At 36.9% G+C, this 115,343-nt stretch carries 91 protein-coding genes, 5 tRNA genes, 2 rRNA genes and 1 pseudogene (2 of these 99 only partly in view); 39 read left to right on the top strand and 60 right to left on the bottom strand.

The features are described 5' to 3' along the window. The 6 genes from COCH_RS09885 to COCH_RS09860 form a co-directional block, all read right to left on the bottom strand. On the bottom strand, positions 1-201 hold the start of the coding sequence (locus tag COCH_RS09885) for a NifU family protein (RefSeq protein WP_015782963.1). Its footprint begins 699 nt before the window's first position; only the first 201 of its 900 coding nucleotides appear in the window; its start codon is at positions 199-201; the stop codon falls past the left edge of the window. 26 nt (positions 202-227) lie between these two features. Next, entirely contained in the window at positions 228-863 is a 636-nt protein-coding gene (locus tag COCH_RS09880; RefSeq protein ID WP_015782962.1) for a ribonuclease H1 domain-containing protein, read from the bottom strand. 88 nt (positions 864-951) lie between these two features. Continuing rightward, a complete protein-coding gene (gene prfA, locus COCH_RS09875; protein ID WP_002672024.1) occupies positions 952-2,025 on the bottom strand; it encodes a peptide chain release factor 1 in 1,074 nt (357 codons plus the stop codon). Between the two features lie 113 nt (positions 2,026-2,138). Beyond that, on the bottom strand, positions 2,139-3,722 hold the full coding sequence (gene pckA / locus COCH_RS09870) for a phosphoenolpyruvate carboxykinase (ATP) (RefSeq protein WP_009421640.1): 1,584 nt from the start codon (positions 3,720-3,722) through the stop codon (positions 2,139-2,141). A gap of 780 nt (positions 3,723-4,502) precedes the next feature. After that, positions 4,503-6,692, bottom strand: a complete 2,190-nt coding sequence (gene recQ / locus COCH_RS09865; RefSeq protein WP_009419726.1) for a DNA helicase RecQ — start codon at positions 6,690-6,692, stop codon at positions 4,503-4,505. A 214-nt stretch (positions 6,693-6,906) separates the two neighbouring features. Further along, a complete protein-coding gene (locus COCH_RS09860; RefSeq protein ID WP_015782961.1) occupies positions 6,907-7,515 on the bottom strand; it encodes a master DNA invertase Mpi family serine-type recombinase in 609 nt (202 codons plus the stop codon). A 133-nt stretch (positions 7,516-7,648) separates the two neighbouring features. Between COCH_RS09860 and COCH_RS12610 the strand changes: the two are divergent. Next, a pseudogene (locus tag COCH_RS12610) lies at positions 7,649-8,008 on the top strand (Eco57I restriction-modification methylase domain-containing protein); the annotation flags it as partial. An 87-nt stretch (positions 8,009-8,095) separates the two neighbouring features. Then, positions 8,096-8,854, top strand: a complete 759-nt coding sequence (locus COCH_RS12605; RefSeq protein ID WP_316899594.1) for a TaqI-like C-terminal specificity domain-containing protein — start codon at positions 8,096-8,098, stop codon at positions 8,852-8,854. A 20-nt stretch (positions 8,855-8,874) separates the two neighbouring features. On the opposite strand, the gene COCH_RS12550 is transcribed toward COCH_RS12605, so the two are convergent. Continuing rightward, the gene (locus COCH_RS12550; RefSeq protein ID WP_015782960.1) at positions 8,875-12,144 is read right to left on the bottom strand and encodes an Eco57I restriction-modification methylase domain-containing protein; all 3,270 of its coding nucleotides are present in this window, start codon (positions 12,142-12,144) and stop codon (positions 8,875-8,877) included. A gap of 1 nt (position 12,145) precedes the next feature. Then, positions 12,146-15,445 carry a helicase-related protein gene (locus COCH_RS09845; RefSeq protein ID WP_015782959.1) on the bottom strand — a complete coding sequence of 1,100 codons (3,300 nt, stop codon included), beginning with the start codon at positions 15,443-15,445 and terminating at the stop codon, positions 12,146-12,148. 617 nt (positions 15,446-16,062) lie between these two features. Between COCH_RS09845 and gldF the strand changes: the two genes are divergently transcribed. From gldF to COCH_RS09810, 7 genes are all read left to right on the top strand, one after another. Next, positions 16,063-16,782, top strand: a complete 720-nt coding sequence (gldF, locus tag COCH_RS09840; protein ID WP_015782958.1) for a gliding motility-associated ABC transporter permease subunit GldF — start codon at positions 16,063-16,065, stop codon at positions 16,780-16,782. Continuing rightward, positions 16,779-18,467, top strand: a complete 1,689-nt coding sequence (gene gldG / locus COCH_RS09835; protein ID WP_015782957.1) for a gliding motility-associated ABC transporter substrate-binding protein GldG — start codon at positions 16,779-16,781, stop codon at positions 18,465-18,467. Before gldF ends, gldG begins: the two co-directional genes overlap by 4 nt. A 2-nt stretch (positions 18,468-18,469) precedes the next feature. Next, positions 18,470-19,663: a tRNA 2-thiouridine(34) synthase MnmA gene (mnmA, locus tag COCH_RS09830; RefSeq protein ID WP_015782956.1), complete on the top strand. Its 1,194-nt coding sequence runs from the start codon at positions 18,470-18,472 to the stop codon at positions 19,661-19,663. A 66-nt stretch (positions 19,664-19,729) separates the two neighbouring features. Further along, complete coding sequence (locus tag COCH_RS09825) at positions 19,730-21,004, top strand: glycosyltransferase family 4 protein (RefSeq protein WP_015782955.1); 1,275 nt, start codon at positions 19,730-19,732, stop codon at positions 21,002-21,004. 356 nt (positions 21,005-21,360) lie between these two features. Continuing rightward, positions 21,361-21,672, top strand: coding sequence for a hypothetical protein (locus tag COCH_RS09820; protein WP_002672015.1), 312 nt, complete (start codon positions 21,361-21,363; stop codon positions 21,670-21,672). A gap of 133 nt (positions 21,673-21,805) precedes the next feature. Next, positions 21,806-23,104, top strand: a complete 1,299-nt coding sequence (locus COCH_RS09815; protein WP_015782954.1) for a TolC family protein — start codon at positions 21,806-21,808, stop codon at positions 23,102-23,104. A 190-nt stretch (positions 23,105-23,294) separates the two neighbouring features. Further along, positions 23,295-24,515 carry an alpha/beta hydrolase gene (locus COCH_RS09810; RefSeq protein ID WP_015782953.1) on the top strand — a complete coding sequence of 407 codons (1,221 nt, stop codon included), beginning with the start codon at positions 23,295-23,297 and terminating at the stop codon, positions 24,513-24,515. Between the two features lie 96 nt (positions 24,516-24,611). On the opposite strand, the gene COCH_RS09805 is transcribed toward COCH_RS09810, so the two are convergent. Continuing rightward, entirely contained in the window at positions 24,612-25,784 is a 1,173-nt protein-coding gene (locus COCH_RS09805) for an alanine dehydrogenase (RefSeq protein WP_015782952.1), read from the bottom strand. Continuing rightward, a complete protein-coding gene (dnaA, locus tag COCH_RS09800) occupies positions 25,784-27,205 on the bottom strand; it encodes a chromosomal replication initiator protein DnaA (protein ID WP_015782951.1) in 1,422 nt (473 codons plus the stop codon). Before dnaA ends, COCH_RS09805 begins: the two co-directional genes overlap by 1 nt. Positions 27,206-27,406: 201 nt before the next feature. On the opposite strand from dnaA, the gene COCH_RS09795 reads away from it, so the two are divergent. Continuing rightward, positions 27,407-27,823: an acyl-CoA thioesterase gene (locus COCH_RS09795; RefSeq protein WP_015782950.1), complete on the top strand. Its 417-nt coding sequence runs from the start codon at positions 27,407-27,409 to the stop codon at positions 27,821-27,823. A gap of 97 nt (positions 27,824-27,920) precedes the next feature. Here COCH_RS09795 and COCH_RS09790 read toward each other — a convergent pair whose 3' ends face one another. Both COCH_RS09790 and COCH_RS09785 read right to left on the bottom strand, forming a co-directional pair. Beyond that, a complete protein-coding gene (locus tag COCH_RS09790) occupies positions 27,921-28,748 on the bottom strand; it encodes a purine-nucleoside phosphorylase (RefSeq protein WP_009417762.1) in 828 nt (275 codons plus the stop codon). A gap of 117 nt (positions 28,749-28,865) precedes the next feature. Continuing rightward, on the bottom strand, positions 28,866-29,681 hold the full coding sequence (locus tag COCH_RS09785; RefSeq protein WP_015782949.1) for a M48 family metallopeptidase: 816 nt from the start codon (positions 29,679-29,681) through the stop codon (positions 28,866-28,868). Positions 29,682-30,422: 741 nt separating this feature from the next. Here COCH_RS09785 and COCH_RS09780 point away from each other — a divergent pair. Genes COCH_RS09780 through COCH_RS09770 form a run of 3 tightly spaced genes read left to right on the top strand, consistent with a single transcriptional unit; the run spans position 30,423 to position 33,094 of the window. Next, positions 30,423-31,682 carry a tetratricopeptide repeat protein gene (locus COCH_RS09780; RefSeq protein WP_034575722.1) on the top strand — a complete coding sequence of 420 codons (1,260 nt, stop codon included), beginning with the start codon at positions 30,423-30,425 and terminating at the stop codon, positions 31,680-31,682. 39 nt (positions 31,683-31,721) lie between these two features. Next, positions 31,722-32,510 (top strand): tRNA pseudouridine(38-40) synthase TruA, encoded by a 789-nt coding sequence (gene truA, locus COCH_RS09775; RefSeq protein WP_081432994.1) that lies wholly within the window; start codon positions 31,722-31,724, stop codon positions 32,508-32,510. A 59-nt stretch (positions 32,511-32,569) separates the two neighbouring features. Further along, on the top strand, positions 32,570-33,094 hold the full coding sequence (locus COCH_RS09770; RefSeq protein ID WP_015782947.1) for a tetratricopeptide repeat protein: 525 nt from the start codon (positions 32,570-32,572) through the stop codon (positions 33,092-33,094). Positions 33,095-33,150: 56 nt separating this feature from the next. Here the strand turns inward: COCH_RS09770 and rsmG are convergent, their stop codons facing one another. After that, positions 33,151-33,768, bottom strand: coding sequence for a 16S rRNA (guanine(527)-N(7))-methyltransferase RsmG (gene rsmG / locus COCH_RS09765; protein ID WP_015782946.1), 618 nt, complete (start codon positions 33,766-33,768; stop codon positions 33,151-33,153). A 46-nt stretch (positions 33,769-33,814) separates the two neighbouring features. Between rsmG and COCH_RS09760 the strand changes: the two genes are divergently transcribed. Next, positions 33,815-34,780, top strand: a complete 966-nt coding sequence (locus tag COCH_RS09760; RefSeq protein ID WP_015782945.1) for a DUF4421 family protein — start codon at positions 33,815-33,817, stop codon at positions 34,778-34,780. Here COCH_RS09760 and COCH_RS09755 read toward each other — a convergent pair. The 22 genes from COCH_RS09755 to COCH_RS09640 form a co-directional block, all read right to left on the bottom strand. Beyond that, positions 34,728-35,879 (bottom strand): class I SAM-dependent methyltransferase, encoded by a 1,152-nt coding sequence (locus COCH_RS09755; RefSeq protein WP_015782944.1) that lies wholly within the window; start codon positions 35,877-35,879, stop codon positions 34,728-34,730. The two genes, COCH_RS09760 and COCH_RS09755, sit on opposite strands and share 53 nt — an antisense overlap. A gap of 31 nt (positions 35,880-35,910) precedes the next feature. Next, the gene (corA, locus tag COCH_RS09750; protein WP_009419743.1) at positions 35,911-36,999 is read right to left on the bottom strand and encodes a magnesium/cobalt transporter CorA; all 1,089 of its coding nucleotides are present in this window, start codon (positions 36,997-36,999) and stop codon (positions 35,911-35,913) included. A 236-nt stretch (positions 37,000-37,235) separates the two neighbouring features. Next, on the bottom strand, positions 37,236-37,760 hold the full coding sequence (locus COCH_RS09745; protein ID WP_223375724.1) for a class I SAM-dependent methyltransferase: 525 nt from the start codon (positions 37,758-37,760) through the stop codon (positions 37,236-37,238). Between the two features lie 120 nt (positions 37,761-37,880). After that, entirely contained in the window at positions 37,881-38,168 is a 288-nt protein-coding gene (locus COCH_RS09740; RefSeq protein WP_015782942.1) for a YciI family protein, read from the bottom strand. A 33-nt stretch (positions 38,169-38,201) separates the two neighbouring features. Beyond that, on the bottom strand, positions 38,202-38,879 hold the full coding sequence (locus COCH_RS09735; RefSeq protein ID WP_015782941.1) for an SDR family NAD(P)-dependent oxidoreductase: 678 nt from the start codon (positions 38,877-38,879) through the stop codon (positions 38,202-38,204). 1 nt (position 38,880) lies between these two features. Beyond that, on the bottom strand, positions 38,881-40,356 hold the full coding sequence (locus COCH_RS09730) for an SLC13 family permease (RefSeq protein WP_015782940.1): 1,476 nt from the start codon (positions 40,354-40,356) through the stop codon (positions 38,881-38,883). 165 nt (positions 40,357-40,521) lie between these two features. Beyond that, positions 40,522-40,800, bottom strand: coding sequence for a SemiSWEET family transporter (locus COCH_RS09725; RefSeq protein WP_015782939.1), 279 nt, complete (start codon positions 40,798-40,800; stop codon positions 40,522-40,524). A 71-nt stretch (positions 40,801-40,871) separates the two neighbouring features. Then, positions 40,872-41,393, bottom strand: a complete 522-nt coding sequence (locus COCH_RS09720; protein WP_015782938.1) for a hypothetical protein — start codon at positions 41,391-41,393, stop codon at positions 40,872-40,874. Next, positions 41,390-41,833, bottom strand: coding sequence for a hypothetical protein (locus COCH_RS09715; protein WP_015782937.1), 444 nt, complete (start codon positions 41,831-41,833; stop codon positions 41,390-41,392). The genes COCH_RS09720 and COCH_RS09715 overlap by 4 nt, the downstream gene beginning before the upstream one ends. 305 nt (positions 41,834-42,138) lie before the next feature. Then, complete coding sequence (locus tag COCH_RS09710) at positions 42,139-43,593, bottom strand: lipopolysaccharide biosynthesis protein (RefSeq protein WP_015782936.1); 1,455 nt, start codon at positions 43,591-43,593, stop codon at positions 42,139-42,141. A 3-nt stretch (positions 43,594-43,596) separates the two neighbouring features. After that, a complete protein-coding gene (locus COCH_RS09705; RefSeq protein WP_015782935.1) occupies positions 43,597-44,946 on the bottom strand; it encodes a tetratricopeptide repeat protein in 1,350 nt (449 codons plus the stop codon). A 42-nt stretch (positions 44,947-44,988) separates the two neighbouring features. Continuing rightward, the gene (locus COCH_RS09700; protein ID WP_015782934.1) at positions 44,989-45,435 is read right to left on the bottom strand and encodes a GyrI-like domain-containing protein; all 447 of its coding nucleotides are present in this window, start codon (positions 45,433-45,435) and stop codon (positions 44,989-44,991) included. A 79-nt stretch (positions 45,436-45,514) separates the two neighbouring features. Next, positions 45,515-47,008 (bottom strand): type I restriction endonuclease subunit R, encoded by a 1,494-nt coding sequence (locus COCH_RS09695; RefSeq protein ID WP_015782933.1) that lies wholly within the window; start codon positions 47,006-47,008, stop codon positions 45,515-45,517. A 119-nt stretch (positions 47,009-47,127) separates the two neighbouring features. Further along, positions 47,128-48,747 carry an ABC-F family ATP-binding cassette domain-containing protein gene (locus COCH_RS09690; protein ID WP_015782931.1) on the bottom strand — a complete coding sequence of 540 codons (1,620 nt, stop codon included), beginning with the start codon at positions 48,745-48,747 and terminating at the stop codon, positions 47,128-47,130. Positions 48,748-48,777: 30 nt separating this feature from the next. After that, entirely contained in the window at positions 48,778-49,071 is a 294-nt protein-coding gene (locus tag COCH_RS09685) for a Txe/YoeB family addiction module toxin (RefSeq protein WP_002671928.1), read from the bottom strand. Then, positions 49,071-49,301 (bottom strand): hypothetical protein, encoded by a 231-nt coding sequence (locus tag COCH_RS09680; RefSeq protein ID WP_002671927.1) that lies wholly within the window; start codon positions 49,299-49,301, stop codon positions 49,071-49,073. Before COCH_RS09680 ends, COCH_RS09685 begins: the two co-directional genes overlap by 1 nt. 22 nt (positions 49,302-49,323) lie before the next feature. Beyond that, positions 49,324-49,815: a YfbM family protein gene (locus tag COCH_RS09675; RefSeq protein WP_015782930.1), complete on the bottom strand. Its 492-nt coding sequence runs from the start codon at positions 49,813-49,815 to the stop codon at positions 49,324-49,326. Positions 49,816-49,888: 73 nt separating this feature from the next. Further along, positions 49,889-50,584 (bottom strand): class I SAM-dependent methyltransferase, encoded by a 696-nt coding sequence (locus tag COCH_RS09670; RefSeq protein WP_015782929.1) that lies wholly within the window; start codon positions 50,582-50,584, stop codon positions 49,889-49,891. A 19-nt stretch (positions 50,585-50,603) separates the two neighbouring features. Beyond that, entirely contained in the window at positions 50,604-51,917 is a 1,314-nt protein-coding gene (locus COCH_RS09665; protein WP_015782928.1) for a 5-methylcytosine restriction system specificity protein McrC, read from the bottom strand. Next, positions 51,898-54,285 carry an McrB family protein gene (locus COCH_RS09660; RefSeq protein ID WP_015782927.1) on the bottom strand — a complete coding sequence of 796 codons (2,388 nt, stop codon included), beginning with the start codon at positions 54,283-54,285 and terminating at the stop codon, positions 51,898-51,900. Before COCH_RS09660 ends, COCH_RS09665 begins: the two co-directional genes overlap by 20 nt. Positions 54,286-54,381: 96 nt before the next feature. After that, positions 54,382-54,888: an Lrp/AsnC family transcriptional regulator gene (locus tag COCH_RS09655; RefSeq protein ID WP_015782926.1), complete on the bottom strand. Its 507-nt coding sequence runs from the start codon at positions 54,886-54,888 to the stop codon at positions 54,382-54,384. A 292-nt stretch (positions 54,889-55,180) separates the two neighbouring features. Then, entirely contained in the window at positions 55,181-56,236 is a 1,056-nt protein-coding gene (locus COCH_RS09640; RefSeq protein WP_015782925.1) for a M14 family metallopeptidase, read from the bottom strand. 388 nt (positions 56,237-56,624) lie between these two features. On the opposite strand from COCH_RS09640, the gene COCH_RS09635 reads away from it, so the two are divergent. Beyond that, positions 56,625-57,071: a helix-turn-helix domain-containing protein gene (locus COCH_RS09635; RefSeq protein WP_015782924.1), complete on the top strand. Its 447-nt coding sequence runs from the start codon at positions 56,625-56,627 to the stop codon at positions 57,069-57,071. Positions 57,072-57,127: 56 nt separating this feature from the next. Continuing rightward, complete coding sequence (gene mnmE, locus COCH_RS09630; protein ID WP_015782923.1) at positions 57,128-58,546, top strand: tRNA uridine-5-carboxymethylaminomethyl(34) synthesis GTPase MnmE; 1,419 nt, start codon at positions 57,128-57,130, stop codon at positions 58,544-58,546. Here the strand turns inward: mnmE and COCH_RS09625 are convergent. The 7 genes from COCH_RS09625 to pyrH all read right to left on the bottom strand — a co-directional run bounded on the left by COCH_RS09625 (position 58,508) and on the right by pyrH (position 64,630). Then, complete coding sequence (locus COCH_RS09625; protein ID WP_015782922.1) at positions 58,508-58,978, bottom strand: hypothetical protein; 471 nt, start codon at positions 58,976-58,978, stop codon at positions 58,508-58,510. The genes mnmE and COCH_RS09625 overlap by 39 nt on opposite strands. A gap of 4 nt (positions 58,979-58,982) precedes the next feature. After that, positions 58,983-59,543 carry a hypothetical protein gene (locus COCH_RS09620; protein ID WP_015782921.1) on the bottom strand — a complete coding sequence of 187 codons (561 nt, stop codon included), beginning with the start codon at positions 59,541-59,543 and terminating at the stop codon, positions 58,983-58,985. Positions 59,544-59,570: 27 nt separating this feature from the next. Continuing rightward, on the bottom strand, positions 59,571-60,329 hold the full coding sequence (locus COCH_RS09615) for a hypothetical protein (RefSeq protein ID WP_015782920.1): 759 nt from the start codon (positions 60,327-60,329) through the stop codon (positions 59,571-59,573). A 3-nt stretch (positions 60,330-60,332) separates the two neighbouring features. Next, positions 60,333-62,078 carry an alpha-amylase family glycosyl hydrolase gene (locus COCH_RS09610; protein ID WP_015782919.1) on the bottom strand — a complete coding sequence of 582 codons (1,746 nt, stop codon included), beginning with the start codon at positions 62,076-62,078 and terminating at the stop codon, positions 60,333-60,335. 40 nt (positions 62,079-62,118) lie between these two features. After that, a protein-coding gene (gene prfB, locus COCH_RS09605) for a peptide chain release factor 2 (RefSeq protein WP_015782918.1) occupies positions 62,119-63,223 on the bottom strand; the annotation gives its coding sequence in 2 pieces (ribosomal slippage) (positions 62,119-63,162 and positions 63,164-63,223; 1,104 coding nt in all). 68 nt (positions 63,224-63,291) lie between these two features. After that, positions 63,292-63,846: a ribosome recycling factor gene (gene frr / locus COCH_RS09600; RefSeq protein ID WP_009750469.1), complete on the bottom strand. Its 555-nt coding sequence runs from the start codon at positions 63,844-63,846 to the stop codon at positions 63,292-63,294. A 76-nt stretch (positions 63,847-63,922) separates the two neighbouring features. Then, a complete protein-coding gene (pyrH, locus tag COCH_RS09595) occupies positions 63,923-64,630 on the bottom strand; it encodes a UMP kinase (RefSeq protein ID WP_002671891.1) in 708 nt (235 codons plus the stop codon). Positions 64,631-65,737: 1,107 nt separating this feature from the next. On the opposite strand from pyrH, the gene COCH_RS09590 reads away from it, so the two are divergent. The 10 genes from COCH_RS09590 (at position 65,738) to COCH_RS09545 (ending at position 81,591) form a co-directional block, all read left to right on the top strand. Further along, positions 65,738-66,556 carry an endonuclease I family protein gene (locus COCH_RS09590; RefSeq protein ID WP_015782917.1) on the top strand — a complete coding sequence of 273 codons (819 nt, stop codon included), beginning with the start codon at positions 65,738-65,740 and terminating at the stop codon, positions 66,554-66,556. A 5-nt stretch (positions 66,557-66,561) separates the two neighbouring features. Next, the gene (locus COCH_RS09585) at positions 66,562-68,463 is read left to right on the top strand and encodes a RecQ family ATP-dependent DNA helicase (protein WP_015782916.1); all 1,902 of its coding nucleotides are present in this window, start codon (positions 66,562-66,564) and stop codon (positions 68,461-68,463) included. Positions 68,464-68,504: 41 nt separating this feature from the next. Beyond that, positions 68,505-71,834: a transcription-repair coupling factor gene (gene mfd, locus COCH_RS09580; protein ID WP_015782915.1), complete on the top strand. Its 3,330-nt coding sequence runs from the start codon at positions 68,505-68,507 to the stop codon at positions 71,832-71,834. A 66-nt stretch (positions 71,835-71,900) separates the two neighbouring features. After that, entirely contained in the window at positions 71,901-74,738 is a 2,838-nt protein-coding gene (uvrA, locus tag COCH_RS09575; protein ID WP_015782914.1) for an excinuclease ABC subunit UvrA, read from the top strand. Between the two features lie 249 nt (positions 74,739-74,987). Then, positions 74,988-77,876 (top strand): SusC/RagA family TonB-linked outer membrane protein, encoded by a 2,889-nt coding sequence (locus COCH_RS09570; RefSeq protein ID WP_015782913.1) that lies wholly within the window; start codon positions 74,988-74,990, stop codon positions 77,874-77,876. A gap of 12 nt (positions 77,877-77,888) precedes the next feature. After that, entirely contained in the window at positions 77,889-79,022 is a 1,134-nt protein-coding gene (locus COCH_RS09565) for a DUF1735 and LamG domain-containing protein (RefSeq protein WP_015782912.1), read from the top strand. Between the two features lie 147 nt (positions 79,023-79,169). Further along, positions 79,170-79,253: transfer RNA gene (locus COCH_RS09560), tRNA-Ser, on the top strand. A gap of 29 nt (positions 79,254-79,282) precedes the next feature. Beyond that, positions 79,283-79,357, top strand: a tRNA-Pro gene (locus COCH_RS09555). A gap of 67 nt (positions 79,358-79,424) precedes the next feature. After that, positions 79,425-79,498: transfer RNA gene (locus COCH_RS09550), tRNA-Arg, on the top strand. A 554-nt stretch (positions 79,499-80,052) separates the two neighbouring features. Continuing rightward, entirely contained in the window at positions 80,053-81,591 is a 1,539-nt protein-coding gene (locus COCH_RS09545; protein WP_015782911.1) for a YifB family Mg chelatase-like AAA ATPase, read from the top strand. Between the two features lie 52 nt (positions 81,592-81,643). On the opposite strand, the gene COCH_RS09540 is transcribed toward COCH_RS09545, so the two are convergent. The 3 genes from COCH_RS09540 to COCH_RS09530 all read right to left on the bottom strand — a co-directional run bounded on the left by COCH_RS09540 (position 81,644) and on the right by COCH_RS09530 (position 87,014). Then, entirely contained in the window at positions 81,644-83,686 is a 2,043-nt protein-coding gene (locus COCH_RS09540; RefSeq protein ID WP_015782910.1) for a M3 family metallopeptidase, read from the bottom strand. An 87-nt stretch (positions 83,687-83,773) separates the two neighbouring features. Continuing rightward, the gene (locus COCH_RS09535; RefSeq protein ID WP_015782909.1) at positions 83,774-86,533 is read right to left on the bottom strand and encodes a sodium-translocating pyrophosphatase; all 2,760 of its coding nucleotides are present in this window, start codon (positions 86,531-86,533) and stop codon (positions 83,774-83,776) included. A gap of 407 nt (positions 86,534-86,940) precedes the next feature. Beyond that, positions 86,941-87,014, bottom strand: a tRNA-Met gene (locus COCH_RS09530). A 93-nt stretch (positions 87,015-87,107) separates the two neighbouring features. On the opposite strand from COCH_RS09530, the gene COCH_RS09525 reads away from it, so the two are divergent. The 6 genes from COCH_RS09525 to COCH_RS09495 all read left to right on the top strand — a co-directional run bounded on the left by COCH_RS09525 (position 87,108) and on the right by COCH_RS09495 (position 94,457). Further along, positions 87,108-87,845 (top strand): biotin--[acetyl-CoA-carboxylase] ligase, encoded by a 738-nt coding sequence (locus COCH_RS09525; protein ID WP_015782908.1) that lies wholly within the window; start codon positions 87,108-87,110, stop codon positions 87,843-87,845. A 210-nt stretch (positions 87,846-88,055) separates the two neighbouring features. Continuing rightward, a tRNA-Gly gene (locus COCH_RS09520) sits at positions 88,056-88,128 on the top strand. A gap of 183 nt (positions 88,129-88,311) precedes the next feature. Next, positions 88,312-91,164, top strand: coding sequence for a carbamoyl-phosphate synthase large subunit (gene carB, locus COCH_RS09515; RefSeq protein ID WP_015782907.1), 2,853 nt, complete (start codon positions 88,312-88,314; stop codon positions 91,162-91,164). Between the two features lie 73 nt (positions 91,165-91,237). Further along, entirely contained in the window at positions 91,238-92,887 is a 1,650-nt protein-coding gene (locus tag COCH_RS11135) for a toll/interleukin-1 receptor domain-containing protein (protein ID WP_015782906.1), read from the top strand. A gap of 5 nt (positions 92,888-92,892) precedes the next feature. Beyond that, positions 92,893-93,408, top strand: a complete 516-nt coding sequence (locus COCH_RS09505) for a hypothetical protein (RefSeq protein WP_015782905.1) — start codon at positions 92,893-92,895, stop codon at positions 93,406-93,408. A 212-nt stretch (positions 93,409-93,620) separates the two neighbouring features. Further along, on the top strand, positions 93,621-94,457 hold the full coding sequence (locus tag COCH_RS09495) for a hypothetical protein (protein ID WP_015782904.1): 837 nt from the start codon (positions 93,621-93,623) through the stop codon (positions 94,455-94,457). Positions 94,458-94,631: 174 nt separating this feature from the next. Here the strand turns inward: COCH_RS09495 and COCH_RS09490 are convergent, their stop codons facing one another. The 9 genes from COCH_RS09490 to COCH_RS09450 form a co-directional block, all read right to left on the bottom strand. Then, entirely contained in the window at positions 94,632-95,507 is an 876-nt protein-coding gene (locus COCH_RS09490) for an outer membrane beta-barrel protein (RefSeq protein ID WP_015782903.1), read from the bottom strand. 4 nt (positions 95,508-95,511) lie between these two features. Next, positions 95,512-95,853, bottom strand: coding sequence for an arsenate reductase (glutaredoxin) (gene arsC, locus COCH_RS09485; RefSeq protein WP_009420279.1), 342 nt, complete (start codon positions 95,851-95,853; stop codon positions 95,512-95,514). A 27-nt stretch (positions 95,854-95,880) separates the two neighbouring features. Next, positions 95,881-96,645, bottom strand: a complete 765-nt coding sequence (locus tag COCH_RS09480) for a DeoR/GlpR family DNA-binding transcription regulator (protein ID WP_009418263.1) — start codon at positions 96,643-96,645, stop codon at positions 95,881-95,883. Positions 96,646-96,838: 193 nt separating this feature from the next. Continuing rightward, positions 96,839-97,444: a hypothetical protein gene (locus COCH_RS09475; protein ID WP_041546823.1), complete on the bottom strand. Its 606-nt coding sequence runs from the start codon at positions 97,442-97,444 to the stop codon at positions 96,839-96,841. Positions 97,445-97,455: 11 nt separating this feature from the next. Further along, a complete protein-coding gene (dnaX, locus tag COCH_RS09470; protein WP_041546821.1) occupies positions 97,456-98,547 on the bottom strand; it encodes a DNA polymerase III subunit gamma/tau in 1,092 nt (363 codons plus the stop codon). Between the two features lie 2 nt (positions 98,548-98,549). After that, entirely contained in the window at positions 98,550-99,068 is a 519-nt protein-coding gene (locus COCH_RS09465) for a hypothetical protein (protein WP_015782901.1), read from the bottom strand. A 42-nt stretch (positions 99,069-99,110) separates the two neighbouring features. Then, positions 99,111-99,587, bottom strand: coding sequence for a retropepsin-like aspartic protease (locus COCH_RS09460; protein ID WP_015782900.1), 477 nt, complete (start codon positions 99,585-99,587; stop codon positions 99,111-99,113). Next, positions 99,572-100,645: a mannose-1-phosphate guanylyltransferase gene (locus COCH_RS09455; RefSeq protein WP_002671844.1), complete on the bottom strand. Its 1,074-nt coding sequence runs from the start codon at positions 100,643-100,645 to the stop codon at positions 99,572-99,574. The genes COCH_RS09460 and COCH_RS09455 overlap by 16 nt, the downstream gene beginning before the upstream one ends. Before the next feature lie 27 nt (positions 100,646-100,672). After that, a complete protein-coding gene (locus tag COCH_RS09450; protein WP_015782899.1) occupies positions 100,673-101,272 on the bottom strand; it encodes a SprT-like domain-containing protein in 600 nt (199 codons plus the stop codon). A 100-nt stretch (positions 101,273-101,372) separates the two neighbouring features. On the opposite strand from COCH_RS09450, the gene COCH_RS09445 reads away from it, so the two are divergent. Continuing rightward, on the top strand, positions 101,373-101,894 hold the full coding sequence (locus COCH_RS09445; RefSeq protein ID WP_015782898.1) for a hypothetical protein: 522 nt from the start codon (positions 101,373-101,375) through the stop codon (positions 101,892-101,894). 140 nt (positions 101,895-102,034) lie between these two features. Here COCH_RS09445 and COCH_RS09440 read toward each other — a convergent pair whose 3' ends face one another. Further along, entirely contained in the window at positions 102,035-103,009 is a 975-nt protein-coding gene (locus COCH_RS09440) for a deoxyhypusine synthase family protein (RefSeq protein ID WP_002671829.1), read from the bottom strand. A gap of 459 nt (positions 103,010-103,468) precedes the next feature. Between COCH_RS09440 and COCH_RS09435 the strand changes: the two genes are divergently transcribed. From COCH_RS09435 to COCH_RS09410, 6 genes are all read left to right on the top strand, one after another. Then, on the top strand, positions 103,469-104,185 hold the full coding sequence (locus tag COCH_RS09435) for a PA3715 family protein (protein ID WP_015782897.1): 717 nt from the start codon (positions 103,469-103,471) through the stop codon (positions 104,183-104,185). A 111-nt stretch (positions 104,186-104,296) separates the two neighbouring features. Then, complete coding sequence (gene pta, locus COCH_RS09430; protein ID WP_015782896.1) at positions 104,297-106,372, top strand: phosphate acetyltransferase; 2,076 nt, start codon at positions 104,297-104,299, stop codon at positions 106,370-106,372. A gap of 62 nt (positions 106,373-106,434) precedes the next feature. Beyond that, entirely contained in the window at positions 106,435-107,640 is a 1,206-nt protein-coding gene (locus COCH_RS09425; protein ID WP_015782895.1) for an acetate/propionate family kinase, read from the top strand. An 89-nt stretch (positions 107,641-107,729) separates the two neighbouring features. Continuing rightward, positions 107,730-108,185: a DUF1569 domain-containing protein gene (locus tag COCH_RS09420; RefSeq protein ID WP_009750439.1), complete on the top strand. Its 456-nt coding sequence runs from the start codon at positions 107,730-107,732 to the stop codon at positions 108,183-108,185. Between the two features lie 432 nt (positions 108,186-108,617). Then, positions 108,618-110,009, top strand: coding sequence for a type III PLP-dependent enzyme domain-containing protein (locus COCH_RS09415; protein WP_009422080.1), 1,392 nt, complete (start codon positions 108,618-108,620; stop codon positions 110,007-110,009). A gap of 81 nt (positions 110,010-110,090) precedes the next feature. Continuing rightward, complete coding sequence (locus COCH_RS09410; RefSeq protein ID WP_015782894.1) at positions 110,091-111,038, top strand: DUF4421 family protein; 948 nt, start codon at positions 110,091-110,093, stop codon at positions 111,036-111,038. Between the two features lie 17 nt (positions 111,039-111,055). On the opposite strand, the gene COCH_RS09405 is transcribed toward COCH_RS09410, so the two are convergent. The 5 genes from COCH_RS09405 to COCH_RS09385 form a co-directional block, all read right to left on the bottom strand. Beyond that, on the bottom strand, positions 111,056-111,709 hold the full coding sequence (locus tag COCH_RS09405; protein WP_015782893.1) for a hypothetical protein: 654 nt from the start codon (positions 111,707-111,709) through the stop codon (positions 111,056-111,058). Then, positions 111,684-112,544 (bottom strand): DUF805 domain-containing protein, encoded by an 861-nt coding sequence (locus COCH_RS09400; RefSeq protein ID WP_015782892.1) that lies wholly within the window; start codon positions 112,542-112,544, stop codon positions 111,684-111,686. Before COCH_RS09400 ends, COCH_RS09405 begins: the two co-directional genes overlap by 26 nt. Before the next feature lie 52 nt (positions 112,545-112,596). Beyond that, on the bottom strand, positions 112,597-113,433 hold the full coding sequence (locus COCH_RS09395; protein WP_015782891.1) for a tetratricopeptide repeat protein: 837 nt from the start codon (positions 113,431-113,433) through the stop codon (positions 112,597-112,599). 586 nt (positions 113,434-114,019) lie between these two features. Then, a 5S ribosomal RNA gene (rrf, locus tag COCH_RS09390) occupies positions 114,020-114,129 on the bottom strand. 174 nt (positions 114,130-114,303) lie between these two features. Further along, positions 114,304-115,343: ribosomal RNA gene (locus COCH_RS09385) — 23S ribosomal RNA — on the bottom strand; it runs 1,803 nt beyond the window's last position.

The following is a 115,343-nucleotide window of genomic DNA, read 5'->3' as shown; positions in this document are numbered from 1 at the left end:
TCGTTTTAACGCAATAAAATTACTCGAGATATATACTGTCTTTACAAAAGGAAGGTAAAACAGCTCTTTTGCTAAGGGTGAGTTTTTAGCTTCATCAATATTTTTATACTCGTAACTACCTTTTACTAAGGCTTTATTCGCCTCCAATTTAATAATATCAGGACTCGAAGTAGGCTGTACAGATAGAGTAATATCAGTCATTTATTTTTTAGATTTAAGAAGAAAAGTTAAGAGTCTTTTCTACCAAAGTCCGCAGGATTTTCGCCCCACGCTTTGGTTTCCCATTTGAGAATACGATTAGGATAAGTATTTTCTTGTAGCCATTTTTCAGCACGAGTTATTAGTTCAAATATTTTTGCATTATCAGCTGTCTTTCCAAGCTTAGTTTTACATACTTTTTGTTGTACCCAGCGCATTGCTATTTCACTATCCGAATAGATAGGCATTGTAAGGTTGCGTTGTTTTAAGAAAGCCAAAGCGTGTACTATAGCCAAAAACTCCCCTATGTTATTGGTGCCATCTTTCATAGGTGAAAGCCTAAAAATCTCGGCTTGTGTTTCAGTATCTACCCCCCGATATTCCATTATACCAGGGTTACCGCTACAAGCAGCATCTACCGCAATAGAAGGCAAAATAGGCTTCCCAATAAGTTTTAATGCTTCTGATGAAAGTGCAGGCTCTTCTATCTTTTTACCTTTGTACGTTTCATAATTCCCTGCATAGGCTTTTTGTGCCATTTCTTCGGTAGAAAAACTTTTGTATTTAGCGTTTGGAAAATTATTAACAGCCTTCTTACATTCAGCCCACGAGGTAAAGACCCCCGTTTGGTGTCCCTCCCATACTACATAATACTTCTTTGCCATCTCACAAAATAAATAGGATTGCCAAAAAGAAAATAACAGCTACTATCGCTACAATAACAATATTGCTATTTTCTTTTTTAATAATAGTTTAAAAAACATCTCCTTCTTTTAGCTTCTCAGCATTTTCAGCCAATTGCAGTTCATCAATAAGACGTTGTACATCACCATTGATAACATTTTGCAAATCATAAAGGGTAAGACCTATGCGGTGGTCGGTTACACGCCCTTGCGGATAGTTATAAGTGCGTATTTTAGCTGAGCGGTCACCGCTGGAAACCATTGATTTTCTACGAGCAGAATCAGCTTCCATCTTCTTTGCCAGTTCCATTTCGTACAAACGTGAACGCAATACTTTAAGTGCCTTTTCAAGATTCTTGTGCTGCGATTTCTCATCTTGGCAACGCACCTCAATGCCTGTAGGAATATGTTGTAACTGAATAGCCGAATAGGTTGTATTCACCGACTGCCCTCCTGGTCCCGTAGAAGTAGTACGAATGATTTTCACATCAGCCATATCAAGTTCCACATCAAATTCTTCTGCTTCTGGCAATACAATTACAGTTGCTGCCGAAGTGTGAACACGCCCTTGTGTCTCTGTTTGAGGCACTCGTTGTACGCGATGTACTCCTGCTTCAAATTTTAAGGTACCATATACATTGTCTCCCGTTACTTCAAAAATAATTTCTTTATACCCGCCAGCAGTTCCTTCATTAAAGTCCATTACTGAGGTACTCCAGCCTTTACTTTGGCAGTATTTGGTGTACATACGGTATAGGTCGCCTGCAAAGATTGAAGCCTCATCTCCGCCTGTTCCTGCACGAATTTCCATTACGGCATTCTTAGCATCTTCAGGGTCTTTGGGGATAAGCATATACTTGATTTCTTCTTCTAACTGAGGCAAACGCTCTTTGCTTTCCTCTAATTGTAACTTTGCCATTTCCACCATTTCGGCATCGCTGCCATCAGCAATAATTTCTTCAGCTTCTTGCAAGTTTCCAGTTACGTTTATATACTCATCGCGCTTATCCATCAGTTCTTTAAGGTCTTTATATTCCTTATTGAGCTGGATATAGCGCTTTTGGTCTGCAATAATATCAGGTTGAATGATTAAGTCCGAAACTTCGTCGAAACGTTGTTTTACGATATTTAATTTGTCGAGCATTTTTTATCTTTAAATTCTATTTGGGGTGCAAAAATAGTAATAATATTAGTAAAAAACAAAAATAAAAGGCTGTTCTTAAATGAACAGCCTTTTGAATATGGTTTTCTAAATAATTACAATTTAGGAGCTCCAGCAAGGACGTCAGCACTTGCACCTTCAGCAAATTTTTTGTCTTTGAAGTTTTGTACAAATGATTCAGCCAATTCTTTGAGTTTAGCACTGAATTGTGCTTTGTCACTCCAAGTATTTTCTGGGTTCAAGATGCTTTGGTCTGATACACCTTCACAAGATTGAGGCACTTTGAAGCCAAAGATAGGCAATTCTTTGTACTCAACGTTGTTAAGTTTGCCGTTAAGGGCAGCAGTGATAAGAGCACGAGTATCTTTTAAGCTACATCTTTTCATTTTTCCGTTGTAACCAGTGTTTACCAACCATACGTTTACGCCAGTTTCTTTAATTTTTTCAGCCAAACGTTTTCCGTATTCAGCTGGGTGAAGTGGCATAAAGGCAGCACCAAAACAAGCAGAGAAAGTTTTTTGAGGGGTAGTGATACCTACCTCAGTACCGGCTACTTTTGAAGTATAACCAGATACAAATTGATAAGCAGCTTGTTCAGGAGTCAATTTAGAGATTGGAGGCAATACACCATAAGCATCGAAAGTAAGGAAGAAGATGTTCTTAGGATTGTGTCCTATAGAACCTGGCTGGATATTTGCGATGTGGTAAATAGGATAAGAAACACGAGTGTTTTCAGTGATATCAGTGCGAGAGAAATCAACTACACCTTTATCGTCCATAATTACGTTTTCAAGTATAGCACCTTTCTTAATAGCTCCAAAGATTTCAGGTTCTTTTTCAGCAGTAAGGTCTACTACTTTAGCATAGCAACCACCTTCAAAGTTAAATACCGTATTTTCAGGAGTCCAACCGTGTTCGTCGTCACCAATTAAATGACGGTTAGGGTCAGCTGAAAGAGTAGTTTTACCAGTACCTGATAAGCCGAAGAAGATAGCAGTATCACCACCTTTACCTACGTTAGCTGAACAGTGCATTGGCATAGTGTTGCGGAACACAGGCAATTCAAAGTTCATAGCTGAGAAGATACCTTTTTTAATTTCTCCGGTATAACCTGTACCACCAATCAAAGCAATTTTCTTAGTGAAGTTCAAGATAGCGAAGTTAGCTTGACGAGTACCATCTACAGCAGGGTCAGCTTCAAAACCGGGTGCATTTACTACCAACCAATCTTCTTTGAAAGAAGGAAGTTCGCTATCATCTATACGCAAGAACATATTGTAAGCGAAAAGGTTGCTCCAAGGAAGTTCAGTGATAGTACGAATGTTAGTACGGTATTTAGGGTCTGCACAAACATAACCATCGTGAACGTAGATTTCTTTGTTAGATAAGTAAGCTACTACTTTTTCATATAGTTTGTCAAATTTTGCAGGTTCAAAAGGAATGTTAATACTTCCCCACCATACGCGATCTTTGGTGATATCATCTTTTACGATGAAACGGTCTTTAGGAGAACGCCCTGTAAATTTACCTGTGTTGATAGCAATAGCTCCTGAAGAAGCTTCAACGCCTAATTTTTTATCCAAAGTTTCTTGTTGTAGTTCGTCAGCAGTTAACTGATAACGAACATTAGCGTTCTTAATTCCGTATTTATCAACGGAAAGTGTTTTTGGTTTACTCATAATGTCTTAAATTTGATATTAATTTAACAATTCTTTTTTATCTAATAGCAATATAAAATTGCCTCAATTTTTGAGAGGTCTCTCAAAAACCGGTGCAAATGTACAAATTAATTTTGATACTGAAAAATATTTTTTAATGTTTTTTTGAAGTTATTTTTACAAGTATTTATAATATTCTATATACTCCTTATTTACCTGTATTTTTAAGCTCTAATAAAAGATTTTTAGGTTTTATAATAATGCTCTAAATCATCTTATCTTTACTTTATTTCCATTTATCCTTCGTTCATTCTTTATTTGCCTCTGTGGCTCGCACTATCATTTATTTGTTCCTTATTCGTCATCTATTCGTCTTTTCTCTATCTTCCCGTGCGGTTCGCACCGTCATTTGTTCGTCATTTGTTCGTCATTTGTTCGTCATTTGTTCGTCATTTGTTCGTCATTTGTTCGTCATTTGTTCGTCATTTGTTCGTCATTTGTTCGTCATTTGTTCGTCATTTGTTCGTCATTTGTTCGTCATTTGTTCGTCATTTGTTCGTCATTTGTTCGTTCATTGTTCGTCTTTTCGCTATCTGCCCGTGCGGCTCGCACCGTCATTTGTTCGTTATTTGTTTATCTGCCTGTGCGGCTCGCACCTGCCCGTGTGGCTCACACCTGCTTGTGTGGCTCACACCGTTTTCACTAAAAAAAGTGTCTGAGAAATTATAGCTAACTCTCAGACACTTTTTTAATCTAATAACTTACTTATTTTAACATTGGTTAAATATAAGACCTCTTGTATTAATTTGCTACCTCACTAATAAATTTCAATCGGTAGATTCTTAATTCATCGTCTTCGTAATCACCGGCAAACTCTTTAGAGGCTAACGATATTTTATCACTTTCAGCTTCCATAAAGTATTCGTGAAGCTCTTCTTGTTGCTCTTCATCAAAGATTTCATTCACCCAATAATCGATATTCAGCTTGGTACCACTGTATACTATTTGCTCCATTTCTTTGAGGAACTCATCCATTTCCAATCCTTTGGCTTGTGCGATGTCAGGCAAAGGCAATTTGCGGTCTATATTCTGAATGATAAACAATTTCAAAGCTGAGTTAGACCCTGTAGTTTTTACTATTAAATCCTCAGCGCGCACAATGTCATTCTCTTCTACGTAACGCTCAATGAGCTTTACAAACTCACTACCATATTTCTTAGCCTTGCCTTCACCTATACCGTGTACATTAGTAAGCTCTTGAATAGTAATAGGGTATTTGAGAGCCATATCTTCTAGCGAAGGGTCTTGGAATACCACAAACGGAGGTACCCCTTTTTGTTTTGCTACTTTCTTACGCAAATCTTTGAGCATTTCAAGAAGTACAGGGTCGGCTGCTACGGCATTAGCACTGTTGATATCTTCGGGTTCTTCTTCATAACTGTGGTCTTCAGTCATCATAAATGAAGGTACATCTTTTAAAAACTCTTTTCCTTTGTCGGTGATAAACATCACTCCGTAAGTTTCTATATCTTTGCGTATGAGTCCGTTTACCATTACCTGACGGAGAAGTGCCATCCAGTAAGCATCGTCTTTTTCCTTACCAATACCAAAGAACTCTTGTTCGTCAATACGGTGTGCTTTGATAATAGCACTTACTTTTCCAATAAGCGTATTTACAATCTCTTTAGCTTTAAATTTCTGTTTGGTAGCAATAATTACGTTTAGCAATTTCACCACATCGTCTTTAGCTTCTTTCTTTTCTTTAGGAAAACGTACATTATCGTCCATATTAGCACCTTCGCCATTCACCTCGTCAAACTCTTCACCAAAGTAATGTAAGATAAATTTACGGCGCGAACTAGACGTTTCGGCATAGGCTACAATATCTTGCAAGAGTGCTTGTCCTATTTCTTGCTCAGCTATAGGTTTGCCTATCATAAATTTTTCCAGCTTCTCTACATCTTTATAGGAATAGAAAGCCAAGCAATGCCCTTCACCACCATCACGACCGGCACGTCCGGTTTCTTGATAGTAACTCTCTATACTTTTAGGAATATCGTGGTGAATTACAAAGCGCACATCGGGTTTGTCAATACCCATACCAAAAGCAATAGTTGCAACTACCACATCTACCTCTTCCATCAAGAACATATCTTGGTGTTTGGCGCGTGTTTTGGCATCTAATCCTGCGTGATAAGGCACTGCCGAAATGCCGTTTACTTGTAAGGTTTGTGCGAGGTCTTCCACCTTTTTACGGCTAAGACAGTATATAATCCCTGATTTTTTACTGTTCTGTTTCACAAAACGAATGATATCGGCATCTACATTTTTAGTTTTAGGGCGTACCTCGTAATACAAGTTTGGACGGTTGAACGACGACTTAAACACGTTAGCCTCCTGCATTCCTAAGTTCTTCAAAATATCTTCTTGTACCTTAGGAGTAGCCGTAGCAGTAAGCGCTACAATAGGTATATTACTGCCCAAACGCTCGATAATGGTTCTAATATTGCGGTACTCAGGACGGAAATCGTGTCCCCATTCCGAGATACAGTGCGCCTCATCTACCGCTACAAAGGAAATAGGTACTGTTTTGAGAAAGTTAGCATATTCCTCTTTGATAAGCGACTCGGGGGCAACGTATAGCAACTTAGTCTTGCCTGCACTGATGTCTTCCATTACCTCGCGAATTTCATTTTTAGTAAGCGAAGAGTTCAGCACGTGGGCAATACTATCAGTTGACGAAATACCACGCATAGCATCTACTTGGTTTTTCATCAAAGCGATAAGCGGAGAGATAACAATAGCAGTTCCCTCCAAGACTAAGGCAGGTAATTGGTAACACAATGATTTACCACCACCTGTAGGCATAATAACAAAGGTGTTCTCTTTATTAATTACACTGGTAATAATTTCTTCTTGATGCCCTTTAAACGCTTCAAACCCAAAGTAGTGTTTCAGGGCATTGTGTAAATCATCTTTTGTCATTTCCATATTAAAAATTCTTCTGTTTTAGTGTTGAGTTTTTCTGTTATTACATTCAGTTTACAAATATACGACATTTTTATAAACCACAAAAATTTTTGATAAAAAAAGTGTTTCCCGCCGACTCACTTACTCGACAATTGTCGACAATACCAAAGGGAAAGTGCCAGCAAGAGAGAGAATGTAGGATCTGCAAAAGTGAGTGTTTATGAGGTAGATTATTCTAATGCGAAATTAAGGGTAAACGTTCTTTCACAAAACTACTCACTGTTAGTCTATGTACCCCCAAAATGCGCCCAATAGCTGAATATGATACTCGCTTATCTAGCAACTCTTTAATCTTTTTTTCCTGTCCGGTGAGTTTTGTTTTAGCGGACTTACTACCTTTAGGGCGACCGAGAACTACTCCCTCTGCTTTCTTGCGTGCCAATGCCTCTTTGGTACGTTGACTGATAAGGTTACGTTCAATCTCAGCAGATAGCCCAAAGGCAAATGCTAATACTTTGCTATTAATATCGCTCCCCAAGCGATAATTATCTTTAATTGTCCACACCTGAATATCGCGGTTCATACACTCATTGAGCACCCCCATAATCATCAAGAGGTTACGCCCCAACCGCGAAAGCTCCGAACAAATAAGCACATCGCCTTTTTTCATTTTTTTTAGGAGTTTACCGAGTTTTCTATTCTCTACTCTTGTCATACCTGAAATAGTTTCTTCTACCCAAACATCAATAGTTAGGCTGTTTTTCTCACAGAAATTAGTAATTTCAAAACGCTGGTTTTCTACAGTTTGTTTATCGGAACTTACCCGAATATATCCATAAATCATTGTATAAGTAAATTTAATATTAGTCTTTTAATATACAAATTTTGTAGAGAATAATCGCATAAATTAAATAATATAGTCAATTTTAGTAGATAAAAAAAGTTAGGTATTTAGGGCAAATAATTTAGACAACTCTGGCTTTGATATTGTTATTGGTAATCCACCGTATGGAGCTGACATTGATAAGTTAGTCCCTATATTTAAAAAATTATATCCTCAAACTACTAAGAGTTTTAATGAGATATATAAACTCTTTTTTAACAGAGGTATTGATATTTTAAAGGAGAAAGGAATTTTAACTTATATCACTCCTAATACATATTTATTACAACCGAGGTATAAAGATTTACGTAAATTTTTATTACGATATGATTTGAATATAATCATCAATTTAGGTGAAAATGTGTTTAATAATGCAGTAGTTTCTACTGCTATTATACTTCTTGAAAAGAAAAAAGAAAGCAGTAAAATAAAAATAGCAGACCTTTCTACAAACTCAAAATTTTTAGGTTCATTTGATAAAATAGTTTTCTTAGAGATAGTACAAACAACTTTTAACGATACTGAGAGCAATATATTTGCTATGAACATTAGGAGAAAAGCAGAAAATGAGTATTCTTTAGGCGAGATAATGGAGCTAAAAGATGCAGGAATTAACTATCAAAGAGTAAATGTGGGATTATCTGATAAAGGGAAATCAGATTTATCAAAACGTCTTTTATATAAAGGAGAAAAAGAAACTGAAAGTGATAAGGAATTTTGGAAAGGAGAAGATATTAATGCCTATTATATCATAAAAAATACAAACCGTTTTGTAAGAAATGATATTAAACTCAATGAAAATGAAAGAGTCATTTTAAATAGAAAATATTTTAAAATAATTCCTAAACTTATTTGGAGACAGACAGCTCAATATCCTATTTGTACAATAGATTATATAGGCATTTGGTTTGGACGAAGTATTCAAGCAGGAATTATAAAAGATTCTTTTATTAATAGAGTGTCATATGAATATCTTTGTGGTTTATTAAATTCTAAATACTTAAGGTATCTATATGAAAATAATGTAAGAGAAACAGGAAAAGTATTCCCTCAAGTAAAATTAGAAAAACTAAGACCTTTATCTATTATTATCTCTGAGAATCAATCTCCTATTGTTAATTTAGTAAATGAGGCTATTAAGGCAAAAAGAGAGAATCCTAAAGCTGATATTACAAATATAGAAAACCAAATAGATATCTTAGTCTATAAACTTTATAACCTAACGTATGAAGAGGTAAAAGTAATAGACCCTAATATTGAAAGTATTATATCAAAAGAAGAATATGAAACAAAGAAGTGAGTCTTTAACTCACTTCTTTGTTAATCATTATCAGATAGTCTAAATTCAATTTCATAGTTTTTTATAAAGTCTGTTTCTTCTTGAGTAAGACCATACAAAGGGCAAATAAGATCATCTATTTGGTCTATGATATGTTTTGATTTTCTTGCAACAAATACATTTAAACCCGTAACAGTTTTTTTAGCATTCTTTTTTAAATCAGTAAGATAGATATTATAGAGCTTTGATATTTGTTCTAAAGTTTTATCATTAAAATTATTATATGGAATAGGAAAATTCTCTATTTCAGAAGTTCTCATATTGTGCCAATCAGAATGGATGAGCCAAAACCAATAAAAAAGATTACTTGATAATATAGCTCCTACAAGATCTAAATACCTATTTTCTATAATTATACTCCCTTCAGCACTTGATTCTGTTGAATCTTTCGTTATAATTTTATAGTATCGCCCTCCTGCTTTTCTATAGTAGATAGAACTACCTTTCTCAGTTTTTAAATCAGATAATAAGTTGCTATTTTTTAGTAATTTTTGAAGTATAATTTGTTCTGTATTTGTTCCTATTTTAGGAATTCTTCCATAAGATAAAAGTCCTATAGCATTAGAAAACTTGAGGTTATCTAATAATACCCATAAAGAATCGTCAGAATATCTTTTGTTAATTCCAGTCATTAAAATTTCTTTAGCTTCTGTTTGTGTTTTTAAAAATGATATAATAGAAACTTGCTGCTCTGCGCTTTCAAAAACTCTTTTAGGTCTGTCTCCATAAGAGCTTATTTTTATTACTTCACAGTTGTTAATTAACAAATTATGTAACCCTGATAGAGCGTCTGAAGAGGTTACACTTAAAGGCACTATAAAGCCTAAATAACCTTGTTTTTTTAATAGGTTATAGCCTAATTCAATAAAAAGTGTATATGTATCTAATGAACCTTTTTGTACTCCTTTAATAGTTTGAGCTGATATATACTTCTTCTTTAAAACCTCTTTATCTTCTTGTGAAAGTTTAGCTCCATACGGTGGATTACCAATAACAATATCAAAGCCAGAGTTGTCTAAATTATTTGCCCCTTTAATTACATCACCAAAATAAGTATGCCAAAGGAAATAAGGACGTTCTATTTTGGTTTGGAAACTGATAAGTTCTTTTTCTATGTGATCAAGCTCTAAGTGGCGGTTTTTATCAGCCATATAGGCTTTATACTCTTTCCCTTTTGAAGTAAGAATACCTTTTTGGAGTTTTTCTATTAGGTCTTCTTGAGAAGTAATACCAAATTTTTTTTCAAAACCTTCTATTTTTTTCTTTACTTGATTTTTCTCAAAGATAATTTTATAGTGTATTTGTCCTTCTATAAGATCATTGATTTCTTTGCGCTTAAGGTTTTTATCTTCTGTTGAGGAAAAGAAGTCTTTCATAAGTTGTTGTATCTTTTCCTTATGAGCTTTATTTAAAAGGGGTAGTTGTTGGGGGGAGATATATTCGTCTCCATAGTCAATTGCGGTATCTGTGGCTTCTTCTTCACTCCCTATAAGGCTCAAATCTACTCCCTGATAACTTTCTAACAAACTATTTCCTTGCATAATCTTAAAGTCTAAGTTAGGAAGAGGTTGTGGAAGATGTTCATCTACTACCAAACTTAACCAAAAGCGCAAACGGGCTATGTCTACTGCACCTGCATCAATATCAACTCCATAGATATTTTGCTCAATGATATGTTTTTTAATCTGAGCATCGGTCTGTTCTGTTGTTATTCCTAATTGTTGCAAGGTGATTTTGATATAGTATATTTCTTGCAAAAGTCCCATAGGGAAGGCCCCAGACCCAATAGCAGGATCACATATTTTTACATTTTCTAAAGAGGTAGTAATAACATCCCCTTTTTCTATCACATAGATTTTTTCGTCTTCATTAAGTGGTTGGTGCTCTATTATTTTTGTAATAACATCTTTGGCTTTTTCTGATTGATTATTATCTGGAACTATTTTAGAAAGTAAAAAGGTTTTTAGACTTTCTTTGCACATATAATGTACAATTTCTTTAGGGGTGTAGAAAGCTCCTTTATCCTTATTGTCTTCCAAAAGGTTTTCAAAGATATGCCCTAGCATCTCAGGGTCTACAGCTACAGTATGTTCATTAGGAGCATCTTCATAGACGGTAAAGTTGTAGGAGTTAAAGGTATCAAAAAGTTCAGTAAAAATAGAGTAAGGCAAATTTACCTTATCAAAGTGTTGGTCTTGTGTTTTATCAAATAACCCACCATTAAGATAAGGAAAACGCAAGTCATTTGTTTCACTCTCTGACTTTTTATCTGTAAAACATTCAAAAAATAATGGTACCAAACGTTTTTCATAAAAATAAGGTTGGTCTTCTTTAGGTGTTTCTTTGTACAATTGATATAGATAATCATAATTACCTTCTCCCCATTTTTTTCCCTTAGGCACGGCTAACCAACCTTTTTTCTGTATAAAGTACAAAAATACAATACGGCCCATCATTCGTTTTACAAAATCACGAACGGCTTTTTCATTTCCTCCAAAAAGATTTTGAAACTCTCTATTTTTGAAAGGCTTGGTTTCACTATCAGGATGTAGAATTGTAGAAAATCCTCTATAATCTTTGTAACCATCAAAGTTAGGATGAGGTTGATGTTTTTTATTTTCCTGATACTTGTTTCCCTTCTTCTCGTAACGAACCCCTGTAATATGTTGTACAAAATCTTCATAGATATCCTTATATCTATCAAAGAAATCATTATTAAGAGCCTCTACTGCGAAGGCATTTTTAAAATCTTCTAACGAAAGTTCTTTTCCTACTAAAAGTTGAAGTCTATCTGTAGCCGTTTTTGTTTTTTCTCCTTCTCCTAACAAGTAAGTAAAGCGTTTTTCATTGGTAATTTCCTTAATAATCTTACCTTTTTCATCTACTTCTTTTATGATTTCAGAAATATATGACAACCGCCATTTCTTTTCTTGTACAAAAACTACTAACACGCCATCTACATTGTATTTATAGATATTCTTCATCAATTGGCGAAGACCTACTTTGTTGCGATAAAGCAACATATCTTCACTAATATTTACTTGATAAATACCAATAAGCCTCCCTTCAGTAGTTTCATAATTACCTAATTCATAAGCTTCTTTTACTTTTTCACTTTTAGGAAGCTCTATTATTTGAGGTTTTTGCAATATAGCTCCTGTACCTGAACTATGAGCAAAAAGTTCTTTCAAGAAGCTAATCCAATCCTCCTGACGATAAGAAGATGAGAGTATTTGTCTTAAATCTTTCATACTATTTAATAAATGTTTCAGTGATTACTATTTCGGGTGATATATCCAATGCTTTTTCCTTATTATTTTTTATACTATCAAAAGATGATACTGCGTATTTATTAGCTAAATTTAGAATAAGTTGTTGTGCATTTCCAAATGTTATTTTTTGTTTATCTAACTGCTGTCTTATCTTCTTTACATCAGTAGGTATATTTGTAAAAGTACCTTTGTCAATAAGTTTGATAAGCTGATCGCAAGCTATTTTTAGTTCTTCGTTATTTAAAGTCCCTTTTATATCACGTAAGAATTTTTTAGCTTGCATTGTATTTCCATCTGCTTTATCAGTCGGAGTTACAGTTTCAATATTAGCTTGTATGGTATCATTTTCAAACTTACTTTGTGCCAAATTTACATCTTTATAATGAGATGCTGGCACCTCAAAACCTTTCTCCGAAACAGTAGCTTCAAAGCGTTCGGCTGCTTCTAAAAAGTCAATACTTTCTATTTCTTCTTTTCCATTCACTCTATAAAATTCACTTTTATAAGGTGATTTCATAAAAATGATAGAACCATTTTTTACATCATCAAATGGAGTTTTTTCGTTTTTACGAGCTGTACGAGCTTTGAAAGGAATGTTAGAAATACGTTTAAATTCCTTAGGGTTATTATCCTTAAATTCACGGATAAAGCGTAGATAGTGCAAACGTTTGTCTTCTTCTCCTTCACCTCCTTCTTTGAAAAGTTCAAATTGTTCTACTAATTCTTCTTTAGAGAATACTTGTGCATCTTCTCCAAAAGCAGAATGGAAACCTTGCAGTTTGATATAGGCTTTTTTGTATAATTTTATTTCTTCATCACCTTGTGCTGAAGGGTAGAAAATAAAGTTATACACAATCCCTGCTTCACTTCCTATTCGGTTGATACGTCCAAGTCGTTGCATTAACTTAGTAGCATTCCAAGGGGTATCATAATTTAACAATACATTAGCACGATGCAAGTTGATACCCTCTGCAAGCACGTCGGTAGTAATGAGTATTTGCAAATCATTTCTTCGCTCTTTTGTATAGTTAGCATCAAAGTTAGCTTGAATATCATCAAATATTTTACTTCTATTTTCTGAAGAAACTTTCAATATTTTGTTAGGAGCTATTTTAGTTGAAAGTTTTTCTGTTAAATAATCAGCTGTATCATTACTTTCAGTAAAAATAATTAACTGTTGTGAAGGATTCTTTTCTTTATCAAGTAAAGTACTATTTAAAATGCTAAATAACTTATCTATTTTAGGGTCATTCTTTATCTTTTGCCATTTTTCAAAAAGCGTTTTCAGTGAATTTGCATCTTTTTTTAAACCTTCTAAGAGTACAGGATCAAAATCATCTGCCGAAAAGATATTATTTCTTGCATTTTTTGCATTTTTCTGAAGGATTATTTCTTCTATTTCCTCTTCTGAAAAACCTTTTTCATATAAAGTGTTGATATTCAAGTCAGGCGCAATATAAACTCTATCATTTTCAAACATTTCAATCATCCGTTGAGTTGATTTTAATAAGTTCTCTAATGTTTTCTTAAACGCTACAAAACTACTTTCCAAACGCTTCACCATTAAAGTTTTCATAATACCCGCTAACGATTGAGATACTAATTCAGCTTTTTCATAGTATTCTTCTTGTATCTCTTTGTTCAAAAAGCGAATAGCCTGATAACGATAATAACTTATTTTATCATCATCTGTTAAGTTAAATATTGTTTCATAAAACAGCTTACCAAGAGAGGTGTCTAACTGATATTCTATGGTTTGTAAAGGTGCTATTTCAGGGAAAATAATACCCTGTTCTTTTAAATCATCTAAATATTTAGGATATTTCTTAAGGTCTTTCCGTGTTCTGCGCACTGTAATTTCAGCAATTACTTTTTCACGAATTTGCTTATAGATATTCCTTACTTTTCCCATATCAGGAGTGGTAGTATTCATAATATCTTTGTATTCACGAATCAATGGAGCAAAGAAGTTTTGCAAATTATTTACTTTTTCCAAAGTACTTGTACGAATATCTTGGAATAGTTGTACTTGATAATAAAGATCTTCCGGACGATTATTAAGAGGAGTTGCTGAAATAAGTATTACTTTTTTCTTATCTCCCTCTATAAGTCCTTCAGCTTTTCGTGGGGTTTTACAAATTCGTTGTAAGTAATCAAAGCCTTGCGATCTATGATTGCGATATTTATGCGCTTCATCTACTAAAATTAAATCATATTCATCTATTTCCCAATAGTTATCCAAATCCTTTTCATCTACTATTTTATTAAGACTACCATTGGTAATAAACTTAGTATTCTTATCTAACTTAAAAAGTTTAAAAGTTTGCTTCCAGTTCTTTTCTACTGCTGGAGGAGTAACTACTAATATTTTAGTTTGTGCAAAACCATTAGCTATACAAAAACGTTTGGCTATCATCGAGGCTATAACTGTTTTTCCTAATCCAACCACATCGGCTAAGAAAAAGCCATTGTGCTTTTGTAGCATTTCAAACCCTTGGTTTACAGCGTCTATTTGATAACTTAGCTTTTTATAAGTTGAAGGTAAATCGCCCACTGTATTAGGGTCGTAATCAATATTTTTTCCAAAATACTCTATAAGTAGTTTTATAAATATTTCGAAAGGAGTAAACGTTTGCCCAATATAAGTTTTCTTAATAAGTCCATCTACATCAGCAGGAAGTAATACATCAGAGTCTTCCCATAGTTTATCAAACTCTTTTTTTGCAAATTCTACATCATCAAAATCCTTTAAAGCTATATTCAATTCATAGTTAGGAGCTTTTTTACTACCAATACCTGCATCAGTAAGATTAGAAGAGCCCATAACAACCCAACCATCAGTGTATTCACTATGTTCTTTTGGCAAAATTATATAGAATTTAGCGTGAATAGATTGACTATTGTGTACCCTTACTTCAATACGCTTATCTACAATATCTTGAATAAACTGCAAGATACTTTCTTCTACTTCTTTAGAATATTGAGCTTCTTTTACATCCTCAATAAACCACTTTTCAAACTCTTCTTTAGTTTTATCCGAATTTTTAAAGTAAAGAATTCCTCTTTTTTGAGCATCAGCTATAAGAGTATCTACATTGATACCCACTAATATCTTAACTTCTTCTACTTCTTTTAGCATTTCACGCATTTTAAAGTAACCAGAAGAACGAAAATAAGCTGAAACAGCTTTGAAAGCAACCGGTTTCATTGCTTTAATAATACCCTCAAACTTCTTAAATAAGGTATTCCCTTCTGTATTAGTAAAAAACTTTGAACTCATATAATATGATTTTTACATCAATTTATTATATTTTCTGAAATCAGGCGCAAATATACCACAAAAAAACCTAACTACCTAAGAAAAAATACTTTTTTGTAGATAGTTCAGAACTACCTTTAGCCTCTTTGAAAAATATTTAACGAATAGGCTTTTTATTGAAAATCCTATAATGTCACAAGTATCTTCAAAACAGGCTTGAAAAGGGTAGGGGAGGGGAGTGCCCAAATAGAAAAAATACCTCACCGAACCTCCACCAAAAGGAGAGTGAAGGAAGAATGAATCATTTTTAGTATTAATAAAATTATAAAATAGTTATTTTATAGAAAAATTGACTAATACAATATGTTTTTATGAAATTTTTCATTTTTAGTTTTTACGGGACGTTATAAAGAATAAGAGAGCTAACTATAGAGTAAAACTAGCTAAATTTTACATTACATTTTCTGCAATAAAAACCAATACTCTTGAAAATATGATAATCGTTACTAACTTTTATTGCCCCTCTATAATGGTAATATCATATTATTTTCGTACTTTTGCACGCTGAAAAATCACTAAGAATAAAGGTAAGTAATCACAACTCTTTACTTCTTAACTCTTAACTCTTAACTATAAAAATGTACGCACTATTCAAAAAAGAAATCCGTTATTTCTTCACTTCTCCCATTGGTCTTACTATCATTGGGCTCTTTATTGTGCTTAACGGATTGTTCTTATGGGTCTTTAAAACAGATTACAACATTTTCAACGCTGGTTTTGCCGATTTGTTGCCCTTTTTCCGTCTTTCGTCTTGGTTTTTCGTCTTTTTAGTACCTGCCCTTACAATGAGAAGCATCTCCGAGGAGAAAAAAAGCGGTATGTTAGCCCTTTTGTTCACTAAGCCAGTCAGCACTCTGCAAATGGTGCTCGGCAAGTATTTGGGTATCCTCTTCTTGCTCCTTGTAATCCTCTTGCCATCAGTCTTATACGTATATATGGTATGGGTATTGGGCAACCCCGTAGGCAACTTAGATATAGCAGGCACCGTGGGTTCTTACATTGCCTTGTTTTTACTGGTAGCCACCTTTGCAGCAGTGGGCTTATGGGCGTCGTCCATAAGTAGTAATCAAATCATTTCCTTTGTGTTAGCTGCCTTTCTATGCTTCTTTTTCTTTTTTGGCATCGACCAGCTTATCGCTTTTGTAGCCCCCGATGATTTCGTTGGAGTGGGCTTTCAAACGCATTTCGACGCTATCAGTAGGGGAGTACTCGACACCCGAAATATCTTGTATTTCCTCTCTGTTATCTTATTTTTCATATACCTCACTACCTTATCACTCAAAGCTTACAAACGATGAAAAAACTCTTTCAAAACACTGTTATCAAGGTGCTTATAGCCTTGGTGTGCCTCCTTGCAGTCAATTATATTGCCAAGCAATGGCATACGCGGATAGACCTCACACAAGACAAACGTTATACGCTCTCTGAGGTGAGCAAGAAAACGCTTGCTAAAATACAGAATCCTATCGTGATTGATGTATTGCTAAAAGGCAATATCCCTACCGAATTTAAGAAATTACAGACTGAAACGATTCAGTTATTAGACGAGTATGCAGCTACCAATAACAATATTATCGTCAATTTTGTAAACCCATTAGAAGGGGAGGAGCACCCCGAAAGTGTGATTCAAGAACTGATAAACAATGGCTATCAACCCTTGCAAATCACTCAAAATGAAGCAGGAAAATCTTCTATTGAGTATATTTTCCCTTGGGCAGTAATTAGTGATGGCAAGAAGAGTGAGCGTGTACGCCTCTTTGTGAACAAACTCGGCTCTACTGACCAAGAACAGGTACAAAACTCGGTACAGAAATTGGAATACAATTTTACCGATGCGCTCTATAAGTTTACGTTGGACAAGAAGAAGAAAATTGCAGTGCTCAGAAGTAATGGTGCGCTGGAAGATATCTATATGGCCGACTTCCTCAAAACAGCGCGCGAATACTACTTTATAGCACCTTTCACTCTCGATTCAGTAGCAACCAATCCTGAAAAAACTCTACATGACCTCGAAAAGTTTGATTTACTACTTGTACCTAAGCCTACCGAGCCTTTTACTGATGCCCAAAAGCAGGTAGTAGACCAATATATAATGAATGGCGGTTGTGCCTTATGGCTGATTGACAATGTAGCAGTTTCCTTAGAAGATATGTATAAAACAGGCGGAATGACAATGGCTATGCCTATCAATCTGAACCTTACCGATATGTTTTTCCAATATGGGTTCCGCATTAATTACACCTTAGTAAACGATTTGTATTTTTCTGAAATCATAGTAGCTACTGGCGATGGCTCTCAAACCCGTTATATGCCTATCCCTTGGGTGTATAATCCATTGGTGCTTTCAGGTAATAATCACCTTATCAACAATCATCTAGATGCGGTGAGGTTTCAGTTTGCCAATAGCATCGACACGCTGAAAAACGGTGTGAAGAAAACAGTTCTTCTCACTAGTTCGCCTTTCTCAAAAGCTGATGGCACTCCACGTGAAATTAACTTACGTATTGACCCTAATAACCAGAATAAAGAAGCCTACAAACACGGAAATATTCCCTTAGCAGTACTTTTGGAAGGAGAGTTTAACTCAGTTTATAAAGATCGTATTCACCCCATAAACCTCAAAGAAAAATCCGATAGAAGCAAGCCTACTAAAATGCTTGTAGTAGCCGATGGCGATATTATCAAAAACGATATCGATAGCAAAAATAATATTCCCTTAGAACTTGGATTTGATAAATGGACAAACAAATATTATGACAATAAAGCTTTCTTGCAGAATGCTTTAAATTACCTCTTAGACGATACTGAGTTTTTGAGTTTGCGTAATAAGAAAGTACAATTGGCTTTCTTAGATAAGGAAAAAGTAGCCGAAAGTGCCAGCAGTTGGCAAGTAAAAGTATTTGTGTATCCATTATTGCTTTTGATATTGGTAATGCTTTCAATATTATATTTTTATAGGAAGAAGAACATAAAGAAAGAATAAAAATGAAAAGAGTAGTAGTAGGACTTAGCGGAGGGGTAGACAGTAGTGTAGCAGCCTATTTGTTAAAAGAACAAGGGTATGAAGTGATAGGACTTTTTATGAAGAATTGGCACGATGATTCGGTTACTATTTCAGATGAATGTCCTTGGTTAGAAGATAGTAACGATGCGCTTTTAGTAGCCGAAAAGCTCGGTATTCCATTTCAAACGGTGGATATGAGTGAACCCTACAAAGCCCGTATTGTCGATTATATGTTCAATGAATATGAACACGGCAGAACACCTAATCCCGATGTGTTGTGTAATCGCGAAATCAAGTTTGATGTCTTTATGAAGCTCGCCCTTAGTTTAGGCGCCGATTACGTAGCAACAGGACACTATTGTCGCAAAGAAGAAATAGAGATAAAAGGTGGAAAAATCTACCGATTACTATCGGGGAAAGATGAAAATAAAGACCAATCGTATTTCCTATGTCAGCTTTCACAAGACCAACTTAGTAAAGCACTTTTTCCTGTTGGAGAATTGCAGAAATCGGAAGTGAGAGCCATTGCTAAAGCCCAAGATTTGATAACCGCTGATAAAAAAGATTCTCAGGGACTTTGCTTTGTAGGAAAAGTACGTTTACCCGAGTTCCTACAACAAAAGCTACAACCCAAACAAGGCGATATTATTGAAATCCCCAATGATTGGAAAGGATATACTGACTTTGATATGCCACGCACTTTTGAAACTTATGAAGACGAATTGGAGTATTTGTCACAACGTTTTGTGTATCAACCCGAAAACGGTAAAAAAGTAGGTATCCATCAAGGGGCTCATTATTTTACTAAAGGGCAACGCAAAGGCTTAAATGTGGGAGGAACCAAAGAACCTTTGTTCATTATAGAAACTGATATCGAAAAGAATATCATCTATACAGGACAAGGACACACACATCGCGGATTGTTCCGCAGTGCTTTGTTTATAGCAACCCCTGATGAACATTGGATTCGAGAAGATTTGGCATTAAAAATATATGAATCGAAAGAGTTTATGGTACGTATACGCTATCGTCAGCCATTACAGAAAGCGGTTTTATACAAAGTCGAAAACGGTTTGTATATTCATTTTTCAGAACCCCAAAGTGCTATTACTGAGGGACAATTTGCTGCCTGGTATAGCGGAGATGAATTAGTGGGTAGCGGTGTTATTTCATAGAAAAAAACACCTATTGTAAAATGGTTATAATGTATATTATGTCAAATAACAGATAGGGAAAAAGATATGAGAAAGGTACTTATCATCACTTATTATTGGGCGCCTGCTGGCGGACCTGGTGTACAACGTTGGTTAAAATTCGTAAAATATTTACGAGATTTTAATATAGAACCTATTGTATATATTCCTGAAAACCCAACTTATCCTATCATCGACAATGAAATAGGAAACGATTTGCCTACTGATATACAAATTATTAAACATCCTATATGGGAACCTTATGCTTGGGCTTCGTTGTTCTCTAAAAAGAAAACCCAAAAGATTAGTTCGGGTATCATTCCGCGCAAAAAAGTTTCTATTTTAGATAAAGTATTACTTTGGATACGTGGTAATTTCTTTATTCCCGATGCTCGTAAATTCTGGGTCAAACCTTCTGTAAAGTATCTGAATAAGTTTATAAAAGAAAACCAGATAGAAACTATTATCACCACTTCGCCTCCTCACAGCGTACACCTTATAGGTTATGAGTTAAAGAAACAAATTCCCCACCTCAAATGGATTAGCGATTTCCGCGACCCGTGGACAACTATTGGTTATTACAAAGATTTACGCCTTACTAAATGGGCAGATAAACGTCAGCATTATTGGGAAAAAGAAGTGTTACAACAATCAGACTTGGTGATTACAACAAGTTTCAAGACGCAAAAAGACTTTCAGCAGCTTACCAATACTCCTATTGAGGTGATTACCAATGGTTACGACGAGGAAAAAACAATCACCCCTCCCCTATCCAATAAATTCCTTATTTCGCACATAGGTTCCTTATTATCAGATAGAAACCCCAAAATACTGTGGAAAATATTAGCCGAATTAGTACGCGAAGAACCTCATTTTGCCGAAGATTTCACACTTTGTTTTGCAGGCAAAGTAAGTGAAGAAATCGAAGAAGATATTCGCCATAACGGACTTACACCTTATTATATTAATAAAGGTTATATTAGCCATCAAGAAGCTATTGGTTTGCAAAAGCAATCGCAAGTATTGTTGCTCATCGAAATAGATTCCGAAGAAACACAAGGTATTATTCCGGGTAAACTGTTTGAATATATGATTTCAGGGCGACCTATTCTCGCCATAGGACCTCATAACTGGGATGTTACACCTATTCTCACTGAAACACAAACAGGTACTTTTGTAGGATATACCGATGCCTCTCAGATGAAAGCCAAAATAGTAGAGTTTTATCATCAATTCCAACATAAAACACTTAAAACCAACCCCAAAGAAGTAGAACAATACAGCCGTAAAGCCCTTACTCAGCGGTTGGCTCAACTGATATGAAAAGTTTTCTTATTTATCACATTTTTTTCTATTAATGAAAGATTTTCTACGATAAATAATCTTTTTCTTTTGTTTATTAAAAAATAATACATACCTTTGCAGAGAAATTTCAAAAAGTACTTTTTCTGCTTCTTATATAAAAGAAGAGAAAACTATCTGGGGAAAACAATTTCCTATATAGAGAATTAAAAAAACTATCTCAGTAAAACGTTTTCTCATATAGAAAACTAAATAAACTATCTCGGGAAAATGATTTCCTATGTTGGGAACTGAAAAAACTATCTCAGTAAAACGATTTCCTATATAGGAAACAAATAAAACAAGTAATTATCTCATAAAATTTAATTGACAATCTTATGGCAAAGAAAACTTATTCAACTAATCTAGTCGAATCACAAGTGATGATTGACGGGTTAAAAGGTCGTAATGACAAATTGCCTTTGGGCGTGAAAGCCGAAGACATTACCAAGCTTGAAGAACTCCGCAAGAAGATGGAAACACTCAACAGCGAGCAAGAAAAACTCAAAGCCGACCTCAAAACTAAGACTCAAGAGCTTAGTAAGACTATTACCGAAATAGAAAGTAAAGTATCTTTCATTAAAAAACTCATAAAAATTGATATTCCTCAAACACAATGGAAAGAATTTGGTATTGAGGACAAACGATAAGAAAAAATACCTTGTTAGGCAGTGCGTCCTAACAAGGTATTTTTTGTAATGATAAATAGTTAAGAACGAATTACTTTGTATGTATAATAATTCAGGAACTATATATAATATCAAACTTATTGAATAGAACAAAATGATGAAAAAGTTATTTTTTTTACTTTGTTTACTGCCTTTTTCAGTAGTAGCACAAAAACTGTGGACATTAAGCGACTGTATTCTGTATGCCAAAGAAAATAACCTATCTATTAAACAATCGGAAATAGATTTAAAAGCCACAGATATTGATAAAATGCAAGCCAAAGCAGGTTTCTTGCCCTCGGTGAATGGCAATGCATCTTATAACTTAAATGAGGGAAAAAATATCAATCCTGTAACCAATCAGTTTGAAAATGCTTTCTTTCAATCGGCATCAGGAGGAGTAAGCGTAGACCTTACTCTTTTTGCAGGACTACAAAATTGGCGCAAGTTACATCAGGCGGAACTTAATCGTATAGCTTCTCAATATCAGTTAGATAAAATGAAAGACGATATAGTACTGATGATTATCAATGCCTATGCTGAAGTGTTGAGCAATAAAGAACAAATCAAGAATTTGAAAGCACAGTTAGAAATTTCAAAGGAAAGTTTAACGCGCACCCGTGAACTTATTGGTGCAGGATCTTTACCCAAAGGAGATATTTATGAAGCCGAAGCACAACTGCTCACACAAGAACAGCAAATAATAGCAACCGAAAACGCTCTCTTTATTGCCAAAATGGGTTTGGCACAATTACTTTTGTTAAAAAACTATCGAGATTTTGATATTGCAGATAGTGCTTTTGAGCAACCTTCTGCTGATATTCTTAATAAAACTCCTGAAGAGATTTATGAGCGTGCCAAAGAGGTAATGAGCGATGTAAAATTAGCCGAAGCAAATATGCAAGTAGCTCAAAATAGTTTGCGTTTATCACAATCGGCTTATTCACCGCGTCTTTCTGCTCAATGGGGTTATAGTTCACGATGGAGTAAGAAGCAAGCGCAAGATTTTTGGCAACAACTTGATGCTAATAAAGGTATGTATGCAGGGTTATCGCTTAATATTCCTATTTTTAACGGATTTTCAACTTTAGGAACTGTAAAACGTCAGCGATTAAATTTTTTAAAAAGTCAATTTGCTAAAGAACAAGCAGAACTTACTTCTGAGAAGAACATTTATCAAGCCTATAATGATGCTTCGAATGCTAAAAAGCTATATGAAGCGAGTGAAAAGACGGTACAAGCAAAACAACAGGCGTTTAGTTATGCGCAAGAGCGTCATAATGTAGGTTTAATGAATACTTTTGATTTTAGTCAAGCTAAATATCAGTATGAGAATGCTCAAAACGATTTTGTTAAAGCCAAATATCAATATATTTTTAAGCTAAAAGTATTAGAATATTATTTTAGTCATTAATAAAGGTCGATGGTTTTTTGTCCAACTTTGGTACTTCCGAACAAGCCTTATTAAAGATTATTTCAGATAAAGTAGAACCTTTAGCTTTGTTGTTTTCCTAAATATCTGACAATTGGAAAGGTGTAATCAAAGATGCTCGCAACACTAAGTACAAAAGTCATAAAAAGTAAAATTACTAATTTATCTATATATGAAAAAATGCATACTATTCAGTGCTATAACCTTATTTGTTGTAGGGCTACAAGCACAAAACAAATTCAAAGTAACGCCTGATGAGGCACGTAATGGTTCGTATACTATTAGTCCTACTTTACCTAAGGACGGAATGGTAAAAGCAGGCACAGTTCTTACACTCAAAGCAACTCCTGCCACTGGCTATATTTTTGATAGTGGTTATTACTCCTTACCAGAACAGTGGGGGGCTATGTTTTATGAACAGTCTACACCTGAGTTCAAAGTGAAAGTAGACAAAGATATGAATGTAGGAGCTTGTTTTATACCTAGAAAAGCGGAAGCTAATCTGAAAGTAGTGCAAGATATTGTTTATGCTAAACCGGGAGTAAAACCGCTGAAATACGATGTATATAGTCCTAAAGGTAAGCAAAACCTACCTTGTATCGTAATTATTCACGGAGGTGGATGGAGCTCCAATACTGAATCGGTGATGAGAGGTTTGGCACGCGAACTAGCAAACAGTGGCAGATATGTGGTTTTCAACATTGATTATCGCTGGATAGACAAACTTGACGGAGATAGTACTCCTACTCAATTGCACCAAATTATAGAAGATGTGTATGGGGCTTTGTTACACATTGCTGAAAACGCTGCTAAATACGGAGGCGATAGCAGTAAGTTACTTCTTACGGGCGATAGTGCGGGAGGACATTTATCGGCTTCAGCAGCAAATTTTGTAGAACGCATAGGCGATAGAGGTTTTGGTAAAACGCAAGGTGTTTACGAATTTATGCCTACCTATATGCCTAAAGGGAAAACTGTGGCACAAGTGCGCAATGAGTTGGTTAAAGCTATCAAAGCTGCTGCACCCAGCTATGGAGTATTTCGCCCTGAAATGCTCACCCATCGCTTTAAAGACTATCCTTATTTAAACGAAATTGCACCTATCAACAGTATTCCAGAGGCTTCTAAAAGAACAGTACCCCAATTGTTGTTTAGAGGTTCAGAAGATGGACTTATAAAAGATGAAGAGGTTAAAGCTTACGAACGAGCCCTTTCCAAAGCCGGTCAGAGGGTGGAGTATATACAAGTAGGAGGTGCCAATCACGCTTTCTTCGATTGGAAACCCGATACTAAAACACAAGCAACTTTCAACAAATACGGCAAATACCACGCTCGCGAAATGTTGTTGTTCTTTGATTCAGTATTAGAAGGTCTTAACAAAACAGAAAATTGAAGTTAGAAACAATACAATAGCAAAATGTCCGAGAAGTTATAGAGGTAACTTCTCGGACATTTTATTATCAAAGTATTAAGAAAACTTATTCTGTGTCTATAAAAACAATAAATGTAAAGGTTTGTAAGGCAATCCGAACCACTTGGAGATGTTGTGATGAGTAAGGATTCCGTGATAAGAATAGAGTCCGTTTCTAAAACCTTTGTCTATTTGTAAAAGGTTTTCTACACCTCCCTCCTCTCCTATTTTTAGTAAGTAAGATAATAGGATATTGCTGAGCAAAGTTGAAGCTGTATGAGCATAACGGGAAGGTAAATTAGGCACTCCACAATGTACTACTTCGTATTTTGTAAAGGTAAGTTGTTCTAAAGTGGTAAGCTTACTGGTTTCTATACAGCCTCCTATGCCAATACTAGCATCTACTATCACAGCACCACGCTTCATTTGTTGTACCATCTCTTCGGTTACTACTATGGGCGAGCGACATTCTCCACTCATAGCCCCTATAAGCACGTGGCAATGTGTTAAGGCTTCTCGGAGTAACTGAGGTTGCAAAGTAGCGGTATATACTGAGGAGGGCAAATGTGTGCGTAGTTTTCTCAAATCGGTGAGAGAAGGAGCAAATATCTTTACATTGGCACCCAATCCTAAGGCAGTTTTGGCAGCAGCTTTGGTGAGTTCATTTGCTCCCAAAAGCACTACTTCAGTAGGCGGTATTCCAGTGATATTGCCGAGCAAGAGTCGGTTTTCTTCTGCAAGCAGTTCAGAGGCGGTGAGTACAGCTGCGATACCTGTGAGCTCATCAACCGACTGCTGTATAGGGTGATTTTCTGCTTCGTCCTTTATATATTCAAAAGCTAAGGCAGTGATTTGCTTTTGTGCAAGCGTCTCGAAGTAAGTTTTATCTTGCGTGTTAAGTTGTAAAGCCGACAACAATACAGATTGAGCATTAAAGTAAGCAAGTTCATCAGTAGTGGGCGGTTGAACTTTTAGCACAATAGGACACGCGAATACTTCTTGGGTATCGTATACTATTTCGGCACCTGCCTCACTATAGTCAGTATCGGAAAAATGAGCCTCCTCCCCTGCCCCAGCCTCTATTAGTATTTGATGTCCATTAGCTACTAATACCGCTACTTCATCGGGAGTTAAGCAAATGCGATGCTCCTGAAAGGTTTGCTCTTTTGGAAGTCCTATTTTCAGAGATTTTTGTTCATTGCTTACCGCTAATCGTTCTTCTTGTGGTAATAGTTGAGATAAGGATTCCATCAGTCAGAGAATTTAGTTTCCAAATCACTTACATATTTCTTGAATGCACGGTCGGTTTCTATTAGATTTTCCACCGTTTTACAAGCGTGTAGCACCGTAGCGTGGTCGCGTTGTCCTATTTGGCTTCCAATAGTATAAAGTGAATTTTTGGTGTATTTCTTCGAAAAAAACATCGCCAACTGTCGTGCTTGAACCACATTACGCTTTCTAGTTTTTGAATGCAAGGATTCTATATCTAAGCCAAAGTAATCGGCGATGATTTGCTGAATATGGTCAATCGTCAAATCGTTTCGATTATTCTTCACCGATTTATCAATAATGCTTTGTGCAAGTTCTATAGAGTACTCTTTGCGGTTGAAAGCTGCTTGTGCAATCAGTGAATTACTCACCCCTTCGAGTTCACGCACATTGGTACGAATATTTTCAGCTAAATAAGCGATGATATCCTCACCTATTTCAGCGCCATCATTATAGAATTTATTTTCTAATATTTTATAGCGCGTTTCATAGTCGGGCGTTTGTAGTTCGGCTGAAAGCCCCCATTTGAAGCGAGAGAGCAAGCGCTGTTCGATATCGAACAAATCAACTGGTGCTTTATCGGAAGTGAGAATTACCTGTTTTCCATTTTGGTGCAGGTGATTGAAGATGTGAAAGAAAGCATCTTGGGTTTTTACCTTCCCTGATAAGAACTGAATATCATCGACTATCAGCACATCGATGAGCTGATAGAAGTGAATAAAGTCGTTAAGTGTATTTTTATCTTTGTCTTTGGCTGTGGAAGCACTGATAAACTGTTGAGTGAACTTTTCGGCAGAGACGTATAGTACCTTCTTTTTAGGGTATTTTTCTTTGATATCTACCCCTATTGCGTGTGCCAAGTGGGTTTTACCTAAGCCTACTCCTCCGAAGATAAACAGCGGATTGAAAGCCGTACCCCCAGGTTTATTGGCAACTGCCATACCTGCAGAGCGGGCTAAACGATTGGAAGCCCCCTCCACAAAGTTGTCGAAGTTCTGATGTAAGTTCAGCTGAGGATCAACAGTTATTTCGCGAATACCCGGTATTACGAAAGGATTTTTAAGTCCAGGGTCTTTGGTTTCAGTAGCTAAAGTCAAAGTCTGTTTTGCTAATTCTGGCCGATTAGTACTAGGAAGTTGTTCTTTAGTAAGAGGAGTATCGACAATATATACGAGGCGAGAGTTTACACCTAAGGTAAAAGTCATAGCTGATTTGAGAAGAGAAATATAATTTTCTTCTAACCACTCGCAAAAGAATTTACTGGGCACTTTGATTTTTAGGGTATTGCCCTCTAATTCCACAGGTACGATAGGAGCGAACCAAGTGTTAAATGGTTGCTCAGTGATATTGTCTTTTATGAATTCAAGACACCTACTCCAGACTTTTTCAGCTGCTTCTTTCATCTTTTTTAGTGCTACTTTTTAGCTAAAAATTTGATTATTAGATTTTTTTACTAATTTTGCCGGTGATAAAACTGTTGTTTTTTCAGTGAGCAAAGTTGTGAATAATTTTTGAATAAAAAAAATATTTAACATTTGTTTTTGTACTTTTATTTTATATGGGAGCACTGTTAATGTTTTGTTAATATTTATATCTATCTAAATATGAAAGAATTATATTTTGATTATGTATTGCGTACACGCTATGCAGAAACTGACCAAATGGGGGTAGTGTACTACGGAAATTATCCTCAGTATCTTGAATTGGGAAGAGTGGAGTGGCTAAGGTCTATTGGCTTTACCTATAAGGCGATGGAAGAAGAAGGAATAATGATGCCTGTGGTATCCCTGCAAATTCAGTATAAAAAGCCTGCTTTGTATGACGAGCTCATTACTATTCGTACCAAATTAAAAGAATTACCCTCTACAAAAATAGAGTTTAACTATGAAATTCTCAATGAAAAAGGAGAATTACTCTCTACGGCTAATACTGTATTGGTGTTTGTAGATGCGAAGACTTTCAGACCGGTGCGTTGCCCCGAGAAGGTGCTAAAGCTTATAAAAGCAAAAAGTGAAGAGTAAGGAGTGAAAAGTGAATAATTTGGTAATTTAACTTTGCCAAAGGTTGTAGCACAACAAGCTATTGAAACTTTGGCAAAGTTTATACCACAACTAAAAACTATTGATAGCTTTTAATCAAATTCTTCACCAATAATATCACGTTTGGCATTGCAATATTAGCGGCGTTGAGTACTTCTTCGTGTGATACGTCGGGGGAGATGTCGGGACCACCTAAGTCGGTGATGACTGAAAGGGCACACACTTCCATATTCTGATGACGTGCTACAATTACTTCGGGCACGGTACTCATACCTACGGCATCACCTCCTAAAATACGCACCATACCATATTCGGCTGGGGTTTCAAAAGAAGGACCTTGCAAACCTACATACACTCCTTTTTGGAGCTTGATTTTATGTTTCTTGGCTATCTTTTCGAGCTCGGTTATCATAGCTTGGCTATAAGGCTTGCTCATATCGGGGAAGCGCGCACCAAATAGGTCTAAGTTCTTACCGCGTAGAGGGTGCTCAGGAAATAAATTGATATGGTCGCGAATAACCATTACATCACCTATTGAAAAGTTAGGGTTCACCCCTCCTGAAGCGTTAGAAACAATCAGACGTTTAATACCTAATTGCGCAAAAACGCGTATTGGGAAGGTTACTTCTTGCATTGTATATCCTTCGTAATAATGCACACGCCCTGCCATCATTAGCACATAGCGGTTTTCTATTTTGCCGTAAATCAGTTTACCTTTGTGTCCTTCTACAGTAGATTTAGGGAAGTTAGGGATATTGTTGTATTTAATCTCAGAAATTACTTCTACTTCATCTTCTAACTTATTGAGTCCAGAACCTAAAATAATAGCAAATTCAGGAGTGTGCTCTGTGATGTACGACTGTATGATGCGAGCCGTTTCATTAATTTTATCATAAACTTGTTGCATATCTTTATAATGTTTTATTTGTTACCTATATTGGTGTGAATAATACTAAAATGTTGACAACCTCTCCCTATACTCCTTCAAAAGAGGAATTGTAGCGATGCTTATCATATCTTTTAGCTATTGAAAATGGGTGACTCCAAACTTAGCAGCTTCAGCACGTGCTTTGGGTACTAAGGCTGTGAGGTTTTTGATACGAGAGGCATCAGAAGGGTGGGTACTTAAAATAGTAGGTGTAGATTTACCATTATTCTTGGCACTCATACGCTTCCATAGCTCAGGAGCCTCAGCGGGGTCATACCCAGCAATTGCCATAATCTGGATACCTATGGCATCGGCTTCTGTTTCGTTGGAACGACTGAAGGGCAACATTACTCCTAAGTTAGACCCTAAGCCGTAAGCGAGCATAAACTGGTCGGTATAAGCAGCGTATTTGCTAGTTTGCAAGGCTACTGAACCTGCAATAGCACCTATTTGTTGTAAGGTAGCAGCACTCATACGTTGTGCCCCGTGGTCGGCTAAAGCGTGAGCCACCTCGTGCCCCATTACCACTGCCAAACCTGTTTCGGATTGTGTAATAGGTAAAATTCCCGTATAAACCACAATCTTCCCCCCTGGCATACACCAAGCGTTCACCTCGGGACTATCTACCAAGTTATATTCCCAACGATAATCATCTAAATAGCCTTTATAACCATTGGTATCGAGCCATAGTTTGGCAGCTTTGGCTATGCGTTCGCCTACGCGTTTCACCATAGCGGCATCATTTGTGTTTTTCACTACCTTATTAGATTTTAAAAAGGTGGAATACTCACTAAAAGCCATCGGAAATACCTGACTATTAGGCATAAAGTTAAGGGTACTCTTTCCTGTAAAAGGGTTTGTCTTACAAGAAAAGACAATTAAAAGGAATGCGATTAAAGTTAATTTCTTCATAAGATTTTATTTGAGGGCAAAGATACAAATAATAATCGGAAATACAATAGTAATATCTTATAAATTTTATTGTTAATGAAAAACAATAATATAATAGGTGAAAAGTATTCTTTTTACAGTGAGACTACGTGCCAGAAATTGAACAAAATTGATTTTAAAATTAAAAGAGAATGAAGGTTGATTAATGCAAGCACTATATGACTTTGGAGAGGCTGAGAAAAAAATGCTAAAATTTCTAAAATAGAGCATATTTTTTTAAAATAAGACAACAAAATTCTTTTTCATCTTTTAGTGAATAGAAAATAATAATTGTTTATATATCAGTTAGATATAAAATATACCTATCTTACCTTTTAGATGTATCTTAACCGAAGGAAGAGCGAAGGAAAGACGAACCTAAGACGAAGGAAAGACGAAGGAAGGAGGTTACTAAGTTGAATCTCAATTAGTAGAAAGAGGTATTTACGTTATTGAGAAAAAAATCATAAAAACGTGATTTTGGCGAAAAAAATGCAATTTTTAGTGTGAGTAACTTTTGAGGAACGTTTATGAGAATTGAAAATAGAGAGATATAACTTTCGAGGAACTTCAACGGACTAATTGTCAGAAGTATGCGGTTGGCACAAGTTTTGTTGCTAAATAAAAAGTTGATAATATTTGGTGCTTTAAAAATAAAGTGCTACATTTGCGACTTCAAATTAGTATATAAAACAAAAAACTGCGTTAAAATTGCAAAACAATATGAGAAAACCATTATTAATGGCTGCTGCCTTACTGATTTCGGCAGTGGCGTTCGGACAAAAAAAAGAACTCAAAGAGATTGAAAAACAAATCCGTAAAGGAGATTTAACGACTGCCAAAAGCGGATTAAGCTCCATTAAAGGTTCTATTGAGGGTACAGAATTTGCACCTCAGTTCTATTTCTTGGAAGCACAAGTGAATGTGGAGGCTGCCAAGAAAAATGAAAATGTATTGGCTTCGTTGCAAGCGGCTTCTTCAGCTTTTGCCAAAGTAAGACAATTAGAAGGAGGTAAAGGTAAATACACAAACCAGTTGCAAACTTTGGCTGATGAGGCTATTAATATTGCAGCTAAGCAAGCACAAGACAATTACGAGCGTAAAAACTACAAGAATGCTTCGGTTGCTTTTGAACAAGTATACCGCCTCAGTCCGCGTGATACTGTATTTTTGTACAATGCGGCAGTAGTATCGGTTGAAAATAAAGATTATGACAACGCTGTGAAACTTTATAAAGAGTTGAAAGACTTAGGTTATGACGGTGCTGAAACACTTTATTTGGCTACTAATAAACAAACTAAAAAAGAGGAAACTTTCCCTGATAAAAATCAGCGTGATTTGATGGTAAAAGCAGGTACTCACGAAAAAGCTAGAAATGAAAAAACGCCTTCAAAACGTGCTGATATCGTGAAAAATATTGCCTTTATTTACGTAGAGCAAAACAAGACTGATGAGGCGCTAAAAGCTTTTGCTGAAGCAAGAAAAGCTTATCCTAAAGATGCTAACATCATTCTTGCTGAAGCGAATGTTTACTTGCAATTAGACAATAAAGAAAAATTTAAACAACTAATGCAAGAAGCTGCACAGCTTGACCCTAATAATGCTGACCTTCACTACAATATTGGGGTTATCAATATGCAACAAGGTAACAATATAGAGGCTCGTAAAGCTTTTGAACAAGCCCTTAAAATTAAACCTAAATATGCTGATGCTACTTTGAACCTTTCGACTACTTACATTAATGAAGGTAATGCTTTGGTTGAGCAAATGAATTCATTAGGCAATTCGGCTGCTGATACTAAGAAATTCAATGAACTTAGAGACCAAAAAGAAGCTTTGTTTAAAAAAGCTGCTGAAGTATTAGAAAGCTACGTGAAAGCTAATGGCAACGATAAAAATATCTTGGAACAACTAAAGAGCATTTATGGAGCTTTGAGCGACAGTGCTAACTTCCAACGTGTTAAAAAACTATTGGGTGAATAATAATTTAGTATAAGATGTTCGTTAAAAGGTAACAGAGTTATGCTCTGTTACCTTTTACTTTTTATAAAGATAAAAATGCGTTATTTTATAGAACTTTCTTTCTTTGGTAAAAACTATTACGGTTGGCAATTCCAGCCCAAAGCTATTTCAGTGCAAGAAGTTTTACAGAAGGCTCTTTCTACTCTTTTGCGAACGCCTATAGAAGTTGTGGGAGCAGGTCGCACTGATAGTGGTGTGCACGCTTTGCAGATGTATGCTCACTTTGATGTGACAGAAGCGTTGCCCGCTAATCTGGTTCACAAGTTAAATGCTTTTCTTCCAAAAGATATAGCTGTTCATCATATATATGAAGTACAGCCTAATGCCCACGCCCGTTTTGACGCTTTGAAACGCACTTATCAGTACCATATTAGTACTCAAAAAGATGCTTTTGCTTACGATTATGCGATGGCACTTACTCTTCCGTTAAATGTAGCGCTTATGAATGAAGCGGCTCAAATACTTTTTGATTATACTGATTTTCAGTGCTTCTCTAAAACACATACCGATGTAAAGACATATAATTGCAAAATATACGAAGCGCATTGGGATAAGGTGGAGAACCAACTCATTTTTACTATTACTGCCGACCGTTTCTTGCGCAATATGGTACGGGCGATTGTAGGAACACTTATAGATGTAGGCTTACAGAAACTTTCGCTTACAGATTTTGAAGATATTATCCTCAGTAAGAAACGCAGTAAAGCAGGAGCATCGGTTCCCGCTTGTGGGTTATATCTCACTCATATAGAATACCCCGAAAGTCTCTTTGTTGAAAAAAAGGATTAAATATTAGCATTATTCAAGAAGAATTACTACCTTTGCAAACTTTTAAAACAAAAACAGAAATGAAATATTTACAGAACAAATATTTAAAGATAGTTATAGCCGTGCTTATCATAGCGTGGGCGGTATATCAGTTCACACAGGGGAATATAGGAAATGGTATAGCGCTTATTTTGCTTTCTCTTATTCCTATTTTACTCTATTTTCGCAACGAATTTATACTTCTCACATTCTTACGTTTGCGCAAGCAAGACTTTGCTGGAATGGAAAAATGGATCGGCAAAATAGCAGACCCTCAGACAGCTTTACTCCGCAAACAACAAGGCTATTACAACTATATGTACGGTATTATCTACTCGCAAAAGAACCTTACTCAAGCAGAAAAATACTTTCGTAAAGCCCTACAATTGGGACTTACGATGAGTTATGACGTAGCGATGGCAAAATTGAGTTTGGCAGGTATTATGATGCAAAAGCGGAAAAAACGCGAAGCACAGGAGCTCCTTACTGAGGCTAAAAAGCTAGATAAACAAAACTTGATGAGCGACCAAATAAAGATGATGCAACAACAACTCAAGAAAATTTAAATCATAAAAAAGGCTGTCATTTTAGACAGCCTTTTTTATGATTTGGTTCTAATATTTTACCCCTTTAAATACACTATTTTCTTAGTCTCGAAGAAAGGTTCATCGTAATAACTACTGATATCAGTCAGTTCTGCCTTAGGAAAAGGTGCTAACTCCTCAGTAAGGTCACCGCCTTTTAAGTAAAGAATACCATTAGGGAGGTCGTTTTTAGAAGTCTTCTTGAACTTTCCTTTTACCCAAGGCACAAAGTCCTTCATTTGAGTAACGGCACGACTTACTACAAAGTCGTAAGTATCTTTTAGTTCTTCGGCTCTTATCTGCATAGCCGTTACATTGGTGAGCCTTAAAGCTTTTACTACTTCTTGTACTACTTTTATTTTCTTTCCGATAGAATCGACCAATGTAAACTGACAGTTAGGAAACATTATAGCCAAAGGTATGCCAGGAAAGCCTCCACCAGTACCGACATCTAATAGTACTGTGCCATCAACGAACTGAATGCGCTTAGCAATAGCTAAACTATGCAAAACGTGTCGTTCGTAGAAATCGTCTATATCTTTGCGCGAGATGACGTTTATTTGAGCATTCCACTTTTCGTATAGCGGTTTGAGCTCTGCAAATTGTTCTTGTTGCAACTCACTAAGTGAGGGAAAGTATTTGAGTATGATTTTCATAGTTGCTAAAAATGTATTACTTTTGCACCCGTTTTTATATATTATAATGAATTTACGAGCCTTATTATTGATTTTTTTGTGGGGAGGTTGCCTTTCGTTCTTTGCACAAGAGCGCGATACTACCTACATTCAACCTTATCCGCAAGAAATATGGCTCAGAGCATATACGCCTACTAAAATGCTCATACTTACGCAAGGGAAAGAGGCTTATTCACCCAACTACCCATTTAGTTTAGGAGTTGGAATAGGTTTGCGAAAGATATTAGGGCTTAACGTACTTTATGCACAGAACTTATTCCGACTAAAAAATGAAACAAATCTAAAAACTCGCAGTATTGATATACAAGCACATAAATACGGTAAACGCATACTTATAGATGCTTATTATCAAGACTATACAGGATTTTATATCGATAGAGGTAAAGGGAATTACACCCTCTTCCCTACCCTTTCTACCCAGCAAATAGGTGTAGAAAGCACTTACGTATGGCGTGCAGACAAGTTCTCGGCGCGAGCTGCCTTTGAGCAAAGCGAACGCCAAGTGAAATCAGCGGGGAGTTTGCTTTTTGGCAGTGGTTTCTATTGGCATCGCATAGAACCTGATGCTAAAACAGAGAATGTAAGTAGCGAGGCTTTTGAGAATTTCCAAATAGGTTTTCACGTGGGCTATGGCTATTCCTGGGTAGCTAGCAAACACTGGTTACTTACAGGGGCGTTTATTGGTGGATTGAATTTCGGTAACCAAATGGACATACTGCAACAGCTGAATATTAAGGTTTATCCTACTTCTGTGACGCGTTTTTCGTTTGTATATCTGAAAGATGATTGGACAGTATCGCTATCAGGAATCTTTAATAACAAGTCAGTTTATCCTACGGATAGCAAACCTATTCGCTTGATTACTCCCAGTGTACAACTATCGTTTACTAAGCATTTTTACCTCAAAAGAAAAAACTTTCTCACTCGATTACCTTCCCTAAAAGTACGACCAACCCCTCAACGGAACGGGTAAAGATAAGATATTCATTACCACCTTCCACGATACGGTATTTCTTTTTAATTTCTGCTACCGATAACGGATAGTTTTTAGAGAGAATACAATATTTACTACCTTTTTTTAACTCTTTAAGATTGATAGGAGTTACCTGCAAAACACGTCCGGCAAAGGGCTTTTTTAGCTGCTCGGAAGTGTATAGATGAGTATTTACGTCCAACTTCTCTACCTCAAAACGTTGCGTTATATAATTAAAAGCTCCTGATTTCAACAAAGCACTATTAGGAATATACAAGTACTTTTTAGGCGCACTATACACCACTTGACAACTATGCAACACTTCTTCTGCAAATTGCAAAATAGGCTCTTCAGTCTCCAAATTCACACAATGTATTTGTACTTGCGTTTCTTTTTTAGGTTCTTGTACTACCAATACCTCCTTTACTTCATTGCGTAAGGCTACCAAATGAATATGTGTTATCTTGGGTAGCGTATGCAACAGATAACTAATATCTATCATAGGTGATAGTTTGGTAAACACTTTATCTGTTTTTTGCAATAGTACAGACTGTAACTCTAAGATATTAGGTGAGAGGTCTTCTAAGAGAAACTTCTTTTGTTTGAGAGCGTCTCTACGAGCAGGATCGAGAAAAATAAGGTTGTAATGTGCTGTTGTAGCTTTCAAAAAAGCTTCTGTGCTTCCATTTATAAATGTGGCCTTGCGTCCTAGAACCTGCCAATTATGTTCTACTTTGCTGAGAAGTTCCTTATTTTGTTCTACCAACGTAACTTCTTTAAACTTCTCTGAAAGAAAAAATGCATCAATACCAAACCCACAAGTAAGATCTAAAAAACGTTCTCCGTGCAAGCCTTGAGCCTTGTATTGAGCGGTTGCCTCGGAGGAGGTTTGCTCTAAATTAAGTGTTGGAGGGAACAATATACTTTCCGTAGTAAGCAAAAAAGGAAGTTTTTTAGCTGCTGTGCGCCTACCTTCAATCTGTTGTGCTAACTCTTTGTTAGAAATACCATTGAACACAGGTTTCTTGAGGAGCAATGTTGTAGTTGTCCCCTCGTATTCCCTGATAAAGCGTTGTACATTCTCGTCTAACAAATTCATAGTGCGAAAAGATAGTGCATTTTTATGAAAGTCAAAGCCATTTTTTGCGTTTGAAGTAGAAAATCATTGTTACTGAAATACCTATCATCACCAACCATACTAACGGATATGCCCACCATACTTCTAATTCAGGCATATACTTGAAATTCATACCGTATACCCCCACAATAAAAGTGAGCGGAATAAAGATAGTAGAAATAAGGGTGAGCAAGCGCATAATGTTGTTCATCTTGTTACTCATTGCCCCCATATAAGTATCTGTAAGTCCCCAAAGGATATCGCGGTAAGTGCTGAGTGTTTCGACAATTTGCACCGTGTGGTCGTGGAGGTCACGGAAATAATGCTTAGTATCGGTGTCGATAAGATGATGAGGGGTTTTCTCTATCTTGTTTACTACCTCACGCGAGGGCGTAATTGATTTCTGTAAAAAGATAGCACTCTTTCTCAGCAACTGGATTTCGGAAATCATATCTTCACGAGGGTGAATAATAATATCATCTTCAATGGTCTCAATCTTATCGCTTACTTTATCCAAAATCACAAAATAGTTGTCTACAATAGCATCTAAGAGTCCGAATAGCAAATAGTCAGCGGGGCGTTTGCGCAGACTGCTATCGGCGTTTTGCAAACGTTTGCGTACGGGGTCAAACACGTCTTCGTCTTCACTTTCTTGAAAAGTGATGAGGTAATTTTTGCCCAATAATAATGCTAAGTGCTCTGAAATGAGTTGCTTATCTTTGCCGTAGTACAGCATTTTAATGATCACGAGAATATGTTCATCGAGGATTTCTACTTTAGGTCGGTGTTCGGTATCGAGTACGTCTTCCAAAAATAGGTTATCTAAATGAGTATAAGCACCTAACTTTTTTACTTCCTCGATATTGTTTAAGCCGTTTACATTCACCCACGTGATACGGCTATCGATTATAAATTTAAGGGCTTCCTCAGCCGAAGAGACTTTCTTTACCTCACAAGAATGCTCGTTATAGGCAAAGACTTCTATATTGAGAGGCTTCTCTTTATTACCGAAATACACCAGACTACCGGCAGGCAAACCTACCTTTTTGGAGCGATTTGCCTTGCGTTTCCTCTTGGTAGTAGAGACTATATTTTTACTCATATATAATTATTATATTAAAATATTGGTTATTAATATTTTATTAAAACATTTTAAAGCTAAAGTATAAGTATCACAACGAAAACGAAAGCATTAGTAAGCGTAATAAATGCTTGTTACTTTTGTTTAAATTGGTAGTTAATATACTGATTATTAGATTATTTTCATATTTATATACATACTAAACAGATACTTTATAGAATATATGTTAAATAAAAAGTTTATATTTTTATTATAAGTTACTTATATTCAGTTGTTATTAACTTGTAAAACACCCAACCTTGCATTCTTTCTTCTTGTATTAAGGATAGTCCTACTGAGTTTAAAAATTGACTAAAATCTTCTGTCCTTTTTAGCTTAGGAAGGTAATAACTAATCTTTGCATATTCACAAGCAATGAGAAAAATACCTTTGTCTGAGAGTATGCGTTTGACTTCCCAAAAAGCCTCTTTGAGGTCTTGCCAATGGAAGTGTGTTTGAAAAGCAGTTATCAAATCAAAAGTTTTATCACCAAATGAGTTATGCTGAATGTCCTCTAACTGAAAGATAGCCTTTGTATGAAGCTTCTTTGCTTCCTTAATAGCGATTTTGGATATTTCAATTCCCCAAACTTCACTATGAGGAAAATATTCAGTGAGCAGGACAGTTGATTTGCCATTTCCTACTCCTATATCTAATATTTTTCGGGGAGCTTCTGACGGTTTATAAAGTCCTAATGCCCATTGTACCATTGGTATATAAACACGATTAAAAAGTTTCATCATTATTACACCTACAAAACCCGAAGGCTTTTTAGACTGCTGAATTAGGTAATAAAGCAGGAGTATTAAGATTGAAAAAGTAAGGGCTGTTAGAAAAATAATTTTCACTTGTTAATTGTGGTTTTAAGAGACTACCTTACCGAACTCCTCAGAGAATTTGGTAGGAGTAAACTCAATGACCTGGTAGGTTGCTATTTTGTGCTGATAAAAAGGGTCTTGGGCAATGATAGTTTCTACCTCTCCCCTACTACCTGCCTTGCACAAAATTATACCACCTACACGGGGTACTTGTGCTCCTGAAGCGACAAAATGTCCTGAAGCATAATGCTTATCTAAATAAGCGCGATGTGCTTCTAAATGTTTTTCAACCTCTGAAAGGTCTTTTTGATACGTTAAAATAATGATGTACATATTTTAGTTATTAGTCGTTAGTTTTTAATTGTTTTATGGAGTTGTATTGGCTACTTGTAATACTTTTCCATTGAATACCTTACTACCATTAAGGGCAAAATCGGCAATGTAGCGTGCCATTTGCTGTGGGGTGATATTAGCTTTATAATCAGGGAAGGCTTCAGTGAGCATCTCGGTCTGTACCGCACCTAAGGCTAAGGTGTTGAAGATGATACCGCGCTCTTTGTATTCTTCGGCTAAAAGTTCCGATAGGGTAATAAGAGCACCTTTGGAGGAACTATACGCTGCCAAACCGCCAAACTTCAAACTCCCTTGTACCCCTCCCATACTGCTGATACTTACCACGTGCGAGCCATTCCTCATAAAAGGCAATACTTTCTGAGTGAGTTGTGCCACTCCGAATACATTTACCTTATACACTTCTAAAAAGTCAGTTTCAGTAAGTTGTTCAAAGGGTTTATTGATGAGTTTTCCTGCGTTATGAATGAGTATATCCACGCACTGCCATTGTTGCAAATAAGTGACTACCGTTTGTATGTCTTCTGTTTTTGTAATATCAAAAGGGAAACAATGCACATTAGGCAATTGCAGTGCCTCTATAGTAGCAGTATGCCGCGAAAGGGCTAAAATGTTATGCCCTTCCGCAGCCAACTGTTGTACTAGCGCAAAGCCTATACCTCTGCTGGTACCTGTTATGATAATGTTCTTCATATTAGCCTAAGAGATGTGTTTCTCCTACAATAAATAAAACAAGGTACCCTATCACCATACTGATAAGCCCTACGATAAGCCCCACTTTCAGCATATCGTTTTGTTTTACTAAGCCTGTAGAGTACGCAATGGCATTTGGAGGGGTAGAAATAGGCAAACACATCGCTGATGATGCTGCCAAAGCTATCCCAATAAGCACTGTAGAGGTACCTCCTATTGCGCTTAGGTTTTCTCCCATTCCTTGACAAATAGTTACCAAAATAGGAATTAACAAGGCTGCCGCAGCAGTATTGGAAATAAAGTTGCTGAGAAGATAACAAATAAGTCCTGAGGCAATCAATACTATTATAGGCGACCACGACCCAAATGGAATAGTATCAATAGCAAGTTCGGCTAAGCCCGATTCATTGATACCTAAACCTAAAGCGAAACCTCCTGCTACCATCCAAATAACACTCCAATTGATGGACTGTAGGTCTTTGGCGGTAATCACGCCTGTTGCTGCAAAAATACCCATAGGCACTAAGGCAACGGTATTGGCATCAATACCCGTTAGTTCACTGGGGAGTAGCCATAAAAGAATGGTAACGATAAAAGTGCCACTTACTACCCACATACGCCAACCTTGGTGTACTTTTCCTAGAATATGTAAGTTAATTGTTTTTTGAGTAAAAGGGAAGAATTTTAATATAAGTCGCCACGAGATGAAGAGTAACAAAAGTACCAATGGGAACATAAACGACATCCATTCGCCAAAATCAACGCCCATATTCAGTCCTTTTGGGTCATTAAGAGCTTGTAGAGCAATAGCGTTAGGGGGTGTACCAATAGGGGTAGCCATACCGCCCAAGTTAGCAGCAATCGGGATACTCATCGTGAGTGCGGTACGTCCTTTGCCACTTGCAGGCAATGCTGCAAAAACAGGTGTAAGGAAAGTGAGCATCATAGCTGCCGTAGCAGTATTGCTCACAAACATTGAGAAAATACCCGTAATGAGCAGGAAACCCAATAACACATTCTCGCTTTTATTCCCAAACGGACGTATCAAATTCTTGGCAAGCAAGACGTCTAACCCCGATTTGGTGGCGGCAATAGCCAAGAAAAAACCACCTAAAAAGAGTATAATTACAGGGTTGGCAAAGGTAGCCATAATCTCTTTACTGCTGAGTAGTTTTCCGAAAATCTCGTTCTCTTCTCCTTTAAAGAAGAACAGACTGTGGTTAGAAACCGTTAAACACATTAGGGTGATGATACCCAGCGAAGTAGCCCACGAAGGGATAGCCTCACTAATCCACATAAGAGTGGCAAACACAAAAATAGCGATAATTCGCTGATGTACCACCGTTAGTCCGCTAATATGAAACACCTCAGTAGGTAAATTCCACACTACAGCGGTTACAATCACTATACATATCAAAGCGATAAGGTGTTTTTTTTCAAAGTGATTGGTCATTACATTTTCTAATTCTTTAGACATAATATTTTGGTAAGTTTAAAAAGTTATTTGCTATTTAACAAACGAATGACAAAGGTATAAAAAAAGAATAATCCACCAAAGAAAAACGATAGTTTTTTATTGATGGATTTATTTATATTTTACTTTCTTTGTTTTAATTGAAATATATCCTATAACTCAATGTATTTAAAGAGAAGTAATAAAAGTTAAAAATCCTAAAACCACTCCTACAAAATTGGGAATAATGAGAATATAATCTGGCTTAGGTTCTTTTGTCCAGCCATACACCACCCAGATAAGACAAGACCCTGCTGCAAACAATGGTTGCCAAGGTTGTGCTTTGTGTCCTTCTAAGTTAGCCATAATTTGAGGAATATAAGCTACAAACACTGCTACCCCTATAAAGGCTCCAATCGAACCTATAAATAAATTAATTTTTTGTTTGGTATTTCTTTTTTCTTTCATAAAAAAATATTTTTTTGCAAAGATAATAATTTCACAAAGAAGTATCAAAAATAATTAGAAAAATTTTGGTTTTACACTCCCCATAATGAAGCCTGTAATCTTTTGATATAAGAATCCTCAATAACATCAATAATAGCCAAAGTATCTCTTGGAATAGAAATACATTTTTCCAAAAGGCTTTTCAGTAAGTTTTCCAATGCCAAAGTATATTCTTGATAAGTAATAAGCTCTTTTGTCTGTTCTATAAATGATAAAACTAGTGAATTGGTTGAGAAATCACTAGTAAGTTGCTTTATAAACAAGTTAGTTGTGTAAGAAAGTATACTGATAGGTTCGCAAATACTAATTCCTAATTTCTCTTGAATGAGAGCTTCTACTTCTTCTTTGGTTTTTTCCCATTCTTCTCCTTCTCCCATAAGCCGTAACTCATTGATAACCTCCCACAGCTCATTTGTGGTATTATAGTCTCTGAAGTCTTTGCATATAAAATTGGAAGTATAATCTCCTACTTTTTCTGCATTATAACCTTCTTTCCAAAGGACTTGTAAGCCTTGAATATAATACACAATGGCTTTTATTTCTTCTGAAGTCATTTTGTTATAGTTAGTTTTTCTGGGGCATTAATAGGAATTCTTAGTTGTAAGTTAAGTTCAGAACGAGCGATTATATGGTTTGTATCCTCAAAATAGGCTTCCTTAAAATACTCGCTATTATCCAAAAACAAAAACCATAAAAGTTTCCCTTTTTCTTTATTGATAATGTAAATAAAACCATCTCCTTCCCAACTACATTCACCTCCATAAATTTTATATTGGGCATTCTTTACCATAATTTTCGGATAGAGATTAGAGACATAATCCTCTTCGTTATAAGAAAAATAACTATCTAAGGTAGATTGGCACAAAATTCTTAGGTGATACTTCTCTTTAATCCATTGTCCTTCTAAAACAAGCATATCACCATTAGGGTAAGTAATAGATTTGATAATAGGATAAGTGTAATTTTCAAGAATGTTTTTTATACGTGGATGCATATTACATTTATTTTTTTAGTACATTTTATGGTTACTAAAATCCAATGACAAAGATACAGAAAAAAAGTATCATATACAAAGATATTTTGGGATATCTTTTATGATGAACAAATTCATAACAATTATACAAACATACTTAGCATAGAGTTTCACCGAATAATAAATGAAAGAAGAACGAACCTACAGTGGGTCTACAGTGGGTCTACAGTGGGTCTACAGTGGGTCTACAGTGGCTCTACAGTGGCTCTACAGTGGCTCTACAGTGGGTCTACTCTATACGAAAAGCGAATACAAGGACTAATTTACTAATTACTAAATCGGCGAATAAGCCTTATTAACTCGTCCGAAATTCCCAATTTAAGAAGAAAAAATACACTGACTCCCCCTACGAGTAATGATTTTAAGCTGATATTTACAAGAGGGTGAAACGGAAAGTCCCAAAAGAAGAAACCTCCTATGGCTACGATACCAAAGAGGGTGGTCTGTAACGTTTCTTTATAAAAAGGCTGCAAGTTGTATTTGCGATACACAAAAACAGACTTGAGTAGGTTATACGAACTAAAAGCGATTAGGGTTGCTAATCCCGCCCCATTGATGCCGTAAAGCGGTATGAGCCAAATATTCATTAAAACGGTGCCTATGACCAAAAAAACACCCAAAAACAATACGGTGCGATAGTAAGGTGAATTGAGTAATACCGCATTGCTGAAACCTACTAAGGCGTCCGATAGCTTTACTATCGATATGATGATAAGCACCGTGAGTCCTGTGCTGTAATCCTTATCAGGTAGAAGAGCATAACACTGCTGGGCGTTGACGATGATAAGCACACAAATCACCATACTCACAAAATAAGTATTCACGGTGCTACGCTTATACAGGTCGGATAGCTCTTTTGGCTTGCTTTGATTCATAAATTGTGCCGTCAGTGGACTCACAATCTGGTACATACTCCTATACGGAATAGCAATCACCGTAGCTGTAAAAATGGCTACATTATAAACGGCAATCTCACCGATAGGCAAGTATTGGTTGAGCATAAACTTATCAATATCCATCAATACAGAAGCTACCGACCCCGATAAAATCACAAAAAGGCTGTACAAAAAGACTTCTTTCTTGTTCTTAGGCAACCCCCAAGCAAATTGCGGTCGGCGTACATAGAAAGCGAAAACAAACATCAAGAGCATACGCAAGGCATAGACCCAAAATACGCCCCATATCAGTTGGTGAAAGTCGATGAGCTGCAAATAAATGGCTAATAGCAGGAGCATCACTCCTACCCTATGGAATACCTCTTTTAGGAAATTGCCAAAGACGGTTTTTAGCTGTACGCGCGTCCACGCATAAGCAATTTCAAAGTAAGCCATCGCTACGGAAGTGAGGAAGATGAGAAAAACGTAATCGCGTACTTCTTCGTTTTTAGCCGAAAGCCATTGCGCAATCTGTTCGTACCCAATTATCCCGACAAAGGTGGCAGGCACAATGATGAGCAAAGGCAAAAAGCAAAGCATCAGGTTGAATTGCGCTTGCTCTTTTTTATCTCGATAAGCGGTATAATAACGCACCAAGGTATTGTTCACTCCAAAGGCGATAAGAGGGGACAGAATGGTGGCAGTGGAAGTAACATAACTCACCAATCCGTACTGAGCTTTGGAGAGGAAGTAAGTAAACAAGAAAAGGGTGTTCAGTGCCCCTATGGCAAACCCTAAATAGGTAGCCACCACATTCTTAAACGATTGACGGAGCACTATCCCCATAAACTATTGTATTTTAAAGTTGAATTTGTGTTCAAAAAACGACTGCCATTCGGGTGCGTGTTGTAAGCCTAAGTGGTAATAATGAGTAGCTTCCTCTAAATCGTCTAATCCGTAATAAGCCAAAGCAATACGATAGTAATTCTCTAGCTCGTGCGGGTAGATTTGCACTATATCGGCAATGATAGATAAGGCTTCTCGGTATTTTTTAGAGAGCAACAGTAGGTCAATCCATTCGATGAGGGTAGTATAGGAATAATCGCCGTTTTGTACCGCTTTCCGATAGCCGTATTCTGCTTCTTTTAGGTTCTGAAAGTGATAATAATTCAGCTCGGCATAACGGCGCCAATAATAAGGCTCATTAGATTCAAAAGTAAGTACCTTTTTAATGTATTTTAGAGCCTTAGCGTGATTATGACGCAAGTAATGGAAGTCGGCTAAGGTAATCCACGCTTTGTCGAGCTGAGGATCTTCGTGAGTAGCCCTGAAATAATACTCTTCTGCCTTGGCATCGTTACGCATTTTCTCATAACAACGCCCAATGTGCAGATAAGCCAAAGCCGAAGGATCGTCTAAGGTAAGAGTAATCTTATAGTTTTCGATAGCTTTTTCGTAATCTTCCATCATTTCGAGCACGCGAGCTTTCTCGAAATAAGCCCCCGTGAAAGTATCGTCGCTGATGATAGCAAAATCAAAACAACGCAAGGCATTTTTATGGTCGGTAATGGATAAATACAGCTTACCGAGGTAATACCAAGCAACTTCACAATAAGGATTTTGGTCTAAGTAAGTGTTTAGAAAGTTGGTTGCCTCTTGCACTTCCCCCAACACCTCATAGCAGAACACCAACTGTTGGAGGGCGGTATAATCCTGAGGGTCTTCTTTCAAACATTTGGTAAAATACTTTTGGGCATTGGTATAATCCTCCGTATAGAGGTATTCCATTGCCATTAGGGCATAGATATTCGAAACGTCATCGGTAAGTGTGATGGCGTATTGTAGTAACTCAATAGCGCGATGATGTTTGTTCATTTTAGAGTACAGATTAGCCTGTTGCACGTGCACTTCGGCATTCATAGGTTCTATGAGCAACAGTTCATTGAGGAGTTCCGAAGCCTCTTCTAAGCGGTCTTCAAACACCAATTGTTCTGCATTTAGCAATTTAAGTGATGAAGCATCGGGGTGTTGTGACAAACCGATTTCCAAGGCACGTTTCGCTTTGCTAATGCGTCCGTATTCTAAGTAATATTCTACGATTTCTTCAAATTCATCAACGTCGAAAAAGAGAATGTTATTCTCTTTGAGCATTAATTCGAATTTGGTAACCGCGTAGTTTTCTTCTTCTGGTAACATCATTTTAGTTAAGAGGTATTTTGGCAATCCTCTATTTTAAGTTCGCTATTTGTTCTCTTTTACGCCTATAAAAATATCTACTTCGGAGGTATCCCCTTGCTGAGACTTCTCGGTGTAGCACTCATAGTCATATATATAAGTGCGATTGAGTGTGGCATCGTTGTCCCAGATATGTTGCCACATTGCCCCTACTGCTTGAGGCATTGCGCCTTTGGCTACAAACTTTTGAAAGGTTTGTTCAGGGAATTCCTTGCCCTCTAAGCCGTCGGGAATCGTGCTGAGCGTGGTAACTTCCACTCCTATGATGCAAGTATAAGGCTCGGTATAGTCCTTTTGGTAATCGGTGTAGATGCTGTAAATGGCATCGCTTACCTTATTGGGTATTTTTGCCAAAAGTTGCTCGCTAAAAAAGCGTTGCCAAAGGTTTCCGATGTCTTGCATCGCTTGTCCGTTCTGATTGGTAGTGCGTACACTAATTCCGATGATTTTCATTTTCTTATATGATTAATTCTTTGTCGTTTTCCCTCGTTTAGTTTTTTCTATAATTATAGACATTTTGGATTTTTAGAATTTATCTTATAAAATCTTTACCTATTTCCTTTTTAACGGTATTAAAAATTTCAGGATTATTCATTTCTTGCCAATTGTATTTTAAATACTTAGTTCGGTCAAAGTTATTGTTTTTCTTCATATAAATCCAAATGAAATCTTTATCGCATATAACTATCCTATTGGCATTTAATCTAAGAGCATACGATTGTGCTTGTTGAAAAGTTTCTTCTAGCTCTGCATTAGATTTGATATAAAACTTTGTTTCTAATATCATTTTGCCTCTCTCATAACCTTTTTTTGTTTCAGCAAAGAACACATAATCAGGAAAATTGCGCTCTCCTCGTCCCATTCTTACGGGAAGCTGTCGAACCCAATCATTTTCTAAATAATTAAGGTCTTTTAAAAAAGGTTCTACTATTTTTACTTCTACTTCTCGTTCGTTTTTGCAATCTTTATTAGGAGTAAAGTTGGCAGACGAGAGTTTAGGTAACCGAGAAATGTCCTCTCCCTTTTGTTCTAGTATTTCTAAAATACGAGTATAATCTTCATTATGAAGTCTTGTACCATTCACTCCTTGAAAGTTTTTGCGAACAATCGGAAGTTCTTTCAAATGCCCATCTGTTTTTATTTCAGCAAGAGTAATAGGTTTAATATGTTGGATATGCCCTATATGTGTTTCTCCATAATACCAGAAAAAAGGGTCACGAATACCATCGGTGACTGCTCTACAAACAAATTCTATACTACTTTTGGGAGAAAGACAATACATAAGGATAATATCACCTTTTACTGCATCTTCATTCCCTGACCAAAAACAATTACTATCAGATTTTGCTTCACTTAGAAATTTGTAATCCCCATTTTTTACTCCACCTCCTGTTATCCAAATATTAGTAGGTTCAGGTAAGTCCTCTTCTTTCTCTTTTCCGATAAACTTAGGAGCAAAATCATAAAGGAAAGCACATAGTTCAAATATGGTAAGGTTATTTTGTTTTCTAAATTCATTCCAAAGTTTACAAAATTCTAAGTAGTATAAAGCCCTTTCTCTTTTGTCTTTTCTTAGAGGAACTTTTGGTAGTTCAACATTAAAAGTATCTGCTATTTTTTGCAAGTCACCAAAGTTCATTTGAAAAAAATAAGGAATATAGAAACCTTCCTCTCCTTCTTCGCTTGAAGAGAATAGGCATAAAGAAAAAGGTTCTATAAAGGCTATAATCAAATCATATTCTTCTGGCTTAAAAATATCATATTCTTTTTCAGATTCATCCAATATCTTTAAACCATTATCCAAAATATATGAATAAATATCTTTATGCTTAATATTTTCTGGAAGAGGAGACGAATTTACAATATCATCAATAATAAATAAATATTGCTCTAAGTCCTTATTAGTACTATCTTTTACAAATTTAGAAAGAATATCATCTAAATACCCTTCCTCAAAAAGCTTAATCACTTCTTGCCCTTCTTTACTCTCTTTATAGTTGTTCCAAATGAATTGATTTAGTTCCATATGGTTTTATTTTTTGGTTTTTAGCTCAAAAACACTCTGGCAAAGTTCATTTTTATCACCTTTTTGTGCCATAAACTTTGCCAAAGTGCTGTGATTAACCATTCATCATTAATAATTAATCATTGTTTGTACATCTTTTCCCTCAATTCCTGAATATTCTTGTCGTCCATATACTCATCAAATGTCATATAGCGGTCGATAATGCCACTAGGGGTGAGCTCGATAATACGATTGGCGACAGTTTGCGAAAATTCGTGGTCGTGAGTGGTGAAAAGCACCGTACCTTTGAAGTTTTTCAGCGAGTTGTTGAAGGCGGTGATGCTCTCCAAATCCAAATGGTTGGTAGGTTCGTTGAGCATTAGCACATTGGCGCGCAACATCATCATACGGCTGAGCATACAGCGCACTTTCTCGCCTCCTGAGAGCACTTTGCAGTTTTTAAGAGCTTCCTCGCCACTGAAAAGCATCTTACCCAAGAACCCGCGCACATATACTTCCTCGCGCTCTTCCTCTGTTTTTGCCCATTGGCGCAACCAATCCACCAAAGAAAGGTCTTGAGTGAAGAAATCGGAGTTATCCACCGGCAGGTAAGACTGCGAGGTGGTGATTCCCCACGCAAAAGTGCCCGCATCGGGCTTGAGGTTGTTGTTCAGAATCTCATAAAAGGCAGTGGTGGCGCGTGAATCCTTAGAAATCACAGCTACTTTGTCGTCTTTGGCAAGATTGATATCCACATTTTGGAACAATACCTGTCCGTCGATAGATGCAGCGAGGTTTTCCACGTGTAGGATTTGGTCGCCCGCCTCGCGGTCGCGGTCAAAGATGATCGCAGGATAACGACGAGAGGATGGTTTGATTTCCTCGATATTGAGTTTCTCCAACATCTTCTTACGAGAGGTTGCCTGCTTTGATTTTGCCACATTGGCACTAAAGCGCGCGATAAACTCCTGTAACTCTTTGGCTTTCTCTTCCGCCTTTTTGTTCTGTTGCGCACGTTGACGGGCAGCTAACTGGCTACTTTCGTACCAGAAAGTGTAGTTACCCGAATAATGGTTGATTTTCCCGAAGTCAATATCGGAGATATGGGTACAAACAGCATCGAGGAAGTGACGGTCGTGGGAAACCACAATCACCGTATTGTCATAGTTTGCCAAAAAGTTCTCCAGCCAACCGATAGTCTCGAAGTCGAGGTCGTTGGTAGGCTCGTCCATTATGAGTACATCGGGGTTGCCAAAGAGGGCTTGCGCGAGAAGTACTCGCACCTTGAGCTTACCGTCCATTTCAGACATCATAGTGTAGTGCATATCTTCGGTAATGCCCAAATTGGAGAGCAGTGCAGCCGCATCACTCTCGGCATTCCAGCCGTTCATCTCATCAAACTGTATTTGTAGCTCACCAATGCGTTCGGCGTGCTCATCGGAATAGTCCGCATAGAGGTCGTCCATCTCTTTTTTGACTTTGGAGAGGACTTTATTGCCCATAATCACAGTGTCGAGCACAGTATAGTCGTCATAAGCGTAGTGGTCTTGTTCGAGCACCGACATACGCTTGCCCGGTTCCAGGATCACACGCCCCGAAGTAGGTTCTTGCTTGCCAGAAAGGATTTTGAGGAAGGTAGATTTGCCTGCTCCATTGGCACCGATGATGCCGTAGCAGTTGCCTTGTGTAAAGGTTACGTTTACCTCATCGAAGAGGACGCGCTTGCCGAATTGTACGGATAAATTGGATACTGATAACATTGTTAATGATTAATGTTTAATGATAAATGACTATTTGTTTTTGTAATGACCATAAGCAGTCGCTAAGACCACTAACTTTTTTTCTTCAAAGATTTCATAAACAAGCCTATGCTTGTCATTGATACGCCGAGAATATACAAGGCGTTCTCCCTTACCTTTGAGACGCTCCACCTTGCCCGTTCCTGTTGTCGGGTGTTGCTTTATTTCTTCGATAAGGTTAAGTATTCTCTCAACAATTTTTTTCTGTCCTGAACTTATATGCTTTGCCATATCTTCAGAAAAAACCTCTGTTTCTTCCAAAGAATACGTTTCTAATTCTTCCATTATTTCAAATATTTAGCTCTAAGTTCTTCTATAGTAACTTTAGTTCTTTTGCTTTTCATAGAGCGGTCTATTTTTGCAAAGAACTCTTTCTCCGCCATTTCTGTATCATCTTTTTTTTCTTCTTCTTCTTTGATGATTCTAATGTCTGTGGCTTTAAACTTTTTCAATATTTCCTCTATAATAGGAAAATCTATTGCTTTTACATTTGTTTGAAAAGTTATTGTTTCCATAAAATAATGTTTTAACGTTTTATTAAATATCTACGGTAAAGATAACATTGAGCTCTTTGTCTAAAGCGTTTTTATAGAACTCTAAAAGTCCTTCGCTCCAGTCTAAAAGAAATGTAAGATTATCCTCATCTTTTGGGAGAGTATATTCCTCTTCGGAGATTTTATCAAAATTGTTTTTAATAGTTTCTTGTAGGTTATTGGTTTCCAGATAAGCCACAATATCTTTGATAACTTCGGGCTTTTTGAGCGAAATAACATAGTCATTGTGGTCTAAAATGAGTTCCCCACCGAAAACAACATTGTAAGGTACTTTGTTTTCTTCATTCCACGTGCCTTTCCCAAGACAAAACTGGACTCCTTCCCACGCTTTGTTAATCTCAAAGCCTTCAGGAGTATTAAACAGTTCTTCTTCTATTTCTTCAAGCATATAGTCGTACATCTCGTCTATATCTTGCGCTTTTAATTGTTCTAACGCTTCATCAGTAATAGCGTAAAGCATTCCTAATCGTGCCATAATATATTGTTTTAAAGTGCAAAAGTACGGAATATTTGTGAGATATGAAAATAATAGCAATCGTATAGAGAAGTTATTTCTGAGCTATTACAATAAGCGCCATTGAAGTTTCAGGATTAAAAGGCTCTTTTTTGAAGTTGCCGTATAGTTTAAGGTCTTTAAAACCTATTTGAGAGAGCCATAGGGTGAGTTCTTCGGAAAGAATAGGCTGTAAAAGCTCTTCATTGGCAATAGTTTCGTCCAAAACTGTCTTAAAAACTACCTTCCCTTCGCGGTTTAAGTGATAAGAACGCTCAAACTTTACTTTTTCGTTCTCTATTAAAGGCAGGTTACCGAGAAAATTACCTTCTTTCTGGGCAAAATACTTCTCAAAGTTTACCATTTGCAAGATAAGTTTGCCTCCTTGCGTGAGTTGGTTATAAGCCTTTTTAAGAAAAGTCTGCACTTCGTCTTTATTATCCAAATGTGGGAGCGTGTTCCCAATGTTGATAATAGTATCGAGCATAGGTAAAGTATCGATAGCAAGCATATTGAGCTCTTGCACTTCAATATCCTTGGCAGTAGCCTGAGCAATGAGTGCCTTACTGAGGTCGATAGCCGTAACATCATAGCCCTGTGCGCGCAGATAGGCGGTAAGGTTGCCCGTACCTGCCCCTACATCAAGAACTGTCTTGCCGTACACTTCGGCATCGAAAAAGACTTTATGTGCAGGCGATAGCGGAAAGATAGCATCGTATTTCTCAGCGATACTATTGTAGAATTGTGACATATTTTTTAATGATAAATGATTAATTGTTAATGATTAATGGAACAGAAACACTTAATTTGTAAATATTTCTGTACTGATGTATCTCCTTTTTATTTGCGATGTTTAAATCGGTATTTTGTTCGAATGAGGGGTAGATGATAAGGCAATCTATCAACCTATTGTCGTCTATTTTTAGGGCTTTATAAACCCTCTCCAAACGCGCATAAGCACTCACCTGACGAATGTCGTCTATCACTCTACTATCTTCATAAACAGTTTTGTATTTGGCATCAATCACCATTTTGTATTCTGGAGTGTTGAGCAAGAAATCTAATTCGGTATAATCACCCGTAAAATGATAGTGTACCTCTCCCCTACTGCCGAACTGTTCTTGTAGTTTTTTGTATACATATAACTCAAAAAGTTTTGGCATATCTATCCAAAAAGGCGGAATAGCTACTTTTTGTTGGGTTGTTTCGGTGATATTATACGAAAAACGCTTCAAAATCTGCTTCCCGATGCGAATAGCTTCCTCATATTCTTTAAAAAAAGGATTAGTAGTGAGTTTTTTGAGGCTTTCTACGTCAAGTTCTTCTGAAATCAACTCAAAATGCGGACTACAATACGTAATCAGTTCTCGAATAGACTCGTCATTGCCTGCAAAGTAATTAGAGTGTGTATTCTTAAAGCTGATGATAAACTGCAAAACTTTCTTCAAAAAGCGATTTTCTAGGCTATCCATTCCAAACTCTTGATACCTACATACGTGGGCTGTGAGTTTGTTCTTAAAAACATTTTGTTTGAGATGCTTATCTAACTGTATCTTGCCTTTGATGCGGTTATTAAGATTCTCCTCCACCGTGTAGTACGATTTTTTAAGTCCTTTGCGCACAATACACTTCAGTAGCAATAGGAATTGTACCATTAGGAAAGGCGTGAGCGTGTCTTTTTGCTGTTCGATGGCAATTAGCGGTTCGTCCCAATAGATTTTGATAAGATTTTGTGTATGTTTGGGGTCGAGTGCCGTAATGCTGAGAAGCATTTTTAGGTAGTCGATTTCTGCCCATTCTTCCTCTTGGGTAGGTAAGCCTTCAACAATCTGTTTTTTATTCATTTTAGGCTCTATATATACGAATTTGTGATGTTTTACCAACCACAAAGCTCCCACGTAATAGCCTGCCTGCAAACACACTTCTTCCTCATTTGTACGACTAATTTCAAAAGGATATATAGGATTTCCCCATTTATCTTTCTTCAATACATACGGACAAATCTTAGGTATTGCTTCAAAGTAAATGCTCCCCTCCTCTTTTTTAATGCTATAGGGTTGATGTTCAAGAAGGGTTATTTTCATAGACTAATGTTTTAATTTCTTGCATTTGTTCTTCAATCTTTATATTATCTATGAGTATCCCATCTTTTATGTATTCCAATAGAATGGGCTTGATTTCGTATTCCCAACGAATAGACATAGGCACATCTTTTCCATCGCTATATTTTTTCTGAATAAAATACGACTGTCCAAGCCACACATCTTCTGGTTTAAATTCAGGTGATAAGGTTTGGGCACGTTTTAATTCAGTATCTGTATTGTTAATATATTCATCATAGTTCTCAATAAAGAGCTTACTTACTGCTTTAAACAAGTTTTTATCAAAATTCCCTTCTAACTCCTTAGGCAACACATTCACAAAGGCAAAGCGCCGACGAATGGCATAATCTATATGCCCTACCGAGCGGTCAGCCGTATTCATTGTACCGATGATGTAAAGGTTAGGTGGTAGAATAATTTTTCTACTTTCCTTAGTATCATCTAAAGCATACATACTTTCCACGGATTCCCCGCGATATTCCAAGGCATAAATAAGTTCCCCCAATACTGTTGAAAGGTTTGCACGGTTGATTTCGTCAATTATGAGGACGAAGGGTTTAGTACCTTTCTTTTTCTTTACAATGCTCTTACAAGATGTATAAGTTTTTACAATATCAGCCCATTGTATAAAATAATCAGTCATTATTTCCCAATATCCACCTTTGTTACGTTTTATATTCTCATAAAAACTTTTAAAATTATCATTTAGATTTTCTTGAGAAAAATCAAAAATTGATATACTACTTATTTTTCCCTTTGCTTTATAAAATAATCTACCATTTTCTATTTTATCAAACACAACTGTTCTTTCTATAGGATCAAAAAAGAACTCTTCTTTATTCTCTCTTTTTTTATTTAGAAATTTTTTAAATTCTTCTGTAATATCATAGACCTCGTTTACTACTATTTCTTCCTCCTCTTCAATACTTTCTGTATTGTAAACTTCCAATGCTTTCTCTGCAAACTTAGCTAACACTTTATTTTCAGCTGTATAGACAATGCCCCCTCCTGTTTCATTGGGTTGCGCTACAATGCCCCTTACAAAATCTTCGTAAGAGTAACTGGGGTGAAACTGAATCAGTTTAAACTGCTCATTACCCTCTAAGCTATCATTGTCATTCAAACCTAATAGCTGTTTGGCAATACGCTTGGCTTCACGGGTTTTACCTGTACCTGGAGGACCTTGTAAAATGATTTGGTGTTTGTAATGTAGTAGGTCGATAATCGTAGGCTTAATCGCTTGATTTGTCATATTACTTTCTATGGTTTCAAATTCTTCTTTGTATCTCTTTTCAAAAACATATTCCCTGAAATAGCTATTATCATAACTTTTAGGATAAGTTTCCTTATCAAGTGCTATCTCTTCTTTGACAGCATTTTTGATATCAGGGTAATATGTTTCAATATGTTGTGGGGTTCCCTGATAATAAAGAAAAGCATTGTTAGGTCTTTCAAACTCTTCCCTTCTCAGTTTTGGAATATCTACTTCCCTTCCCGCAATAAAAAGAAATTCTTTGGGACTTACACTCAAACAAATCCTCTTCCCTATGTGATAACGAAGTGATTTTTCATCTAATCTAACACTGAACACTTGATTTTCGGTATCTTCTAATGCTAAATCCTCTATAATATTTCCTAATTTGTAAAAGAAAACAGAAGCCCAATGCTTAGGAATCTTATCCAATACGTTTCTAAATGCTTTTTCTGAAGAAATTGTCATATTCTGGTACACAATATCCTGAGCCAATAGCAAAGGTTCATCAAAACCTTGTGGAATAAAGTTGCTCGTGAGTTGTTTTAACTCAGGATTGTTAAAATAAGTCGTGATTTCGGTAAGTAACTCAATAAAATGCTCGTATTTGCGCTCTTTTCGAGAAACTTCTCCTAAATACTCACATAACTTAGTATAAATATCCCTTTTATAAAAAGTATACTCATTAGGGAATTTCAGCGTTAGTAAAAAAGAAAGAGTGCGCTCATCAATTTTTGTACTAAAATTTATATTGCTTTTCTCTTTTAAGTCATCAATAACATTTTCAGTGAAAGTCCTGCATTTTCCCAATTTGGTATAGAAATCATCAGCCCCATAAACAATACCCAACAATTCCTTTAATTTCATTGGATAGTTTTCTCCTAACGCTTCCAATATACCAAAAGGACGGTAATCTACTAAATTATCCTTTTTCCGAAAAGCCTCTTTAAACATTTCGTAAAAATCAGGAGCATTAATATCCCAATGCTGCTCAAAATGTTCTATTGCCTGCCATTTGTACACTTCATCAGGATTAGAAGGTTTTTCTTGTAAGAAACGAATGTAATTGCTTATGAGTGCTTGTATTTTCTCATTCATAGTATTTCAGTTTTTGCGCAACAAAATTACTCAATTTTCTGTATAAACAAAAAGAGCTACCCGATTTTTCATTCAGATAGCCCTTTTAAAAAGTTCTTATTTAGTAGTTAAAAAATCATATAAATCCAATTCTCGGAAAGCCTTATGAAGCAAACGACTCTTATCGTTAAAAGCCTCTTCCATCGATATCATTGTCTCTGAGCGCGACACGCCTTGAATGTCGTCTATCATATAAATAACTTCCTTAGCGTGTTTCACCCCCTTTGTCCTAATTTTACAAAACAGATTGTATTTCCCTGAAGTAATGTGTGCCTCTGTTACAAACGGGATAGCCTCTAATTGTTCCAAAACATACTCAGCTTGATGATTGCGCTCCAAAAAGATACCCACATAAGCAATAAAAGTATATCCCATTCTCTCGTAATCTACTGAAATGGCAGAACTTTTTATAATTTCCAATTCTTCCATTTTTCTTATCCGTACATTCACTGTCCCCGACGATATATCAAGTGCCTTAGCAACATCTATATAGGGTTTTCGTGCATCTTCTATAAGAATATCCAATATCTTAAGATCCATTTCATCTAATCTATATTTTGCCATCTACATTAAGTTTACGAGTTCTTTTTTTAAAAGCGCAAAGTAACAATGTTTTTTTGTATATTCCAAATTGCAACATACTTTTTAAGTTGAAATCTACCCATAACCTTCTTTTTATCTCTGCCTTAGCTTCAACTTTCCTTCTACTTAGGTTCGTTATTCCTTCGTTCATCGTTCGTCTTTTGTTCGTTGTAGAGCCACTGTAGAGCCACTGTAGAGCCACTCATTGTTCGTCTATTCTATAAGTTTCCTATAATTCTCACCTAATTAACCATTAATCATTAACCATTCACCATTAATCTATTTTCAATGCCGATAAATCCAAGTGATTTTTAATATAATCTTTATCAATGGCTGAACTTATAAACTTCGATAAAACATCTTCTTTATGTCCGTATTTTTTAGATAAATCACCTATCTCAGCAATATAAGGCACAAACGAGATTTGTTCATTCTCCAAAACTTCCTTATAAAGAATACCTACATCATTACCACAATGAGTGTCGTCTCTTAAAATAATATCGTAAAAACATTTATCATTTTCAGGTATACTGAAGTAATCTTTATAATTCACATTTGTAACATCACAAGTGGCTACATATTGTAGAGCCCTAAATATAGCCATAGCAATATATACTCTCGTTTGTTCACGATTGTAATCGTTAGAAAAGTGCCCTGCTTCAAAAAGAATAGTGGGCGTACCTAATTGAGTATACTTATCTCCCGTACAATTGATATTAAAACTATCGTCAAAACGCGCTACCTGATTAGGTATATGGTGCTGTAAAGTGTTATTCATTACTACAATCACTTCCATTGCCTTCTGGCGTACTTCATTAATACTGCGCGCTTCATTATAAGCAGGAGCTAAGAAAGAAACTGTAGCTGGCAAAGGTGTCTGTCCTACACTGAAAATAGTGCGCTGGTCGTGCAGATTAAAGCAATAATCGGGCTGTACAAGTTCATAAGCTTTCCGTAAACACTTACTCTCAGGTTGTGTAAGTTCATCGGCATCGCGGTTAAGGTCTACGCCGTTGTGATTTACACGTGTAAACACCTCAGCACCGTCGGGATTAAGCATAGGAATGCAATAAACACTTAATTCCGATAAGAAATCAGCTGTTTTAAGCTCGTTTAAAACATCGAAAAGCGCTTTGGTAGTAGTTGATTCGTTACCGTGCATTTGCGACCACATAAGTATCTTTTTATTGCCTTTCCCTACTCTGTACAGGTCAATAGGTGTCCCTTTAGCTGAGGTACCTAAGGATATTACCTCCTCAAAAGGGTATTTATTTAAAAGTGGGGCTATCATCGGATAAGTGATATAACGCCCAAAAAGCTGTTTTTTCATCTGTATATTAATATTTAAAAGCAAAAGTAATAAATATTCACTAAAACACAACCTGTAATAACGTAAAAGTTTCCTTATATCTATGCGTTACATTTGTATTATTAAATATTTACAATTGTAAAACTATCAATAAGACTATAATATACTAATCAACGATTATTATGCACTGCAAAAAGACTTTTCCTTCTATTCTAAAATAGCATTTTCATAATGATTACACTTATAGATTATTCTTATAGTGGTTTTGTATAATCCTATATACGAATAATTTACATTACAATCATAAATAAACACTTTAATATGCTAAAAAATATCCTTGTTTATATTTGTATATCTCAGAATATTGATTTACATTTGTGCATTCTTAGAAAAATAAACAAACGTTACAATGTTAAACACATCAGACTTTGCCATTCGCTTACAACAAGTGATGGATTATTACGGTTTAAATGCTGCAGCCTTTGCTGATAGCTTAGAGATTCAGCGTTCAGGGATTTCTCATCTCTTATCAGAACGCAACAAACCGAGCTTGGATTTTATTCTAAAGCTCATCGAAAAATTTCCTGAAGTAGATATGTATTGGATTACACAAGGAAAAGGAAGTTTCCCTCGTAAGGAAGATAAAGAGCTTGCCAGTGCTAAAAAAACGGAACAACCTGACCTTTTCAGTGATATTCCTGAAATAGAAATGCAAGCCTCTACTCCTGCTCCACCTTCTGTTGCAATAAAAGAAAAGCAAGTAGAGCCAAAAGCCTTACCATTACTCACTAATAAGCATATTAAACGAATTATTTTCTTTTATGAAGATAATCGCTTTGAAGTTTTTGAAAATTAGTAGATTGATAGTAATGAAAAAATCACTACATTTGCACCAATTTTCAATAACATAGAATGAAGAGAGAGAATTCGTTATATATAAATGATACGATTGTAGCTTTGGCAACTGCTTCAGGGGTCGGTGCTATTGCTGTAATTCGCCTATCGGGAAAAGAAGCCATAACCATAGCCGACTCGGTGTTTAAGCCTCATAGTGGAAAATCTTTACTTGAAGCTCCGTCACATACAGTTCATTTAGGAACTCTCGAAAGTAAAGACCAAGTAATCGACGAGTGTTTGGCTACTATTTTCAAAGGAACTAAATCTTATACAGGTGAGCCCGTAGTTGAGTTTTCGTGTCACGGAAGTAATTATATCGTAGAAGAAGTTATCAAGCTGTGCTTGGCAAAAGGAGCTCGTTTAGCCGATGCTGGGGAGTTTACCAAACGTGCTTTTCTCAATGGCAAATTAGCACTCAATCAAGCGGAAGCCGTTGCCGATTTGATTGCCTCCGATAGTAAGGCTTCTCATCAGGTAGCATTACAGCAAATGCGAGGTGGGTTTACTTCTGAGATAGAAGGATTACGACAAGAATTATTGAACTTTACCTCATTAATAGAACTTGAATTAGACTTTTCGGAAGAAGATGTAGAGTTCGCCGATAGAACTCAGTTTAAAACACTTTTGAGCACTATTAAAACCATAGTTTTATCTCTCTTACAATCATTTTCAGTAGGTAATGTACTAAAAAATGGTATTCCTGTCGCTATTGTAGGCAAGCCTAATGCAGGCAAATCTACTTTATTAAATGCCCTTCTGAACGAAGAACGCGCTATTGTATCGGATATTGCAGGTACTACCCGCGATACTATTGAAGAAACGCTTCATATAGGAGGTATTGCTTTTCGTTTTATTGATACCGCAGGAATTCGTGATACTCAAGACCAAATCGAAGCTATAGGTGTACAAAAAGCTAAAGAAAAGATAGAAAAAGCCTCTATTGTGCTCTACTTATTCGATGTAAAAGATAGTTCTGCCCAAGAGATTATTTCTTTTGTAAAAGAAAATTACCGCGAAGGAACTAAATTTGTACTATTACACAACAAAACTGACTTATCAACAGAAAGTAATATAACTCCTTTTGATAATGAGATTTTACAATCCTTGCAAGGCTATACTGATACACTACTGAGAATATCAGCTAAAGAAGGAAACAATATTTTAGCCCTTAAAGATTTTCTCTCTCACTATGCTCAAAGTCTTAATAATACAGGTAAAGCAACTATTATTACTAATATCCGCCACTACGAAGCTCTACACAATACCTTACAAAGTATTGAAAGAATAGAACAAGGAATACAATTACAACTTTCAGGTGACCTATTAGCTATCGATATCCGCGAAGCTCTCTATCATTTAGGTTCTATCACAGGAACTGTAAGCAATGATGAGGTCTTAGGAAACATCTTTTCCCGCTTCTGTATCGGCAAATAAGATATCTTGCTGAATATTATCCTCTTTTTTCTTATTCTTGAACAACAAATAATAAAAACAAGTGATAAACCACCCTACCCAAAAGAGATAAAACCCTAAATGAAAGCTTAATCTCATCATTTTGTGTGAAGTAGTTGTGAAGTCAATATAGGTAAAGTAAGCTCCTATTCCCCCTAAAACAATAAGTAAAAAGGCTAATAATCTACTAAACGATACGCTTACTTTTGCTTTAAACAGTTGTAATACAGCAATAAGTACTAACTGTATTACCAATAATAAAAGAGCCGTTTTCCACCAAGTTTTGAAAATGGTATACTCACGGTACATTGTACTTATGCCTATTTTCCCTATAAACGACATTTTAGATATTAAAACCCCAGATATAAGGCTTAATAATGCTTGTACCAAACCAAGTATAGTTACGTTTTTCATAAGTTTATTTCTTTATAATCTTCCAGCCATTTTTCTCATTGTATTTCAACTTAAATTTCTGAGTAATAAAGGTTGTATTAGGATACGGGTCTTTACCAAAATTATAAAAAGGTGTTTTCTCTTTATCTAATACTACATTACAAATAACCACCTTTTCTGAGTTCTTCTCAATAGTAATCCCTTTATCATTTAATTTATAAATGATTGTTTTAACATTAGCACTGTTCTTGTTCTGTTTCACAAGGTAAGGGAGTGCTTCTTTAGTAAGAGTAGGAGAGATTATATATACGCTATCCTTTGAAAACCATCTTTTCCTACTTTTCTGATTATTAATATCAATAAGTCTTTCATCTGCTAATTCCTGTATAGTAATTAACAAATCTTTGTCTTTAGTACTGTCTAACTTCTGCTTATTGGTATTAAATTTTCCTGTCTCAAATAAAGGGTTCTTTTCTAAATAATCAGCAATAAGGTTAGATACCTCATCTTTACTTATTTGATTGCTCGAATTACAAGCTGTAAAAAAGCTTAAAGCTAAAACTATGAGTGAAAAATAAAACTTCATATATCTAAATTTTTAATTATTATCTTATTAAATACTTGCCATTGCCTCATAAAAGTCGGCTTCGTCTATGCCCATATTCTGGCATACCCATTTGGCTGCTTCTATATAGCTCAACTGTTCAGCATTTGTTTCACCCAAGGGCAATTCGCCTTCGGGGGTAATGAGGTAAGTCTCACCATTATGAGTTTCAAACGCAGGGGTACCATACTCCATCTTGCGAATAGGACTCTCATTATTCCCTATTAACTCATTTAATAGCAGGTCTTCTTCGTTGTAAATGAGTATTCCTCCTTTGGTTATCCCCTCTATAAATTGTTTATAAATATCTTTATTTTCTTCTATTATATCACTGATAAGAGCTACTGTGGGGTGCAACATAGCCTCCTCTTCATTGCCTTCTATAAGCACAAATTCAGTATCAGCAAAATGCACTTGCTTCCCTTCGATAGGACTTTCAAAGTAGTAGCTCACTGGTTGATTACAAAAATCCATAGTGTGAAGCACCCTTGCCAATACTTCTTTTCTTCCTTTGTTACCTGTAATCACTACACGAGTTTTGTGTTTAAAGTATTCGTATAGAAAAGAAGTAGGCGATAGAATATTAAGTCCTAAGTGTTGCGCTTGTAATAAGTCTGGGTGTGTATGAGAAAGATGCGGGTCTACCACCACGTAATCAATTGTAGCCGTCATCTCTTCGGGGAGTGTAGTGATATGATGTCTTTTGTGTAGCTCAGCCATTAACGGACGCAAATGCGTACTGGGAGCTACTATAAAATGAATGTTCATAATTTACGAATCTACTAATTTGCTAATTTTGAATATTAAAGACTCCAAAGGCGCTATATCTACTCGCAATCTTCCTTTGCCGTTTACAATCTGTAAGGTAGTGTGTTTTTCATTGTAAAGAGCATCGGTAAGCGTATAAGTACCATCGTTTAAAAACCAACTACCCAATAAGTAAGCTGGCAACTGCAAGTCAAAACCAAAGTAGTCGTGCTCACTAAAGTTGCTCACAATCACCCACTGTTCGTCCTCATTGCCTCTTGCAAAACTGTACACCCTATCGTTGTAATACTCTGTATGCTGCCGATTGTATTGGTGCAAATCAATATAAGCCCCATTCACTTTTAAGTTGAGCAATCGCTGGTAGAAATTGCGTAAAGAACGTTCTGCCTCTGATAACTGACCGCCGTCAAAGCACTTATTATTCACCCAGCGTTGGTGTGCAGGAACACCTATATAATCAAAAATAGACGTGCGCGACGGACTACCAAATCCTGCTACTTCTGCTGCTTTCTCCCCTACTTCTTGACCAAAATACAGCATCACCGGCGACTCGCTAATAAACGTAGAGACTGTCATCGCTGGTTTGGCTTTTTCAGCATATCCCGCAAACTCAGGCGAGGCTATGCGCTGTTCGTCGTGGTTCTCCAAGAAGTGTAACATACGATGTGCAATATCAGCAAGGTTGTGCTGTATAGGGGCAATGGCATCAGTGCTGTGTCCGTGAGTCACAATATTGCGCAAAGTGTCGTACAGTTGCACCTTGTCGTATAGATAGTCCATCTTGCCCAAATGCAGATAAGGACGATATTCATTAGGATTGTATACTTCAGCCAATAAAAATGCCTTTGGATTTTGGTGCTTGATAGCCGAATTGAGATAACTCCAGAACTCCACCGGCACCATTTCAGCCATATCATAACGGAAGCCGTCTACTCCTTTCCCGAGCCAATACAAGGCTATATCTTTAAATTTTCTCCAAGTGTCGGGTACTGTTTTATCAGCCCAAAAGTAGTAATGCGCTTCAGTATCTTCATTTTCAAAGCTTGCAGGTAGTTCAATAAAATCCTTAGTACCGTCGGGACGTACTCCGTAGTTGAGTTTTACCGTTTCATACCAGTCATTGCGGTCGGGTTTAGAAGCGCGTGCCCCATTGCCCGTCCATTTAGCAGGAAACTCGTGATACTCACCATAAATACCCTCAGGCAACTGAAAAGCTTCATTAGGATTGTAATAGAAATTGTTATTTACCGCATATTGTACAGTGGTATCATCGTCTTCACCAAAACCGCGTGTGCCTTCCGGCTTGGCTATACTCTCATAACGACGTGCCACGTGGTTAGGCACTATGTCCATTATTACTTTCAGTCCGCATTGGTGGGTACGGGCGATGAGAGCTTCCCATTCCTCCAAACGTTGTGTAGGGTCATCGGCAAGGTCGGGGTTTACAGTGTAGTAATCCTTAATGGCATAAGGCGAACCCGCACGACCTTTTACTACTGCGGGAAAGTCGTTGCTGATGCCATAAGCCGTATAGTCGGTAGTAAGGGCGTGGTGTAACACCCCGGTAAACCAAATATGTGTTACACCTAATGCTTTGAGTTCTTCAAGAGCTTTTGTAGTAAAGTCAGCAAACTTACCTACACCGTTCTCTTCTATCGTCCCCCAAGGTTTATTAGTGGTATTAGTATTGCCAAAAAGCCTTGTAAGCACCTGATAAACTACTATTTTATTATCATTCATTACCCCCATATTCCAAAAGTATTAACCACTAACCATTAATCATTAACTATTACAAATCGCCCGTACGGCTCGTACCCATAAGCATTAGGTAGGCTTTGAGAAACTCATCTAATTCACCGTTCATTACGCTATCTACATCAGTAGATTCGTAATTGGTGCGTACGTCTTTCACAAGTTTGTAGGGGTGCATTACATAGTTGCGTATTTGTGAGCCCCATTCTATCTTCATCTTTCCTGCCTCTATCTCATCGCGCTTGGCTTGACGCTTTTTGAGCTCTATCTCATACAACTGCGATTTGAGTAGTTGCAACGCCTTGTTCTTATTATCCAACTGACTGCGGGTTTCGGAATTCTCAATAATGATACCCGTAGGGTGGTGACGCAAACGTACAGCTGTCTCTACCTTGTTTACATTCTGCCCGCCAGCACCACTGGAGCGCATCGTCTCAAAGGTAATATCAGCGGGATTAATATCTATTTCAATAGTATCATCTACCAAAGGATACACGTATACCGAGGCAAAAGAGGTATGGCGTTTAGCATTACTATCAAAAGGTGAGATGCGTACCAATCGGTGTACGCCATTTTCACCTTTTAGGTAGCCAAAAGCGTATTCGCCTTCAATCTCTATGGTAACGGTTTTTACTCCTGCCACATCACCTTCTTGGAAGTTAAGTGTTTTTACCTTATATTTTTGGTTATTGCACCACATCGTGTACATACGTAGTAGCATCGATGCCCAGTCACAGCTTTCAGTACCACCTGCGCCTGCCGTAATTTGCAATACCGCACTCATCGTATCGCCCTCGTCCGAAAGCATATTGCGGAACTCCAATGCTTCAATAGCGTGTAAGGCTTGGGTGTATTGGTGGTCTACATCCTCCGCAGTAGCTTCGCCTTCTTTAAAAAAGTCAAGTAGTACTTCTATATCCGAGGTAAGATTTTCGGCTTCCTCATAGTCTTCCACCCATTTCTTTTTAGTGCGAAGCTCGCGCATCACTTTCTCAGCTTCTTTGGCATTGTCCCAAAAGTCAGGTGCAAAAGTCTTTTCTTCTTCGTTGCTTATTTCAATGCGTTTGGCATCTACGTCAAAGATACCTCCTTAACGCACCCAGGCGATTCACTAAATCCTTTACTTGTTCGTTGTTTGTCATTTCTTATTACTTATTGTATTACTATACCCTATACCCTCTTACCTCTTATCTCTTATCTCTTACCTAAACTAAACTTTTAGGATCTCAGCTTCTTTTACAGCTAATACTTCTTCTACTTTCTTGATGTATTTGTCGGTGAGCTTTTGCACACGCTCTTCAGCTTCTTTCTTCACATCGTCCGAGGCTTCTACCTTTTTAATCTCTTTATTAGCGTCTTGGCGGGCGTTGCGCACACTTATTTTAGCGTCTTCACCTTCACCTTTGGCTTGTTTCACGAGCTCTCTACGGCGTTCTTCGGTAAGTGGTGGTACGGTAATAATCACCATTTCGCCATTATTCATTGGGTTAAAGCCTAAGTTAGCTATTTGGATAGCTTTCTCAATAGGCTGAATCATTTTCTTTTCCCAAGGTTGAATAGAGATAGTACGTGAGTCGGGAGCTGATACATTGGCTACCTGACTAAGGGGGGTTTGCGCACCGTAGTAGTCCACCATTACACTACTTACCATTTGCGGACTCGCCTTGCCAGCGCGGATATTGGCTAAAGCCTTATCTAAGTGTTGCAATGCCTCTTGCATCGCTTCGCTTGTAGTTTCTAAGATAATATTAATTTCTTCGTTCATTGTATATTGTTTTTAATTATTTGTTAGTTGTTAGTCTTCAATTGTTAAAGAAGCATCGCAATATAACCATTGACCATTAATCATTGACCGTCGTTCCTACGTTTTCGCCTGCTACTACTTTAGCGAGGTTGCCTTTTTTGTTCATATCGAATACGATGATAGGCAAATGGTTTTCTTGGCTAAGGGTAAAAGCCGTCATATCCATTACTTTAAGGTTTTTATCAATACACTCATTAAAAGAGATATGGTCGAACTTCACCGCATTAGGGTCTTTTTCAGGGTCGGCATTGTAGATACCATCTACACGAGTACCTTTAAGGATTACATCGGCATTGATTTCGATAGCGCGAAGTACCGCTGCCGAATCGGTCGTAAAGTAAGGATTACCCGTTCCCGCTCCAAAAATCACTACGCGTCCTTTTTCTAAGTGCCGTACTGCACGGCGTTTGATAAAAGGTTCAGCTATAGCTTCCATCTTGATAGCTGTTTGCAAACGGCTAAAAAGTCCTTCGTCTTCTAAGGCACTTTGTAGGGCGAGCGAGTTGATAACGGTAGCCAGCATACCCATATAGTCGCCTTGCACTCTATCCATACCATTGCTAGCACCAGCTACCCCGCGGAAGATATTCCCCCCGCCAATTACTATGGCCACTTGCACGCCTTGGTTCACTACTTCCTTAATTTCGGCAGCGTATTCTTTTAAACGCGCGGGGTCAATGCCGTACTGGCGACTTCCCATAAGGGCTTCCCCGCTGAGTTTTAGTAAAATTCGTTTGTATTTCATATATGAAAAATGTATTTTATCTAAAGAGTCTGTTTTATAACAAATCGTATATACGTACTTATTTTGGGGGCAAAGATAATGATTAATTAACAATTAACAACATACCATTGAGAATTAAATTCGCAAAATGCGTTCTTTTTTTCTTTCATTTCCACTTTATTCTCCTCTTATTCTTAATTTTTCTTCGTCTTTTCCCTATCTACCCGTGCGGCTCGTACTGTCATTTGTATAAACTTTGCCAAAGTTTTAAATCTTTGGAAAAGTTGAAATCCACTAATAACCTTCTTTTTATCTCTCTCTTATAGATTTACCTTATCTTTGATTTAGTATTGCTCTTTCTTCGTTCATTCTTCATCTGTTCGTGTGACTCACACCGTCTTTTGTTTTTCTTAAGCTTGCTTTAACTTCCCTCTATCTTCGAATAAGTCTTGTTTTTCAGACTGATAGCCTTTACCTATTTCTCTTTAAGGCTTGTCCCCCTTCGGGGGTTCGGGGGCTTTTCACTTTTCTTTTCCCTATCTACCCGTGTGGCTTGCACCGTCATTTGTATAAACTTTGCCAAAGTTTCAAATCTTTGGAAAAGTTGAAATCCACTAATAACCTTCTTTTTATCTCTACCTTAGCTTCAACTTTCCTTCTACTTAGGTTCGTTGTTCCTTCATTCATTGTTCGTCTTTTGTTCGTTGTAGAGCCACTGTAGAGCCACTGTAGAGCCACTGTAGAGCCACTGTAGAGCCACTGTAGAGCCACTGTAGACCCACTGTAGACCCACTGTAGACCCACTGTAGACCCACTATAGACCCACTATAGACCCACTGTAGACCCACTCTCCCTTCGCCTGTTGTTCGTTTATCCTATAAGTCTTCTTAATTTCACCATTAATCATTAATCATTAACCATTAACCATTAATCAATATTTGCTTATTTAATAATTACTTTGTACCTTTGCACTATCATTTAATAAAAATAAGAAATAAAGAAGTATAATGCAACAGTCTGTTTTCAGTACTGATATTACACATCAAGATGAGAATGTACTATTGAAAAACGTTACTAATGCTAAAGTTAGCTTTTTCGTGTAAGCAAATAACTAAAAATTAAATACATATGAAAAGAATTTATGTTTTATTATTCGTAATGCTCTTGTTAGCTTGCAAGAATGATGACCAAGCACAACCTCTCCCTGCTGTACCTCCTGCTCCTAACCCTCCTACCACCACTACTCCCACTACTGAGGAGCCCATCCCTCCTGTAAAGATTACAGTACCCGAGGAGTTAAAAACTTACTATAAAGGGTTTGATTTCACTAAAACGGGGACAGCTTTGTATGATGATTTGGCAGCTCTTACTATCGCTAAGCATAAAAATCAATTAGGTTATGGTGAGCGCCATAAATATCTTTATAAAGCCGATGCAAGCCTTAAAAATCCACAAAATGTTGTACTGGTTTATACAGGAGAAGAACGTTTCTGGAAAGAGTACAATAGTGGAAGTAACACTTATAAACCCCAAACATTCAATACAGAACACATCTATCCACAATCAAAGTATAAGGGAGATGCTAAAGGTGATTTACATCATCTAAAAGCTTGTGATAGTAAACTAAATGGTAGTAGAGGAAATATTCCTTTTACTGATGGTAAAGGGAAAGCTGGTCGTACAAAAGGCGCTTGGTATCCAGGAGACGAATGGAAAGGAGATGTTGCACGAATGATTATGTATATCAACTTACGATATCACGACAGAATAGACGATGTTATTGTATTAGGAGGACTTCAAGTTCTCCTAAAATGGAATGACGAAGATCCTGTTTCTGACCTTGAACGTCAGCGTAACAATGTGATTGAAAAGGCACAAGGTAACCGTAATCCGTTTATTGATTTTCCTCAATTGGTGCGTCCAGCATACAAAGGTTATAAGCAGTAGTATTTATGGAGAATGAACCTCTGTACATACTCAAAAAGTATTGGGGGTACGATGGTTTTCGCAACTCTCAAGAAGCTGTTATCAACTCGGTATTATCCGGAAAAGATACCTTAGCCTTATTGCCTACGGGTGGAGGAAAGTCTATTACTTTTCAAGTGCCTGCTATGATGAAAGAAGGCATCTGTATAGTTGTTTCTCCCTTAGTAGCCCTAATGACAGACCAAGTAGAGGCGCTTAAAAATAGAGAAATACGTGCACTATCGTTAGCGGGAGGTCTCCCCTACTCTGAGTTGGAACGCTTGCTAGACAATGCTCTCTATGGGCAATATAAATTCTTATACCTGTCCCCTGAACGTCTGCAACAGGAATTGGTGCGCTCTTATCTCAAAGCAATGTCTATTAACTTAATAGTGATAGACGAAGCACATTGTGTATCACATTGGGGTAAAGATTTTCGTCCTGCTTATTTACAGTGTAAATGGCTGAAAGAAGAATTTCCTAACGTCCCATTATTGGCACTCACAGCTTCGGCAACGCATCAAGTACAGCAAGATATCTTACATCATTTAGGTATAGAAAATGCTACTGTTATCACTACTTCTTTAGCACGCCCTAATATCGCTTACAAAGTGTATAAGGTTTCCGATAAATGGCACGAGTTACTACAACTGTTAAGAAAGACCGAAGGAAGTGCTATCGTATACTTGCGCAGCAGAAATGGTTGCATACAATTGGCTGAACTATTGCAGAATCACGGTATCTCAGCAGCCTATTTTCACGGAGGTCTTCCTGCCGAAGAAAAGAATAAAAAGCTCAGTATGTGGTTGCTGAACGATGTGCGTGTAATGGCAGCTACCAATGCTTTCGGAATGGGGATAGACAAACCTGATGTGCGTTTCGTAATTCATTGGGATATACCTCAAACCTTAGAGGACTATTTTCAAGAGGCTGGACGTGCAGGTCGCGATGGTAACCCAGCCGAAGCTATCCTATTCTATGGTAAAATCGACGTTGAAAATGCTAATAAACTGCTAAAAGACTACTTGGTAGACATTCCTTTTCTCAAGCTACTTTATGCGAAACTTAATGCTTATTTTCAAATAGCAATAGGTGAAGGACAAGAAGGGGTTTTTAGTTTCTTTTTCCCCGACTTCTGGAAGCGTTATCAGCTATCGCCCATAAAGTCCTATAATGGTTTGCAGGTGTTAGACCGAATGTCTATTATTTCACTCAGCCAGCAATTTTACAAGAAGGTTACTTTGCATATTACAGCTCCTGCCCCTCAACTTATTACTTATTTACAAACGCATCGTTATCTAAAAAATCTTGTTATCTATCTCATAAGGTCTTACCCTCTTATCTACAGTCAGCCTATAGCTTTGGAGATGGAAAAAATCACTGAACTCACAGAACTCGACTATCGTGATATCATCAAAAATTTAGAACATTTGCACAACGATGGAATGGCTATCTTAAAAAACGAAGCTTCTGATATTCAAATTGTCTTTAATGTGCCTCGTGATGATGATCGCACTATCAATAGTATTTCTAAAAACTTAAAAGAGTACAATCACACCAAGCTAAGCTTGCAAGAAGCAGTATTCCGCTATCTTCAAAATGAGGATACTTGTCGCAACATTCAGCTCTTAGAATACTTCGGTGAAAAATCCGAGAAGCCTTGTGGAGTATGTTCAAATTGTATTGCCAAACTACCTCCTTCAAAAGTTGATAAAAAAGAGGTTAAAAAAGCGGTTTGGAGTTTATTGAAGTCTAAACCTATAACCCCCAATGAGCTCTTTATCGCATTGCCGTTCCCTGAAAAAGATATCAATAAGGTTTTGGAAGAACTTTTGTATATGCAAAAAATAGCTTACAACAACTGTAATGAATTAGTTGTTAATTCCTAATTTATGCGTACCTTTGCACTTTGTAATCATAATCCCTATTTGTGAAAGAGTTATTACAATTATTCGCAGAAAATAGTACTTATAAAAGTTTATTAACTGAAATTAAAGCACATCATAATACCGTTGCCAATGGTTTGGCAGGGGCTTCTCTGTCCTTACTCATAGCTAATGTTTATACTAATACCAAGCGTCCGCTATTGATACTCTTGCCCGACAAAGAAGAAAGTGCCTATTTGTTAAACGACTTAGAGACCTTAGTAGGCGAACAAGTACTCTTCTTTCCTGATAGCTATCGCCGTCCGTATCAAATTGAAGATACCGATAATGCCAACGTGTTACTGCGTGCTGAAGTGCTCAATCGGCTGAGCAATAGTGGGCAACCTCTGATAGTAGTCTCCTACCCCGAAGCGCTCTTCGAGAAAGTTATCACTCGTAAGCAATTGGAGCAAAATACCTTAAAGATTAGCAAAGGAGACCAACTAACCATTGAACTCTTGAACGAAGTGCTTTTCTCCTATAATTTCAATCGCACTGATTTTGTAACCGAACCTGGCGAGTTTTCAGTACGCGGAGGGATTGTTGATGTTTTTTCTTTCTCAAATAACGAACCTTACCGCATTGAATTCTTTGGCAATGAAGTAGAAAGTATTCGCACCTTCGATGTCGAAACACAGCTCTCAACAACACAGCTTTCTAAGATTACTATTATCCCTAACGTCGAAAACAAAGAAGGTAATGAGGTACGTCAGTCATTTTTAGAGTATATCAGCGAACAGACCCTTTTAATATCTAAGGAAACATCTACTTTTGGAGCAAAAATCGACAAGCTCTTCACTAAAGCTACTGACATTTACGAAAAGCTTCCTAATGAAGTAAAACACAGTACACCCGATGTGCTATATTGTCAATCAGAAGATTTATTAAACCAAATGGGGAGATTTCAGCAAATAAATATAAATCTTCCCTCATCTTTCTCCAAAGGCGAAAAAGAGATTGTTTTCCGCACTACACCACAGCCCTCATTTAACAAGCAATTCGAGCTACTTATCAGTTATTTAAACGATAAACACACTGAGGGATACCAAAACTATATCCTCTGTGGCAGTGAGCAACAAGCCAAACGCTTCCACGACATCTTTGAGGAGATGGAACAAAAAGTGCATTACCAAACACTATTGTTTTCTCTACACGCAGGCTTTATAGATAATGAGCACAAGCTGAATGTCTTTACTGACCATCAAATATTTGAGCGTTACTACAAATTCCAGCTGAAGAACGGATATGCTAAAAAACAAGCTATCACGCTCAAAGAGTTAATGCAATTAGAAGTAGGCGACTATGTAACCCACATCGACCACGGTATTGGTAAGTTTGCTGGATTACAGAAGATAGAGGTTGAAGGCAAGCAACAAGAGGCTATCAAACTGATTTACGGCGACCGCGATGTCCTATTCGTAAGCATTCACGCCCTACATAAAATCACTAAATACAACGGTAAGGACGGCAAGCCACCCAAGATATACAAATTAGGTTCTGGAGCCTGGAAGGCGCTCAAGCAGAAGACAAAAACAAGAGTGAAGGAAATAGCCTTCAACTTGATTCAGTTGTATGCTAAACGTAAGGAATCTAAAGGGTATGCATACTCTCACGACAGCTATATGCAGAACGAACTGGAAGCCTCTTTCCTATATGAAGATACACCCGACCAAAGCAAAGCTACTGCCGAAGTAAAAGCAGATATGGAGAGTCCAAAACCTATGGACAGATTGGTGTGTGGTGATGTTGGGTTTGGAAAAACCGAAGTAGCTATTCGCGCTGCCTTCAAAGCGGTAGACAACGGCAAGCAGGTAGCGGTATTAGTACCTACTACGGTACTCGCTTTTCAGCACTTTCAAACCTTTAGCCAGCGTATGAAAGACTTCCCTGTGCGCATTGATTATCTTAACCGATTCCGCACAGCTAAAGAAAAAAAAATCATCTTAGAAGAACTGGCAAATGGTCAGTTAGATATCATCATCGGAACTCATCAGATAGTAGGCGAAAAAGTAGCTTATAAAGATTTAGGTCTACTGATAGTAGACGAAGAGCAAAAGTTTGGTGTAGGCGTAAAGGATAAGCTCAAAACTCTCAAAGAAAACCTCGATGTGCTCACCCTCACTGCTACACCTATCCCCCGAACCTTACAGTTCAGCTTAATGGCAGCTCGCGACCTATCAGTAATCAATACACCACCCCCTAACCGCTACCCTATCGATTCTCAGGTAGTTCCTTTCAGCGAAGAGATAATACGCGATGGCATTCGTTATGAAATTCAGCGAGGCGGACAAGTGTTCTTTATGCACAACCGTGTAGAGAATATTCAGGAAGTAGCAGGTATGATTCAACGCCTATTACCCGATGCCCGTGTAGCCATTGGTCACGGACAAATGGACGGAAAAAAATTAGAAGAAACAATGTTAGCCTTTATGGACGGTGCTTACGATGTATTAGTAGCTACTACTATCATTGAAAATGGTTTAGATGTACCCAATGCTAATACCATCTTTATCAATAATGCACATAATTTTGGCTTATCCGATTTACATCAAATGCGTGGACGTGTAGGTAGAAGTAATAAAAAAGCTTTTTGTTATTTCATCACCCCTCCGTTGGTAGCGATGAGTGATGGTGCTCGAAAGCGTATTGAAGCTATAGCTCAGTTCTCTGATTTGGGAAGCGGGTTAAATATTGCTATGAAGGATTTAGAAATTCGTGGAGCTGGAGACCTCTTAGGCGGGGAACAAAGTGGATTTATCAATGAGTTAGGCTTCGAAACTTATCAGAAAATATTGCAAGAAGCTATAGTAGAGCTCAAAGAAAATGAGTTCTCAGAACTATATCACACTGCCGAAGAAGATAAAACTTACCTCACCGATACTCAAATAGACACCGATTTTGAATTGCTCTTTCCGGATACCTATGTCAATAGAGTGGCAGAACGACTCAATCTTTATAATGAACTGAGTAATTTACCCAATGAGGAAGCTTTACAGCAGTACCAACGGAATCTTACCGACCGTTTTGGCAAACTTCCTCCCCAAGCTATCGACTTGCTCAACAGTGTGCGAGTGAAATGGTTGGCTACTCGTATGGGAATTGAAAAGCTCGTGATGAAAAACGGTAAGATGACAGGCTATTTTATCTCCGACCAAAACAGTCCATTTTACCAAAGTGAGCGTTTTCAAAAGGTGCTACTCTTTGTACAACGTTACCCTAACAGGTGTCGTATGCAAGAGAAAGAAACCCGTAACGGGTTGCGTTTGCTCCTTATTTTTGAAGGAATCAATACTGTGTATCAAGCCTTAAAAGTAATGCAGTTATTAGATGCATAGAAAGATTAGTATCGCCTAATTATTTAATCATAGGCTACTTATGGTAGCCTCTATAATAGTCACTAAATGAAAAAGAAAACAAATAATGTAACTCCCACTGATGTACTTGAAGTTCAAGGCGCACGGGTGCATAACCTCAAAAATATAGACCTTACCATACCTCGCGAAAAGCTTGTCGTCTTTACAGGGCTTTCTGGTAGTGGCAAGTCCTCTTTGGCATTCGATACTATTTATGCCGAAGGACAACGCCGTTATATCGAGACTTTCTCGGCTTATGCTCGCCAGTTTCTCGGGGGATTAGAGCGCCCTGATGTAGATAAAATCGACGGATTATCACCTGTGATTGCTATCGAACAGAAAACTACCTCCAAATCACCGCGTTCTACGGTGGGTACTATCACCGAAATCTACGACTTCTTGCGCCTGCTATTTGCCCGTGCTTCCGATGCTTATAGCTATGCAACAGGCGAAAAGATGGTGAGTTATACCGATAGCCAAATTCAGGAACTCATTACCAAAGAATACAAAGGCAAACGCATTAACCTATTAGCGCCCGTGGTTCAATCTAGAAAAGGACATTACCGCGAGCTTTTTGAGCAGATTGCTAAACAAGGCTTTGTAAAGGTGCGTACCGATGGCGAAATTCGTGATATCGAAAAAGGTATGAAGCTCGACCGTTACAAAACACACGATATTGAAATCGTGATTGACCGTATGCAAATAGACGATACTGATGACACCCAAAAACGCCTGCAAGAAAGTATCAAAATTGCAATGAACTACGGCAACGATGTGTTAATGGTTTTAGAACACGACCAAAAAAAGGCTCACTATTTCAGCAGACATTTGATGTGTCCTTCTTCGGGCATTTCATATCCTCTTCCTGAACCTAATACTTTCTCATTCAATTCTCCTAAAGGAATGTGCCCGCACTGCAATGGGTTGGGTGAAGTGCAAGAAATCAACCTCTCCAAAATTATCCCTGATCCTTCTATCTCTATCAAGAACGGTGGAATTACAGCGGTAGGAGAGCAAAAGAACACTTGGATATTCAAACAATTAGCGCTCATTGTACAAAAGTTCGGTCATAAACTCTCCGACCCAATAAATAGTCTTCCAAAAGAAGCAATGGATATCATTCTATATGGAGGTAAAGATAAATACGCTATCAAATCGGAAGTCTTGGGCATTACACGTAATTTTGAAATTGATTTCGAAGGTATCATCAACTTCATCAAAAGTCAGCACGAAAATGCCGATATGGCAGCTATCAAGCGCTGGGCTGAAGAGTTTATGGATACCATTCCTTGTGAAGATTGCCACGGCACTCGCTTACGTAAAGAAGCGCTTTACTTTAAAATAGCTGATAAAAATATAGCTGAACTCTCGGCTTTAGATATCACTGATTTATTGGCGTGGTTCAAATCACTACCCAAACATCTCTCTACCAAACAACACAAAATAGCAGAAGAAATCATCAAAGAAATCACCACCCGACTTCAATTCCTCATAGATGTAGGACTTACTTATTTAGCCCTTAACCGAAGTTCTAAATCATTATCGGGAGGAGAAGCACAGCGCATCAGACTGGCAACACAGATAGGATCACAACTCACAGGGGTACTCTATATACTTGATGAACCTAGCATTGGTTTGCATCAGCGAGATAACAAAAGGCTTATCAACTCACTAAAATCACTTAGAGATATTGGTAACTCAGTAATCGTGGTAGAACACGATGAAGAAATGATACAAGAAGCCGATTATGTAGTAGATATAGGACCTAAAGCGGGCGTAAATGGAGGAGATATTATCTTTCAAGGAACGCCTAAAGAGTTGCTAAAAGCAAATACCATCACCGCTGACTATATGAGTGGGAGAAAACAAATTGAAATACCTACTCAAAGGCGCAAAGGCAACGGCAAAGAAATTATCCTAAAAGGCTGTACAGGCAACAATCTGAAGAACGTAACCGTAAAATTCCCCTTAGGGGTAATGATAGGGGTAACAGGCGTATCGGGAAGTGGAAAATCAACGCTTATTAACGAGACACTGTATCCTATCTTAAACGCTCACTTCTTTAATGGCATAAAAAAACCGATGCCTTACAAAAGTATTGAAGGCTTAGAACATATTGATAAGGTAATCGATATCGACCAATCACCTATTGGGCGCACGCCACGTTCAAATCCTGCTACCTACACAGGTGTTTTCAGTGAGATACGTAACCTTTTCACCCAAGTACCTGAAGCACAAATACGTGGCTATAAACCAGGTAGATTTAGTTTCAATGTAAAAGAGGGAAGATGTGAAAGTTGTGAGGGATCAGGCTTAAAAGTGATTGAGATGAATTTCCTACCCGATGTATATGTGCCTTGCGAGACCTGCAAAGGAAAACGTTTCAACCGCGAAACGCTTGAGGTGCGCTACAAAGGAAAATCTATTGCCGATGTGCTAGATATGACCATAAGTGAGGCCGTAAAATTCTTTGAACCCATTCCTAAAATATATCGCAAACTAAAAACTATTGAAGAGGTAGGTTTAGGATATATTACCCTCGGACAGCAATCTACTACTTTATCGGGAGGGGAAGCCCAAAGGGTAAAATTGGCTACTGAGCTATCGAAAATTGATACAGGAAATACCTTTTACATATTAGATGAACCTACTACAGGGCTACATTTTGACGATGTGAAGGTACTCCTCGAAGTACTCGATCGTTTGGTAGATAAAGGTAATACTGTTTTAGTGATAGAGCACAACCTCGATGTCATCAAAAAAGTAGATTATATCATAGATATAGGGTATGATGGAGGGAAAGCAGGTGGCGAAGTAATAGCCTTTGGTACTCCAGAAGAGGTAGCTAAAAACAAGAAGAGTTTCACTGCCGAGTATCTAAGATAATTAAACCTTAAAATCAGTATGTAAAATTAGGGCTAAGCCTTTTGAAGGATTAAACTCTTTTCACAAGTAATCATCATAATATAATTCTTATTAAGACAACATCTTTTCTATACTAATAATTTAGCTTCCTTACCTTCTTTTAATCTTATCTCTAAAAATATAGAACTTATATTTTAAAATAATGTGTAAAAATTTTGTATAAGTGAATAAAAGTTGTACCTTTGCGGAGTATATTTATATGTAAACACTATGAAACAGAAAATACAACTTTTATTAATCTCGCTGTTCCTATTTGTAGGAGCTGTTCAAGCACAGATGAAAAACATTACTGGGGAAGTTCTCGATGAGAACAATCAACCTATGTCATCGGTTGCGGTAGTTGTTAAAAACACACGTTCAACGAAAGCTTCTAAAGACGTTTCAACTAATACAGATGGTAAGTTTGAGCTCAAAGCTAAAGTAGGTGATGTACTTGAGTTTAGTTTTTTAGGATATGAACCCCAGCAAAGAAAAGTAGAGGGTAAAAATAGGAATATTAACTTTAAGGTAGTCTTAAAGCCTCAAATAATAGAGCATATTGATCATATCCTAATAGGTAAGCCAAAATATTCTACTGCTCTAGGAATTTATCAAGAAGGGGAAGTTTTACCCTATCAACAACAAAAAGTTTCAGACAAGGACCTCACTCAAGTCAAGCAAGCAAATTTTGTAAATAGTCTTGATGGTAAGGTTGCAGGTTTGCACATCCAGCGGAGTGCTACGGGTATTGGTGGGGCTACAAAAGCTACTATGCGTGGAGCTCGTTCTCTCTTTGGTGATAATAATGTACTGTACGTGATAGATGGAATGCCCATCGCTAACCAAGCTGAAAGAGGTATTGGAGGTGATGGTAGAGATACCAGCGAAGGTATTTCTGACCTTAATCCTGAGGATATTGAAGAAGTAGTTGTATTACAAGGAGCGCAAGCAGCAGCACTCTATGGAGCTTCAGCTGCCAATGGTGTGGTACTCATTCGCACTAAAAAAGCTGAAAGTAACCAATTTAAAATTAACCTTTCTTCTTCAATAGAGTTTGTAAATAAACTCACAAAGCCTGAGTTTCAAGAAACATATGGCAATGAGTTAGGGCAATACACTTCACTGTCCACTCGTGCTTTGCCTAAGGGTACTTCTTTTAATATAAATGATTTTTATAAAACCGGACACGTGTACCAGAATGCAGTAAGCATTTCAGGAGGTATAGATTTTAAGGGAGGTAAGAATAAAACTTACGCTTCATTAGCTTCTTTACAATCAGGTGGTATAGTGCCTAACAGCGTATATAACCGCTATAATGCTTATTTGCACAATAGCACTTCTTTGCTAAATGATGCTTTACGGATAGACCTTTCGGGGAACTATATCCGTCAGTATGAACGCAATCAAGTAGCCTCTGGTATCGTTTTCAATCCTATAGTGGGCTTGTACTTATACCCAAGAGGAGAACAATTTGGTCAAGAACGTTATTTTGAACGTTATGATGCTATCGCAGGTTATGCTAAGCAATATTGGATTGCAGGTTCAGGTACGCCCGATACACCGGCTAACTTAGGTGAAAATATCCAAAATCCTTATTGGATAGCGTACAGAAATTTACGTCCTACTACTAAAGACCGATATATGTTTTCAGGCAAAGTAAGCTATAAAATTATAGGAGATTTAGACGTAGTAGCACGCTTCCGTATAGATAATACTACCTCTACAATGGACGATAAGCGTTATGCTTCTACGCTTCTCGCTTATGCAGGCGTTAATGGTTATTATGCTCATTGGAAAGAGACTTTCAAACAACAATATGCCGATGTGCTCTTACATTACAATAAAAATTTATCGAATGACTTCAGTTTAGATGTTCATTTAGGAGCTTCGTATGAAAGGCATAACACTCAAGTAGAAGGTTACAAAGGTAATCTGTATAACATAAATAATTTTACTCAAACCAATATCACAGCTCCTACAGCTATAACCCACCCATTGTGGGGAAAACGGAATAACACAGCCTTCTTTGCAATAGCTGAAATAGGTTGGCAATCTAAGATTTATCTCACTCTCACAGGTCGTACTGATAAACCGTCCGATTATCTCTTTACAAGTAAAAATAAGGTCTTCAGTCCATCAGTAGGTGTTTCGGCATTGTTACATCAATTTATAGGTATAGATAAAAGCATATTAAGTTTTGCAAAATTGCGTGGTGGTTACAGCCAAGTAGCAGCTCCTATGAGTTATGCGGGCTTAGGGGTAGCTGAAACGTCTCGCTCTTGGTTAGGTGATGCGTATAGTTTGCCTAACTACTCTACTGATTTACAGTTAGAACGTACTACTTCTTATGAAGTAGGCTTGGATACCCAATGGTTTAACAATCTTTCTTTTAACGCTACTTTCTATCATACTCGTACTAATAATCAATTAGTACCTATTGTATGGCAACAAGCAGGTGAAGTGCAAAATCAAGGAGCAGAAGTTGCTTTAAGGTATACTTATCCTAATACTTCTAAAGGGGTAAATTGGGAAACTCAGCTTGTTGCTTCTACTAATAAGAACAAGATTGTGAGTTTACCTCACGAGATAGCCAATGGTATGTATACCTTACATGAAGGTGGTGAAATAGGCGATATATTTGATGCGAATGGCAACAAATTAGGCTCTACCAATCCTGATTGGCTACTAGGCTGGCAAGGAAAGATGAGTTATAAGAATTTCGATTTGAATTTCTTGTTTAAAGCGCGTTTGGGAGGAATAGTTCTTTCAGAAACAGAACGTTATTTCGATCGCTATGGAGTGTCTAAAGCCTCTGCCGATAACCGAGCTAACTATGCTACTTTCATAGCTAATAGAACAGCTTCTGATTATCAATATTCGGCTACCAATATTCGTCTACAAGAAGTTGCCCTTACTTATCATTTTAGAGAAGGATTCATTGTAAAAGGCTTAAAAGACCTCAGTGTGTCATTAGTAGGTCATAACCTGCTAATGCTCTATAACAAAGCATCTTTTGACCCCGAAATAGTGCCTTCTGTAGGTACTTATGGCAGTGGATACGACAAATTTATGTTGCCTTCCATAAGAAGCTATGGACTTAATGTGAAAATGCAATTCTAAAATTCTACAAAGATGAAAAAGATATTTTTAATACTTGGCTTACTAAGTGTAATAGCTTGTCAAGACGAAACTACTGACAAAACGCCTCAAGCTCCCAATGTATATCAGGGAGTATTTCTCGATGGCAATAACGTCGTTGAAGTGTACGTACAAGAATACCAAGATAACAAGATTCAAAACTTAAAGGTGAAACTGATAAGAGCTGCTGGTAAGATAGTATCAGCTCAGCTTATCACAGGTGATGCTCAAACCTTAACCGACTATAATGCACAATATGGTACGGATTACAAACTCTTACCTACTGATAAATATAGTATTGATGAAAATGCTATCTTCAATACTTATGAAACAGAAACTCCTATTGATATTACCATTAGTGAACTAACGTTTCCTAACAACGAAGTGTATGCGCTACCCATACAAATAAGAGGTAGAAATAATATTGAAGCTATTGCAGGACAAGACCGTTTGCTTTTAGTAGTCCATAAAGAAACAAGAACAAAGGTATTGAGTATGGCAACTACAAAAGCTACTACGGGAGAAGCTCTATCTAATAACGAGCTCTCTCAATGGACTTTTGAAGCTACAATTAATTGCTCAAATCTCATAGGAAGCAACCCAATAGTAGGAGTAACATCTAATACTCATCAAGTTGAAATAGGCTTTACAAACAATCAATTAGACGTAAAAGCTTCGGGTATTTCAAAATTAATACCTGCTGAGGTATTTAAGGCACAAACTAATAAATGGTATCCTATTGCAGTAACCTGTGATGGCAATACCCTGCGTGTATATGTAGAAGGAAAAGAGGTAGGTTCTAAAACAGCAAATACTAATAGTAGAATTTATGTAAAAGATTTATGGTTTGCAGGAGCTAATGAGCTTCTGAGAGAGGTGCGTTTGTGGAAACGAGCCCTAACCCAAAAAGAAATACAATTACAGTTGTGGAGTACTCTTAAACCTACAAATGATTTACTGCTTTATTATCCTCTCAATGGTAAGAAATATAATAAAACTTCTAATACCATTACAGATGATGAAACAAAACTATGGGATTGGTCTACTACAGGCACCTCAATGGAACTTCCCTCAGGAGCAACTTTTAATAACGGTACAGGTTATGGTATTGTTTTTCCTCCTAGATGAACGGATATAAAGAAGATTTTACTATTTTTAAGTATTTGATAATTATTAGATTGATAAAAAATGTACAAAAAAGTTTCTAAAATATTTGTACAGAATAAAAAGTTGTTATACATTTGCAACCGCAAAAGCAAAGGAGCTTTCAAAATTGGAGAGGTGCCGGAGTGGTAACGGAGCAGATTGCTAATCTGTCGGCGGGTAACCGTCGCCTGGGTTCGAGTCCCAGTCTCTCCGCATCTAATACAAATTGTTAGATATAAATTCGGGGCGTAGCGTAGTCCGGTCATCGCGCCTGGTTTGGGACCAGGAGGTCGCAGGTTCGAATCCTGCCGCCCCGACAAAATAAGATATTTCATAAATGTTTCCTTTTGTGTGGCATTTTTGAAATATTTTTTTTGGAATAGAGGTCACGTAGCTCAGTTGGATAGAGCATCTGCCTTCTAAGCAGACGGTCACAGGTTCGAATCCTGTCGTGATCACGAGAATTTGTTTCATTTTGTATTAAAATTTATGTTCGGAATAACGCAGGATTTACGTCCTGCGTTATTTTGTTTATATACTTACTTAACGCCGGCTCGAAACAACAAAATACTATTTTTCAATCTCCTTTGCGTTGCTACAATTTTCATCTAAGAAATCTTTCTTCATCTCTTCTTTGCTTTTATTTCGTTTTATTACTCTAAAATCACCCCTAATTCTTCACTCTTAACTATTCATTTTTAGTCACTTACATAGTCTTTGTATACCAATCTTCCAAGATTCGTATAAGCTTCCTATAAGCTCTCTATAAGCTAACCATAAGATTTCCTCAAGCAAAAAGCATCTTTCTTTGTTATTTATAATTTCGTTTTTTTATCTTTTATAAAAGTTCTAATCTACTTTGTAATTCCTTGCCGTGCTACGGCTTCCTGTAGTGCAAGAGCTATATTCTCTTATCTTGAACTTTTGTTAACTATATTGTAGATTATTTTTTGAAATAAAATTGCTCATTTACAAAGAATGTTTTACCTTTGTGCAAAAATTAGCCACAGAAATGTTAGTAAAAATTTACGGAAGTGCTGTATTTGGTGTAGAAGCCAGCACAATTACTATTGAAGTAAATATCGATAAAGGTATTGGCTATCATTTGGTTGGATTACCCGATATAGCTATTAAAGAAAGTAATTATCGTATAGCAGCTGCTCTGCAAAACAATGGATATAAAATTCCAGGTAAAAAGATAACCATCAATATGGCTCCTGCCGATATGCGTAAGGAAGGTTCTGCCTATGATTTAAGTTTTGCAATTGGTATTTTAGCAGCTAACGGGCAAATACAAAGTGAAGAATTAGAAAAATATATCATTATGGGAGAACTATCCTTAGATGGCAGTTTGCAACCCATTAAAGGAGCACTACCCATTGCTATTCAAGCACGCAAAGAAGGATTCAAAGGATTTATTCTTCCTAAGCAAAATGCTAAAGAAGCTGCTATAGTAGATAATTTGGACGTTTATGGTGTAGAAAATATAAAAGAAGTCATAGATTTTTTTAATGGAGAAAAAGAATTACAACCTATCGAAATAGATACACGCAAAGAGTTTTACAGAGATTTAGAATCTCCTGAATTTGACTTTGCAGATGTAAAAGGTCAAGAAACTGTAAAACGTTGTATGGAAATAGCTGCTGCTGGTGGACATAATGTTATTTTAATAGGCCCTCCTGGTTCAGGAAAAACAATGCTCGCTAAGCGTTTACCTAGCATTCTTCCTCCGATGACACTTCACGAAGCTCTTGAAACTACTAAAATACACAGTGTAGTAGGACGTATTAGGGACACAGGCTTAATGAGCCATCGTCCTTTCCGTAGTCCTCATCACACTATTTCTGACGTAGCTCTCGTAGGAGGAGGTACTTACCCTCAACCAGGTGAAATATCTCTCGCACATAATGGAGTACTTTTTCTTGATGAGTTACCAGAGTTCAAAAGAGCTGTTCTCGAGGTAATGCGACAACCTTTAGAAGATAGAGAAGTTACTATTTCTAGAGCAAAGTTTTCAGTTACTTACCCCGCTTCATTTATGTTAGTAGCAAGTATGAATCCAAGTCCAAGCGGGTATTTTAACGACCCCGATGCTCCTGTTACTTCTACACCTGCTGAAATGCAACGCTATTTAAGTAAAATTTCAGGACCTCTATTAGATAGAATAGATATTCATATAGAAGTAAATCCTGTACCCTTTGAAAAACTTTCAGATGATAGAAAAGGTGAAAGTAGTCGTGATATCCGTAAACGGGTGATAGATGCTCGAAATATCCAAACAGAACGTTTCAAAGAATATGAACATATTCACTATAACGCTCAAATGAATACTAAACAAATACAGAAATTTTGTAAAGTAAATACGGATTCTTTAACCCTACTAAAAGATGCTATGACGCGTCTCAACCTTTCTGCACGTGCCTATGACCGTATTTTAAAAGTAGCGCGTACAATAGCCGATTTAGAAAAGTCAGAAGAAGTACAACCTCATCATATAGGCGAAGCTATTCAATATCGTAGTTTAGACCGTGAAGGTTGGTTTGGAGGATAAAAGTAGATATTATAAAAAACAAAAAAGCAGGTTATTGTAACCTGCTTTTTTATCACTTCAACCCACGTGCTTTGAGTAGTGGCTCAATAGCAGGAGCTTTCCCTCTGAAGGCTAAATACATTTTTTCGTAATCCATTGTATTGCCTTTGGAGAGTATCAAATCTCTGAAACGTTGTCCATTAGCACGAGTAAGACCGCCGTTTTCTTCAAACCATTGGTAGGCATCGTGGCAAAGCATTTCTGTCCATTGGTAAGAGTAATAGCCTGCTCCATAGCCTCCGCCAAAAATATGAGCAAAGTAAGACGAACGGTATCTTGGAGGTACTTCTTTCACCCATAAGCCTGTTCTTTCAAGGGCTTTCTTCTCAAAATCACTTACATTATTGATGATAGTATCCGAAGGAATAGTATGCCATTGCAAATCTAAATTGGCAGCAGCCAAAACTTCGGTAAAAGCATAGCCCTCATTGAAGGTGCTCGCTTTTTTTATCTTATCAATAAGAGCTTGTGGAATAGGTTGTTTGGTCTCGTAATGTACTGCATAGTTTTTAAGAATATCAGGATACAAAGCCCAATGCTCATTGAATTGCGAAGGGAACTCCACAAAATCACGTGCTACTGCTGTTCCTGATAAACTTGCATACTGTTGGTTAGCAAAGAAACCATGCAATGCGTGACCAAACTCGTGGAAGAGCGTAGTAAGTTCATCGTAAGTAAGCAAAGCAGGTTTACCTTCGGCAGGTTTTACATAGTTGCACACATTGTAAATAACAGGTTTAGTGCCTAATAATTTAGATTGGTTTACAAAGTTGCTCATCCACGCACCACCGCGTTTGCTTTCACGAGCAAAGAAATCGCCATAGAAAAGTCCTAATGGCGTACCATCTTCTTCAAAAAGCTCATACACCAATACATCGGGGTGATATACGGGTATATCTTTGCGTTCTTTAAAGGTAATGCCATAAAGTTTAGTAGCTGCATAGAATACACCATTTTCAAGAGCATTTTTCAATTCGAAATAAGGTTTGATTTCATTCTCATCGAGGTCGTATTTAGCTTTGCGAACTTGTTCGGCATAGAAGTTCCAATCGTAAGGTTCTAAAGTAAAATTACCTCCCGTTTTGGCGATTTGCGCTTGTATTTCTTTAGCTTCTGCTTTGGCTTTACCTACTGAAGCAGGCACTAAATCTTTAAAGAATTGAGCAATAGCAGCAGGTGTTTTAGCCATAGTGCGTTGCAAGCTCCATTCGGCATAGTTTTTAAAGCCCAAGAGTTCAGCTTTTTTAGCGCGCAGTAAAGCAATGCGTTTTAAGATATCATTGGTATTATGAGCTCCCCCATCGGTGCGATTCCAGCTTGCTTCAAACAATTGTTTACGAGCGTTGCGGTTGGCTAATTCACTAAGGAGCGGTTGCTGGGTAGTATTCACAATCGCTACTTTCTGACCATTGATAGTTTGAGCAGCTGCCAATGAACCTTCTAAAAGCGTTTGGTTAAAATCAGTTTCTAAAGAAGCTAACTCACTATTGTACTTTTTAAGAGTTTCTTTATCAGTAGCCGATAGGTTAGCACCTGCTACTACAAAATCTTCGTAGTAATTTTCTAACAATTTAAGCGATTCAGCATCTAATTTCAAGCTATCACGTTTATCATATAAGGCTTTGATACGCGCAAAGAGTTTTTCGTTCAGGTGAATGCCATCGGCGTGCTCAGCAAACTTAGGTGATAGTTCTTTTTGCAATACTTTTAAAGTATCATTAGTATTTGCCTCTGTTAAGGCATTGAATACCGCTGAAGCACGCTCTAACTCTACCCCACTTTTTTCTAAAGCGATAATCGTATTTTCAAAAGTAGGAGTTTCGTTGTTATTAGCGATAGCGGCAATACGTTCGTTTTGCAAAGCCATTCCTTTGAGCAGGGCAGGACGATAATGCTCGTCTTTAATTTTTGAGAAGTCGGGAGCACCATAAGGTAAAGTGCTTTCTACCAATAGCGGATTGTTATCTGTATTCTCTGTCATTTTTGAAGTCTTTGAGTCGTTGCAAGCTACCAAAGCAGTGAGCAATATAGCTGCTAAAAATAAAGGTAATTTCATAGTTTTTAGGTGATTATAAAAGGGGCGTTCGAGAAAAAAGTTCCTCAAACACCCCTTTTGAGGTTATATAGTAACTAAAATATTTTGTTATTTAGCAGTCAAACGTATGTCGATACGTCTGTTCTTAGCTTTGCACTCAGGAGTATCGTTAGCAGGACAAAGAGGGTGTTCTGCACCATAACCTTGAGCGCTCAATTGTGCTTTGTTAGCACCCAATGCCACTAATTTGTTTAACACTGAATTAGCACGTCTTTCTGAAAGTTTTTTGTTACCTTCAACACTACCCGTATTATCAGTATAACCTCCTAAACGAATAGCAGCTTTAGGATAAGCTTTCAAAATAGCTACAATGTTCTTTAATTGTTGTTCTGAACCTTCAGTAAGTTCATCGCTACCTGTTTTGAAGTAAGTTCTATCCAAAGTAATCCAGTTATCTTTGAATTGTTCTAGAGTAGTAAGGTTTTTATCTTCTATCAATTTTACAAGATGAGCTTCAGATGAATTTTTACCTACTTCTAACATTGTATTATCGAAAAGGCTCAATTGGAATAAATCACCTACATTGTACTCGAAGTCACCATCGGCGTTAAGCTTACCTTCTTCAATAACTACTACTTCTTCCACAGGCATCACTCCCTCACCTTCACCTTGACGAATTTGAGCTTCTATAGGAGTACCTGAAGCATCGGCAGTATGTCCACCCAAGATAGGAGCAATTACCAAACCTACCAAGCAAGTGAGTTTGATAAGGATATTCATTGAAGGGCCTGAAGTATCTTTGAATGGGTCACCTACAGTATCACCAGTAACGGCAGCTTTATGAGCGTCAGAACCTTTGTAAGTCATTTGTCCGTTGATTTCAACACCTGCTTCAAATGATTTCTTAGCATTGTCCCAAGCACCACCAGCGTTGTTTTGGAAGATAGCCCATACAACCCCTGATACAGCTACACCAGCCATATAAGCGCCAAGAGCTTCAGCACCCATCACAAAACCGATAATAATAGGAGTGATGATAGTAATAGCACCAGGTAACATCATTTCGCGCAAAGCAGCTTTGGTAGAAATATCTACACATCTACCATACTCTGGAGTACCTTTACCTTCCATAATACCAGGAATTTCACGGAATTGGCGACGTACTTCGTTCACCATATCCATAGCAGCTTTCCCTACTGATTGCATTGCCAAGGCTGAGAAAATTACTGGAATCATACCTCCGATAAACAAGGCAGCTAATACGTTTGCTTTGAAAATATTGATACCAGAAATGCCTGTAAAGGTCACATAAGCAGCGAACAAGGCTAAGGCGGTAAGAGCTGCTGATGCAATAGCAAATCCTTTACCTACCGCAGCAGTAGTATTTCCTACTGAGTCTAAAATATCAGTACGTTGACGCACTTCTTTTGGCAATTCACTCATTTCGGCTACACCCCCAGCATTATCAGCAATAGGACCAAAAGCGTCAATAGCCAATTGCATAGCTGTAGTTGCCATCATTGCTGATGCTGCAATCGCCACACCATAGAAACCTGCTAAGGCATAAGAACCCCAAATAGCTACAGCAAAAAGCAGTACAGAACCAAAAGTTGATTTCATACCAGTTGCCAAACCTGCAATAATGTTGGTAGCAGCTCCAGTAGATGAATTGCGTACGATATTCAATACCGGTTTTTTACCCAAAGCGGTAAAGTGTTCAGTAATAGCTGAAATGAGCAAGCCTACTGCCAAACCTACGATAGTTGCGTAGAATACATTGATACTTGCAATTTCTTTTACTCCTTCACCAAAGAAACTCATTTGGATAGTTTCGGGTAACATATATTCGATAAGAAAATAGCAAGCTACTAAAGTAAGTGCTAAAGCTACATAGTTACCTGTATTTAGTGAACTTTGTACTTGTTTTTCTTTAGCATCGTTGTTTTTGATACCTACACAGAAAGTACCAATAATTGAAGCAATGATACCTACACCAGCAATTACTAACGGCAATAAGATAGGGCCTAAACCACCAAAGGCATCGGTGAAAGCACCACCATTGGCAGTTGCTATATCTTTAATCACATAGTTACCCAATACCATTGAAGCGAGTACAGTAGCCACATACGAACCGAACAAGTCAGCACCCATACCAGCTACGTCACCTACGTTATCACCTACGTTGTCGGCAATAGTAGCAGGGTTACGAGGGTCGTCTTCAGGGATACCAGCTTCTACTTTACCTACGAGGTCAGCCCCTACGTCGGCAGCTTTGGTGTAAATACCACCACCTACACGAGCAAAGAGCGCAATAGACTCAGCACCGAGTGAGAAACCTGCTAAGGCTTCGAGTACGAGAGTCATTTCGTCGTAGAAAGGTTTGCCTCCTCCTACGAAAGTGTTCACAAAGAGGATAAAGAACAAGCTCAAGCCCAATACAGCCAAACCTGCCACTCCTAATCCCATCACAGTACCACCACCAAAAGATACTTTCAAAGCTTTTGGCAAGCTAGTGCGAGCTGCTTCGGTAGTGCGTACGTTAGCATTGGTAGCAATACGCATTCCTATATTTCCCGCTAAGGCAGAGAAGAAAGCTCCACACACAAAAGCTACTACAATAAGCCAGTGAGAAGTTTCTACCATACGAGAAACGATAAATAAAGCAATAGAGGCAATAATCACAAAGAGTGTCAAAATACGATACTCAGCATTGAGGAATGCCATCGCACCTTCTTTGATACTTTTGGAAATGCTTTGCATCCGCTCGTTGCCTGTGGTTTGTTTGTTCACCCACGAAGCTTTCGTAATCATAAAGATAAGTCCAAGAACAGCAAGGACTAACGGTAGATATAACATCATTTTATCCATACAAATATTATAATTAGTTAAATTTAGGGCGTAAAAGTACGAAAGATAATTGTAACGAAAAAATAAAAAAGGATTTTTTTAGTACCCACCTCATCCACTATCAAATACCACTCTTAATAATCTAGTTGTCTTTTGCCTCATAGCATCATATAAAACATACTTTGCAGAATATCTTTAAGAAAGTTAATCATCATACTCTTTCGTAACTACTTGAATGGCACGATTTTTGAGCCCGTTCCTACCAAGTGGCGACATCATTATTACATTATAAATTCAGAGTTTAGAGTAGAGACTTTTGTTTTTCATAGTGTATGCGTTTCCTATGTGTTTTGTTTTTTGTAAATTCAGGCATAAAAAAAGAGTGATTTACAAATATAAACCACTCTTTTTCTTTTGTTTAATCTTAGTAGCGAAGACGGGATTTGAACCCGTGACCTTTGGGTTATGAATCCAACGCTCTAACCACCTGAGCTACCTCGCCATCTATTTTGTTATGCCTTATTTTGACCTTGCGGGTGCAAATGTACTACATTTTTTTATACTACCAAATTTTTATAACTATTTTTTACTTTTTATGAACATCATTACCTTAAAAAGCATTGATTCTACTAATCAGTACTTAAAAAATTTAATACATATTCAGGATTCTCTTCCTAATTTTTTAGTGGTCTGGACTCCTCAGCAAACTGCAGGTATAGGACAATATGGAACAAAATGGACAAGTGAACCCTATCAGAATCTTACTTTTAGTATTTTATTCCTTCCTGAGCATTTAGATTTAAAAGATGCTTTTTTGCTCAATATGCTTGTACCTATTGCAATAATGAAAGTATTAGAGAAATTAAACATTCCTAATATAAATATTAAATGGCCTAATGATATCCTTTCTCAACGTTACAAAATAGGCGGAATATTAATAGAAAATACTATTAGAAAAACTAAAATTGAGAAATGTATAATCGGTATTGGGCTCAATCTTAACCAAACAAGTTTCGATGGCTTACCTAAAGCCTCTTCTTTAAAAAAATTAACTGGCAAAGATTTTCAAGTAGAACAAGTGATGAAACTAATCTTTTCTGAATTAAAATCAAACCTTTCTACACTTCCTCAACAGTCTTTCGAAAGCATTTATACTATTTACCAGAAGTACCTATTCCAACTAAATAATAGAGTATCCGTTTTCCGTTCTTGCCAAGAAAAGAACTTTTCAGGCATTATAAGAGGTGTGGAACCTTCTGGGAAATTAATTGTAGAAACGGAACAAGGGGTTATAAAGACTTTTTCTCTTAAAGAAATAACTTTATTATACTAAATTCTTTCTACACCTAAATACACCTAACAAATGAAATATATGAGAGTGACAATAGCTTCACTTGATTTAACATTAATTTCATCATAGCTTAGCAGGGTTTCCTTTTTGTTATCCTCTTCTCTCCTATTTTTTGCTTTTCTTAAAATAATTTGTACCTTTGCCCCCGTAAATGGAAAACCAATCAGTTACAAATTTACTAAAACAAGATAAGCGAAAATAGCTCAGTTGGTAGAGCGCAACCTTCCCAAGGTTGAGGTCGCGGGTTCGAGACCCGTTTTTCGCTCTTTTTAATTTTCAATTATTAATTGTTAAATGAATATCACGCCACAAGCCCTCCCTTGTACCCCTTTAAGCAGTACTCTCAAGAGATACGGTGGGATATTCTTTTCTAATAATACAATAGCTATGTTTTTCTTTTGAAAAATGTAGCTATTTTTTTAATAAAACACACAATATCTATATAAAAATGCCTAAAAGAAACGACCTACATTGTGTTCTGCTCATTGGGTCAGGACCTATCATCATTGGGCAAGCCTGTGAGTTTGACTACTCAGGCTCGCAATCGTTGCGCTCTTTGCGCGAAGACGGTATTAAAACCATCCTTATTAACTCTAACCCTGCTACCATTATGACAGACCCGTCTATGGCGGATGTGGTTTATCTGAAACCTCTCACCACTAAGTCATTGGTGGAAATTCTAAAAGCACACCCCGAAATAGATGCCGTTCTCCCTACTATGGGCGGACAAACAGCGCTTAACCTCTGTATTGAGGCTGACGAGAAAGGCATTTGGAAAGACTTTGGGGTAGAAATCATCGGGGTAGATATTGATGCCATACAAATCACTGAAGACCGCGAGAAATTCCGCGTGTTGCTCGATGAAATCGGTATCCCTATGGCACCGTCCGAAACGGCTACTTCTTTCCTTAAAGGAAAAGAAATTGCGCAACGCTTTGGTTTTCCACTCGTAATACGTCCGTCCTTTACTTTAGGTGGCACCGGGGCTTCTATCGTCTATAAAAAAGAAGATTTTGATATGCTCCTCAATCGTGGTTTGGAAGCCTCGCCTATCCACGAGGTGCTTATCGATAAGGCGCTTTTAGGCTGGAAGGAATACGAGCTCGAGCTTTTGCGCGACAAGAACGATAATGTGGCAATTATCTGTACTATCGAAAATATGGATCCTATGGGTATCCACACTGGGGATTCTATTACCGTAGCCCCTGCGATGACTCTATCAGATCGCACTTTCCAGCATATGCGCGATATGGCTATTAAGATGATGCGTAGTATAGGCGATTTTGCAGGTGGCTGCAATGTGCAGTTTGCCGTGTCGCCTGATGAAAAGGAAGATATTATCGCTATTGAAATCAACCCACGTGTATCGCGCTCATCCGCTTTGGCTTCTAAGGCTACGGGTTATCCTATTGCTAAGATTGCCACCAAACTAGCTATCGGTTACCATTTAGACGAACTGCAAAACCAAATCACCAAATCTACCTCAGCTTTCTTTGAGCCTACGTTAGATTATGTGATTGTGAAAATACCGCGTTGGAACTTTGACAAGTTTGAAGGCTCTGACCGAACTATAGGCTTGCAAATGAAATCAGTAGGCGAAGTAATGGGTATAGGGCGTTCTTTCCAAGAGGCATTGCAGAAAGCAACCCAATCGCTCGAAATCAAACGCAATGGTTTGGGAGCTGATGGCAAAGGCTATAAGAATTACGAACAGATTATTGAGAAACTTACCTACCCCAGCTGGGATAGGGTATTCGTGCTCTACGATGCGGTACAGATGGGTATTCCGCTGAGCCGTATACACGAAATCACCAAGATAGATATGTGGTTCCTCAAGCAATACGAAGAACTATGTGTGCTCGAAAAAGAAATATCACGCTACAAAATAGATACCCTACCTAAAGAACTCCTTTTTGAAGCTAAACAAAAAGGGTTTGCCGACCGACAAATTGCTTATATGGTGGGCTGTTGGGAGAGCGAAGTACACAAGAAACGCGAAGAACTCAACATACGCCGTGTATTCAAATTAGTAGATACTTGTGCTGCTGAGTTTAAGGCGCAAACTCCTTATTATTATTCTACTTTTGAGGCGTCTATCCGCACGGCTGACGGCAAGGAATACGTAGCTAACGACAGTATAGTAACCGACCGCAAAAAGGTGGTAGTTCTCGGTTCAGGACCTAATCGCATAGGGCAAGGTATTGAGTTCGACTACTGCTGTGTACACGGGGTATTAGCGGCTAAAGAATGTGGTTATGAAACTATAATGATAAACTGTAACCCTGAGACTGTTTCCACAGACTTTGATACAGCTGATAAGCTCTATTTTGAGCCAGTGTTCTGGGAGTATATCTATGATATCATTCAGCACGAAAAACCAGAAGGCGTAATTGTACAGCTCGGCGGACAAACAGCACTCAAATTGGCTGAGAAATTAGATAAATATGGCATTAAAATTATAGGTACTAGCTTCCAGTCACTGGATTTAGCAGAAGATAGAGGTAGTTTTTCAACGCTACTGAAAGAGAATAACATTCCTTATCCACGCTTTGGGGTAGCTGAAACCGCTGATGAGGCATTAAAACTCTCTGATGAATTGGATTTCCCACTACTCGTGCGTCCTTCGTATGTATTGGGCGGACAAGGAATGAAGATTGTTATCAACAAAGAAGAGTTGGAAGCCCACGTGGTAGACCTCTTGCGTAAGATACCTAACAACAAACTCCTACTCGACCACTATTTAGACGGCGCCATAGAAGCTGAAGCCGATGCGATATGCGATGGCGAGAATGTGTATATCATTGGTATTATGGAGCATATAGAGCCTTGTGGTATTCACTCAGGCGATAGTAACGCTACCTTGCCACCGTTCAACTTGGGTGAATTTGTATTGCAACAAATAAAAGATCATACTCATAAAATAGCCTTAGCACTCAATACGGTAGGGCTTATCAATGTGCAGTTTGCCGTAAAAGACGATATAGTGTATATCATTGAGGCAAACCCACGTGCTTCGCGTACAGTGCCGTTTATCTCTAAAGCTTACCAAGAGCCGTATGTAAACTATGCTACCAAAGTAATGCTGGGAGAGAAGAAGCTCACTGATTTTCATTTCAATCCGCACTTAGAGGGCTTTGCTATCAAGCAACCTGTGTTCTCGTTCAACAAATTCCCGAATGTAGATAAGAAGCTCGGTCCTGAAATGAAATCTACCGGCGAAAGTATCTTGTTTATAGATAGCCTTAAAGATGATGCTTTCTACGATATTTATACAAGGAGGAAGATGTATCTTTCAAAATAAAAACTAAAAGGGCAAGCTTAGGCTTGCCTTTTTGGTTTTTAGTTGTATATTTGCAGAGTAAATAAAAATAGATATGAAAACAGAAAGAGAATTAGCAGAGCTTATATTTGATAAATTTAGAGAACAAAAATGTAAAACAGGTCAGATTATCACTCTAAAAAGTATAAAATATGATAAGTTCATAATGAATCTCAATCCTATAGAACAAGATTTATTCTATAAGGTTCTTAATGAATTACAATATACAGGATATTATGATTATGAGAAAGATTTAGGGAAAATATTACGATTGACAGAAAAAGGATACCAATACATTTACGATGATGAAAAAATATCATTAATGCAAAATATACCTTGGATTATTCCTGAAAAAGAGGAAACTAATTGGGATAGAGCTTACCATAAATTGTGGAAAGCAATAGGGGAAGAAGGAAAAGCTATATTTTATATTTCAGGTCCTAAATTCTATAGTTTCATATTAGATTTATATGATAATATACCTCCTTCATATAATCAATATATGGAAGATAGGAAAGAAAAAGCTCCTTTCTCCACAAGTAGGGTTGATTATTATAAAGATTTGATAAATCTCTTGGATGACGACACTCGTTATCAATTATATATAAACATTCAGATTTTTATAGAAGATAGGATACTAGATAAAAATGACCAAGATACAAATATTAATATTTCATCGAATACCTCTCCTTTTTTAGATGATTTAGTTGGGAATACTCCTCCTAAAAAAACAGAAGAAAAGGCTTTTAAAGAGATAAGTAATGAAAAGTCATCTTCTAACAACGAAGATGCACCTAAAGTTTTCATTTCATATTCTTGGGATAGTGAAGCTCTTAAAAAATGGGTTTTGGATTTAGCTATAAAATTACGAGAAAAAGGGATTGATGCAATCTTAGATCAATGGGAATTAGAACTAGGAAAACCTATTCCTAGTTTTATGGGAAAATCAATAGAAATTTCTGATAGAGTTATTTGTATAATGACTCCAAGTTATAAAACTAAATCTAATGCAGAAGAACCTAAAGGGGGCGTAGCATATGAATCTTCTATAATGGCTGCAGAAACAATTAAAAATATTAGTACAACTAAGTTTATACCTTTATTAAGAGAAGGAAATGATAATAATGCTATACCAGATTTTTTGATTGGTAGAACCTATATTGATATGAGAAATGATAATAGTTTTGAAGATAGGTTAGAAGAATTATTAAGAAATATCTATAATGAACCTAAAGATAAAAAACCTCCTATTGGTAAAAAACCAGAATATGTGGAAAATAAAAATAAGGAGAAAAATATTGAAATTGAGCTTAGTGTTTTAAAAGAAGATATTTCATTAAATAGCATACTTTCTGGACGTTTTTATGATATTCATATAAATATATCTAATATAAGAGAAAGAGGAAGTATTGAGAAATTACAGTGTTTTGTAAGTATGGATAATAAGCTAAGACAATGCATACACTATTCCACTCAAATTCAAAAAATTAATAATAATATTATTCAAGTATATTTTGAAAATAGTAATATTATTAATGGCATAGTAATAAGTTATAATCCTATATTACCTTCTGTAAAGAGAGATATAGGAATATTAAAAGTAAAAAAGAGTTTTTTTGATCAACATTTATTAATTAACTTTCAAGTCTCAACAGAATTTGGCTCAGAAGAATTTTCTTTTTTTGCTGATGAAATATTATATTAATAGTTATGTTTCACAGTTGTAAAAAAGCTACTTTTAGTTTATTCTTATTCCTTCTCCCTTGTCTCGTATTAGCGCAATATCCTAAAGCAATGGATTTTAGCAAGCTCTATCAGGGCAAAATAGATAGTGTTGCAGTCATACATCGTACGGGCTGGACAAAAGAAACTTCGTGGCTTGGTGCTCCTGAAGAAGAACGTATTACTGAGAAAAGAAAGAGGCTGCCTCTATCCAAGGGAAAGCGATTGCTTAAAATATTGCAAGATAAAACAGTTTATAAAGAAGAATATCCTTGGGTGATTGATGTAGTAAGTAGTTTCCTTTTCTATGCAAATGGCAATGAAGTGCTTACCTTGCATTTTTCAACAGCAACCAAGCAACTAACAATCTATAAGGGTGATGAACTTATTTTTGCAGGAATGAGCAAAGGGAAACTTACTAAAAAGCTCATTTGTTATCTGTATCCTAAACTTTCTGCTAAGGAACTGTATATGAATTTCTTTATACTATGGGGGGAGATTTAGAAAAATAGCAGTATATCTTTACTAGGAGTCAATTCAAGCAAAAAAGTCAAAACAAGTGTGAATTTGCTTTTTTATTTTTAGTTGTATTTTGAAGAAAAAAATTTTTTAACCCAAGAAGAATTGATAAATAGAAAAGAAAAAATAAACACAACTTGGTAAATAAAAAATTAATAGTTACTTTTGCGCCCTCAAAACTAAAAAAATAATCACTAATGAAAAAGATTTTTATCACTATGTTGTTAGGCATTAGCACACTAACTACTTTTGCACAAAACGCTTCTACTGAGCGTTACACTACCCACAATAAGGGTAAATTTTTCTTTTATTGGGGCGGTAATCGTGCCTATTATACCAATTCCGATATTACTTTCTCGGGTAACAATTACAACTTTACCATCAAAGATGTAGAGGCTGTAGATAAACCGAAAGGTTGGCATATAGATTATATTAATCCTTTGCGGATGACCATTCCTCAAACTAACTTTCATATCGGTTACCATATTTCCGACCATTATACGATTTCTGCAGGCGTAGACCATATGAAATACGTAATGAAAAATGGACAAACTGTAAAAATGAACGGTTACATCAATGGTTCTGGCACTTCTCATGATGGTACTTATAACAATACTGACAAGTTACTTAGTGAAGATTTTCTCACCTTTGAGCATACTGACGGTCTGAACTATGTAGTAGTTGAAGGAGCTCGTATAGACGATATTTCTCGTTTATTTGGTATCCGCAACACCGATATATTACAGGTAAATCTTACTGAAGGTCTTGGTTTTGGAGCACTATATCCAAAAACGAATACTAAGTTACTTAATAAAGAGCGTTATGACGAGTTTCACATTGCAGGGATAGGCGTAAATGCTAAAGCAGGTTTACACCTCACTTTTTTTAAATACTTCCTTATAGTTGGTGAACTCAAAGGAGGTTATATTAATATGTATGATGTTCGAACTACTTATGATATTGCCGATAAAGCTAAACATGATTTCTTCTTCTTTGAAACTGTTTTAGGTATAGGAGGAACTTTTAGATTTTAATCAATTAAAAGATAAGAGTATAAAATAACATTGCCCCAAAAGTTTTGGGGCAATATTAATTATTTAATATCAGTTCGATATAACAAAATATTAATTATTCTTCCATTTCCTACGGCAGTACAAGTACGCTTTTATATCTTATAATTTGTTTTTTCTTTTAGAAAAGTTCTATTTTTAAAACGTATAAGTAACTCCAAAGTGAAAACCCATAGAAGAATAAGGGGCATCAGGAGCTCCTTTACCTTCCCAACTATAACTATCTTCAAGTAATGGTGCTACTTGAGTAGCCAATTGTTTAAGGCGCTCTGTTCTAGGGGATGTTGGTACATTTTGTAAGGCTAACATATATCCTTTAAACTCTTGAAGTGTAAGTGCTAGAGATGTTCCTCCTACTGTGCGAGTAGCCGAAAAATCCTTAAGTTTAGATTCCTTTCGAGGCACATTAATATTCAGATATTCACCTTCTATAAAAAAAGCTACTTTATCACTAACCTTAAAGCGGTAGCCTATCCCTCCTATAAAACCAAAGGGAATTTTACCGTGAAAATTGTTTTGAAAATTAGCTTTTATATCTACAGTTGACCCAGCTGGTGCTGTTGGATTAAACAAGCTCAAGGGTAAACCGAAAGCATTGAGCTCTGTTTGTATTTCTGTTCTGCCCCCTATTTTGGTAACACCTCCAGCACGCAGATATAAATTATCAGTAATATTAAATACTAACGAAAGAGAAGCTCCAAAAGCCCTCCCATGTCCTTTCATATTCAATATTTGGTTTTTATTAGTGTCCATATCTTCACCATGAAGATATCCTAAAGCTAATTCACCTCCCCAACGCTTATGGAAAAAATATCCTCCTCGTAATTGTGCTTGGTATCCTTCTCCATAACTCCCTTTGAGCTCGGTTATAGCTGTTGGGTCAGTAGCATCTCTACCCAATACTTTCTGGTGGGTTTTAAATCCATACCCTCCACTCACTGACAGATATGCCTGTGAGTACATAGCTGTTGCCCCAAAAATGAAAGCAATAGCGCCTAATAGCGTTCTTCTCATTCTTTTATATGATTTCTTTTATTCTTTCAGTAGGTCGCCCTATCACAGCTTTGTCACCAACTATTACGATAGGTCGCTCAATGAGTTGAGGATATTGTATCATTGCCTCTATGACTTCATCATCAGTAAGCGTTTTTCCTTTGAACTGCTCTTTCCAAATATTTTCTTTAGTACGCACTAATTCAATAGGAGACATCTGTAACTTAGCGAGGAGATTTTTTAATTCTTCTTTAGAAATACCTTTTTTAAGATAATCTACTATCTGATATTCTTTCCCCAAATCTTTTAAAAGCTCCAAACCACAACGTGATTTGGAGCATTTAGGATTGTGATATATAGTTATCATTCTTATATGTGTCAATCATTTCGATAATTAACAAATAATTACTTCTACACCGCGTTTTTCAAGTTCTTCTACAAACTCAGGGTCAGCACCTGCATCAGTGATAAGCATATCTATTTTCTCTACATAACAGATAAAACCAAAGCCTCGTTTGTGAATTTTAGAGGAGTCAGCCAAAACAATCGTTTTGTCTACGCGTTCCATCATCTTCCGATTTAGATGGGCTTCTCCTACATTGGTTGAACTCAATCCATAATCAAGGTCAATACCTTCAACGCCTAAAAATAAAGTAGTACAAGAGAAGTTACTAAGAGTTTCTTCAGCAAGTACGCCAATAGTGGAGGTAGAGTTTTTACGAACTTCTCCTCCTAAGTGAATGGTATTTACACTAGGATTTTTGCAGACTTCTAAAGCTACTCTGAGGGAAGGAGTGAGTACTGTAAGGTTGCGTATGCCATAAATTTTTTGAGCTAAAAGATTAGCTGTAGTTCCTGATGAAAGTATGATAAACTCATTTTCTTTAATAAAGTCCAACGCTTTAGTAATAATACGCGTTTTCTCTTCTACATTTTGAGTTTCTTTCTCAGTTATTGTTTGCTCAAACACATAGCGCATTTGTTTACTAGCTCCACCGTGAGTACGATGCAAATAGCCTTCCTGTTCCAAGAGATTAAGGTCTTTACGTATAGTAACTACCGAAACTTTAAGCCTATCACTCAATTCATTTACACTAACGTACTTTTTGGTTTCTAAGCTCTCCAAAATCTTTGATTGTCGTTCATTAAGTACTTTCATATTTTATCAATTTTATTAATATTCAACAGTTTAACGTACCTTGTCTATACTTATCTAACCATAGACAAAACTTCTTATTAAGATTATTTTCGGCAAAATTAGGCATTATATTGAAAAAAACAAAAGAATTAGAAAATAAAAAACACTACCAACTATAAATTATGTAGCGCTCAGTTTTAAAAATACTGTATTTCTATCCTTTTAAATTTAGTTCAAAAGCTCTTCTAAACTCTTGTAAAATAGGATTTTCTTCTAATAATTTCTCGTATTTATCCTCGGGAGTTACTACTATTCTTTTAGCTATTTCTTCATTTACACTTATCTCAATAGTAAGATCATAATTCTGCAAAGATTTGTGCAAATAATTTAAGAGTTTATGCTCCATCTGAACAATATCATTTTTAGCTGTATTACTTGATACTTCCAAATGAATAGTAGTTCCTTCTAATCTTAATATTGCAATTTTAAGAATAGAAGCTTGTATGCGTTCACCTTTAACAAGTAATTCATCTATATAACGTTCCCAAAACTGATTAAAGGTCTCTTCCGAAAAACTCTCACGAGGTAGCGTATTAGGATCTATTACCACCTCTTTGAAATTCCTTTGATGTTCTGTTTTTAGATGTACACTTTTAATTGAAAAATTAGAAACAGCCTCTGTACGTTCCGTTTTACTAATAATAGGTATATTAGGATTAAGTGTAGCTGTCGTAGTATTTGTATAATTTATAGGAGGGGCAACGATAGGAGTTTGTGAGTTGATCCGTACTTCTGTTGTATGACTTTGCCCATTAAACACATAAGCAGGAATTATGAAGCGTCCATCATTTTTTTTTTATCCCCCTCATAGGTCAGAGAGGCGAGTTGCATTAGGGCAACCTCCACTAACAAACGCTGATTTTTACTAGTGCGATATTTTAGGTCGCAGTCATTGGCAATAGCAATAGCTTCCATTAAAAAAGGTACAGTAGCACGAACACTCTGTTCAGCATATTTCTTCTGGGTCTCCTCCCCTACTTCCATTAAGGAAATGGTTGTAGGATTCTTGCATACCATTAAATCACGAAAATGACTTGCCAAGCCTGCAATAAAATGATTACCGTCAAAACCTTGTGCAATGCTATCATTGAATGCTATCAATAGTTCAGGGAGTTTATTGTCTAAAATAAGATCAGTTACTTTAAAATAGACCTCATAGTCTAACACATTCAGTATTTCGGAAGTAGCTTGTCGTGTTATTTTTTCTCCTGAAAAGCTCACCACACGGTCGAAGATAGAAAGGGCATCACGCATCGCACCGTCGGCTTTTTGTGCTATGATTTGTAAAGCTTCATCTTCTGCTTCAATCCCTTGTTGTTCTGCGATATATTTTAGGTATTCTCGAATGTCATTGATAGTAATACGCTTGAAATCGAATATCTGGCAACGTGACAATATGGTAGGAATAATCTTATGCTTTTCAGTAGTTGCTAAGATAAAGATAGCGTGTTTAGGAGGCTCTTCTAATGTTTTGAGAAAGGCATTAAAAGCCGCAGTAGACAGCATATGCACCTCATCGATGATATACACTTTATATTTGCCTACTTGAGGCGGAATACGCACTTGTTCAATCAGTTTGCGAATATCATCTACACTGTTATTAGAGGCAGCATCTAACTCAAAGACGTTAAAAGCAAAATCGTTTTCATCTTCTACCCCAGAAGTTTGTTCATTTATCTTTTTTGCTAAAATACGGGCACAAGTAGTCTTTCCTACTCCACGAGGACCTGTGAAGAGAAGTGCCTGTGCTAAGTGATTATTTTCAATAGCATTGAGTAGGGTATTAGTAATAGCTTGCTGCCCCACTACATCACGAAATGATTGTGGACGATATTTACGTGCTGATACTATAAAGTGGTTCATTTCTACTGTTTGTTAGTTTGATAAGTCCCAAAAACAAAATTAGAATCTACTATCTTATTGCCTTCTCCATTCACAAGTACCAAATCAGTGATACTTATTCGATGATCATAACGCAACAAAGCACCAGTTGTTTCATTGTAAATAGGACGTGAGACAATTGTAACATTACCTCCTGTGGCTTCAATTTGCGAAGTAACATTAGGGGTAGCAGGAGGATAAACATTACAAAAATAATTGGTAGTTACCGCATCGCTGAAAGTACGGTAATAAAGTTTAAAATTAGTGGGTATAGTGCCTGAAACAGTCTTTTCTTTATTTTCTAAAATATTAGCAGGTAAATTAAGAATAAGTGCTTGCTTTTGACTATATTTGAATAAAAAAGTAGCTGTAGTATCATTGGTCGTACAAGATAGCACATCAGAATTTTCAAATGAAATGGTATCTACTTCCAAATTACCATCATTGCAAGCTATTGCAAATAGACCTATGATAAAGGCAAAATAAAGTGTCTTTTTACTCATCAATTTTAAATGTTTTTGCAAATGTACGAAAAAAATATGAACCTACAACAAGAGGTAATACATTTTGTATTTAGGAGCGAAATAGAGATACAGCCTTTTCTTTGCATAATCTATCACAGCTTTTCTCTTTTGGAGTACTTCAGCTCCTATAATACCGTGAACAGGGGGTGTTTGAAACTCTGCTAATGCTTCGTTTACGTGAGTTAAATCAAAAAGTACTAAGGGAAGTTTGTGCATACTCATTCCTCCTATCTCTAAGTGATTTTTTGCGGCAACTTGTGTTTCCATACCACTTGCTCCTGCTCCTGCTGCTTTTATTTCGGAGGCTTCGGCTTGCAGATTAAAATAGGTTATCCATTCTACTCCTACACAGGTGTTAGAAGCCCCCGTATCCAAAATAAAACGTCCTTCTACTCCATTGATTTTAGCTTGTAGAACAAAGTGTTTGGTAAGCGTAAATTCAAGAGGAACAGAGGTGTATCCCTTCTCGGTGAGTAACTTCTTTAATGTAATCCCCATTTATTCTTTACTTCGTTTACTATCTCTTTAATGTTTTGTTCTTTTGCCTTGGGATAAATCAACAATACATCGTCTCTATCTACCACTATGTAGTTCTTGAGTCCATCTATTACCACACATTTATCACCTTCGGTGCGAATAATATTGTTTTCGGCATCTTTGAGCAATACTCTTGCATTAATTACGGCATTTTGGGCACTATCCTTAGGGGTCTTGTCGTGTAGAGAGCCCCAAGAACCTAAATCGTTCCAATCGAAATTAGCGGGCAGTACATAAATGTTAGTAGACGGCTCTAAAATAGCGTAGTCCACCGATATATTTTCGGCTTTCGGATAGGCTTTGGCTATAAAATCGACTTCGTTTTCAGTATTATAAGTAGCTTTACCTTTCTCAAAGAGTTCATACATCACCGGTTGATAGGTTTTATAAGCGGTAAGTACCGTTTGTGTACTCCATATAAAGATACCCGCATTCCACAAAAAATTACCTTGTTTTAAAAACTCTTTGGCGGTATCGTAATCAGGTTTTTCACGAAACTGATTTACTTTTTTGATATTAGTATTATCGTCTTTGTCATACTGAATGTAACCATAACCAGTGTTAGGGAAAGTAGGTACTATACCCAAAGTAAGAATATTGTCGGCTTTCTGTGCAGCATTAAAACAAGTAATCACATTGTGCATAAAAGCTTTTTCGTCTTCAATCCACGCATCGCTGGGGGCTACTATCATTACGCCATTGGGGTTGCGCTTGTTCACTTTCATTGCGGCATAGAGTATACACGGAGCTGTATTGCGCATACAAGGCTCTAATACCAAGTTTTTAGGCAATATATTAGGAATTTGTTCCTCTACAATCTCTTTGTAACGTTCGTTAGTAAGAATGAGAATATTCTCTTGCGGAATAAACTTCTGCAAGCGGGAATAAGTGCGCTGTAAAAGCGTTTGCCCTGTACCGAGCATATCGTGAAATTGTTTAGGATATTCAGTTGTACTTACAGGCCAAAAGCGCGAACCTATGCCTCCTGCCATAATCACTGCATAATAATTGTTCACCATATATTTGTAATATTTTAATTCAAGTTTTTAAGCCTTTATGAGCTCTACTTCGGCGTGAGGTTGAAAGATATACTTCTTGCCTGAGCCGAGTTCCACACAATCATAACATTTCACACGGCGTTGTCCTTTGCGAAATACGCGTCCGTCTTTGATACGAAACGTACTACCTAAAGGAATCTCATAAATAAAGCTCATATTTTCATTGATATCAAACTGTTTTAGGGCGATTGTCAATGCGGGGTCTACATCACTACTGGACATAGGGTTGACAAAGTGCCGTTGTAATACTCCTAATAATTGCTGAGGGAATATCTCAGGGATGATAAAAGGTTTCATCAGTTGTTGGAAAGTGTATTTCCATTCGTTACCGTGAGGTTTGATAAGCCGCCCAAAGCGTTCAAAAGCTACCAGATGAGCCACTTCGTGAATAAAAGTTATCAAGAAACGATACTTATTAGCAGTAGCATTCATTGTGATGAGATGTTGCCCGTTAGGAAGTTGCCGATAATCGCCGTGCCTTGTTTTTCGTTCGTTTACAATTCTCAAATAGATGTTGTTTACTTTTATCAGTTCGAAACAAGGTGTTACTGCGTTATCAGGTAAATATTTAACAAGAATTTCTCTCATAGCCTGCAAATGTACAAATAATATTTTATACCCACAAATAAAATTTGCCAATTTACTAATTTTCTCTACCTTTGCCGTGTTTGTTTGAAGAAAAGAAAAGATGCCATTTAAGAGTTATTTAAAATTCCTTTTAAAATCTACCAATGAGCACGGGGTGCACTCACCTTTTGTCTACAACTTTGTAACTCGTTGCTTGTACAATAAACAATTAGTAAACCATCAAGAAATCAAGGGTTTTCCTCCTACCCTATCCAAAAGACAATTGGTGTTATTATTGAAGATTATTCGTTATTTAGAGGTAAAAACTATTTTCACTGATGAAGATATGCTAAATAGTATAACTGCTATAAAAGAAACCTGTAACATTAGCTTTCAGTTGCAACCATCTGTTACATACGACTTGCTTTTTATCAATTACCCAAAAGAAGATTTAAGTATTTATTTAAATTATATGCACAACGATAGTATTCTTATCATCAACAATATTTACCAAAAAGAAAAAGCCTCCCTATGGCAAGCTCTTACTGCTAATGAAAAGGTTACGGTGTATATAGACGTCTACTCCCAAGGCTATATTTTCATAAGAAGAGAACAAGGAAAAGAAGGGTTCTATATAAGGTAAAAGGTAAAAGGTAAAAGGTAAAAGATAAAAGGTAAAAGATAAAAGGTAAAGCCAGCGAGGGCTCACAGATGGATATGTGAGTAAAAGATAAAAGGGAACAAGTACCGCTATACTTGTTCCCTTTTACCTTTTAGTTGAAATTACTTACCTAAAAGATAAGCAAAAATAAGAGGTGCTACAATGGTAGCATCGGATTCTACTATAAATTTAGGGGTGTCAATATCTAATTTACCCCAAGTAATCTTCTCATTAGGCACTGCTCCTGAATAAGAACCGTAGCTGGTGGTAGAATCGGAAATCTGACAGAAATACGACCAGAAAGGTACGCCTTCCCATTCCAAATCTTGATACATCATAGGTACCACGCAGATAGGGAAATCACCAGCAATACCGCCTCCTATTTGGAAGAAACCTACGCCCTTACCCGCTGAATTGGCACGATACCATTCGGTGAGATAAATCATATACTCAATACCTGTTTTCACAGTAGAGGCTTTCAAGTTTCCTTTGATTACATTGGCAGCGAAGATGTTACCGGTAGTTGAATCTTCCCAACCTGGACATACGATAGGCAAGTTCTTTTCGGCTGCTGCCAATATCCAAGAGTTTTTAGGGTCGATTTCATAATATTGCTCCAATACCCCCGATTTCACTACTTGATATAGATATTCGTGAGGGAAATAGCGTTCACCCTTACTTTCGGCTGCGTGCCATACGTCTTCTAAGTGTTTTTGCAAACGACGGAAAGCTTCTTCCTCAGGAATACAAGTGTCGGTTACACGGTTGTAATGACCGTCGAGGAGTTCTCTTTCTTGCTCAGGAGTGAGGTCGCGGTAATGAGGAACACGCTTGTAATGAGAGTGCGCTACAAGATTCATCACATCTTCTTCGAGGTTCGCTCCTGTACAAGAGATAATATCTATTTTTCCCGCGCGAATCATCTCGGCAAGCGAAATGCCTAATTCTGCCGTACTCATTGCTCCAGCAAGTGCTACGAGCATTTTTCCGCCTTCAGTGATATGGGTTTCATATCCTTTGGCAGCATCAACTAAAGCTGCTGCATTAAAGTGTAAAAAGTTTTTCTCGATAAATTGAGAAATAGGTCCTTTACTCATTTCTTTACTTTAAAATCTAAATTGTTGGTGCAAAGATAATACATTTAAATTTACTGACAAATTATCACGGACAAAAATATTATAATGATGAAAACGAGCTTAATAGTATAGGGCAAAATTAGGGATAAGAAATAAGAAAAGAAAACGAAATTATAAATAACAAGAAAATGTACTTTTGGAAGAAAAAATCTTATACTTAGCTTATAGGAAGCTTATACGAATCTTGGACGATTGGTATAGAAAGGGTATGTAAATAGTTGATAATAAGAGGTTAAGAGTGAAGAAAAAAGGTAATTTTGAGGGCAATAAAACGAAAGAAAAACAAAGGAGCAACGAGCTAAGATACACGAACGAGAGAGAGCCAAATAAAGAGATGTGAGGTACAGAAACTTTCTTGTTTGATTAATTATTAAAAAATTCCTTATCTTTGTGCTTTCAACTGATATTCTTATAAGAACGATGAAACGACTACTTTTTATCTTTACTTTATTATTTTGCTCTTATGTGGTAAAAGCTCAAGAGAACGCACAAGCTTACAATCAAGTTATCAAGACTTTGGGAATTCCTAAAAACGAGATTGATAAAGACTTGTATACTGAAAAGGTATTGCCTTACGACACTCATAAATTGGTAATGGTATTTCCTATAAGAAAAGGGAACGACGAAAACGAGGCAACATTTGACCTTTATGTGGTGGTGTATGACTTCTTACAACAACGAATAACACAGTCGTATAAGGGAATTGATGAGTATTATTCGGATGCTGTTGAATTACAAGAGCTTTCTATTGATACGGCTAAGTTTATACTTACCGAAGGAATACGTGCTTTTGGCATTCGGGCTTTCTATAAAAATGGTAGCAAAGTAAATCCTTATTCTGAAGAAACATTTAGTTTGTTTTTACCAGAAAATACCTCTCTTAAAAAAATACTGCATCAATATCAATTAAGTACATATAACGGGGAATGGAACTATAACTGTGAAGGAAGTTGGTCAGATGAGAGTAATTCTATGTTTATAATGGATAGTAAAAAAACAAATGGCTATTTCAACATTAAGGATAAACAGACTTTTATTAAAAAAGCTACAGATAAAAATTGCGATGATAAAGTAGTGGAAAAAAGCACTAAAACTGTATTCTTGAAATATAACGGCAAGGAGTATAAAGAAGAATAGATATTGATTATTGAGGTATTAAAAATAAAAATATCTTTTTTATGTTGCTTTCTTAAATTATATTGTTACCTTTGCAACTTAATATATAAACACTAAAAAGTAAATAAAAAAATGAATAAATCTGTTTATATCATCGCTACCAATGCACACAGCGGTAAGTCGGTGGTGAGTTTGGGTGTGTTGCAAATGATTATGCGCAACACTGCTAAGGTAGGTTATTTTAGACCTATTGTAGAAAGTAAATCTAAAAAAGACACTTTCATCGAGACTGTCTTGGAGCACTTTCAGCTCGATATGAGTTACGATGAAGCCTATGCCTACACACGTCAGGAGGTTATCGCTCTTAAAAACGAAGGCAATATAGGGGAAGTATATGACACTATCATCAAAAAATATAAAGCCTTAGAAAGCAAATTCGACTTTGTTTTAGTGGATAGTTCAAGTACTATAGACGATAGCTATTTCGACACAAACTTCAACGCTTCGGTAGCACAAAGTCTCAACATTCCTGCTTTGATAGTGCTTAAAGACAACTTTTCATCAGAAGTTGAATTGGTGAACCAAGTACAGGAAGATCTTAACAACTTCTTGGAAAAAGATTTGCGCGTACTTAGCGTATTTGTAAATAAGGCTACCAATGCTACTGCTGATACGCTCAGCAAATTAGAACAACGCTTTAAAGATATAACCTTCACTTTGATTCCGCGCAAAGAAGAGCTTTCACGCCCTACTATCCGCGAGATAGCCAATGCACTCAACGTTGAATTCCTTTACAAAGGCGATAATATAGACGTTACCACCAAACGTACCATTGTGGGAGCTATGCAACTTTCTAACTATTTAGCCAAACTAAACGAAGATACTTTGGCTGTACTCCCTACTGACCGTATTGACCTCATAGCAGGTTCTTTGGTGGCTAACTATTCCAATTTCTCTAATATCAAAGGGGTAGTACTATACGGCGACTTAACCCCCGACCCTTCAATGAGTAAAATTTTAGATGGTATCCAAAAGAACATTCCTATAATGATAGCTAAAACAGATACTTTTGAAACTGCTAATATCATTGGGAATACAAAATCAAGCATCTATCCTGAAAATACTGAAAAGGTAAAAATGCTTCTTCAACTATTTGATGAAAATGTAGATGCTGCGAAACTCAACAGCAGTATAGCCTCTTTCAAATCGGAAACTATTACCCCTCGTATGTTTCAATACAATATGGTACAAAAAGCACGTGCAGGACAAAAACGCATTGTGTTACCAGAAGGTACTGACGACCGTATTCTTACTGCGGCTTCTCAATTGGCAGAGGACGAACTCGTTTACCTCACTATCTTGGGAGAACCGGAAGCAATTAAAACACGAGCTAAGAACATTTTGGGCTTGAAATGGAACGAAGAGCGTATCAGTATTATCAATCCCGCTGAAAGTGATAAATATGAGGCGTATGCTGAAAAACTATACGAATTGCGCAAGAGCAAAGGATTGGAGCTTTCGCAAGCCAAAGACTTAATGCTTGATGCGTCTTATTTCGGTACAATGATGGTATTCTTAGGCGATGCTGATGGTATGGTATCAGGAGCAGTAAACACTACAGCCCACACTATCCGTCCGTCTTTGCAATTTGTAAAGACAAAACCAGGGGTGAACACGGTATCATCAGTATTCTTTATGCTCTTGCACGACCGCGTACTAGTATATGGTGACTGCGCCGTAGTGCCTAACCCCACTGCTGAACAATTAGCCGATATCGCTATTAGCTCTGCCGACTCAGCTATTGCTTTTGGTATTGAACCTAAGGTAGCACTCCTCTCCTACTCTTCTGGTAATTCTGGTAGTGGTGCCGATGTAGACAAAGTGCGTGAAGCAACAGCACTTGTAAAAGAGCGTCGCCCCGAGTTACTCGTAGAAGGACCTATACAATATGACGCTGCGGTAGACCCAAAAGTAGGGAAACAAAAGATGCCAAATTCACCTGTAGCAGGACAAGCCAATGTGCTTATTTTCCCCGACCTTAACACCGGTAATAACACCTATAAGGCGGTGCAACGCGAAACAGGCGGTTTAGCCATAGGTCCTATGCTACAAGGATTAAAGAAACCCGTAAACGACCTCAGTCGTGGGGCTCTTATCCCGGATATTTACAACACTGTACTTATCACTGCGATACAATCAGAGTTTTAGTATCCTCCCCTACCCCCTCTCCCAAGGAGGGGAAAACTAACGACTAATAACAAAAGACTAAAATGGAAATATTAATCATTAATTCAGGGAGTTCATCTCTCAAATATCAGCTTATCGACTCTAAAACAGGAGAATCAAAAGCAAAAGGAATTGTAGACCGCATAAATATTGACGGTAGCTATGTGAAATATGTGGCTGTAAAAAACGGCAAAGAGATAGAAGTGAAGAAAGAACAACCTATCCCTACTCACGAAGTGGGTATGAATTTGGTAGCTGAACTTCTTACAGACCCCGAAGTAGGCGTTATCCACAACCCTAGCGATATTAAAGGGGTAGGACACCGCGTAGTACACGGAGGTGAGAAGTTTGTACAACCTACTGTAATTACTGATGAGGTAGTAGCCGAAATCAAACGCCTCATTCCGCTATCGCCTTTGCACAACCCAGGACATTTAGAAGGGATACGCGTAGCACAAAAACTGTTTAATAAAGCTACTCACGTAGCCGTTTTTGACACTGCTTTCCACCAAACAATGCCCGCCAAAGCTTTCCGCTATGCCATTCCTAATGAATACTATGAAAAATACGGATTGCGTGCTTATGGATTCCACGGCACTAGTCATAAGTACGTAGATGCACAGGCTCGTAAACACCTTAATAATCAACATATCAAGAACATTACCATTCACTTGGGCAATGGGGCAAGTATGGCTGCTGTAAACGAAAAAGGACAATGTGTAGACACTTCAATGGGACTTACACCACTCGATGGACTCATTATGGGAACGCGTACTGGGCAGATAGATGCCTCAGTAGCTTTTTTCTTGGGGCAAGAACTGGGTATGAGTTATGAAGAAGTGAAAACACTATTCAACAAGAAGAGTGGTATGCTTGGACTTACAGGGCACTCTGACGCTCGCGATGTGGCAGCTCTATATCGTTCAGGTGATGCCAACGCAGCCCTTTGCTACGAGATGTACGGCTACCGCATTGAGAAGTTTATAGGCGCTTACACAGCAGCACTTAATGGGCTGGATAGCATTGTATTTACCGCAGGTTTGGGCGAAAACGATGCTCTTACACGTTCATTTGCTTGTAAGCACTTAGATTTCTTTGGTATCAAGCTCGATGAGAAGAAAAACGAAGAGCTCAATCATCCTACTAAACCCGTAGAGATTCAAGCTGCTGATAGCCGTGTAAAGATACTTATCATCCCTACTAATGAAGAATTACAAATAGTAAATGAGATAGTAGATTTGGTAAAATAACTAATAATTAGACTATATACTTTGCCAAAGGAACGAGTCGCATAGGCAATTCGTGTCTTTGGCAAAGCTTTTTAAAACAACTCTCAGTAATGAAAAACTTATATAACGAAGTCGATAAAAACGAAATACTACATCGTTTAGAAAATTTAAAAGTAGATGCTGAGCGTCAATGGGGAAAAATGAACATTGTACAGATGTTAGCCCATTTGAACGCCTCTATAGAAACACCCTTAGGTAAGAACTTTCCGAAGAGAATGTTCATTGGTAGAATCATAGGAAAATTGATGAAGAAAAAGTTTCTAAACGACCAACCAATGGCAAAAAACGCTCCAACCGATAAAATGTATGTCGTTACCAATATTTCTATTGATGATTTTGACAGGGAAAAGCAAAAAACTAAAGAACTCATCACCCTTTTCTACACCAATGGAAAAGAAAAATGTAGCACTCACCCACATTCTTTTTTTGGGAAACTCTCTCCTGACGAATGGGGTATTCTTCAATGGAAACACTTCGACCACCACTTGAGACAGTTTGGAGTATAAAATCAATTATATAGAAACTCAAATTATGCCAAAATATGTTTTTTATACTAATGAAGAATATATAACATAAGGTAGAAAAATAGGAATTGGTTTTTGAGAAAGAAGTTATAGCAATACTTTTTTCCATCGAATGTATTTGTAATTTAAAAATAATAATTACTTTTGCATTCTGATAAGTAATGATACACTATCACCGAACTATAAAATAATTTAATTACTAAAAACCTTTGGTTGCTGAAAATGAACATCTTATTTTTAAGTTATTTTCACTCTGCACGTACTCATTCCTTGCAAATTAAGTTTAAGGCTAAGAGCCTTTCACCGCTTCGTATTTGAATTAGGTGTAATTAGGTAATATGGATAGATAGCCAAGATGTTATCTGAATATTTTTTTACTAAAAAATTACTCATTATTTAAATTACACTATACAAATGAAAAATAAATATATCGACCTAATTGACCAAACCTATTACTTCCCACAAGACGAATTTACCTTAGATGGCGATGAACTTCGCTTTCACAATATCGATTTAATGGAGCTCGTACGCAAGTATGGAGCACCGCTTAAATTTATGTATCTTCCAAAAATATCCGAGAATATTCAGCGCGCCAAAAGATGGTTTGAAAAGGCTATCAAAAAACACAAGTACAAAGGAGCATACAACTATTGTTATTGCACTAAAAGTTCGCATTTCAAACACGTAATGGTAGAAGCATTGAAGAACGATATTCATATGGAAACCTCTTCAGCTTTTGATATCAATATCATCAATAATCTTATCAATGACGGACTTATTAGTAAAGAGACTCATATTCTATGCAACGGTTTCAAGCGCGATGCTTATATCGATGGCATTGCTGACCTTATCAATCGTGGCTACCACAACTGTATTCCTATCATTGATAACTATGAGGAAATTAATTTATTTGAAGAAAAAATAAAAGGTTCATACAGTATAGGTATTCGTATTGCTTCTGAAGAAGACCCTCGTTCAGAATTTTATACCAGTCGTTTAGGAATTGGTTATAAAAACATTGTTCCTTTCTACAACCGTGAGATTAAGGACAACCCTAAAGTACAACTCAAAATGTTGCACTTTTTTATCAATACGGGAATTAAAGACAATGCCTACTATTGGAATGAGCTCCTCAAGTGTTTGCGTGTGTATATCCAACTCAAAAAAGTTGCGCCTGAACTCGACAGCCTTAATATAGGCGGTGGTTTTCCTATCAAGAGCTCGTTGGCTTTTGAATTCGATTATGCTTATATGGTAGACGAGATTATCCGTCAGATAAAAATCACTTGTGATCAAGAAAAAGTGCCTGTACCAAATATCTTTACTGAATTTGGTAGTTTTACAGTAGGCGAAGCTGGAGGGGCTATTTATGAGATAATGTATCAAAAGCAGCAAAACGACCGTGAAAAATGGGATATGATAAACTCCTCTTTCATTACTACCTTACCTGACTCTTGGGCTATCAACAAGCGTTTTGTACTATTGCCTATTAACCGTTGGAACGATGAGTACGAACGCGTACTGCTCGGTGGACTCACTTGTGATGGTGACGATTATTACAACAGCGAACAGAATATGAACGCTATCTATTTACCAAAATACAACAAAAATAAGCCATTGTATATAGGTTTCTTCAACACAGGGGCTTATCAAGATAGTATTGGAGGAGTAGGAGGCTTACAACACTGTTTGATTCCACAACCTAAAATAGTACTTATTGATAAAGATAAAAATGGTAACCTTACCTCTCGTCTCTTTATGGAGCAACAAAAAGCTGACGAAATGCTGAAGATTTTAGGATACTAAATGCAGCATATACTTTGCAAAGTATTTCTAATAATACCTAAACATTTAATTCCTAGTTCTTAAAATCTAATATCTAACAAAATGAAATACATAATATTATTTTTCTTATCAATCACTACTCTATGGGCACAAGATACCACTTCCACTAAGAAGCATTACTATAAAATGTGGATAAAACCTTCTTTAAGTATCAATTATCTATCAATAGATATGGAAGATGAACCATTAAATCCTGCTTTGAAAAATAAGTCGTTATTGCCCAACTACCCACTTACGGTTGGCTTAGGATTTGGTATTCACAACACTTATATTAATCTTGATTATGCTCAGAGTGTTGCCCCTTTGCGCAATGAGAGTAAATATGGAAAAACAAGATATTTCGATTTTCAGTTACATTCATTTATAAGTCAAAAGATTTTACTTGATTTCTATTATCAAAGTTATAAGGGTTTTTACTATGAAGAAGGCAAGAATAATATTCAGATATTGGCAGATACTCGTATACAACAAATAGGTTCTGAAATGTTATATTTCTTCAACTTAAAAAACTTTTCAGTAAAGAATATTTTCAACCCCGATGGAGACCCATTGCAACCTACTTTTACTTGGTACGCAGGAGCTGGAATCTATTATCACAAAGTAGCAATTCCTGCTATTTCACTTGATGAGGATACTTTTAGACATATACAAGGAGGCTTCAGTGGAGGCGTTTCTGGAGGTATTGAAATATTGCCACGCCTTACCTTTACAGCTTTAGCAGGTATGGGATTCTATTTTGGAGGTGAAGTTAATCCACTAAGCAAAATGAAATTTAATCAGTACGTAAACTTTAGGCTTAATACTTCATTATCTTATACACAAAAAGACTGGTCACTTGCCTTTTCAATTCTTTACAACAACAAGAATTTGTACTTTAAAGATGTTGATTTACTGGGTATTAATACTGCGAATTTTAAACTTACATACATAAAACAAATCAAATTCTCTACTCGCCGAAGTAACAAAGTAACTCGTTATTTAGGAATGTAAAATTTAAGAGTAGAAGATTATCTTCTTCTTTTCACATTTTTTATAGTATCATCTATCACTCTGTCATAGATTTTACTCTTACCCAAATGTTCCTTTTGATAAGTTGTCAAATGTTGTATTAGTGCTTCTTTTTCTTGCTTATTATTAGAAGATTTTAAAAACAATCTATATTCTGACATAACCTTATAATACGCCAATTCATAAGAAGGTATATAACCATTTTCACTATATATTGCTACTAAGTTTAATACCTTTTCAAATTGTAATCCGTCAAAAGCCTGCTTCAAAGTGGTTAGCTGATGTTGTTTTGCTTTTTGAGAGCGAATACTTAAAAATATTTCTTCAGTATCAGGATATGATTTCAATGAATCACTCAATAATTTTATCTTACTTAAATCTGCTCTTTTATCAATATGAGAGAGATAATAAGCTATTTGTTCTCTTATTCTCGTCACTCTATTGAAGTCGAACTCAGCAATGTGTTCTTCATAATCTTTGGTAATTAAATCGTACTCTGTTTGAATTAACAAATACAACGAATCTAAGTCCTTATAAATCTCTCTTGTCTTTTGTGCGTTTAGTTCCAAAAAGTAAAATATACATAAATATAATAAAACTCGTTTCATAATCTTTATTGTTGTTTGATTAATGTCCTTGAATAATATCTGCATATTTATCCCAAGCTCTAGCTATCCTATATTTTTCTACAAATTCAATAGGTACATAAATAGCTTTCAATTTCTCATCATTATATGCTAAATAACCATCCAATATAGGAGGTTCTTTAGCCTCAAGTGTTATACTTTCTGGACAATTCTTCCCAAAAATACAATTACCTATATGTAAACATTTACTAGGGAAAGTCACTGAACGTAAATGCTCACAATCGTCAAGAGCAAAATCACTAATAAAGTTAAGATGTTCTGGAAAAATAATATAAATGAGCTTATTGCAACCATAAAATACATCTCTTCCTATAGAGCTCACTTTATTAAGTATTGGGTCAGCAGACATATTGATAGCCTCTACCTCAGTATCAAGCCATTTCTTCAAAACAGTATCATCTCTTGTAACTACAAAATCATACCTACGAGAAGTACTACTCTCAGAAGTATGTCCAGCTATGGGTTGATATGCTCTAACTAAAGGCGGTTGTAAAATAGATGAAGAGGAGGTTGATGCATTGAAAAAATTTACTCTCTTTTTAGGATCTTCTCCGTATTCATTTTTTCCTAATATACCTTCTGAAAAAAGTAAAAAGAAAGGATTATAGAAAGGTAAAAGCACATACCAGCCACTTTGCCCCAAGTCGTGTGAACGTTTCACTGATTGAGCTAAAATAAACCAAAACAATAATGTAAAGGATAAAAACTTTATCACTATTCCTAAAGTTACTACGGCATCTATTACACCCAAAAATATAAGAGCAAAATAATCTATAATAATAGATAGTCCAAACTCTGTACGCCTAATACGTCCTTCAAAAAGAAAGATATTCTTAAACATATATCACTAATTTATAATTACCTTATCTTTCTTATTCCTAACTTTATAGTTATTACTGCTGAATAGCATTTAAATACTCACAAGCTTTAGGACTATTATTCCTACACCCCTTCTCAAACCAGTAAATAGCCCTTTTTTGTGATTTATCCACACCAGTACCGGCATAATAGCAAAATCCTAAAATAGTTTGAGCTTCCTTGTCTCCTTGGTTGGCTGCTTTTTCAAACCAAAAGATAGCTTTAGTATACGACTGAGGTATTCCCTGCCCCTTGAAATAATAAGAGCCTAAATTGCGTTGTGCCTCAACATCACCTTGATTAGCAGCTTTCTCATACCAAAATACCGCATCACTATCCGATTGTGCCACTCCTAAACCTTTATAGTAACAATATCCTAAAAAACTCTGTGCCTCTGCAAAATCTTGATCAGCTGCTTTCTGAAACCACAATACAGCTTGTTCATCCGATTGTTTTACTCCTTGCCCTTTGTGATAGCACACACCTAATTTCGATTGAGCCTCAGCATACCCCTGTTCAGCTGCTTTCTGAAACCAATAAGCTGCTTTTTCATAAGACTGTACAACTCCTTTCCGATAGTAATAACAAAGTCCTAATTTCGTCTGTGATTTTACATCACCTTGTTCTGCTGCTTTTTCATACCAAGAAACAGCTTTAGGAAAGGACTGAGGTACTCCAATACCTTTTTCATAATTAGTTGCCAAACGCACCTGAGCTTCCATATCGCCCTTTGTGGCTTTCTCTACCAAAGTCTTAAAGTCTTCCCGTTGAGCATGACTCATAGCAAAGAAAAATAGCAAGCAAACAAACCAAGCTTTAAAGCAAAGTTTGTTCAGTTTTTTTAATACTCTTGAGTTGAATATTATATTCATATGTCAGCGAATTAAAAGTTAATAATAATGATAGTGAAGAGGTCAGTTTTATATTACATTATATTTTATTCGATGGCAAAGATAAAACATTATTTTATACAAAACAAGTTTTTTTTGATTATTTCTTACACACCTCTTAAAAATAGGCAATATATCATAACATATAAAATAAAGGAATCTTTTTAGTATATTTTATCTTTATTAAATCTTCGTTCATTCTTCGTTCATTCTTCGTTCATTCTTCGTTCATTCTTCGTTCATTCTTCGTTTATTGTTCGTCTTTTCTTCATCTTAGCTTCGCTCTTCCTTCGAATAAACCCTAATTTTCAAGTATATCACTTACCTCACAAGCTTTCTTTGCCTACTCAGTCAAAAACTTTTCACTCTTAACTTTTTACATATTTTTTGTATAACAATTGTTCAAGATTCATATAAGGTTCATATAAGCTAAGCCTTTCTCAGTTTTTCCAACAACTTTGTTAATTCTCCTACTTACCCTGAGACTCGTCCTTTCCCCTTCCAAGCAGTCCCACAACTTCAAACAACAAAAAAAGAGCAATTCTTTATCAGAATTGCTCTTCTTATAAGAAGGCGGCGACATACTCTCCCACGTGACCGTAGTACCATCTGCGCTAAAAGGTTTAACTGCTCTGTTCGGAATGGTAAGAGGTGAGACCTTTGACTATAACCACCTTAAACTTTTTAGGTGTCAGGGGTTAGGTTTCAGGGTAATCCCTAATGCCTATAACCTACTACCTGTAACCTTATTTTTTTAACATATAGGGATAAAAAACATATTTTTCAATTGACAATTGACAATGGATAATTGACAATTTTTCTGACTAACGTTCCAGTAAAAAAAGAATACTGCGCGAAAAGTCTACGGGTGATTAGTATTACTCGGCTATGATGTTACCACCGTTACACCTGTAACCTATCAACGTGGTCATCTCCCACGACCCTTAAAAGAAATCTCATCTTGTGGCGGGTTTCGTACTTATATGCCTTCAGCACTTATCCCATCCGCACTTAGCTACTCTGCTATGCCCTTGGCAAGACAACAGATACACCAGCGGTGCGTCCAACTCGGTCCTCTCGTACTAGAGTCAGATCCACGCAAATTTCTAACGCCCACAGTAGATAGAGACCGAACTGTCTCACGACGTTCTGAACCCAGCTCGCGTGCCACTTTAATGGGCGAACAGCCCAACCCTTGGGACCTTCTCCAGCCCCAGGATGTGACGAGCCGACATCGAGGTGCCAAACCCCCCCGTCGATGTGAGCTCTTGGGGGAGATCAGCCTGTTATCCCCGGCGTACCTTTTATCCTTTGAGCGATGGCCCTTCCATACGGAACCACCGGATCACTATGCTCTACTTTCGTACCTGATCGACTTGTAGGTCTCTCAGTCAAGCCCCCTTATGCCATTGCACTCTTCGCACGGTTACCAAGCGTGCTGAGGGAACCTTTAGAAGCCTCCGTTACTCTTTTGGAGGCGACCACCCCAGTCAAACTACCCTCCACGAATTGTCCCCTGCACTCTGCAGGGTTAGACCTCAGATAAGCAAAGGGTGGTATTTCAACAACGACTCCACAACTACCAGAATAGCCGCTTCTAAGTCTCCCACCTATCCTACGCATCACTTATCCAAGACCAATACGAAGATATAGTAAAGGTGCACAGGGTCTTTTCGTCCCACTGCGGGTAATCGGCATCTTCACCGATACTACAATTTCACCGAGCTCATGGCCGAGACAGTGTCCAAATCGTTACACCATTCGTGCAGGTCGGAACTTACCCGACAAGGAATTTCGCTACCTTAGGACCGTTATAGTTACGGCCGCCGTTTACTGGGGCTTCAATTCAAACCTTCGTGTTACCACTAAGCTCTCCTCTTAACCTTCCAGCA

The organism is Capnocytophaga ochracea DSM 7271 (genome assembly GCF_000023285.1).
Taxonomy (GTDB): Bacteria; Bacteroidota; Bacteroidia; order Flavobacteriales; family Flavobacteriaceae; genus Capnocytophaga; species Capnocytophaga ochracea.
The sequence above is the reverse complement of the archived record's forward strand: the minus strand, read 5'-3'. Positions and strand labels throughout refer to the sequence as shown.

Coding starts and splice junctions, on each gene's coding strand:
- COCH_RS09880 (WP_015782962.1), bottom strand. CDS start 863: ATGGCAAAGAAGTATTATGTAGTATGGGAGGGACACCAAACGGGGGTC.
- prfA (WP_002672024.1), bottom strand. CDS start 2,025: ATGCTCGACAAATTAAATATCGTAAAACAACGTTTCGACGAAGTTTCG.
- pckA (WP_009421640.1), bottom strand. CDS start 3,722: ATGAGTAAACCAAAAACACTTTCCGTTGATAAATACGGAATTAAGAAC.
- recQ (WP_009419726.1), bottom strand. CDS start 6,692: ATGGAAATGACAAAAGATGATTTACACAATGCCCTGAAACACTACTTT.
- COCH_RS09860 (WP_015782961.1), bottom strand. CDS start 7,515: ATGATTTATGGATATATTCGGGTAAGTTCCGATAAACAAACTGTAGAA.
- COCH_RS12605 (WP_316899594.1), top strand. CDS start 8,096: ATGAACATTAGGAGAAAAGCAGAAAATGAGTATTCTTTAGGCGAGATA.
- COCH_RS12550 (WP_015782960.1), bottom strand. CDS start 12,144: ATGAAAGATTTAAGACAAATACTCTCATCTTCTTATCGTCAGGAGGAT.
- COCH_RS09845 (WP_015782959.1), bottom strand. CDS start 15,445: ATGAGTTCAAAGTTTTTTACTAATACAGAAGGGAATACCTTATTTAAG.
- gldF (WP_015782958.1), top strand. CDS start 16,063: ATGTACGCACTATTCAAAAAAGAAATCCGTTATTTCTTCACTTCTCCC.
- gldG (WP_015782957.1), top strand. CDS start 16,779: ATGAAAAAACTCTTTCAAAACACTGTTATCAAGGTGCTTATAGCCTTG.
- mnmA (WP_015782956.1), top strand. CDS start 18,470: ATGAAAAGAGTAGTAGTAGGACTTAGCGGAGGGGTAGACAGTAGTGTA.
- COCH_RS09825 (WP_015782955.1), top strand. CDS start 19,730: ATGAGAAAGGTACTTATCATCACTTATTATTGGGCGCCTGCTGGCGGA.
- COCH_RS09820 (WP_002672015.1), top strand. CDS start 21,361: ATGGCAAAGAAAACTTATTCAACTAATCTAGTCGAATCACAAGTGATG.
- COCH_RS09815 (WP_015782954.1), top strand. CDS start 21,806: ATGATGAAAAAGTTATTTTTTTTACTTTGTTTACTGCCTTTTTCAGTA.
- COCH_RS09810 (WP_015782953.1), top strand. CDS start 23,295: ATGAAAAAATGCATACTATTCAGTGCTATAACCTTATTTGTTGTAGGG.
- COCH_RS09805 (WP_015782952.1), bottom strand. CDS start 25,784: ATGGAATCCTTATCTCAACTATTACCACAAGAAGAACGATTAGCGGTA.
- dnaA (WP_015782951.1), bottom strand. CDS start 27,205: ATGAAAGAAGCAGCTGAAAAAGTCTGGAGTAGGTGTCTTGAATTCATA.
- COCH_RS09795 (WP_015782950.1), top strand. CDS start 27,407: ATGAAAGAATTATATTTTGATTATGTATTGCGTACACGCTATGCAGAA.
- COCH_RS09790 (WP_009417762.1), bottom strand. CDS start 28,748: ATGCAACAAGTTTATGATAAAATTAATGAAACGGCTCGCATCATACAG.
- COCH_RS09785 (WP_015782949.1), bottom strand. CDS start 29,681: ATGAAGAAATTAACTTTAATCGCATTCCTTTTAATTGTCTTTTCTTGT.
- COCH_RS09780 (WP_034575722.1), top strand. CDS start 30,423: ATGAGAAAACCATTATTAATGGCTGCTGCCTTACTGATTTCGGCAGTG.
- truA (WP_081432994.1), top strand. CDS start 31,722: ATGCTCTGTTACCTTTTACTTTTTATAAAGATAAAAATGCGTTATTTT.
- COCH_RS09770 (WP_015782947.1), top strand. CDS start 32,570: ATGAAATATTTACAGAACAAATATTTAAAGATAGTTATAGCCGTGCTT.
- rsmG (WP_015782946.1), bottom strand. CDS start 33,768: ATGAAAATCATACTCAAATACTTTCCCTCACTTAGTGAGTTGCAACAA.
- COCH_RS09760 (WP_015782945.1), top strand. CDS start 33,815: ATGAATTTACGAGCCTTATTATTGATTTTTTTGTGGGGAGGTTGCCTT.
- COCH_RS09755 (WP_015782944.1), bottom strand. CDS start 35,879: ATGAATTTGTTAGACGAGAATGTACAACGCTTTATCAGGGAATACGAG.
- corA (WP_009419743.1), bottom strand. CDS start 36,999: ATGAGTAAAAATATAGTCTCTACTACCAAGAGGAAACGCAAGGCAAAT.
- COCH_RS09745 (WP_223375724.1), bottom strand. CDS start 37,760: ATGATGAAACTTTTTAATCGTGTTTATATACCAATGGTACAATGGGCA.
- COCH_RS09740 (WP_015782942.1), bottom strand. CDS start 38,168: ATGTACATCATTATTTTAACGTATCAAAAAGACCTTTCAGAGGTTGAA.
- COCH_RS09735 (WP_015782941.1), bottom strand. CDS start 38,879: ATGAAGAACATTATCATAACAGGTACCAGCAGAGGTATAGGCTTTGCG.
- COCH_RS09730 (WP_015782940.1), bottom strand. CDS start 40,356: ATGTCTAAAGAATTAGAAAATGTAATGACCAATCACTTTGAAAAAAAA.
- COCH_RS09725 (WP_015782939.1), bottom strand. CDS start 40,800: ATGAAAGAAAAAAGAAATACCAAACAAAAAATTAATTTATTTATAGGT.
- COCH_RS09720 (WP_015782938.1), bottom strand. CDS start 41,393: ATGACTTCAGAAGAAATAAAAGCCATTGTGTATTATATTCAAGGCTTA.
- COCH_RS09715 (WP_015782937.1), bottom strand. CDS start 41,833: ATGCATCCACGTATAAAAAACATTCTTGAAAATTACACTTATCCTATT.
- COCH_RS09710 (WP_015782936.1), bottom strand. CDS start 43,593: ATGGGGATAGTGCTCCGTCAATCGTTTAAGAATGTGGTGGCTACCTAT.
- COCH_RS09705 (WP_015782935.1), bottom strand. CDS start 44,946: ATGATGTTACCAGAAGAAGAAAACTACGCGGTTACCAAATTCGAATTA.
- COCH_RS09700 (WP_015782934.1), bottom strand. CDS start 45,435: ATGAAAATCATCGGAATTAGTGTACGCACTACCAATCAGAACGGACAA.
- COCH_RS09695 (WP_015782933.1), bottom strand. CDS start 47,008: ATGGAACTAAATCAATTCATTTGGAACAACTATAAAGAGAGTAAAGAA.
- COCH_RS09690 (WP_015782931.1), bottom strand. CDS start 48,747: ATGTTATCAGTATCCAATTTATCCGTACAATTCGGCAAGCGCGTCCTC.
- COCH_RS09685 (WP_002671928.1), bottom strand. CDS start 49,071: ATGGAAGAATTAGAAACGTATTCTTTGGAAGAAACAGAGGTTTTTTCT.
- COCH_RS09680 (WP_002671927.1), bottom strand. CDS start 49,301: ATGGAAACAATAACTTTTCAAACAAATGTAAAAGCAATAGATTTTCCT.
- COCH_RS09675 (WP_015782930.1), bottom strand. CDS start 49,815: ATGGCACGATTAGGAATGCTTTACGCTATTACTGATGAAGCGTTAGAA.
- COCH_RS09670 (WP_015782929.1), bottom strand. CDS start 50,584: ATGTCACAATTCTACAATAGTATCGCTGAGAAATACGATGCTATCTTT.
- COCH_RS09665 (WP_015782928.1), bottom strand. CDS start 51,917: ATGAAAATAACCCTTCTTGAACATCAACCCTATAGCATTAAAAAAGAG.
- COCH_RS09660 (WP_015782927.1), bottom strand. CDS start 54,285: ATGAATGAGAAAATACAAGCACTCATAAGCAATTACATTCGTTTCTTA.
- COCH_RS09655 (WP_015782926.1), bottom strand. CDS start 54,888: ATGGCAAAATATAGATTAGATGAAATGGATCTTAAGATATTGGATATT.
- COCH_RS09640 (WP_015782925.1), bottom strand. CDS start 56,236: ATGAAAAAACAGCTTTTTGGGCGTTATATCACTTATCCGATGATAGCC.
- COCH_RS09635 (WP_015782924.1), top strand. CDS start 56,625: ATGTTAAACACATCAGACTTTGCCATTCGCTTACAACAAGTGATGGAT.
- mnmE (WP_015782923.1), top strand. CDS start 57,128: ATGAAGAGAGAGAATTCGTTATATATAAATGATACGATTGTAGCTTTG.
- COCH_RS09625 (WP_015782922.1), bottom strand. CDS start 58,978: ATGAAAAACGTAACTATACTTGGTTTGGTACAAGCATTATTAAGCCTT.
- COCH_RS09620 (WP_015782921.1), bottom strand. CDS start 59,543: ATGAAGTTTTATTTTTCACTCATAGTTTTAGCTTTAAGCTTTTTTACA.
- COCH_RS09615 (WP_015782920.1), bottom strand. CDS start 60,329: ATGAACATTCATTTTATAGTAGCTCCCAGTACGCATTTGCGTCCGTTA.
- COCH_RS09610 (WP_015782919.1), bottom strand. CDS start 62,078: ATGGGGGTAATGAATGATAATAAAATAGTAGTTTATCAGGTGCTTACA.
- frr (WP_009750469.1), bottom strand. CDS start 63,846: ATGAACGAAGAAATTAATATTATCTTAGAAACTACAAGCGAAGCGATG.
- pyrH (WP_002671891.1), bottom strand. CDS start 64,630: ATGAAATACAAACGAATTTTACTAAAACTCAGCGGGGAAGCCCTTATG.
- COCH_RS09590 (WP_015782917.1), top strand. CDS start 65,738: ATGAAAAGAATTTATGTTTTATTATTCGTAATGCTCTTGTTAGCTTGC.
- COCH_RS09585 (WP_015782916.1), top strand. CDS start 66,562: ATGGAGAATGAACCTCTGTACATACTCAAAAAGTATTGGGGGTACGAT.
- uvrA (WP_015782914.1), top strand. CDS start 71,901: ATGAAAAAGAAAACAAATAATGTAACTCCCACTGATGTACTTGAAGTT.
- COCH_RS09570 (WP_015782913.1), top strand. CDS start 74,988: ATGAAACAGAAAATACAACTTTTATTAATCTCGCTGTTCCTATTTGTA.
- COCH_RS09565 (WP_015782912.1), top strand. CDS start 77,889: ATGAAAAAGATATTTTTAATACTTGGCTTACTAAGTGTAATAGCTTGT.
- COCH_RS09545 (WP_015782911.1), top strand. CDS start 80,053: ATGTTAGTAAAAATTTACGGAAGTGCTGTATTTGGTGTAGAAGCCAGC.
- COCH_RS09540 (WP_015782910.1), bottom strand. CDS start 83,686: ATGAAATTACCTTTATTTTTAGCAGCTATATTGCTCACTGCTTTGGTA.
- COCH_RS09535 (WP_015782909.1), bottom strand. CDS start 86,533: ATGGATAAAATGATGTTATATCTACCGTTAGTCCTTGCTGTTCTTGGA.
- COCH_RS09525 (WP_015782908.1), top strand. CDS start 87,108: ATGAACATCATTACCTTAAAAAGCATTGATTCTACTAATCAGTACTTA.
- carB (WP_015782907.1), top strand. CDS start 88,312: ATGCCTAAAAGAAACGACCTACATTGTGTTCTGCTCATTGGGTCAGGA.
- COCH_RS11135 (WP_015782906.1), top strand. CDS start 91,238: ATGAAAACAGAAAGAGAATTAGCAGAGCTTATATTTGATAAATTTAGA.
- COCH_RS09505 (WP_015782905.1), top strand. CDS start 92,893: ATGTTTCACAGTTGTAAAAAAGCTACTTTTAGTTTATTCTTATTCCTT.
- COCH_RS09495 (WP_015782904.1), top strand. CDS start 93,621: ATGAAAAAGATTTTTATCACTATGTTGTTAGGCATTAGCACACTAACT.
- COCH_RS09490 (WP_015782903.1), bottom strand. CDS start 95,507: ATGAGAAGAACGCTATTAGGCGCTATTGCTTTCATTTTTGGGGCAACA.
- arsC (WP_009420279.1), bottom strand. CDS start 95,853: ATGATAACTATATATCACAATCCTAAATGCTCCAAATCACGTTGTGGT.
- COCH_RS09480 (WP_009418263.1), bottom strand. CDS start 96,645: ATGAAAGTACTTAATGAACGACAATCAAAGATTTTGGAGAGCTTAGAA.
- dnaX (WP_041546821.1), bottom strand. CDS start 98,547: ATGAACCACTTTATAGTATCAGCACGTAAATATCGTCCACAATCATTT.
- COCH_RS09465 (WP_015782901.1), bottom strand. CDS start 99,068: ATGAGTAAAAAGACACTTTATTTTGCCTTTATCATAGGTCTATTTGCA.
- COCH_RS09460 (WP_015782900.1), bottom strand. CDS start 99,587: ATGGGGATTACATTAAAGAAGTTACTCACCGAGAAGGGATACACCTCT.
- COCH_RS09455 (WP_002671844.1), bottom strand. CDS start 100,645: ATGGTGAACAATTATTATGCAGTGATTATGGCAGGAGGCATAGGTTCG.
- COCH_RS09450 (WP_015782899.1), bottom strand. CDS start 101,272: ATGAGAGAAATTCTTGTTAAATATTTACCTGATAACGCAGTAACACCT.
- COCH_RS09445 (WP_015782898.1), top strand. CDS start 101,373: ATGCCATTTAAGAGTTATTTAAAATTCCTTTTAAAATCTACCAATGAG.
- COCH_RS09440 (WP_002671829.1), bottom strand. CDS start 103,009: ATGAGTAAAGGACCTATTTCTCAATTTATCGAGAAAAACTTTTTACAC.
- COCH_RS09435 (WP_015782897.1), top strand. CDS start 103,469: ATGAAACGACTACTTTTTATCTTTACTTTATTATTTTGCTCTTATGTG.
- pta (WP_015782896.1), top strand. CDS start 104,297: ATGAATAAATCTGTTTATATCATCGCTACCAATGCACACAGCGGTAAG.
- COCH_RS09425 (WP_015782895.1), top strand. CDS start 106,435: ATGGAAATATTAATCATTAATTCAGGGAGTTCATCTCTCAAATATCAG.
- COCH_RS09420 (WP_009750439.1), top strand. CDS start 107,730: ATGAAAAACTTATATAACGAAGTCGATAAAAACGAAATACTACATCGT.
- COCH_RS09415 (WP_009422080.1), top strand. CDS start 108,618: ATGAAAAATAAATATATCGACCTAATTGACCAAACCTATTACTTCCCA.
- COCH_RS09410 (WP_015782894.1), top strand. CDS start 110,091: ATGAAATACATAATATTATTTTTCTTATCAATCACTACTCTATGGGCA.
- COCH_RS09405 (WP_015782893.1), bottom strand. CDS start 111,709: ATGCAGATATTATTCAAGGACATTAATCAAACAACAATAAAGATTATG.
- COCH_RS09400 (WP_015782892.1), bottom strand. CDS start 112,544: ATGTTTAAGAATATCTTTCTTTTTGAAGGACGTATTAGGCGTACAGAG.
- COCH_RS09395 (WP_015782891.1), bottom strand. CDS start 113,433: ATGAATATAATATTCAACTCAAGAGTATTAAAAAAACTGAACAAACTT.